Annotated in this window: 95 protein-coding genes, 1 tRNA gene, 1 pseudogene and 1 other annotated feature; of the genes and pseudogenes, 81 read left to right on the forward strand and 16 right to left on the reverse strand. The window is 42.7% G+C overall.

All coding sequences use genetic code 11. The features are described 5' to 3' along the window. Positions 1-336: 336 nt before the first annotated feature. Positions 337-2781 (forward strand): type 2 lanthipeptide synthetase LanM, encoded by a 2445-nt coding sequence (gene lanM, locus I4V44_RS09605; RefSeq protein WP_420314748.1) that lies wholly within the window; start codon positions 337-339, stop codon positions 2779-2781. A 52-nt stretch (positions 2782-2833) separates the two neighbouring features. On the opposite strand, the gene I4V44_RS09610 is transcribed toward lanM, so the two are convergent. Next, positions 2834-3358, reverse strand: a complete 525-nt coding sequence (locus tag I4V44_RS09610; RefSeq protein WP_196002664.1) for an RNA polymerase sigma factor — start codon at positions 3356-3358, stop codon at positions 2834-2836. Positions 3359-3659: 301 nt separating this feature from the next. Here I4V44_RS09610 and I4V44_RS09615 point away from each other — a divergent pair, with 301 nt between their 5' ends. Both I4V44_RS09615 and I4V44_RS09620 read left to right on the forward strand, forming a co-directional pair. Next, positions 3660-3899, forward strand: a complete 240-nt coding sequence (locus I4V44_RS09615; RefSeq protein ID WP_055060199.1) for a BhlA/UviB family holin-like peptide — start codon at positions 3660-3662, stop codon at positions 3897-3899. A 574-nt stretch (positions 3900-4473) separates the two neighbouring features. Continuing rightward, positions 4474-6588 (forward strand): hypothetical protein, encoded by a 2115-nt coding sequence (locus I4V44_RS09620; RefSeq protein WP_243280259.1) that lies wholly within the window; start codon positions 4474-4476, stop codon positions 6586-6588. Between the two features lie 22 nt (positions 6589-6610). Here I4V44_RS09620 and I4V44_RS09625 read toward each other — a convergent pair whose 3' ends face one another. Next, on the reverse strand, positions 6611-6799 hold the full coding sequence (locus tag I4V44_RS09625) for a hypothetical protein (protein ID WP_118613786.1): 189 nt from the start codon (positions 6797-6799) through the stop codon (positions 6611-6613). A 527-nt stretch (positions 6800-7326) separates the two neighbouring features. Between I4V44_RS09625 and I4V44_RS09630 the strand changes: the two genes are divergently transcribed. The 5 genes from I4V44_RS09630 to I4V44_RS09650 all read left to right on the forward strand — a co-directional run bounded on the left by I4V44_RS09630 (position 7327) and on the right by I4V44_RS09650 (position 15124). After that, positions 7327-8043 carry an ABC transporter ATP-binding protein gene (locus I4V44_RS09630; RefSeq protein WP_330610629.1) on the forward strand — a complete coding sequence of 239 codons (717 nt, stop codon included), beginning with the start codon at positions 7327-7329 and terminating at the stop codon, positions 8041-8043. Positions 8044-8052: 9 nt separating this feature from the next. Then, positions 8053-11829, forward strand: a complete 3777-nt coding sequence (locus tag I4V44_RS09635) for an FtsX-like permease family protein (RefSeq protein WP_196002673.1) — start codon at positions 8053-8055, stop codon at positions 11827-11829. Positions 11830-12203: 374 nt separating this feature from the next. Beyond that, the gene (gene licT / locus I4V44_RS09640; RefSeq protein ID WP_196002674.1) at positions 12204-13040 is read left to right on the forward strand and encodes a BglG family transcription antiterminator LicT; all 837 of its coding nucleotides are present in this window, start codon (positions 12204-12206) and stop codon (positions 13038-13040) included. A 41-nt stretch (positions 13041-13081) separates the two neighbouring features. Beyond that, a complete protein-coding gene (locus tag I4V44_RS09645; protein WP_118136656.1) occupies positions 13082-13567 on the forward strand; it encodes a PTS sugar transporter subunit IIA in 486 nt (161 codons plus the stop codon). Positions 13568-13657: 90 nt separating this feature from the next. Next, entirely contained in the window at positions 13658-15124 is a 1467-nt protein-coding gene (locus tag I4V44_RS09650; RefSeq protein ID WP_196002666.1) for a PTS transporter subunit EIIC, read from the forward strand. Between the two features lie 272 nt (positions 15125-15396). Here I4V44_RS09650 and I4V44_RS09655 read toward each other — a convergent pair whose 3' ends face one another. Beyond that, positions 15397-15747 (reverse strand): fibronectin type III domain-containing protein, encoded by a 351-nt coding sequence (locus I4V44_RS09655; protein WP_055057287.1) that lies wholly within the window; start codon positions 15745-15747, stop codon positions 15397-15399. A gap of 112 nt (positions 15748-15859) precedes the next feature. Between I4V44_RS09655 and I4V44_RS09660 the strand changes: the two genes are divergently transcribed. Continuing rightward, complete coding sequence (locus I4V44_RS09660; RefSeq protein WP_055057288.1) at positions 15860-16576, forward strand: GntR family transcriptional regulator; 717 nt, start codon at positions 15860-15862, stop codon at positions 16574-16576. Positions 16577-16653: 77 nt separating this feature from the next. Here I4V44_RS09660 and I4V44_RS09665 read toward each other — a convergent pair whose 3' ends face one another. After that, positions 16654-17721, reverse strand: a complete 1068-nt coding sequence (locus I4V44_RS09665) for a DegT/DnrJ/EryC1/StrS aminotransferase (RefSeq protein WP_196002667.1) — start codon at positions 17719-17721, stop codon at positions 16654-16656. A gap of 282 nt (positions 17722-18003) precedes the next feature. Between I4V44_RS09665 and nikB the strand changes: the two genes are divergently transcribed. The 15 genes from nikB (at position 18004) to I4V44_RS09740 (ending at position 35345) form a co-directional block, all read left to right on the forward strand. Next, complete coding sequence (gene nikB, locus I4V44_RS09670; RefSeq protein WP_118569094.1) at positions 18004-18951, forward strand: nickel ABC transporter permease; 948 nt, start codon at positions 18004-18006, stop codon at positions 18949-18951. A 14-nt stretch (positions 18952-18965) separates the two neighbouring features. Continuing rightward, positions 18966-19865 (forward strand): ABC transporter permease, encoded by a 900-nt coding sequence (locus I4V44_RS09675; RefSeq protein ID WP_118569095.1) that lies wholly within the window; start codon positions 18966-18968, stop codon positions 19863-19865. Between the two features lie 20 nt (positions 19866-19885). Next, positions 19886-20869 carry an ABC transporter ATP-binding protein gene (locus I4V44_RS09680; protein WP_118569096.1) on the forward strand — a complete coding sequence of 328 codons (984 nt, stop codon included), beginning with the start codon at positions 19886-19888 and terminating at the stop codon, positions 20867-20869. A gap of 1 nt (position 20870) precedes the next feature. Further along, on the forward strand, positions 20871-21848 hold the full coding sequence (locus I4V44_RS09685) for an ABC transporter ATP-binding protein (RefSeq protein ID WP_118569097.1): 978 nt from the start codon (positions 20871-20873) through the stop codon (positions 21846-21848). Positions 21849-21907: 59 nt separating this feature from the next. After that, positions 21908-23503, forward strand: coding sequence for an ABC transporter substrate-binding protein (locus I4V44_RS09690; protein ID WP_118569098.1), 1596 nt, complete (start codon positions 21908-21910; stop codon positions 23501-23503). A gap of 124 nt (positions 23504-23627) precedes the next feature. Continuing rightward, positions 23628-24422, forward strand: a complete 795-nt coding sequence (locus tag I4V44_RS09695) for a creatininase family protein (protein WP_118569099.1) — start codon at positions 23628-23630, stop codon at positions 24420-24422. 16 nt (positions 24423-24438) lie between these two features. After that, positions 24439-25515 (forward strand): M42 family metallopeptidase, encoded by a 1077-nt coding sequence (locus I4V44_RS09700; RefSeq protein ID WP_118569129.1) that lies wholly within the window; start codon positions 24439-24441, stop codon positions 25513-25515. 168 nt (positions 25516-25683) lie between these two features. Further along, positions 25684-25919: a binding site (T-box leader), on the forward strand. 130 nt (positions 25920-26049) lie between these two features. Then, the gene (locus I4V44_RS09705) at positions 26050-28704 is read left to right on the forward strand and encodes a valine--tRNA ligase (RefSeq protein WP_025579947.1); all 2655 of its coding nucleotides are present in this window, start codon (positions 26050-26052) and stop codon (positions 28702-28704) included. Positions 28705-28716: 12 nt separating this feature from the next. Beyond that, positions 28717-30753: an LTA synthase family protein gene (locus I4V44_RS09710; protein ID WP_196002668.1), complete on the forward strand. Its 2037-nt coding sequence runs from the start codon at positions 28717-28719 to the stop codon at positions 30751-30753. A 110-nt stretch (positions 30754-30863) separates the two neighbouring features. Then, entirely contained in the window at positions 30864-32162 is a 1299-nt protein-coding gene (locus tag I4V44_RS09715) for a bifunctional folylpolyglutamate synthase/dihydrofolate synthase (RefSeq protein WP_008707224.1), read from the forward strand. Next, positions 32159-32311, forward strand: coding sequence for a hypothetical protein (locus tag I4V44_RS09720; protein WP_008707227.1), 153 nt, complete (start codon positions 32159-32161; stop codon positions 32309-32311). Before I4V44_RS09715 ends, I4V44_RS09720 begins: the two co-directional genes overlap by 4 nt. A 10-nt stretch (positions 32312-32321) precedes the next feature. Then, positions 32322-33659: a tetratricopeptide repeat protein gene (locus I4V44_RS09725; RefSeq protein ID WP_055150455.1), complete on the forward strand. Its 1338-nt coding sequence runs from the start codon at positions 32322-32324 to the stop codon at positions 33657-33659. Positions 33660-33863: 204 nt separating this feature from the next. After that, on the forward strand, positions 33864-34181 hold the full coding sequence (locus I4V44_RS09730) for an STAS domain-containing protein (RefSeq protein ID WP_306441450.1): 318 nt from the start codon (positions 33864-33866) through the stop codon (positions 34179-34181). A gap of 22 nt (positions 34182-34203) precedes the next feature. Then, entirely contained in the window at positions 34204-34629 is a 426-nt protein-coding gene (gene spoIIAB, locus I4V44_RS09735) for an anti-sigma F factor (protein WP_020994121.1), read from the forward strand. 2 nt (positions 34630-34631) lie between these two features. Beyond that, positions 34632-35345 (forward strand): SigF/SigG family RNA polymerase sporulation sigma factor, encoded by a 714-nt coding sequence (locus tag I4V44_RS09740; protein WP_008707232.1) that lies wholly within the window; start codon positions 34632-34634, stop codon positions 35343-35345. A gap of 171 nt (positions 35346-35516) precedes the next feature. Here the strand turns inward: I4V44_RS09740 and I4V44_RS09745 are convergent, their stop codons facing one another. The 6 genes from I4V44_RS09745 to I4V44_RS09770 form a co-directional block, all read right to left on the reverse strand. Continuing rightward, a complete protein-coding gene (locus I4V44_RS09745; protein WP_008707233.1) occupies positions 35517-36014 on the reverse strand; it encodes a QueT transporter family protein in 498 nt (165 codons plus the stop codon). A 68-nt stretch (positions 36015-36082) separates the two neighbouring features. Next, entirely contained in the window at positions 36083-36697 is a 615-nt protein-coding gene (locus I4V44_RS09750; protein WP_055052571.1) for a stage V sporulation protein AA, read from the reverse strand. A gap of 6 nt (positions 36698-36703) precedes the next feature. Further along, on the reverse strand, positions 36704-37060 hold the full coding sequence (locus I4V44_RS09755; protein WP_008707235.1) for a SpoVA/SpoVAEb family sporulation membrane protein: 357 nt from the start codon (positions 37058-37060) through the stop codon (positions 36704-36706). 30 nt (positions 37061-37090) lie between these two features. After that, positions 37091-38173 (reverse strand): stage V sporulation protein AD, encoded by a 1083-nt coding sequence (locus I4V44_RS09760; protein WP_022381086.1) that lies wholly within the window; start codon positions 38171-38173, stop codon positions 37091-37093. Positions 38174-38242: 69 nt separating this feature from the next. Further along, complete coding sequence (locus I4V44_RS09765; protein ID WP_118341599.1) at positions 38243-38707, reverse strand: SpoVA/SpoVAEb family sporulation membrane protein; 465 nt, start codon at positions 38705-38707, stop codon at positions 38243-38245. A 102-nt stretch (positions 38708-38809) separates the two neighbouring features. Then, the gene (locus I4V44_RS09770; RefSeq protein ID WP_008707239.1) at positions 38810-39229 is read right to left on the reverse strand and encodes a stage V sporulation protein AB; all 420 of its coding nucleotides are present in this window, start codon (positions 39227-39229) and stop codon (positions 38810-38812) included. Positions 39230-39844: 615 nt separating this feature from the next. Here I4V44_RS09770 and murB point away from each other — a divergent pair. From murB to I4V44_RS09955, 37 genes are all read left to right on the forward strand, one after another. After that, positions 39845-40765, forward strand: a complete 921-nt coding sequence (gene murB, locus I4V44_RS09775) for a UDP-N-acetylmuramate dehydrogenase (protein ID WP_055052568.1) — start codon at positions 39845-39847, stop codon at positions 40763-40765. A 92-nt stretch (positions 40766-40857) separates the two neighbouring features. Next, a complete protein-coding gene (rapZ, locus tag I4V44_RS09780) occupies positions 40858-41745 on the forward strand; it encodes an RNase adapter RapZ (RefSeq protein ID WP_008707241.1) in 888 nt (295 codons plus the stop codon). A gap of 10 nt (positions 41746-41755) precedes the next feature. Continuing rightward, positions 41756-42715: a DNA-binding protein WhiA gene (whiA, locus tag I4V44_RS09785; RefSeq protein ID WP_025579631.1), complete on the forward strand. Its 960-nt coding sequence runs from the start codon at positions 41756-41758 to the stop codon at positions 42713-42715. Further along, positions 42712-42966, forward strand: a complete 255-nt coding sequence (locus I4V44_RS09790) for an HPr family phosphocarrier protein (protein WP_008707243.1) — start codon at positions 42712-42714, stop codon at positions 42964-42966. Before whiA ends, I4V44_RS09790 begins: the two co-directional genes overlap by 4 nt. Positions 42967-43289: 323 nt before the next feature. Continuing rightward, complete coding sequence (locus I4V44_RS09795; protein WP_055200164.1) at positions 43290-44435, forward strand: hypothetical protein; 1146 nt, start codon at positions 43290-43292, stop codon at positions 44433-44435. Between the two features lie 560 nt (positions 44436-44995). Beyond that, entirely contained in the window at positions 44996-45313 is a 318-nt protein-coding gene (rpsJ, locus tag I4V44_RS09800) for a 30S ribosomal protein S10 (RefSeq protein ID WP_008707245.1), read from the forward strand. A gap of 96 nt (positions 45314-45409) precedes the next feature. Beyond that, a complete protein-coding gene (gene rplC / locus I4V44_RS09805; RefSeq protein WP_008707247.1) occupies positions 45410-46042 on the forward strand; it encodes a 50S ribosomal protein L3 in 633 nt (210 codons plus the stop codon). A gap of 21 nt (positions 46043-46063) precedes the next feature. Next, entirely contained in the window at positions 46064-46684 is a 621-nt protein-coding gene (rplD, locus tag I4V44_RS09810) for a 50S ribosomal protein L4 (protein ID WP_008707249.1), read from the forward strand. Then, the gene (gene rplW / locus I4V44_RS09815) at positions 46684-46983 is read left to right on the forward strand and encodes a 50S ribosomal protein L23 (protein WP_008707251.1); all 300 of its coding nucleotides are present in this window, start codon (positions 46684-46686) and stop codon (positions 46981-46983) included. The genes rplD and rplW overlap by 1 nt, the downstream gene beginning before the upstream one ends. Before the next feature lie 81 nt (positions 46984-47064). Then, on the forward strand, positions 47065-47910 hold the full coding sequence (rplB, locus tag I4V44_RS09820) for a 50S ribosomal protein L2 (RefSeq protein WP_008707253.1): 846 nt from the start codon (positions 47065-47067) through the stop codon (positions 47908-47910). Between the two features lie 15 nt (positions 47911-47925). Beyond that, positions 47926-48207 carry a 30S ribosomal protein S19 gene (gene rpsS / locus I4V44_RS09825; RefSeq protein WP_008707255.1) on the forward strand — a complete coding sequence of 94 codons (282 nt, stop codon included), beginning with the start codon at positions 47926-47928 and terminating at the stop codon, positions 48205-48207. A gap of 88 nt (positions 48208-48295) precedes the next feature. After that, positions 48296-48685, forward strand: a complete 390-nt coding sequence (gene rplV, locus I4V44_RS09830) for a 50S ribosomal protein L22 (protein WP_008707257.1) — start codon at positions 48296-48298, stop codon at positions 48683-48685. An 11-nt stretch (positions 48686-48696) separates the two neighbouring features. After that, positions 48697-49353 (forward strand): 30S ribosomal protein S3, encoded by a 657-nt coding sequence (gene rpsC, locus I4V44_RS09835; RefSeq protein WP_008707259.1) that lies wholly within the window; start codon positions 48697-48699, stop codon positions 49351-49353. Beyond that, positions 49353-49790 carry a 50S ribosomal protein L16 gene (rplP, locus tag I4V44_RS09840; protein ID WP_008707261.1) on the forward strand — a complete coding sequence of 146 codons (438 nt, stop codon included), beginning with the start codon at positions 49353-49355 and terminating at the stop codon, positions 49788-49790. The genes rpsC and rplP overlap by 1 nt, the downstream gene beginning before the upstream one ends. Further along, complete coding sequence (gene rpmC / locus I4V44_RS09845) at positions 49780-49989, forward strand: 50S ribosomal protein L29 (protein WP_020994114.1); 210 nt, start codon at positions 49780-49782, stop codon at positions 49987-49989. The genes rplP and rpmC overlap by 11 nt, the downstream gene beginning before the upstream one ends. Before the next feature lie 15 nt (positions 49990-50004). Then, entirely contained in the window at positions 50005-50259 is a 255-nt protein-coding gene (rpsQ, locus tag I4V44_RS09850; protein ID WP_008707264.1) for a 30S ribosomal protein S17, read from the forward strand. A 13-nt stretch (positions 50260-50272) separates the two neighbouring features. Continuing rightward, the gene (gene rplN / locus I4V44_RS09855) at positions 50273-50641 is read left to right on the forward strand and encodes a 50S ribosomal protein L14 (protein ID WP_008707265.1); all 369 of its coding nucleotides are present in this window, start codon (positions 50273-50275) and stop codon (positions 50639-50641) included. Positions 50642-50652: 11 nt separating this feature from the next. After that, positions 50653-50964 carry a 50S ribosomal protein L24 gene (gene rplX / locus I4V44_RS09860; RefSeq protein WP_008707266.1) on the forward strand — a complete coding sequence of 104 codons (312 nt, stop codon included), beginning with the start codon at positions 50653-50655 and terminating at the stop codon, positions 50962-50964. Positions 50965-50985: 21 nt separating this feature from the next. Beyond that, positions 50986-51525, forward strand: a complete 540-nt coding sequence (gene rplE, locus I4V44_RS09865) for a 50S ribosomal protein L5 (protein ID WP_008707267.1) — start codon at positions 50986-50988, stop codon at positions 51523-51525. Positions 51526-51540: 15 nt separating this feature from the next. Then, the gene (locus tag I4V44_RS09870) at positions 51541-51726 is read left to right on the forward strand and encodes a type Z 30S ribosomal protein S14 (RefSeq protein ID WP_008707268.1); all 186 of its coding nucleotides are present in this window, start codon (positions 51541-51543) and stop codon (positions 51724-51726) included. Between the two features lie 143 nt (positions 51727-51869). Next, a complete protein-coding gene (rpsH, locus tag I4V44_RS09875; RefSeq protein WP_008707269.1) occupies positions 51870-52271 on the forward strand; it encodes a 30S ribosomal protein S8 in 402 nt (133 codons plus the stop codon). A gap of 88 nt (positions 52272-52359) precedes the next feature. Beyond that, positions 52360-52899 (forward strand): 50S ribosomal protein L6, encoded by a 540-nt coding sequence (gene rplF / locus I4V44_RS09880; RefSeq protein WP_025579624.1) that lies wholly within the window; start codon positions 52360-52362, stop codon positions 52897-52899. A gap of 17 nt (positions 52900-52916) precedes the next feature. Further along, positions 52917-53285, forward strand: a complete 369-nt coding sequence (rplR, locus tag I4V44_RS09885) for a 50S ribosomal protein L18 (protein ID WP_008707271.1) — start codon at positions 52917-52919, stop codon at positions 53283-53285. Positions 53286-53303: 18 nt separating this feature from the next. Next, entirely contained in the window at positions 53304-53813 is a 510-nt protein-coding gene (rpsE, locus tag I4V44_RS09890) for a 30S ribosomal protein S5 (RefSeq protein ID WP_008707272.1), read from the forward strand. Positions 53814-53828: 15 nt separating this feature from the next. Continuing rightward, positions 53829-54011 carry a 50S ribosomal protein L30 gene (rpmD, locus tag I4V44_RS09895; RefSeq protein WP_008707273.1) on the forward strand — a complete coding sequence of 61 codons (183 nt, stop codon included), beginning with the start codon at positions 53829-53831 and terminating at the stop codon, positions 54009-54011. A gap of 143 nt (positions 54012-54154) precedes the next feature. Next, the gene (gene rplO, locus I4V44_RS09900) at positions 54155-54595 is read left to right on the forward strand and encodes a 50S ribosomal protein L15 (protein WP_008707274.1); all 441 of its coding nucleotides are present in this window, start codon (positions 54155-54157) and stop codon (positions 54593-54595) included. Further along, on the forward strand, positions 54595-55911 hold the full coding sequence (gene secY, locus I4V44_RS09905) for a preprotein translocase subunit SecY (RefSeq protein WP_118331054.1): 1317 nt from the start codon (positions 54595-54597) through the stop codon (positions 55909-55911). Before rplO ends, secY begins: the two co-directional genes overlap by 1 nt. A gap of 69 nt (positions 55912-55980) precedes the next feature. Beyond that, entirely contained in the window at positions 55981-56625 is a 645-nt protein-coding gene (locus tag I4V44_RS09910; protein WP_008707277.1) for an adenylate kinase, read from the forward strand. A 32-nt stretch (positions 56626-56657) separates the two neighbouring features. Next, a complete protein-coding gene (gene map / locus I4V44_RS09915) occupies positions 56658-57413 on the forward strand; it encodes a type I methionyl aminopeptidase (protein ID WP_008707279.1) in 756 nt (251 codons plus the stop codon). A 25-nt stretch (positions 57414-57438) separates the two neighbouring features. Next, positions 57439-57657, forward strand: coding sequence for a translation initiation factor IF-1 (infA, locus tag I4V44_RS09920; protein WP_005428560.1), 219 nt, complete (start codon positions 57439-57441; stop codon positions 57655-57657). A 474-nt stretch (positions 57658-58131) separates the two neighbouring features. Continuing rightward, positions 58132-58245, forward strand: a complete 114-nt coding sequence (rpmJ, locus tag I4V44_RS09925; protein ID WP_003497809.1) for a 50S ribosomal protein L36 — start codon at positions 58132-58134, stop codon at positions 58243-58245. Between the two features lie 321 nt (positions 58246-58566). Then, the gene (rpsM, locus tag I4V44_RS09930) at positions 58567-58935 is read left to right on the forward strand and encodes a 30S ribosomal protein S13 (protein ID WP_008707282.1); all 369 of its coding nucleotides are present in this window, start codon (positions 58567-58569) and stop codon (positions 58933-58935) included. A gap of 162 nt (positions 58936-59097) precedes the next feature. After that, positions 59098-59493: a 30S ribosomal protein S11 gene (rpsK, locus tag I4V44_RS09935; protein ID WP_008707283.1), complete on the forward strand. Its 396-nt coding sequence runs from the start codon at positions 59098-59100 to the stop codon at positions 59491-59493. 31 nt (positions 59494-59524) lie between these two features. After that, on the forward strand, positions 59525-60118 hold the full coding sequence (gene rpsD, locus I4V44_RS09940) for a 30S ribosomal protein S4 (protein ID WP_008707284.1): 594 nt from the start codon (positions 59525-59527) through the stop codon (positions 60116-60118). 146 nt (positions 60119-60264) lie between these two features. Then, positions 60265-61224: a DNA-directed RNA polymerase subunit alpha gene (locus tag I4V44_RS09945; protein ID WP_008707285.1), complete on the forward strand. Its 960-nt coding sequence runs from the start codon at positions 60265-60267 to the stop codon at positions 61222-61224. Between the two features lie 138 nt (positions 61225-61362). Next, complete coding sequence (locus I4V44_RS09950; protein ID WP_008707287.1) at positions 61363-61899, forward strand: bL17 family ribosomal protein; 537 nt, start codon at positions 61363-61365, stop codon at positions 61897-61899. Positions 61900-62181: 282 nt separating this feature from the next. Further along, positions 62182-63069: a phosphatidylinositol-specific phospholipase C/glycerophosphodiester phosphodiesterase family protein gene (locus tag I4V44_RS09955; protein WP_196002669.1), complete on the forward strand. Its 888-nt coding sequence runs from the start codon at positions 62182-62184 to the stop codon at positions 63067-63069. On the opposite strand, the gene I4V44_RS18250 is transcribed toward I4V44_RS09955, so the two are convergent. Continuing rightward, complete coding sequence (locus I4V44_RS18250; protein WP_334291924.1) at positions 63062-63247, reverse strand: DUF6783 domain-containing protein; 186 nt, start codon at positions 63245-63247, stop codon at positions 63062-63064. The genes I4V44_RS09955 and I4V44_RS18250 overlap by 8 nt on opposite strands. Between I4V44_RS18250 and I4V44_RS18255 the strand changes: the two genes are divergently transcribed. From I4V44_RS18255 to I4V44_RS09975, 5 genes are read left to right on the forward strand one after another with little or no spacing between them, the layout of a single operon-like run. Beyond that, on the forward strand, positions 63179-63337 hold the full coding sequence (locus I4V44_RS18255) for a DUF6783 domain-containing protein (RefSeq protein WP_334291925.1): 159 nt from the start codon (positions 63179-63181) through the stop codon (positions 63335-63337). The two genes, I4V44_RS18250 and I4V44_RS18255, sit on opposite strands and share 69 nt — an antisense overlap. A gap of 45 nt (positions 63338-63382) precedes the next feature. Further along, entirely contained in the window at positions 63383-64717 is a 1335-nt protein-coding gene (locus I4V44_RS09960) for a MurT ligase domain-containing protein (RefSeq protein WP_196002670.1), read from the forward strand. Then, positions 64717-65439, forward strand: a complete 723-nt coding sequence (locus tag I4V44_RS09965; protein ID WP_008707293.1) for a type 1 glutamine amidotransferase — start codon at positions 64717-64719, stop codon at positions 65437-65439. The genes I4V44_RS09960 and I4V44_RS09965 overlap by 1 nt, the downstream gene beginning before the upstream one ends. A 2-nt stretch (positions 65440-65441) precedes the next feature. Further along, positions 65442-66083, forward strand: a complete 642-nt coding sequence (locus I4V44_RS09970) for a hypothetical protein (RefSeq protein ID WP_062807927.1) — start codon at positions 65442-65444, stop codon at positions 66081-66083. A gap of 25 nt (positions 66084-66108) precedes the next feature. After that, a complete protein-coding gene (locus I4V44_RS09975) occupies positions 66109-67623 on the forward strand; it encodes a substrate-binding domain-containing protein (RefSeq protein ID WP_243280261.1) in 1515 nt (504 codons plus the stop codon). A gap of 47 nt (positions 67624-67670) precedes the next feature. On the opposite strand, the gene I4V44_RS09980 is transcribed toward I4V44_RS09975, so the two are convergent. Next, positions 67671-68243, reverse strand: a complete 573-nt coding sequence (locus tag I4V44_RS09980) for a xanthine phosphoribosyltransferase (protein ID WP_022380651.1) — start codon at positions 68241-68243, stop codon at positions 67671-67673. A gap of 353 nt (positions 68244-68596) precedes the next feature. Here I4V44_RS09980 and I4V44_RS09985 point away from each other — a divergent pair, with 353 nt between their 5' ends. The 3 genes from I4V44_RS09985 (at position 68597) to I4V44_RS09995 (ending at position 70360) form a co-directional block, all read left to right on the forward strand. Then, the gene (locus I4V44_RS09985; RefSeq protein WP_019162473.1) at positions 68597-68824 is read left to right on the forward strand and encodes a hypothetical protein; all 228 of its coding nucleotides are present in this window, start codon (positions 68597-68599) and stop codon (positions 68822-68824) included. 130 nt (positions 68825-68954) lie between these two features. Further along, positions 68955-69302, forward strand: coding sequence for a metal-sensing transcriptional repressor (locus tag I4V44_RS09990; RefSeq protein ID WP_008707305.1), 348 nt, complete (start codon positions 68955-68957; stop codon positions 69300-69302). Between the two features lie 227 nt (positions 69303-69529). Continuing rightward, positions 69530-70360 carry an Mrp/NBP35 family ATP-binding protein gene (locus tag I4V44_RS09995; protein WP_008707307.1) on the forward strand — a complete coding sequence of 277 codons (831 nt, stop codon included), beginning with the start codon at positions 69530-69532 and terminating at the stop codon, positions 70358-70360. A gap of 76 nt (positions 70361-70436) precedes the next feature. On the opposite strand, the gene I4V44_RS10000 is transcribed toward I4V44_RS09995, so the two are convergent. Continuing rightward, positions 70437-71315 carry a LysR family transcriptional regulator gene (locus I4V44_RS10000; protein ID WP_008707308.1) on the reverse strand — a complete coding sequence of 293 codons (879 nt, stop codon included), beginning with the start codon at positions 71313-71315 and terminating at the stop codon, positions 70437-70439. A 258-nt stretch (positions 71316-71573) separates the two neighbouring features. Between I4V44_RS10000 and I4V44_RS10005 the strand changes: the two genes are divergently transcribed. Both I4V44_RS10005 and I4V44_RS10010 read left to right on the forward strand, forming a co-directional pair. Further along, complete coding sequence (locus I4V44_RS10005) at positions 71574-75338, forward strand: phosphoribosylformylglycinamidine synthase (RefSeq protein ID WP_120062362.1); 3765 nt, start codon at positions 71574-71576, stop codon at positions 75336-75338. A 469-nt stretch (positions 75339-75807) separates the two neighbouring features. Beyond that, the gene (locus I4V44_RS10010) at positions 75808-76449 is read left to right on the forward strand and encodes a hypothetical protein (protein WP_055201253.1); all 642 of its coding nucleotides are present in this window, start codon (positions 75808-75810) and stop codon (positions 76447-76449) included. Between the two features lie 85 nt (positions 76450-76534). On the opposite strand, the gene I4V44_RS10015 is transcribed toward I4V44_RS10010, so the two are convergent. Then, on the reverse strand, positions 76535-78322 hold the full coding sequence (locus I4V44_RS10015) for a peptidoglycan-binding protein (RefSeq protein WP_055060271.1): 1788 nt from the start codon (positions 78320-78322) through the stop codon (positions 76535-76537). Between the two features lie 505 nt (positions 78323-78827). Here I4V44_RS10015 and asnB point away from each other — a divergent pair. The 3 genes from asnB (at position 78828) to I4V44_RS17775 (ending at position 81645) form a co-directional block, all read left to right on the forward strand. Then, positions 78828-80660, forward strand: coding sequence for an asparagine synthase (glutamine-hydrolyzing) (asnB, locus tag I4V44_RS10020; protein WP_055201248.1), 1833 nt, complete (start codon positions 78828-78830; stop codon positions 80658-80660). Between the two features lie 252 nt (positions 80661-80912). Next, positions 80913-81431 carry a sigma-70 family RNA polymerase sigma factor gene (locus I4V44_RS10025; RefSeq protein ID WP_128866342.1) on the forward strand — a complete coding sequence of 173 codons (519 nt, stop codon included), beginning with the start codon at positions 80913-80915 and terminating at the stop codon, positions 81429-81431. 82 nt (positions 81432-81513) lie between these two features. Further along, complete coding sequence (locus I4V44_RS17775; RefSeq protein WP_005424140.1) at positions 81514-81645, forward strand: hypothetical protein; 132 nt, start codon at positions 81514-81516, stop codon at positions 81643-81645. Here I4V44_RS17775 and I4V44_RS10030 read toward each other — a convergent pair. After that, the gene (locus tag I4V44_RS10030; protein WP_055060273.1) at positions 81637-82344 is read right to left on the reverse strand and encodes a hypothetical protein; all 708 of its coding nucleotides are present in this window, start codon (positions 82342-82344) and stop codon (positions 81637-81639) included. The genes I4V44_RS17775 and I4V44_RS10030 overlap by 9 nt on opposite strands. 219 nt (positions 82345-82563) lie before the next feature. Between I4V44_RS10030 and I4V44_RS10035 the strand changes: the two genes are divergently transcribed. Further along, positions 82564-83484: a peptidoglycan-binding protein gene (locus I4V44_RS10035; protein ID WP_022380853.1), complete on the forward strand. Its 921-nt coding sequence runs from the start codon at positions 82564-82566 to the stop codon at positions 83482-83484. Positions 83485-83660: 176 nt separating this feature from the next. Then, positions 83661-83920: pseudogene (locus I4V44_RS18260) on the forward strand (RtcB family protein); the annotation flags it as partial. Positions 83921-84532: 612 nt separating this feature from the next. Here the strand turns inward: I4V44_RS18260 and I4V44_RS10045 are convergent. After that, on the reverse strand, positions 84533-84670 hold the full coding sequence (locus I4V44_RS10045; protein WP_154108108.1) for a hypothetical protein: 138 nt from the start codon (positions 84668-84670) through the stop codon (positions 84533-84535). Between the two features lie 221 nt (positions 84671-84891). Between I4V44_RS10045 and I4V44_RS10050 the strand changes: the two genes are divergently transcribed. The 5 genes from I4V44_RS10050 (at position 84892) to I4V44_RS10070 (ending at position 88584) form a co-directional block, all read left to right on the forward strand. After that, positions 84892-85947 (forward strand): methionine ABC transporter ATP-binding protein, encoded by a 1056-nt coding sequence (locus tag I4V44_RS10050; RefSeq protein WP_118573878.1) that lies wholly within the window; start codon positions 84892-84894, stop codon positions 85945-85947. Further along, positions 85934-86593 carry a methionine ABC transporter permease gene (locus I4V44_RS10055; protein WP_008707324.1) on the forward strand — a complete coding sequence of 220 codons (660 nt, stop codon included), beginning with the start codon at positions 85934-85936 and terminating at the stop codon, positions 86591-86593. Before I4V44_RS10050 ends, I4V44_RS10055 begins: the two co-directional genes overlap by 14 nt. A gap of 142 nt (positions 86594-86735) precedes the next feature. Further along, positions 86736-87677, forward strand: coding sequence for a MetQ/NlpA family ABC transporter substrate-binding protein (locus I4V44_RS10060; protein WP_118573879.1), 942 nt, complete (start codon positions 86736-86738; stop codon positions 87675-87677). 247 nt (positions 87678-87924) lie between these two features. After that, positions 87925-88191, forward strand: coding sequence for a hypothetical protein (locus I4V44_RS10065; protein WP_118573880.1), 267 nt, complete (start codon positions 87925-87927; stop codon positions 88189-88191). Between the two features lie 321 nt (positions 88192-88512). Further along, positions 88513-88584, forward strand: a tRNA-Val gene (locus I4V44_RS10070).

Here is an 88584-nt window from a genome sequence, read left to right on the forward strand (position 1 = left end):
CTTTTAAAACCCCTTCCGGCAACGGAAAGGTCTTTACTGGAGGCAAAAGTCCCTCCTGTAAAGCGTAGAACCTCATGTGTTTATGCAGATCTGAGGAAACTCCATTCAGAAATGGAACTCTTAAAAGCAGCATAGATACAGGCAGATATACAGCGGACTACCTGTAATGTGGAAACCAGCCATATCTGGCATGGAAAAAGCACATAACTGTGCAGACCTAAGTTACAGGCGTATCCGCCGATATTTAGTCTGACGCCTAAAGCGTCCGGAAGCACGTGACTTTAGCCATGTGAGGTTCACTTAAAAAATAACTCTATCCAGAGAGCAGAATGTGAAATCAGGAAATCTCTTTATGCAGAAAAAGAACAGATACAAAAAATATTCTGTGATGGAAGAAAGTTTTCCGGGACTGTGGGAATTTACATGTCGAAAGGCGATACACACAGAGGAGGACGAAGTGTGGCGAAGGTAGAATTGGATAATGGAACAATTCTGTACTATAAGCCACATAGTCTTGATAAGAATATAAAATATCAGGAACTTTATAACTATTTATGCAGAAAAACAGGAATTTCCTGCAGGACGGTACAATATTTATCTCATGATTCCTATGGATGGGAAGAAAAAATTGAGAATATTCCCTGTAAAAACGAAAGTGAGGTGGAGCATTATTATTTCAGAATGGGCATACATCTGTTTTTGGGATATGCCCTTGGAGCAACAGATCTTCATGGTGAAAATATTATCGCACATGGAGAATATCCTGTGATTATCGATATGGAGACATATCCGGGATATTTAAAACAACAATCAGAAAAAGACGGAAGTAGTGTAGAAGAAAAAATAAACAAAAGTACAGAAATAAAATTGGCAAATTCGGTTATACATACAGGAATGCTCCCTGTTCTCACATGGGGCAGAGGAAACAGCAGAGTTCTTATAAGTGCAATGGGAACAGAGGAAAAGATAAAAACGCCGTTTAAACTTCCTGTGGTAAAGGATGATAAAACATCTGATATTCACATAGAATATGAACCTGTGGAAATGCAGATAAAGGAATGCATTGTAAGACTAAATGATCAGGTTATCAATGCGGCAGATTATACGGAATGCATTATCAGAGGATTTTGCAGGGCGTACATGGTGACAATGGCAGATAAGAAAGTGGAGGTGATGTTGTCCGGCTTTTTTGACGGACGTTCCAGAGTTGTACTGCGGCATACCCAACAGTATGCAATGTATCTTATGGCTTCGTTTCATCCGGATTATATGAAGTCAAGAGAATGCAGGAAAGCTCTTTTGAATGTGATTCACAAAGAGGGGGAATCTTCTTTTATGAAAGAGATTCATGATTATGAAATTGACAGCCTTCTGGAAATGGATATACCCTGCTTTGAGATTGATGCGAACAGCAGATCTGTTTATGATGGAAATGGCGGAGAACATAAAGAATATCTGCCCTGTACTCCTTATGAGTCATGGCGAATGCATATGAAGCAGATGAGTTACTCTGATATGGAATGTCAGTGTGATTATATCAGGCTGTCCATGGAAATGCTGAAGGCATCTGATGGAAAGAAAAAGATGTTTCCGACCAGGATAAAGGGATATGACACAGATAAAGAGCGCAAAATATACAGTCAGATCAGAAAGATAGTTCATCGAATCTGCAGCAGAGCAATTATCCGGGAACAGAGTGTTGGCTGGACAGGACTGCAATTCTGGGATAATGGTCACTGGAACCTCAGATCAGGTGGAATCTATTTATATGATGGAATATCGGGGACAGTCTTGTTTCTTGCAAAATATCTTCATGATTTTGAAGAAAAGAATGCAAGTGCAGAAGAAATTTATCATCTTGCTGTTTTGAGATTGAAAGCTTATACAGATGAAATACACAAAAAACAGATTTATGATAAAAATCTTCTGACAGGTATTGTAAATGGAGAAAGCTCGGTGGTATATACCTATCTTTATCTGTTTAAACTTACAGGAAAAAGAGTGTGGATGATTTATGCGGAAAAGCATTTCAGCATTATTGAGAGGGTATGGAAAGAAGATTCACAACTGGATTATCTGAGCGGAAATGCCGGAGCTATTGTAATGGCAGTAATGTTATATAAAGAAACCGGAAATCTGAAATATTATGAAATAGCGGCAGATATGGAAAAAGATTTGTGGAAGAAAGGACAGGAAACCGGAAATGGATACGGATGGAGATTAAAAGGAACAGACGGACCGCTGGCTGGAATGTCTCATGGCAACAGTGGATTTATGATGGCTTATGCAGCGTTGTATGAATGTAATCATAAAGTGGAATATGCTGATAAAATACAGCTTTTGCTGAGATATGAGGATTCTTTGTACTCAGAGAAAGCCGGAAACTGGAAGGATTTACGAGAGAGTTCAGGGGAAAGCTTCATGAATGCATGGTGCCATGGGGCGCCGGGAATCCTGCTTTCACGAATGAAACTGGAAGAGCTGTTTCCTGAGGATATGCAGATTAAAAAAGACAGGTTAAATGCTGCAGACTCTTTGTTTTATGGAGAACAGGATGAAAAAATTTGTCTGTGTCATGGGATGTCCGGGAATTTACTTATTATGAAGAAGTATCTTCGAAAATATGGTAATAAAAAAATGAAGGAGCAATATGAGGCGTTATGTGACTGCCTTTTATTTCAACTGGATCACCCGGCAAAAATATCTGGGACAGAATATCTGAATCTGGCTTTTATGAATGGCATTTCCGGTACGGGAATGGCATTAATGGAAATTTTATGAAAACTAAGGGAACACCTGCAGACTGTAAATTTATGGTCAGCAGGTGTTTCTTTTATTTGTTTTCGGAAATATATTTGAGAATTAGTTTCTTCTTCATCCGATTGACGTACTGGCGGGACAGCTTCAGTTTCCGGGCAATCTGGGCATCGCTTTTATCCTGATAAAAGTACATGGACAGAATTTTTCTCTGGACACTGTCCGAAGGGTAAGAGTTGATATATGCGGTTACATCATAATAGGTGTCATCAAAACTGTCGGGAGCCTGTAATGAAACAGAACAAGAATCAAAATCATCTTTTTCAGGTTCGGAAAGACAACTGCGGCAAAGGGAACGATATCTGTTTTCGACAGAGGTCTGCATGTATCTGATACATTCACCTTCTGAGGATGAAGAACTTAAATATGGCAATGTCTTTAACAAAGTAAGATACAATTCCTGTGTGGAATCTTCACGTTCCATGCAGTGAATCCGGGATGCATATCCTTTCACAAGCGGTTCCATACGTTTGAGAATTTCACTGTCTGAATCTGGGATACCATTTTGACAATTTTGGATAAGTTCTGTCAGTGTTTTCATAGGTATCTACCTCCTTTTTAGGGGAAGTAGTAAGAAAACTGCTGATCAGAAACTAAAAAAGAAAAAAATTATGAGTTTACAAATGGAAGAGAAAAAACTCTTTATTAAGTGAGTTTGCAAATTCAAATTAATGATAAGAGGAGAAAAAATATATGGTAAAAAGAGATTGGTAGAATAATTGTAGAGAATAAAACTGTGCCTTAAATTGGAACGGTAATAATAAGACCAGAAAAGACTTTTAGTGGATGGAATATAGAAAAAAATGCGTAATAAAAGAAGATTAAGAGGAGGGAGGTGAACTATGGAAACAACGGTTATGAATGTGGCAGTTTCGCATGGAATCTGGGCAGTGCTGGCGGTATTTCTTTTGGTTTATATTGTGAAATCAAATGAAAAACGAGATGAGAAACAGGAAGAGCGGGAAAAAAATTATCAGTCTGTAATAGAGAAACTGACAGAGAAATTAGAGATTTTACATCAGGTACAAAGTGATTTATCAGAAATCAAAGAGAATCTTTTTGGTAAGCATAAGCAGGAGTAAAAATTCAGGTATAAAATTGTCAAGGGAAAATTTATTCTTTGAGGTTTGCAAAGCTGAAATTAAGAACTCTTTATCAAGTAGAATTTGCAAATTCGAAAAAATATAAATTTCAGGAGGAAATGAATATGGCAGGTACAATGTCAGAAAAGAAATTTATATGTTTGTGGATATACAATGGGAAATAATGTGAAATCAGATATTGTTGTATTATCAAAAACAGGTAAAGTAAAAAATAGATATCGTCTTTCTGAGCCTCAGTATGGAATTACATATTTTGGAAAATCAGTAAAATGATATGAGTTCATTTTAATGAATAAATGGCATGAGGATGAAGGCGGCATTGAAAGTGAAAAAATCTTTTTGATAAAATAGGAAAAAGAAATAGAAGCTCTCTCTACAAAATGAATGTCACAGTGGGGAGGGCTTTTATCATTCAGGCAAGAAAACAGATTAATCCGATATACAGGCAAAAACACTCATGCCCATTAGAATACGTTTTATTCTATAATTACAGATGTTCATATAAAAGGTGGTATACTATAATAATAAATATCATTGAATGGAGGAAAAAGAGATGAAAGAATACAAGGTTATAACAGCACTTTTTTTGTCAGCAGTAATGCTGGGTACAGCTCCATTAACCGTATGGGGAGCGGAGAGTTTTTCGACAGGGGAATCTTTCAGTGATGGAACAGAAAATATTCCTGACATAGTAACAGATTCGGCTCTGTCTGGTGAATCTTCTGAAAGAGACTATGAGTTAAGCATAGAAACAGGTACGGATGTAGAGCTTACAGAAAGTGATTTTTATGATCCGGAATTTCGTGTAGAGAAATATGTGAAAGTCAGAAATTCAGGAAAAAAAGAAACAAGAGTCCGGGTAGATGCTTCTGGTCTTAAGAATTTTGAGGTAGATGATCAGATGGCAAAGTGGTCAGAGGATTATGAGGAACAGGATTCCAAAAGACTGCTGAAGCCGGGAGAAACTCTGGACTTTTTTGTACTGCCAAAGCAGGAATACGGAACATATGATGAAACGTTTGATTTCCTTGCAGATGACGGAAGCAGATATCCGGTTCATATCACAATGAACAGAGAGAAGAACCCAACGGAAAAGAAGAGTCTGGAAATTACCGAAAAATCTTCCGAGAGTTTCCCGATAATGCACTGGGGATATAAGACACTTCCGGAAGCCAGAATTTATGTTCTAAAAAATTTTACGGACATGAATATGGAACTGTCTTTCGATTACAGCAAAGACTGTAGTGTATCATTATCCGGAAATACCAGTCTGGCACCTGGAGAGAGTACAGAACTGAGCCTTTGTCCGCAGATGGGACTGCCAGTTGGAGAACATGATCTTGGAGTGACAGTGACTGCGAAAACAGCGACAGGAGATACTATAACAAAGAAGATTTGGGATTCTTTCAGAGTAGATTCAAGGACATTTCAGGGACTGGTGGATACCATTGAACCTGTGACCGGAATTACCAATGGCGTAGAAAAAACTGCTGATGCTTTACATTTGCCATCGGTTCTTAAAGTCTATGGTGCTGAAGTGGATGGAGAAAAAACGACATTTTCTGCCGATGTAAAATGGGATGTGGAGAATTGCGCATATAACCCGAAAAATACGGCGTCTCAAAGTTTCACAGTTAACGGACAATTGGAACTGCGTGAAGGTGAAAACAATGAAGAGCTGGATACGTCTGTAAAGATAAAGGTACAGGTGGATGCGTACAAGGCGTTGAACAGACCGGTGATTGATCCGACATGGACCAGAGTGATCACAAATTATGCAGAACTTTCTTTAAGAGATATTTCTAATGAAGCAGACGGATATTTTTTTGTAGCAGCAGAATCTCAAAAGGAACTGGAAAAAGGAAATTATATCGCACAGGTGAAGGTCGCAAAATCTGAACTGAATCATTATCCTAAACTGAAATATATTCCTGAAGGGACGCATTATCTCTATTGCAGGGCATATAAAGAGGAAAGTGGTCATACGGAGAAATATGGTGAATGGTCTGAAGGATTTCTGTTAAAGGTAAATATAAAGACACCAAATGCACCTGTGGTTCAGAAACTACAGGTGAAGAAAAATGATGTTAAAATTATCCTTGGCAGTAATACAGAAGAACTGGATGGTTATGATGTTGTTGCTGCCAGAAGTAAAGACGGGGATGAGCCATCAGATTATATAAAGGTACAATGCAGATATTCAGGAAACAGCAAGGAACTCATTCTAAAAGGAGTACCGAAAGGAAACTGGTATATTGGTGTACATGGCTATAAATATCTGGATGGATCAAATAAAAAAGTACTGAGTAAGTGGGCGGAAGTTCAAAAAGTAACGGTAAAGACAAGCCTTGTAACAGGAAAACCAGCTGTTAAATCGGCAAAGGTTTCCAGACAGGGAACAAAAAGAAAAGTAACGGTGAAGTTTACTGTACCAAAAGCCTGTGACGGAACGGACTGGGTACTGGCAAAGAAAGTATCTCAATCTGAAGATGGAAGTTATACATATGTCAGCGGTTATGCTTATACTAAGAAAAATCAGACGAAAACTACAGTCATTTTTAAAAATGTAAAACCTGGAGTTTATTATCTTACAGGACGTGCTTATGTAAAAGGATATGCAAAAAATTATACGAAATGGTCAGAGGTAAAGAAAGTAGTTGTGAAGTAGAAAAGTGATTTAGACCAGAAATTTAATTTTTTTCTGCATATATATCAAAAAAGAAGGTGTTGTTTGTCAGAATAAATAATCCAAAGGAAGTATGGTAGTATTTATTCTGCAACTGTGTGGTATAACCAAAACCTGAGTTTACGACTGTGAATGTACATTCTGCATCAGATTCTTTCCAGTTTACAACACTGAAAGTTAATGTTCCTGGCATAATTTTTGCCTCCTTTAAATTTTTTGAATTTGCAAATTCACTATATAAAGATGCTGCTTTTGGTGATTTGTAAACCATAAGTGTGTATATGAGCATGATTTTTTTCTTTCATGCGGAAATTAGGTAAGAATAAAAATAAAGATTCGAGGTCAGATGATGCATGTTTATTCCTTTTTTATATTTTCGGCATCAGTTTAATGTAAAATAATAACGGGTAAAGAAGATATAAGATGTTCTGGTACATACAATTAAGAAGAAAGGAAGCTTGTGCTGTGCATAGTCAAAATGATGAACCGCCTGAGATGATCAGGCGGTTTTGGAATATCTGGATTTTTTATGAATATTTTATTTTTAATTACAGGTATAATGTGTTACAATAAATATAACCATTAAGACTACCAGGCAGGTCAGAATTTGACCTGCCTGTAAATAAATACGGAAGTAAATCGGGGTCAAAAGAATCGTTAATAATTCTAACAAAATAAAATTACCGGTGTAGCAAAAATAAAATTACAGGGGAAATGCGGATGAGTGAGATGACAGATGCATATGTAAAACTGGATAAGGTTTCCAAGATATATGGAACCAAAGAAGTAAAGATCGTTGCAGTAGATGAGATCAGCTTTGAGATTGCCAAGGGAGAGTTTGTAGTGATCGTTGGTCCCAGCGGTGCGGGCAAGACGACAGTGCTGAACATTCTTGGGGGTATGGATCAGGCTACCAGCGGAGAGGTTCTGGTGGATGGAAGGAATATTGCCAGATATAACAGCAGGCAGCTTACCAGTTATCGGAGAAATGATATTGGATTTGTATTCCAGTTCTATAATCTGGTGCCCAACCTTACAGCACTGGAGAATGTAGAACTGGCACTGCAGATATGTAAGAATCCGCTGGATGCCAGGGAGGTTCTGGAGGAAGTGGGACTGAAGGACAGACTGACCAATTTCCCGGCACAGCTTTCCGGTGGTGAGCAGCAGAGAGTTTCCATTGCCAGAGCACTGGCGAAGAATCCCAAGCTGTTGTTGTGTGATGAGCCCACAGGTGCACTGGACTACCAGACTGGTAAGGCAATCCTTAAACTTTTGCAGGATATGTGCAGGGATCGTGGAATGACAGTGATCGTCATTACCCATAACTCGGCGCTGACACCTATGGCAGACCGTGTGATCAAGATCAAGAACGGCAAGGTTTCCAGGATGACGATGAATGACCATCCTACACCGATTGAGGAGATAGAATGGTAGGTGATTAGTATGAAAGCAATGCATAAAGATTTCTGGATGGAGATACGCAAGAGCAAAGCCAGATTTATTTCCATATTTATGATCGTTGCTCTGGGAGTTGCGTTTTTCTCCGGGATACAGGCCTCATCACCGGATATGCGCTTCTCAGGCGATGCCTATTATGATGAAACCAATCTTATGGATATCAAAGTAGTGGGAACTCTGGGACTGACGGAGGATGATGTAGCTGCCATTAAGCAGGTGGACGGAGTAGAGAATGCAGAGGGCGCCTATGGTACAGATGTAATGTGTGGAGAAGGCGAGAAGCAGAAGGTACTTCATGTGGAAGCTGTGGATCAAACCATGAACCGGATCTCAGTGACAGAGGGAAAAGCTCCGGAAAAAAGCGGAGAGATTTTTCTTGACTGTATTTTTGCTGAGAGCAATGGATATAAGGTGGGTGATCAGATTACCCTGAAAGAGGGCGGAGACAGCGAACTGTTGAAAAAGACAGATTACACAGTTGTAGGTTTAGGAGAGAGTCCGCTTTACATATCCTATAATCGCGGAAATTCCACTCTGGGTTCCGGTGAGGTTAATGGATTTGCCTATGTGCTCCCTGAGGATTTTGGCCAGGAGGTTTATACACAGATCTATGTGCAGGCTCATGGGGCACAGGATCTGATCAGCTATACAGATGCTTATGATTCCCTGATAGAGCGAGTGCAGGAGCAAGTGGAGGGGATTGAGGCAGAACGGTGCCAGGTTAGATATGATGAGATTGTAGAGGAAGCTAATGACAAGCTTGCAGATGCCAGACAGGAACTTGAAGACGGCAAGAAGGAGGCTGATGAGAAGCTTGCGGATGCCAGAAAAGAATTGGAGGATGGCGAAAAGAAGTTAAAAGATGGCAAGAAGGAATATAAGGATGGCAAGAAAAAGCTTGCAGACGCAAAAAAGGAACTGGAGGACGGAAAAGCCCGGCTTGCAGATGCAAAGAAGGAGTTAGAGGACGGCAGATCCCAGCTTGCCAGTGCGAAAGAGCAGATTGCCAGTGGCAGAGCACAGATCGCATCTGCAAAGGAACAGCTGAATGCCGGATGGGCGGAGGTTTCCGAAAACCAGGCAAAGCTTGATGATGGAAAGGCTCAGCTTGAGGATGGCAAGAACCAGTTAAGTGCCGGTGAGAAGAAGATTGCAGATGCAAAGACGCAGCTTACCCAGAGTCAGCAGGAACTTGACAATGGCAAGGCGCAGATCCAGTCAGGCAGAGAGCAGATTGCAGCAACCAGACAGGATTTAAATGCCAAAAAGGAAAGCTGCAATCAGGGACTTGCGCAGATTGAGCAGCAGGAGGCCGGACTTGCAGAAGGAGAGGCTCAGCTTGAGGGTGCCAGAAGTCAGCTTGCAGCATTGCAGGCACAGTATGAGCAGGCACAAGCTTCAGGCACATATTCCGAGGAAGACCTGGCGGCTCTGGCAGCACAGGTTTCCGCTTATCAGGAGCAGGTGGACAGTCAGGCAGCCCAGCTGGAAGCATCCAGAAACCAGATCGCAGCAGCAAGAAGTGAACTGGAGAGTGGTTTAAGCCAGGTGGAGAGCGGACTGGCCCAGCTTGATGCAAAGGAAGCAGAACTGAACCAGCAGGAGGCCGCATTTCCCGATGCCCAGGCAAAGATTGATGCAGGATGGAAAGAGGTGAAGGCTCAGGAGAAGAAGCTGGAACCAGCCAGAAAAGAGATTCAGGAAAAAGAAGCCCAGCTTGAGTCAGCACAGGAACAGATCGATGCTGCAAAAGCAAAACTAAATTCCAGCCAGGCTCAGTTAGAGGAGAAGGAGGCAGAACTTGCTTCAGGAGAAGCACAGATCCGGGAGAATGAAGGGAAGCTTGCTTCCGGCGAGAAAGAGATTGCCGACAATGAACAGAAGCTGAGGGATGGAGAGAAAGAAATCTCAGAGAACGAACAGAAGCTGAAGGATTCCAGAAAGGACATCAAAAAAGCTGAGAAGGATCTGGAAGAAGGTAAAAAAGAATACGAAGACGGAAAGAGGGATGCAGAGAAAGAAATCGCAGACGGTGAGAAGAAAATTCAGGATGCTCAGGATGAGATCGATGATATCAGTATGCCGGAATGGATGGTAACGGACCGCAATGATCTGCCGGAATATTCAGATTATGGGGATAATGCAGACAGAATGAGAAGTATCGGACAGGTTTTCCCTGTTATCTTTTTCCTGGTGGCTGCACTGGTAAGTCTGACTACCATGACACGAATGGTGGAGGAACAGAGAACCCAGATTGGTACAATGAAGGCTCTGGGATACGGCAAGTATGCGATTGCATCCAAATATCTGCTGTATGCCTTTCTTGCCACAGTGGGAGGCAGTATCCTGGGAATTCTGATCGGAGAGAAGATCCTGCCTTTGGTTATTATTAACGGGTATGGCATTATGTACAAGGGCATGATGAACAATATCCAGATCCGTTATGAGTTTAAATTTGCAATGATAGCAGCAGGTGCGGCAACTGTGTGTACCGTCGGAGCCACCATTTTCTCCTGTTACAGGGCACTGGCGGAAACTCCGGCATCACTGATGCGTCCTCCTGCTCCCAAAGAGGGTAAGAGAATCCTGCTGGAACGGATCCCGCTTTTCTGGAAGCACTTGAATTTTACATGGAAATCTACACTGAGAAACCTTTTCCGATATAAAAAACGTTTCTTTATGACAATTTTCGGTATTTCGGGAAGTATGGCGCTGATGCTGGTAGGCTTTGGACTCAGAGATTCCATTATGGATATTGCCAGACGGCAATATCAGGAGCTTCAGCATTATACAGGAACGATTATTGATGATGAGGATGCAACAGATAAGGAGAGACAGGAGCTGGATGAGTTTCTGAAAAATAACAGTCAGATTGAGAGATATACCCATGTGCAGTTTACCAAGATGAGTGTTCCCAGAAATAAATCCAATATCAGCGTATATGTTTATGTGCCTGAGAATCTTGAGACCTTTAATAAGGATGTAACTCTTCAGGACAGAAAGACAAAAGAGAAGTATAAGCTGACGGATGCAGGTACAGTGATCAGTGAGAAGACGGCAACCCTGACAGGACTGAAAGTGGGGGACAGCATGACCATCACAAAGGATGGGAAAAATTATGAGACAAAGATCGCAGCAGTGACAGAGAATTACATGGGACATTATATTTATATGACAGGAAATGTCTATGAACAGATCTTCGGGGAGAAGCCTGACTATTCTGCAACTGTGTTCACAGTAAAAGAGGAGTACAAAGAATCAGAATCTGAGGTGGGAAATGAGATCCTGAAGTATCCGGCTGCGTTAAGCATCAGCTATACCAGCAGTCTGGAGGCTCAGCTTCACAGAATGCTTGGAGCATTGGATACGGTAATCATAGTGCTGATCATTTCTGCGGGAATGCTTGCTTTCGTGGTTCTGTATAATCTGAACAATGTCAATATTACGGAACGCCAGAGAGAACTGGCAACCCTGAAGGTGCTGGGATTCTATGATGCTGAAGTTTCTGCCTATGTGTACAGGGAGAATGTTATCCTTACCTTCATCGGCGTACTGGCAGGAGCTGTATTCGGAATCTTTTTGCACAGGTATATTATCCGTACTGTGGAAGTGGATGCGGTTATGTTTGGAAGAAATATCAATCCTGTCAGTTTCCTGTACTGCGGACTGCTGACAATTGGATTCTCCATGATCGTAAATCTGTTTATGCATCAGAAATTAAAGAAGATTGACATGGTAGAATCCCTGAAAAGTGTGGAATAAACGATTTGCCGCTTTATTGCAGGAAAGAAGAAATAGAAAAATACAGGATAAAATGTGAAATATATCAGATAAAACACAAAGAAGAATGAAAATACAATAGCGATTTTTGACAAAATAAAAAAGTGGGGTTGACGTATTTTTGTAACTTTGTTATAGATGGCTTTATCAATTAAAAACATACGGATTGTTACTGTTAGGAAGGCAAAACCAGAATCTATGGCTGAGAAAATCAGTCTGTAAATTCTGGTTTTTTTATGTTACAGGGAAATTACTTCGTAATGTTCCTGTAAGCAGGATTCTTTCTTGTTACGTTACAGGGAAATTACTCCGCTGTCAGGAAACATATCGTTTGGAAAAGGAAAGACATGGATAATATCATAATTGAAAAAGTGATCAATAACAATATTATCTCGGCATATGAGAAATCCGGTGCAGAAGTAATCGTGATGGGACGTGGAATCGGTTTCAAAAAGAAACAGGGAGAAGTGGTTCCTGCTGACCAGATCAGTAAAATCTTTCGCATTAAAAGCCGGACACTGACGGAACAGTTCAAGGAGCTGCTGGCCAATATGCCGCTGGAACGAGTGAGGATTTCAGACGAGATCATCTCTCATGCAAAGGATCATCTGAAATTAAAACTGAATCAGAGCATTTATGTGACGCTGACGGATCATATTAATTTTGCAATTGAAAGAGTGAGCCAGGGAATAGAACCGCAGAATGCATTATTGTGGGAAATCAAGCGCTTTTATCCTCAGGAATTTCAATTAGGAATCTATGCGTTGGAGCTGATCCATGACAGACTTGGTATTCTTCTGCCGGAGGATGAAGCAGGATTTATTGCTCTTCATTTCGTAAATGCAGAATATGGTACAGATATCCGGGATGCAGTGAAATTTCCGGATCAGATGCAGGCAATTGTGGATATTGTGGAACGTGATCTGGGAATACTGTTGGACGAATCATCTTTACATTATGAGCGCTTTATGACACATATCAAGTTTCTGATACAGCGGATTTACCGGAAGGAGCTACTTTCCAGCGAGGACAGAGAGCTGTCCCTGTTGATGCAGCGGAAATATCCCAGGGAATATCAATGCAGTGTAAAGGTTGCGGAATATATCATGCAGGCAACCGGCAGCAGATTGTCTGAGGAAGAAATCATGTATCTGGCTGTGCATATCCGCAGAGTTACTACTATAGATTTATAAAATGATAATTATAAATGTAAAAAAGAAGGAGGCTTTTAAGCATGTTTGATTTTTTTAAGAAGAAAAAGACACCTGAACTGATCATCGGATCTCCGGTGAAGGGGAAGACAGTTCCTCTTTCCAGTGTAAATGATCCGACCTTCAGTGAGGGGATGCTGGGAAAGGGTGCGGCAATCCTTCCGTCCGACGGAAAAATTTATGCGCCTGCAGACGGAACAATTGAAACACTGTTTGATACCCTTCATGCATTCAGTCTTTCTACGGCTGATGGTGTGGAGATTCTGGTCCATGTGGGTCTGGATACAGTCAAAATGGGCGGTGACGGATTTACAGGTCATGTACATTCCGGTGATGCAGTGAAGAAGGGAGATCTGATTCTGGAGATTGATCTGGAAAAGGTCAAAGCTGCAGGATATGATACCAGTACACTTGTTGTTATCTGTAATACAGATGACTATGGAGATGTCCGGGGACTGGATAACAAAGAGGTACAGCCCGGTGATGATGTGATCGTGATCACAAAATAATAATCATGTATTTTTCCCGGGGGTATCCGGGTAAAAATAAATAAAAGGGGATTTGAAAGAGTAAATCATTCTATCTAAGGAGGAAAAAGTATGAAGTATTTACAGAAATTAGGAAAAGCCCTGATGTTACCGGTAGCTTGTCTTCCAATCTGCGGTATCCTCATGGGTATTGGTTATTTACTTTGTCCTGCAAGTATGCAGGGTGGTGATATCACCGGATTTGGTCCGATGGTTGGTATTTTCCTTGTAAAAGCCGGTGGTGCCCTGATCGATAATATGGCACTGTTATTCGTAATCGGCGTAGGTGTGGGTATGTCAGATGACCACGATGGTACAGGCGGTCTTGCAGCCCTTGCTTCCTGGCTTATGATCACAACACTGTTAAGCACAGGATTTGTTACAACACTGTTTCCATCTATCGCAGACAATGCAGACAAAACACTGGCATTTAACAAAATTGCCAACCCATTTATCGGTATTCTTGCAGGTGTGATCGGATCTAGCTGTTACAACAAATTCAAAAGCACAAAATTACCGGACTGGCTTTCTTTCTTCAGCGGCAAACGTTGTGTAGCCATCATCGCAGGTGTTGTATCTATTCTCGTATCCGTAGTGTTACTGTTTGTATGGCCGATCCTCTTCGGTGCACTGATTTCCATCGGTAATGCAATTGCCGGAATGGGAGCTCTTGGAGCTGGTATTTATGCATTCCTGAACAGACTTTTAATTCCTACAGGTCTGCATCACGCATTAAACAATGTATTCTGGTTTGATACAATCGGACTTGGCGACCTGACTCATTTCTGGGCAGGTGAGACATCTGCAGATGTAAGCTGGAGCCTTGGAATGTATATGTCCGGTTTCTTCCCATGTATGATGTTTGGTATTCCTGGTGCAGCTCTGGCAATGATCCAGTGTGCAAAGGACAATAAGAAAAAAGTTGCTATTGGTCTGGTAGCTTCCGCAGCAATCTGTTCATTTATCTGTGGTGTTACAGAGCCGTTCGAATTTGGTTTCATGTTCCTGGCTCCTGGACTTTATGTTATTTATGCATTATTATATGGTATCTTTACATTTGTCACAGTATTATTAGGATTCCGTGCAGGCTTTTCATTCTCAGCAGGTGCAACAGACCTTCTGTTCTCCGCATCTCTGCCTGCAGCACAGAAAACATTGCTGATCATTCCTCTGGGAATCGCAGCATTCATCGTATTCTATGTAGTATTCAGATTTGCAATCCTTAAATTTGATCTGAAGACTCCTGGAAGAGAAGATGATGATATGGATGAGACAACTGTAAAACTTGCAAACGATAACTTTACAGAAGTTGCAAAAATTATCTTAGAAGGTGTTGGCGGAAAAGGAAACGTTGCATCTATCGATAACTGCATTACAAGACTTCGTCTGGAAATCAAAGATTACACAGCTGTTGATGAAAAGAAAATTAAATCAGCCGGTGTTGCCGGTGTGATCAGACCTGGTAAAAATTCTGTTCAGGTTGTAATCGGTACGAAAGTTCAGTTCGTAGCAGATGAGTTTAAAAAGCTCTGTAAATAATATAGCAGATAAAATCCCTTTTTACAAAAAAGACCGCATTCATTGCGGCCTTTTTTCAATGGAAAAATACTCTGTGATTTTATGTTTTTGATCAAATTGATTATTGTATTCCAGAATGTGATGTTTATTCATCAGCTTCTGAAATTTCTCTGGTAAATTGTTCTGGGAATACCAGGTACCGTCTGTATTACATACGGCACCGATTCCAATGATCGGAAGCTTGTCTTTCGTCCTGTTCCACTGTTTCTGATTTCCAGTATGGCTATTTTATATTATTTTGCTTTAATTTTCAATACCTTTGAATAAGAACTGTATGCTTTGACATAGCTGTTGGTATCCTTTACATAACTGCGGATACGGAAGTAGTAGGTTTTACCCTTTTTCAGGGATTTCAGGGTATAGCTTCCATTGGAATCTCCGGATAACTTCAGGCGTTTATAGGCACCCTTGGCACTGGTTTTGTACTCGATCACATATCTGGAATATCCATTTTTGTAGTTGGTAGGATAACCGGTCCATTTTAACTGGATTCTGCCTTTGGATAAAGCAGTAGCCTTCAGACCGGTTACCTTTACAGAAGTTGCCACCGTGCAGGCGATTTGGTCTTTTCCACCGGAAAGCATACAAAAAGCACAAATACAGGAAAAAAGTATTGTTAAACATTGACAGAACAACAAAAAGGTTGTATCATACAGAGAGACATTAGTCCTCATTACAAGGGCAGGGGATAAATATATGAAAAATGGCGAAAAAAAGATACTGTCGGAGAAGGTTGCAGATATGCTGCGGGCAAAAATCATAAACGGCGAGCTGCAGGCAGACAGCAGGATTATTGAGAGTGATGTTGCAAAATGTATGGAGGTCAGCAGGGGACCGGTGCGGGAGGCATTGAAAATTCTGGAATTTGAAGGTCTGGTGACCTACGAATCCAATAAGGGTTGCCGCGTGACGAATCTGTCTATGGAGGATGCCTATGAGGTATTCTTTCTGCGGGGCAATCTGGAAATCATGGCTCTTCGCCAGGCGGGGGGAAGGCTGCCGGATACCAGCCTTTTAACCATGAGAAGCTATCTGGAGGGGATGGAGCGCGCCCAGAAGGATAAGAATCTTCTGCAGATGGTGCAGATGGATGAGCTGTTTCACAGAGAAATCGTCAGCGCGGGGAATATGAAGCGTCTGGTACGGATGTGGGAGAGCTTAAGCCCGTTAAACGGCGCCATGTTTTTGAAGGTCAATGATACCTTTGAGTTGCGTGAGGGAGAGACTGCGGAGGAAATCTTCGGCAATTACCGGCGCGGGGATAATTATGAGGCTCATAAGCTTCTGCTGGAGAAGCTCAGCGGCATTGATTTGGAGAGCGCAGTGCTGTGCCTGAGAAATCACTATGTACAGACCGGAGAGCGGATATATAAAATCGAATCGAGAAGGAGACTTCTGAAGAAGACACTTTAAAAAAAAGGACACGGTCACTTAAAAAAAGCGGCGGTGTCCTTTTTAAGTTAAATGCGGAAGATCAATATCCTGCGGTGTTAAAAGTCCTTAAGCACCCGGCAGATATATGCCATGTCCTCGGCGGTATATCTCTGGTCGCAGGGGATGGAGATCACATGGTCATAAATATAGGCACAGTCCGTATGTCCTTCCAGATTGATATAGGGACCCACCGGCCAGTAGGAGGTGGCGTGGATGCCGTTTTGGCTCAGGTATTCCTTAAATTTTCCGCGGTCTGCGGCGTAGAGGGTGAAGTGGCTTGGTACGGTGGCATCGTCCAGGTAAGGGAATACAATGGTGTAGGCATCGGATTTCGGACAGTGCTCCAGCATATAGCGATAGTTCTCCCGGCGCTGCCTTTTGAGAGCGTCAAAATCATAATATTCGATAATGTCCACTGATTCGGAATCGGAGCCGTGGATATCGTAAACCTTACGCAGAAGCAGCTCGGCATCCCAGAGAAGTCTGGAGGCGTCCTCGGATACGGAGGCAGCCACGGTGTCCGGATGACGGAAGGCATCGGTCTTTACCGCCAGGCCCTGACGGCGCATGTTCAGATGGACCTCGTGGGGAGGAAGAATCAACGGAGTGAAGCTGCCGGTTTTCTTGATGGCAAAGCCGCCGCAGGAAACGCCCAGCCACTTGCGCATGCTTCCCACAACGTAGGTGCATCCCTCGTAAATGCCGTCCGCGGAGAAAATGGAGTGGGTGGTGTCCTCGATGATACAGATGCCGCGCTCCTCACATTTCTTCAGAAATTCCCGGTCATAGCCGGAAAAGCCGTAATAACCGCAGATGGATATCAGATGAATCTTATCTAGCACCGATTCATCGAAAATCGGTATCATATCTTTGGTGAAATCATAGAAAATAAGCTCATAGCCTGCCTTGACGAAGGGGTCAATGACAGTTTCGCAGGTATAAAGGGGGACATACGCTACCGGATGGGGCTGTTGTTTTTTGAAATCCTCCAGTGCCAGATAGTTGGCACAGCGTCCGGACATCAGGAAACGCAGATCGCCTTCCGGCGGACAGAGCCCATCAAGATAGTGATTTTTGTTGTCTGGTTCTTCAATGTAAGGAAAATATCCTCCAATTTCTCTCATAAATGCCTCCTGTGCAATTTGCTCAAAATGTGTATTTCTAATAATTGCATTATAGCACAAATATGCCAAGGTGTAAAATGGATTGTTGACAATATAATTAAAATGAAAATAATTACATAAAATAATTGACAAAATCCGAATTTGTTACTATAATGATTTAAAGCAATGGCGCAGATAGGGTGAATGTGCCATTTTTTTTTAGGAAAATGTTTTCCGGGGCAGGACATATGTGTTTTGCTATTGGAACATTTTCACAAGAATTTACAAGAGGAGGAACAAAAGATGTACAAATATATCTTGAAGAGACTACTGATGATGATCCCAGTGCTCCTGGGTGTTACATTCATCGTATTTTTCATCCTGAATTTATCACCGGGTGATCCGGCTGCAATGATTCTCGGAGATCAGGCATCTGAGGAAGCCCTGGAGATGAAGAGAGAAGAGCTGGGACTCAATGACCCGCTGCTTGTCCGTTACGGCAGATACGTTGTCAACATGGTACAGGGAGACCTGGGAACATCCTATAAGAATGACTTAAGTGTATGGGATCAGGTTATGGAGCGTTTCCCAAATACGGCAGTACTGGCGGTGGCAGGTATTCTGGTGGCCCTGATAATCGGTATCCCCACAGGCATCATTTCGGCGAAGAAGCAGTATTCCGCTGTGGATAATGTGTCGATGGTGCTCTCGCTGATCGGTGTTTCCATGCCGAACTTCTGGTTTGGTCTTCTGGTGGTTATTGTCTTTGCTCTGAATCTTGGCTGGCTGCCTTCTCAGGGTATGGGAGAGGGTGGAGTCGAGCTGCTTAAGAGCCTAGTGCTTCCGGCACTGACCCTTGGAACTGGCTGTGCGGCAACCATTACCCGTATGACCCGTTCGTCCATGTTGGAGGTTATTCATCAGGATTACATAGATACGGCGAAAGCAAAGGGTGTATCCGAGCGTACCATCACCTTCCGTCATATGCTCAAAAACGCTCTGATTCCCATCGTTACGGCAGTCGGTCTGCAGTTTGGTACACTGCTTGGCGGCGCCATGCTGACGGAGACCGTATTCTCCTGGCCGGGACTGGGACGACTGATGGTCGATTCCATTAAGTCAAAGGATATTCCGATGGTTCTCGGCTCGGTTATCTTCATGGCGGTCATGTTCTCCATCGTCAACCTGATGGTAGATATCATATACGCCTTCGTAGACCCGAGAATCAAATCACTGTATAAGAAGAAATAAGGAGGAGTATCCAGATGAGTAAAGCAAAAAAAGTCCAGTCATCCTCCCAACAGCGTACTTTATGGCAGGAGACCTGGAGACGTTTTAAGAAAAACAAGTTGGCGGTTGCGGGAATGATTTTCCTGATAGCACTGGTTGTCATTGCCATTGCCACCATTATCATTGATGCGGTGAATCCGTCTATTTATGAGACTTATGTTATTAAGCAGAACCTAAGAGAGCGTCTTGCACCACCGAGTGCGGCGCATATTTTCGGACAGGATGAGTTCGGAAGAGATATGCTGATACGTATTCTCTGGTCGATTCGCTCCTCTTTGTTTATGGGAGCTCTATCCATTGCACTCTCCTGTATCGTCGGAGGTCTGTTCGGAGCCATTGCCGGCTATTACGGCGGCAAATTAGATAACGTTATCATGCGTATCATGGACGTTTTTCTGGCAATTCCTTCCATGCTGCTGGCTATCGCCATCGTAGCGGCTTTCGGAACCAGCCTGGTGAACGTGCTGCTGGCCATCGGTATTTCCTATGTGCCGACCTTTGCCAGAACCGTCCGCGCGCCGATTCTCACCGTTAAGGGACAGGATTATATTGAAGCGGCAAAGGCTGTGGGTGCCAGTGATTTCCGTATTATTTTCAAATACATCCTTCCGAACTCCATGGCGCCGATTATAGTACAGGTAACCCTTGGCGTGGCAGGTGCGATTCTTTCCATCGCCGGTCTGTCATTCCTGGGACTTGGTATTCAGCCACCGACACCGGAGTGGGGCGCGATGCTTTCCGGAGCAAGAAGCTATATCCGAAGCTCCTGGCACATCACCGTTATTCCGGGACTTGCAATTATGCTGACCATCCTTGCACTGAATGTCATGGGTGACGGTCTGCGTGACGCATTAGACCCGAGACTGAAGAATTAATCGGAAAGGTGGAAGAAGACATGTCAGATATTTTATTAGATGTAAAAGACCTGGTCATTCATTATGAGACCGATGACGGTCTGGTACAGGCATTAAACGGTGTCAGCCTGCAGATTCATACAGGCAAGACACTGGGACTGGTGGGAGAGACCGGCGCAGGCAAGACCACCCTTGCAAAGGGTATTATGCAGCTGGTGCCCAATCCTCCGGGAAAAATCAAGGGCGGAGAGGTTTTCTATGACGGAGAGGATCTGCTGAAAAAAAGTGTTCAGGAGATGCGCAAGGTCAGAGGAAAACAGATTTCCATGATTTTCCAGGATCCAATGACATCCCTGAATCCGGTTATGACCGTTCGAGACCAGATTATGGAGGTTATTTTGCAGCATAATAAGCTTTCCAAGGAAGAGGCTGTCAAAAAAGCGGATGAGATGCTGGAGCTGGTCGGTATCCCCGCAGCCCGCGGCAGAGAATATCCCCATCAGTTTTCCGGCGGTATGAAGCAGCGTGTAATCATCGCCATTGCTCTTGCATGCCAGCCGAGGCTTCTGATTGCCGATGAGCCGACCACAGCGCTGGATGTTACCATTCAGGCACAGGTGCTGGATCTGATTCAGAATCTGAAAAAGAGAGATAATACCTCTATGTTGCTGATTACCCATGATCTGGGTGTTGTGGCACAGACCTGTGATTATGTGGCGATTATGTATGCCGGGGAAATCGTGGAATACGGTACACTCCGCGAGGTTTACAAGGATATCCGCCATCCCTACACCAAGGGACTGATGGCATCCATCCCGAACCTGGTAGAGCAGGTAGAGCGTCTCCAGGCCATCGACGGACTGATGCCGGATCCGACCAATCTGGCCAAGGGCTGTAAGTTTGCAGACCGCTGTAAATATGCAACCGCTGCCTGTATGGAGAAGGTGCCTGAGATGAAGTCTGTGGGCGGAGAGCACATGGTACGCTGCATTTTGCCGGAAGCCACGGAAGTAAAGGAGCATTGATATGGAAAATCAGAACAAAGAACTGCTGAAGGTGGAACACCTGAAGAAATATTTTAATACTCCCGGAGGTGTCCTTCACGCGGTGGACGATGTATCCTTCAGTATCCGCGCGGGAGAGACATTAGGCGTGGTTGGAGAGTCCGGCTGCGGAAAATCCACCATGGGAAGAGCCATATTAAGACTGCATGAGCCGACCTCCGGTAAAGTATATTTTGAAGGAAATGACATTCTTTCCTATGATAAGAATAAGATGAAAGAATTAAGAAGGGAAATGCAGATTATCTTTCAGGACCCCTTCGCATCCCTGAACCCGAGAATGACTGTCAGCGAGGCGATTATGGAGCCCCTGCTGATTCAGAAGATTTACGACAAGAAGGATAAGGAAGGACTTCAGAAAAGAGTCCATGAGCTGATGAATCTGGTAGGTCTGGCAGAGCGTCTGACCAACTCCTACCCCCATGAGCTGGACGGCGGAAGAAGACAGCGTATCGGAATTGCCCGTGCACTGGCATTGAGGCCCAAATTCATCGTATGCGATGAGCCGGTTTCCGCTCTGGACGTGTCCATTCAGGCACAGATTCTGAACCTGATGCAGGATTTGCAGGATGAGCTGGATCTGACCTATATGTTCATTACCCATGACCTATCGGTTGTAAAGCATTTTTCTAACCAGATTATGGTTATGTACCTGGGACAGATGGTGGAGATGGCGCCCACAGAGGTGCTCTTTAAGAATCCGGTACATCCCTATACAAAAGCACTCTTGTCAGCGATTCCCATTCCGGATCCGGATTATCCGATGGAACGAATTATGATGAAGGGTGAGATTACTTCCCCCATTGACCCGGAGCCGGGATGCCGTTTTGCAAAGCGCTGTCCTTATGCGACGGAGGTGTGCGGCAGTCCGGATATCCATCTGACAGAGGTGGAGCCGGGACATTTCGTATCCTGTATGCGAATCGGGGAGTTTGGTAAATAAGTACACGAAAGTCAGAAAAATGGCTTTTATGTAAATAGAGGAAAGAAAAGGAGAAAGCTATGAAAAATCATGTGAGAAAAGCACTGGCGCTGTTACTGGCTGCTACTATGGCAGTTTCTATGACAGCATGCGGCGGCGGAAAAAAGGATGATGGCGCTGCAAAACCAAAGGAAGACGCTGTGGCAACAACGGAAGAAAGCACACAGGAGAGCGCAGGCGGCTACAAAGACACGATTGTCTGGGGACAGGGCGCTGACGTAACCTCCATGGACCCGCATCAGGGAAAAGAAACACCGTCAGTTCAGGTAACAAACAATATTTTTGATACTCTGACCATCGTTAACCCTGAGACCAATGAGGTTGAGCCGCAGATTGCAGAATCCTGGGAGCAGACCGATGATAAGACCTACGTATTCAAGATCAGAAAGGGAATCAAGTTCCATGACGGTTCTGACCTGACAGCAGAGGACGTTAAATTCTCTCTGGAAAGAGCCATCAACTCTGCCGCAGTTTCTTACGTAGTCGACTTTATTGATACGGTAGAAGTAAATGATGACTACACCGTAACCGTAACAACCGATGCTCCATACGCACCGACTCTTAGAAACCTGGCAGTACCGTTTGCCGCCATCGTTCCGAAGGCAGTTGTGGAAGCTGACGAAGAAGGCTTCAAGACCAATCCGGTTGGTTCCGGCCCATACAAATTCGTTGAGTGGAAACAGGGTGACTCTGTGAAGCTGGAAGCATTTGACGATTACTATGCAGGCGCTCCGGCAACAAAGTACCTGCAGATGAAGGTTATCCCGGAAGCAGCTCAGAGAACCATCGCTCTGGAAACAGGCGAAATCGACCTGGCTTATGATATCATTGCAAATGACAAAGACAAAGTTGCAGACAATGCAGACTTACAGCTTCTGGAAGCTCCGTCACTGTCCTGCTATTATGTTACCATGAACATGAAACAGAAACCTTTTGATGATATCCGTGTTCGTGAAGCAATCAACCTGGCAATCGACCGTCAGTTACTGGTAGATACCATCATCAACGGTGCAGGTCAGGTGGCAGATGCTATCATCGCACCGGCAGTATTCGGCTACAGCAGCCCGGGAGCATACGAATATGATCCTGAAAAAGCAAAAGAGCTTCTTGCAGAGGCCGGCTATGCAGACGGATTTGACACAAGCATCTGTGTAAACGACAACCAGGAACGTACAGAGGCATGTCAGGCAATCCAGGCTATGCTTGCAGAGGTTGGAATTAACTGTGAAGTAGAGGTTATGGAATTCGGAAGCTTCATCGACAAGACATCTGCCGGAGACTTTGACATGGGATTCATGGGATGGGTAACATCTACCATCGATGCTGACTATACCTATTACTCTCTGGAGCACTCCTCTCAGCAGGGAGCTGCAGGAAACCGTTCCTTCCTTGCAGATCCGGATGTTGACAAATTAGTTGAGGAAGGACGTTCCAATACAGATTCTGCAGCCAGAGAAAAGATCTACGCAGATCTGGCAGTAAAATTAAAAGAAATCAACAACAACGCTCCTCTTTACTACAGCAGTATCTTAGTAGGCGCAAGCAACAAGGTAGAGAACTTCGTGGTCGACCCAATCGGATACCACAAGCTGGATCAGGTTAAAGTTGCCGAATAATTGAATTAAGAAATGAGTGGGGGTGTCTTATTTTAGGACATCCTCATTTAAAAAGTAAATAATTGCTTGGCAGAGTGCCAAACGATTATGAAATAAAAAAGCAAAGACAAAGGAGAACAAAGACATGAGATTAGCGAATATTACATGGCCAAGAGCACAGAAATATTTTGAAGAAAACGATATGGTGATCGTATCCATCGGAAGTATTGAATGCCACGGAAGACATATGCCGCTGGGAACCGATACCCTGATTCCGGATCGTCTTCTTGAATTAATTGAAGAGAAAAGTGACGTTCTGATTGCTCCGACAATTCCATACGGCGCCTGCGAGTGCCTGGAGCCATATCCGGGAACCATTAACCTGGGAACCGAGCTGTTATATAACCTGCTGTACAAGGTTGTTGAGAATCTTTACAACCATGGCGCACGCAAAATCCTGGTATTAAACGGCCACGGCGGAAACATTAAGACCATCGAGCGTGTGGGCCTGGATTTTGAGAAAAAGGGCGCATTGGTGGTTATGCTGAACTGGTGGCTGATGACCTGGGATATGAAACCGGAATGGAAGGGCGGCCATGGCGGCGCAGAAGAGACAGCCGGCATCATGGGCGTGAATCCTGACCTGATCGATTACAGCGAGCTCACAGAGGAGCCTCTGAAATTAAAGGACTTAAATGAAAATCTGGTGGCTACGGGCTTCCGTACCGTGAAATTCAAAGGTGTTGAAGTGGAAGTGCTTCGCAGCACACCAAACGTAACCGACAATGGCTGGATCGGACCGGACCATCCGAAAAAAGCAACCGTTGAATGGGGACAGGAAATGCTGCAGACCTGTGCGGATTATATTGTGGATTTTGCAGAAGAATTCAAGAAAGTAGATTTAGAAAAGGTAATTCATAATAACGTATTAGAAAAATAAGAGAGGCTCGATGAAAATGGATAAGAGACAGAATCTGGAATTGATTGCGGATATTTCCAATGCCAACGGCGCACCGGGATTTGAGGATGATGTGGTGGCGCAGATCCGCAGGCATGCAGAAGGACTGGGAGAACTCAGAGAAGACAGTCTTCGCAATTTGTATATTTACCGCAAAGAAAACAAAGGAAACCGTCCGGTGGTACAGCTGGACGGACACAGTGATGAGGTTGCTTTCATGGTACAGGCAATCCGTCCTGACGGAAACCTCCGCATTATCCCCCTGGGCGGCTGGGTGACCAGCAATGTACCTGCCCATAAGGTATGGGTAAGAAATGCGCTGGGCGAGTACATTCCCGGCATCGTTGCCAGCAAGCCTCCTCACTATATGACGGAGGCAGAGCGCAAGGCTCCGCTGGTATTCGAAAACATTACGGTAGATGTGGGCGCAGTGTCTAAGGAAGAAGCGGAAAATGAGTTCCATGTCCGTATTGGCGAGCCGGTTGTGCCGGATGTAACCTTTACCTACGATGAAAAGCATGATTTGATGGTGGGAAAAAGCTTCGACTGCCGTCTCGGCTGTGCCTCCATTGTCAGCACTCTGCGTGAGCTGCAGGGAGAAGAGCTGGCTGTGGATGTGGTCGGTGCATGCTGTTCTCAGGAAGAGGTCGGCACCCGCGGTTCTCAAGTAACCTGTCGTACCGTGAATCCGGACATCGCCATTGTGTTTGAGGGTTGTCCTGCAGACGATACCTGTGTGGAAGCCTACATGGTTCAGACGGCCATCAAAAAAGGACCGATGCTTCGCCACGTGGATGCCCGCATGATCACCAATCCGCGGTATCAGCGCTATGCACTGGCGCTTGCCGGGGAACTTGGCATTCCGGTACAGGATGCGGTTCGCTCCGGCGGAAGCACCAACGGCGCCAACATTCACCTGTCAGGCAAGGGCGTTCCCACCATCGTTATCGGTGTTCCGGTTCGTTATGCACACACCCACTACGGAATTTCTGCCTACGCAGATTACGAAAACGGTGTGAAGCTGGCTGTGGAAATTATTAAGAGATTAAATGCCGATGTGATTGGAAGCTTCTAAGTGAAGTAATCAGATTGTGTGAGAGGAAAAGCAGCAAAGCAAGGACTGAAATGGGCGCAGGAAACTTTGTCAATCATGTACTTCCGTGGAATTGGTACAGATAATATTTGTGAAATCCCCGCAAACATTCTTGACAAAAGAGCCTTTTTTCATTATAGTAGAATCCAGAAAAAGGCTGTGAAAAAGAGGAGTAGGCGGTAATGCCCCACAGAGAGGGAAGCTTATAAGCTGGAAGGTTTCCCGGGAACAGAAACGCTGAAGGTAGCTTTGGAGCCGGGAGGCTGAAGTGAGTGGTATGATAATACTGAGATTCATATACGCGCATGGTAGGCTTTCACGTATCCCGCGTTAAGGGAATGAGAGATATAAACTAAGGTGGTACCGCGATCTATGTCGCCCTTTGCACGTATAATGCGTGCAGAGGGCTTTTTTAATCGAACAGGCTTATTTAATAATGATAGAGCCGTGGGCTGCTTTACAGCGGAGTGATCCGCAGATACTTTTATTACAGAGATAGAATATCAGGAGGACATTATGAGCAAAGAACTTGCAAAAACCTACGATCCTAAGGGAATCGAAGAGCGTCTTTACACAAAATGGATGGACAATGGATATTTCCATGCAAAAGTAAATCCGGACAAGAAACCGTTTACCATTGTTATGCCGCCGCCAAACGTAACCGGTCAGCTTCACATGGGACATGCGCTGGATGAAACTATGCAGGATATCCTGATCCGTTTCAAGAGAATGCAGGGCTATGAAGCATTATGGCAGCCGGGAACTGACCATGCAGCTATCGCTACAGAGGTTAAGGTTATCGACAAGCTGAAAAAAGAAGGTATCGACAAACACGATATCGGCCGTGAGGAATTCTTAAAACATGCGTGGGCATGGAAAGAGGAGTACGGCGGAAAGATCATCAATCAGTTAAAGAAACTGGGTGCTTCCGCAGACTGGGAGAGAGAACGTTTCACAATGGATGAGGGATGTTCCAAAGCAGTACAGGAAGTATTTATCAAATTATATGAAAAAGGCTATATATACAAAGGTTCCAGAATCATCAACTGGTGTCCTGTATGCCAGACTTCCATCTCTGATGCAGAGGTTGAGCATGAGGATCAGGACGGATTTTTCTGGCACATTAATTACCCGATCGTAGGGGAAGAGGGACGTTTCGTAGAGATTGCAACTACACGTCCGGAAACCCTGCTGGGTGATACTGCTGTTGCCGTAAATCCGGAAGATGAGCGCTACAAGGATCTCATCGGCAAGATGCTGAAGCTTCCTCTCACAGACAGGGAGATTCCGGTGATCGCCGATGAATATGTAGACAAAGAATTCGGAACAGGATGTGTAAAGATCACACCTGCCCATGATCCTAACGACTTTGAGGTTGGACGCCGTCACAATTTGGAAGAGATCAACATTATGAATGACGATGCGACCATCAACGAGCTTGGTGGAAAATACGCTGGTATGGACCGTTACGAAGCACGTAAGGCAATGGTAGCAGATCTGGAAGAACTTGGACTTCTGGTAAAAGTAGTTCCTCACAACCACAGCGTTGGAACTCATGACCGCTGCGGCACAACGGTAGAGCCTATGATCAAGCCACAGTGGTTTGTAAAGATGGACGAGATGGCAAAGGCTGCGATCAAAGCTCTGGATGACGGAGATCTGAAATTCGTTCCGTCCCGTTTTGACAAGACGTATCTTCACTGGCTTGAGAATATCCGCGACTGGTGTATTTCCAGACAGTTATGGTGGGGACACAGAATTCCGGCTTATTACTGTGATGAGTGTGGTGAAGTAGTTGTTGCAAGAGAAATGCCTGAGAAATGCCCGAAATGCGGATGTACACATCTTCATCAGGATGAGGATACACTGGATACTTGGTTCAGTTCTGCATTATGGCCATTCTCCACACTTGGCTGGCCGGAGAAAACACCGGAACTGGAATATTTCTATCCGACAGATGTACTTGTTACAGGATATGACATTATCTTCTTCTGGGTTATCCGTATGGTATTCTCTGCTCTGGAGCAGACTGATCAGGTTCCGTTCCATCATGTACTGATCCATGGTCTGGTACGTGACTCCCAGGGACGTAAGATGAGTAAGTCTCTTGGAAACGGTATCGATCCTCTGGAAGTTATTGATAAATACGGCGCAGATGCTCTTCGTCTTACTCTGATGACAGGTAATGCACCTGGAAATGATATGCGTTTCTACTGGGAAAAGGTAGAAGCAAGCCGTAACTTCGCAAACAAGATCTGGAATGCTTCCCGTTTCATCATGATGAACCTGGAAGGCAAGACAGTGACAGAGCCGGAGAACTTAAATGATCTCTGTGCAGAGGATAAATGGATTCTGTCTCACTTAAATACAGTGATCCGCGAAGCTACAGAGAACATGGAAAAATATGAACTTGGTATTGCAGTACAGAAGGTTTATGACTTCCTGTGGGATGAACTCTGCGACTGGTATATTGAGATGGCTAAGGTTCGTCTGTGGAAGGCAGAGGAAGATCCGAAGGCAGCAAATGATGCACTCTGGACATTAAGAACAGCGCTGACAGAAGGCCTGAAGCTTCTTCATCCGTATATGCCGTTTATCACAGAGGAAATCTACTGCACACTTCTTCCTGAAGAAGAGTCTATTATGATCTCCGAATGGCCTGTATACAGAGAAGAAAGAAACTTCCCGGATGCTGAGAAAGCAATCGAGGGCTTCAAAGAGGTTGTAAGAGGTATCCGTAATACCAGAACAGAGATGAATGTTCCGAATAACCGCAAGACAAGCCTGCATATTGTGGCAAAGGATGCTGAAACAGCAGCAATGTATGAGAACAGCAAGAAATCCTTTGTAAATCTTGCATTTGCAAAAGAGATTCTGGTACAGACAGACAAGAACGGAATCAGTGAGGATGCAGTTTCAGTAGTTGTTTCCAATGCGGTTGTATATATGCCGTTGGAAGACCTGATTGACAAAGATAAAGAGATTGAACGTCTTACAAAAGAAACAGAACGTCTCACAAAAGAGATCGCAAGATGTGAAGGTATGCTGAATAATCCGAACTTCGTAAACAAGGCACCTGCTGCCAAGGTGGATGCTGAGAAAGACAAACTTGCGAAATATAAAGAAATGATGGATAAGGTTAAAGGGCAGTTAGAGCAGCTTAAGAAATAAGGGAGTGTTTAGATGAAATTGTATAAGATTTGTAACAAAATCTCCCTTTTACTCCATGTACTTGCCAGCGCAGCGGGATATTTTGTTATGGAGGCAATCTGCCGTCACTCGTTTATAGAAGCCTGGAATTATATGACACAGAGACCTCTGGTTTTTGCATATAATGCGGCATTCATTTTTACCTCGTCACTAATTGTTTATCTGTTTCACAGGAGAGTGTTCTGGAGAATCCTTGTGACATTGTTTTGGCTGATACTGGCCATTATCAATGGTGTTCTCCTGCTCAACCGTGTTACACCGTTTACAGGACCGGATTTGCATCTGATCACAGATGCATTAAAGATTGCCAATAAATACCTGCCTGCTGCAGGTGTTGTGGCAGTCTGCATCCTGTTTGGGATTCTTGTTATCTTACTGTTGATCCTGCTTATTAAAGGACCGAAGTATCAGAACAAGATTAAATACCGCTATAATATTCCTCTGATCCTGCTGGCAGTTGCTCTTTTTGCAGGATGTACACAGCTGGCACTGGAGAAGAGGGTACTTTCCAATTACTTTGGAAATATTGCTTTTGCATATGAGGATTATGGATATCCTTACTGTCTGGCAACTACGATTTTTAATACGGGAATCAGCTGTCCGAGAGATTATTCTGAGAAAGAAATCAAAAGAATTGAGAAGACGGAAAAGAATCTTCCGGAAACACAGGAAGAAAAGCGGCCGAATATTCTGTTTTTGCAGTTAGAATCATTCTTTGATCCTACGCTGGTTAATTACCTGGATATTTCAGAAGACCCGATTCCGACCTTCCGTAAGCTGATGAAGGAATATTCTTCAGGATATTATAAGGTTCCGTCTGTCGGTGCAGGTACTGCCAATACGGAATTTGAATCCATTACAGGAATGAGTATGCATTATTTTGGACCCGGGGAATATCCTTATAAGAGTATTCTGAGAGAGACTACCTGTGAGAGTGCACCTTACGTACTGAAGAATCTGGGCTATACCACCCATGCGGTTCACAATAATGAGGCAAACTTCTATGGAAGAAGATCTATTTTCCCGAATCTCGGATTTGATACTTTTACTTCTGAAGAGTACATGGCAAGAGAGAACGAGAAGAATCCAAATGGCTGGGTAAAGGATGAGGTCCTGACAGATGAAATCCTGAAATGTCTGGATTCTACTGAGGGACCGGATTATGTATATACTATTTCCGTACAGGGACATGGTGCGTATCCGGATGAGCAAATCCTGGAGGATCCTGAGATCACAGTTTCCGGTGCACCGACTGAGGAAGAGAATAATAAATGGGAATATTACGTAAATGAGATCCATGAGATGGATAATTTTGTAAAAGAGCTGACAGATAAGCTGGCAGATTATCCTGAGGATGTGGTCCTTGTTATGTACGGTGATCACCTTCCGACTATGGGACTGACTGTGGAGGACCTGAAGAACAAGTATCTGTTCCAGACAGAGTATGTGATGTGGGATAACTTCGGACTTAAGAAAAAGAATGAAAATCTTGCAGCATACCAGATGGCGGCAGAGGTTATGGATCGTGTGGGAATCCATGAGGGAACTGTTTTCCGCTATCATCAGGCAAGAAGAAATACCAGAAATTATCAGGTGGATCTGGAAACCCTGCAGTATGACCTCCTTTATGGAAAGAGATATTCCTACGGGGAAAGCGGCGAAAGTCCTTATCTGCGTACCAGAATGCGTATGGGAATCTATGATGTGACTCTGGATTCCATTCAATGTATCTCTGAGGCAGATCATACATATTACATTAAGGGAACGGAATTTACGCCGTCCAGTGAAATCAAGCTGAACGGAGAATGGTATGATACGGTCTATATCAATCCGACTACGTTGATGATCACAGGTACGGAGCTGAATGATTTCGACAGGCTTGCGGTGATCCAACGAAGCAACAGTTCGACGCGAAAACCGCTGAGCAAGAGCTATGACCGGTCCTGCTATGCACTTTATTCAAATAATAAATGGAAATTAACAGAAAGTGCCGGTGCGAATGAAAATTAATCCATAATTTTGTCGGATAAAATATTACGATTGGTACTGGACATCTTCCACCACTATTATATAATGTTAGAGTAACTAAATACATTATAGATAAGTGGTGGAATTTTTTTATGAATTACGAAGAAGCAGTTGCTTATATTGATGAAACTCCGAAATTTACAAAGAAGAACAGTCTGGATCACACAAAGGAATGTCTGAGAAGACTTGGTAATCCTCAGGATAAGTTTAAGGTGATCCATGTGGCAGGAACTAATGGAAAGGGAAGTACATGTGCGTTTCTGACCTCTGTTCTGAGAGAGGCGGGATATTCCTGCGGATTATTTACTTCTCCTCATCTGGTGGAGATCAATGAACGCTTCCAGATCAATGAGGTGAATATTGATAATGATACTTTCCTGAAGGCCTTTGAGAAAGTAAAGGTACTTGCGGATGAACTGGTTGCAGAAGGCAGCTATCATCCGACTTATTTTGAGATGCTTTTTCTGATGGGAATGGTGATCTTTGCAGAGGCAGGTGTTGATTATGTGACTCTGGAAACAGGACTGGGCGGAAGAATGGATGCGACTACTGCTGTGGAGAATCCTGTTGCCTGTGTGATCACATCGATCAGTCTGGATCATATGCAGTATCTGGGAGATACAGTTGCCAAAATCGCAGGAGAAAAGGCCGGGATCATTGTGCCGGGGGTACCGGTAATCTATGACGGAAACGACCCGGATGCAGCAGAAGTGATCCGTGCCAGAGCAGAAGAACTGGGAAGCCCTGCTTATGAAGTGAAGAGATCAGATACAGAAGTGCTCAGAAATACTTCGGCGGGAATTGATTTTGCATTTCGGAATGAGTATTATAAGGATATGGTTTTCTCCATTCCGTTTATTGCAAAGTATCAGGTGATGAACAGTGCACTTGCATTAAAGACGATTGAGGTTCTGCAGAATGTGATTTCTGTATCTATGGATCAGATCCATGTGGGAATTGCCGGAACACGCTGGCAGGGAAGAATGGAAACAGTGCTTCCGGGCGTGATCGTGGACGGTGCTCACAATGAGGACGGGGTAGAGAAATTTGTAGAGACAGCAGAACATTTTCAGAAAGAATGTCCGCTGACTTTGCTTTTTTCAGCAGTAGATGACAAAGATTATACAGATATGATACATACGATCTGCAGCAGGATCACGTTCCGTCAAGTGGTAGTAACCTCTGTTGGCGGATATCGCCAGGTTCCTGCTGAGAGATTTGCAAAGCTTTTTACAGAAGCAGGTGCTTCTTCTGTGGAAGTAGTGGAGGATGTTGAGAAAGCCTTTGGTAGAGCACTGGAAGTAAAGGGGGATGACGGAATGCTCTTCTGCGTGGGTTCCCTGTATCTTGTCGGTGAGATTAAAGATGTGATCAGGAGAAATAAGAAATGATAGATTATGAAGAGGAACTGAAGAAATTTGAACCTTGTCTGGATGTGGCAGATGCGGAGGGTGCGATTTATGAGAGAGAACTGACGGATATCCTGGATATTCTTCAAGAAGTTCTCCGCGAAGCCAAGAGTGGCAGACGGGTAAAATAAGGAGATACACATGAATTGTATGAATTGTGGCGCATTTCTGGTGGACAAAGATCTGGATTACTGCCCGAAATGTGGATGTAATGTGCTGATCCAGAAAAAGGTAGATTACCTTTCCAGACAGTATTACAACCGGGGGCTTGAGAAAGCCAGTGTCCGCGATCTTTCAGGGGCGATTGACTGTCTGAAGCAGAGTCTTATTTATAATAAGCATAATATTCAGGCGAGAAATCTTCTTGGACTGGTATATTTTGAGACAGGGGAGGTGGTTGCCGCACTCAGTGAATGGGTGATCAGTAAGAATCTTCAGCCATCCAGAAATCTGGCATCAGAATATATTAACAAGCTGCAGGCGAACTCCAATAAGCTTGAGGCGATCAATGAAACGATCAGAAAGTATAATGATGCCTTAAACCTGTGCAGGGAAGGTCATGAGGATATGGCTGCGATCAGGCTGAAGAAGATTCTCATACAGAATCCAAAACTGATCAAAGGTTACCATCTTCTGGCACTTGTGCAGATGAAAGAGGGGGAATATAACAAGGCAAGAAAGACGTTAAGGAAAGCCGCGCGGATTGATAAAACAAATACAACAACCCTTCGTTTTTTGAGAGAGATTGACGAACAGACAGGAGTATCCACACGTCTGGAACGTCAGAATAAAAGAAACAGGAAAGCTGTGGACAGCAGTGAGAATGATATGGCAATCCAGATTCCTCAGTATAAAGAAAAAGGAAGGATTCCGCTGTTTTTTACACTGGTTGCCGGATTTTGTGCAGGATTGCTGGCGTTTTATCTTCTGGCTGTTCCTGCCATACGTCAGGGAATCTACAGGGAAGCGAATCAGCAGATTATGAAATACAGTGATGCAGTGTCCAGTCAGGGAGCTGAGCTGACCAAGGCACAGAGTCAGGCTCAGGAATCTGGAGACACAGTTGAGGCGGCCTCCAAACAGATAGAGGAAGAGAAGAAAAAAAGCAGCAGTTATGAGGCTCTGATCGAGGCGTACTCAGCATTGCAGCAACAGAATACAGATGAAGCGGCATTGAAGATACAGAATGTTTATGCGGATTTGCTGCCTGCGGATCTGAAAGGGATTTACAATACGATCTGTAACACTACAGGTACGACCGGGATCGAAGGAACTACAGATGCGAAAGTCACAGACGGAACCGGCAGTGCTGACAGCGCAGAGGGAGATGCTTCTTCAGATTCAGCGGAAGATGGAAGTTATGACGATGGTTCCTATGACAGTGGGGAATATGATGATGGTTCTTACGATAATTCTGATGGTGATTCGGCGGATGATGGAAGTTACGACACCGGTGATTATGACGATTCCGGATACTGATACCGGGTTTTCATTTTGATGTGGCAGAAGACATGAAGTATTATAAGAAGATGTAAAGATACAAAAGAGATGCATGGAAGTCATGTGTCTCTTTTTTTACCGAATCAAGTAGGAGGCTGCGAAAAGCAATAAACAGTTATTTGGTGTAGAGCTACACTGCAAAGTGGATTGCGAACATTCGCCTGACAAAAAGTGAGGAGGGATATGATGGAGAACAGATTTGAAATACAGGGAAATTCCCTGATCATTCATTTACCGAAAGAGGTAGATCATATGGTGACAGACGAGATACGCAGAGATTCAGATGATATTATACGGAAAAAATATATACGAACGATCACATTTGATTTTTCAGGAACAGCGTTTATGGACAGTTCAGGGATAGGGCTGATCATGGGGAGATACCGGATGATGGGGATGCGCGGTGACTGTATACAGGCTACAGGAGTAAATTCCTATATTGAAAAGCTGCTGCATCTGTCAGGGGTATATAAATTTGTCGAAATCTGTGGGGAAGTCTAAAGAGAGGGGGAAGAAAACTATTATGGAAAATACCAATGAAATGAAAATTATTTTTGATAGCAGACCTGAGAATGAGGGGCTGGCAAGAGTTGCGGCGGCAGCTTTCTGCACACAGCTGAATCCTACTCTGGAGGAAGTGGCAGATCTGAAAACTGCTGTGTCAGAGGCTGTGACAAACTGTATTATTCATGCTTATGAAGGCCAGGTGCAGAAAATAGAGATTTTCTGCAGAAGGGAAGGACAGAAATTATGGGTTGATGTGATCGATAAGGGAGTGGGGATCAGAGACGTTGCAAAAGCTATGGAGCCTCTTTTTACAACAAAGCCGGAGAAGGATCGTTCCGGGATGGGATTTACATTTATGGAAGCGTTTATGGATGAGGTAACAGTAGAATCACAGGTGGGATATGGAACAGTTGTCCATATGAAAAAGACGATCGGGAGGTAGGAATGGACCATACTCTTGCTCTGATCATGAAGTCACAACAGGGGGATAAAGAAGCAAGAGATACTGTATTTAAAGAAAACGCAGGACTTGTGTACAGCATGGCGAAAAGATTTGCCGGGCGCAGTGTGGAAATGGAAGATATCGTGCAGATAGGAAGCATTGGGCTACTGAAAGCCATAGATCGTTTTGATATTTCGTACGATGTGAAGTTTTCAACTTATGCTGTTCCCATGATCATAGGTGAAATCAGACGCTATCTGAGGGATGACGGGATGCTTAAGGTGAGCAGAAACCTGAAAGAGAACTGTGCCAGAATTTATTCTGCGAGAGAAGCACTGGAAAAAGAACTGGGACGTGAACCGATACTGGAGGAAGTTGCGAAAGCGACAGAACTTTCAGTAGATGAAGTGGTGATGTCGATGGAATCAGGAGCTGAAGTGGAATCTTTGCACAAAATTATCTATCAGGGAGATGGAAATGATATTTCGCTTATGGACAGGCTCCAGGAAAAAGAAAATGGACAGGATGCAGCACTGAACAGGATTTTTCTGGATGAAATCCTGAAAAAACTGGATGCAAGAGAACGTCAGCTGATCGGTATGAGATATTTTAAGGATATGACGCAGACGGAGATTGCGGCAGAGATGGGAATTTCCCAGGTCCAAGTGTCCAGGATGGAAAAGCGGATTCTGAAGGAACTTAAAAAGCAGGTATAAGCAGATGGGAGTAATTAACTCACCGCTTGTAGAAGGTGGAGTATTCTCTGAAGAGGTAAATAAAAAAGAGGTTACTGTGAACGGAGTGAACAGTAACAAAAAGAGTGTGCGGATTACTATAATATTGCACACTCTTTTTGCTATAATATCTTTATTGTTATATATCGTAAGTTATACAGTTCTCTGTGATCTGAAGATCACATTTTTGTATTTCAGAAGGGCTGTCTGAAGAATCAGTCCTACTACACCACAGGAAACTACTTCTCCGATACCTACGGTAAGCATCATAAGCGGAATCGGAAGATTTACTCCGTATCCGAAGTGAAGTACGAATGGCACGATGACTGCATTGGAAACAATCGGCGGGATCGGCGCAAGAAAACGGTTGCAGCTGCGGAGTCTGTAAGTAAATACTGCTCCGATCAGTGTTGCGATGCTTCCGAAAATAATGTCTACAGGAATGGCACCGCCAAAGAGATTGGCAATGATACATCCCACAAATAACCCCGGAATCGCAGCCGGTGTAAAGAATGGCAGGATGGTCAGTGCTTCCGAAAAGCGAATCTGAATTTCGCCATAGCTGAGTGGTGCGAATAAAAGAGTCAGAACCACATAAATGGCTCCGATCACTGCTGCTTCTGTCAGAAACTGAGTACCTTTGTTTTTCATATTTGATTATCTCCTTTAGTATTTGTTTTACGAGTGGAAGGTTTCGAACACTCGGCTATCGAAGTATATCACTTTTCGGAAGTACGGTCAATGTCTTTGATAAGAGTTTTATTAACATTTTCCTCGTACAGACGCATCTGTATCTGCATAGGTGTTGGATCATCTGTTATTTTCATATGACCGAAATGATTGAAGAAGAAAAGTACCCCAAGTCCGATTCCTATGGAATAAGTGATTTCAAGAACAGTAAAATGACCGGAAGTCTGTCCTGTGACCTGGGTATAGATCTGCGAGAAGAGACCACCGACATCTACATCGTTATTAAATGTCATGATAGAGAAACCTGCACCGAAAAAGGCGGCAAGACCGACGAAAATAATCTTGCACCACTGCCAGACAAGTCCGGAACCGGGTTTGTTTTTAAAAGTGATGATAAAGTCGGCTTCTCCAATATTATTGATTTCAAGGTCCGGTTCTTTTTTTTTGATTTCGGAGATCAGATCCATGACAGACATTACATAACGTCCTGGTTTATTCGGGTCAAGATTTATAACCGGCATCACCCGGAGCCGGTTCAGGATTTTACTGTTGCTGCAGGAAAGTTTTGCAATGTCCTGAAGATAAATGTGTGGATGGTTTATCTGGATATTCTGATCTAACTGTAAATAGAGAGTATCACTCATGGTATGTTATCCTTTCATTTTGGGCTTGAAGATCAGGCTTGCAAGATAAGAGAAGATCAAAGCTGCGGAGACTCCCACCGCGCAGGCGGTAAAGCCTCCCATAAAGAGTCCGATCAGTCCGTTTTTGTCAATGGATTCTTTCATTCCTTTCCACAGGATATTGCCAAAACCAAGCAGAGGAACAGAAGCGCCTGCTCCGGCAAATTCTGCAAATGGCTGATAGATTCCGACAGCGCTTAAAACAGAGCCTGTACATACCAGAAGTACCATGATCCGTCCGGGCATAAGTTTTGTCCTGTCCAGAAGAATCTGTACCAGGGCACAGATCAGTCCGCCTGTCCAGAATGCATTAAAATAGTCCATGTATTTTTCCTCCTGAAAAAATTTCTGTATCTACATCATATCCGGAACCCTGTACTGTTCTATTACAACAGCGTGTGCGATACCGGGAATTGGATCCCCCTCGTTGAAGCTTACCTTTGACAGAAGGGCACCTGTGGGAACAAAGAGAATCCTTTTCCATTTTTTCTGTATAATACCCGGAAGAATATAGCCTGCCAGAACAGAGGCGGCACACCCACATCCACTGCCGCCGGAATGTGTATCCTGAGTCTGAGGATCATAGATCAGCATACCGCAGTCCTGATGGACAGATGAGATATCAAATCCTTTTTCTGTGAGAAGGTCGAACAGGATTGTCTGTCCTACCATGCCCAGGTCACCGGTGAAGATGGCATCATAATCGGATGGTTTTCGGTGAAAATCCTGAAGATTTCGGGCTATGGTGTCGCAGGCAGCAGGAGCCATGCAAGCTCCCATATTGAGGGAATCCCTGAACCCAAAGTCAATCAGTCTTCCGGTGGTGATTCCTGTTATAACTGCACAGATATTGCGGTTACGGAGTGTGTTTAGTGTTTTGTTGTCCGGGCGTGGTGGCGGTTCATATCCAAGTATACAGGCTCCGGCACCGGTGACTGTCCAGGTAGCAGATAAGGGCCTTTGATTTCCATATCCCAGGGGAAAACGAAATTCTTTTTCTGCGCTGGCAAAGTGGCTGGAAGTTGCACAGAGGATATATTTTCCGTACCCGCCGTCGATACACATTGAACCAAGGGAAAGAGATTCTCCCATAGTGGAGCATGCTCCGAAAAGACCGTAAAAAGGAATTTTCAGATCAGCGGTTCCGAAAGAAGAGGCTGATGTCTGAGCCAGCAGGTCGCCTGCAAAAAGAAGCTGTATATCGGAACAGGTGAGGCCGTTTTTTTTGATTGCCAGCAGAGCGGCCTGTTTTTGCAGAGTGCTTTCTGCAGCTTCCCAGGTATCTGTTCCAAACATGGGATCTTCACATATGGTATCAAAGTATGCGCCCAATGGCCCTTCCCCTTCTTTCCGGCTGACAACAGAAGCACAGCTCTGGATAAAGACAGGATTCTGAAATGAAATGCTGGATGTACCGCAGGTCATTTGTCTGTTCATAGAAAACCTCCTTGTATAATTGTATGATTCTTATGCAAAAACACCTCTCAGGATATGGATGCTGAATAGTTACGGGAGCATTGTAAAAAGATAATAAATCACACCGAGAATCCATGAACTCAGGATTCCATAAAGAATTACGGGTCCTGCGATCGTAAATATTTTGCATCCGATGCCGAATACCTGTCCTTCTGCCTTATATTCGATCGCAGAGGAAGCTACGGAATTGGCAAAACCGGTGATCGGGACAAGGCTTCCGGCACCGCCGAATCTGCCGATTTTGGAATAAAGATTACATCCTGTGAGGATCACACTGAAAAGGATCAGGATAAGGGAACACCAGGAGCCGGCGGTATCTTTGTCCAGCCCAAGGTTATCTGCGTAATTTAAGATGACCTGTCCAACAACACAGATGACTCCGCCTGTGAAAAAGGCTTTGCACATATTCAGTGGCAGGCTGTGGACAGGAGTGACTGCTTTTACGTATTTTTCATATTGTTTCTGTTTTTTCTGACTGAGATTATTGTCTGACATAATATAAAACCTTTCTGATTGAAAATCCGGAATTTTGGCACACTGAGTAAAGAGTAATCGATTGCTGCTTTTTTGGCACTGATGTTAAAGATTAGCTGGAAATTATGGCAGCCATCCGTTATAATAGTAAATCAGTGCTCCGACAGTTTTGCCGGCGGCTATGCACAGGATTGTAAAAGAAAGACCTCTCTGGAATCTGCTTCTTCTGGCAAAGATAGGGAAAATATCTGCCATCTCTGCCAGGGCCATGATCCATCCACCAAGGAAAATCCCTGAAAAGAGCCCGTACAGAATCAGAAACGGGGTGCCGAATCGGATATTCCAGTGAAAAAGAAAGAACAGGTTTCCAAGTTCGGTTCCCCAGAATGTGATGTCTTCGTACAGCAATATATGATCTGCTGTGTGGGTAATTCCTGCATATCTGGGAATAATAGAAAGGCCGATCATAAGACCGGTTAGTCCTCCGGCAATAATAAAACCGGAACATAGTCCTGTAAATCCGAGAAAAATCTGCTCTAACATAAGCGCCTCCGATCCTGCCGACAACAAAAGAAGTTTTCGGGTAACTGTCCGGCAGTCTGTTATTGTGAAGCACCGGACAGATATATCTGTGATATGTATTATGGCAGAAATATAAAAATATATACACTGTCATTTATTTGTTGCTGAGAACAGAGCGAACAGTAACCCTGGTAATATATCCGGCAGCAAAAGAGTGTATGAATAACTGTACTTTTGGAGAGAGAGATAGTATAATGTTACTGTTCACACACCGCTATCCCGAGACATACAAGCCAAAATTCTATTGCCGCAGGCAATCTGGAATGAATTTTGGCTAAGTTACTGAGAACGGAGTGAACAGTAACAGTATAATGACTGTATTATCTGACGCTCTAGTACATCGTTTTCGAAATAACTATACCACTCACTTGTCTGCGAATCCGATTGCACAGGTCTAAAAGCCTCAGCGTAGCCCGCTACGCCTGCGTTTTTATACCAGCACACTCGAATCCGCATCCTACGCGATTGGTATAGTTATTTACGAAACGATGTACTAGGAACTGATCGGAAAATTCGACAGAATGAAAACGTCAAAAGAAACATAATAAATCATAATAAATATAGAAAGATTGAGGAATGAAATCTGTGAATCAGAATATAATAGAGAAATTTAATGATCTGCTGGGAGAAGAGAAAGTGAAAGTGGATGAACCCATGAAACGTCATACCACATTTCGGATTGGCGGTCCGGCAGATTACTTTTTGCTTCCGTCTTCTGAGGAAGAACTGAGCGGGATTCTGAAGATATGCAAAAATGAAGAACTGCCATATTTCATTCTTGGAAATGGAAGTAATCTTCTGGTAAGCGATGAAGGATACAGGGGTGTCATTATTCAGCTTTACAGAAATTATGGTGATATTACAGTAAAAGGAAATGAAATCCATGCAACAGCAGGAGCTCTGCTGTCACAGATCGCGGCGGCAGCCAAAAATGCGTCGCTGACAGGATTTGAGTTCGCCGGAGGAATTCCCGGCACATTAGGCGGTGCAGTTGTCATGAATGCAGGTGCCTATGGCGGTGAAATGAAAGATGTGCTGAAAGAAGTAACTGTTATGACAGCTGCAGGAGAAATTCTCGTACTTCCGGCAGAGAAGCTGGAAATGGGATATCGCACAAGTCTTGTGAAAACAAAAGGATATCTGGTGTTGAGCGCAGTGATCGTTCTTGAACAGGGGAATCAGGAAGCCATAAAAGCAAGAATGAAAGAACTGACAGAACAGAGAGTAAGCAAACAGCCTCTTGAATTTCCAAGTGCGGGAAGCACATTCAAACGTCCTGAAGGGTATTTTGCCGGAAAGCTGATCATGGATGCAGGGCTGAGAGGATACCAGACAGGCGGTGCACAGGTTTCCGAGAAGCACTGTGGGTTTGTGATCAATAAAGATAATGCAACTGCAGCAGATGTGTGCAGACTGCTCAGAGATGTACAGGATAAAGTAAAAGAACAGTTTGGCGTAACTCTTGAACCGGAAGTGAAATTTCTTGGAAAATTTTGATCTGACTGAATCGAAAAAGTACTGTGAACAGAGTGCAAAGACCAAAGACCAATGAGCAACAGATGAGATTAAGAAGTGACGGGAGATAGAAAATGCGTTTTGTAATAGTTACAGGAGTATCGGGAGCAGGAAAAACATCTGCATTGAAAATGTTGGAGGATGCGAAGTATTTTTGTGTAGACAATCTGCCGATCCCTTTACTGGAGAAATTTGCATCACTGATGCCTGAGATACATGGAGAAGATGTGCAGAATGTTGCACTGGGGATCGATGCAAGAAGCGGGCGTTCTCTGGATGAGCTGGAGATTGTACTGGACAGAATGAAAAAGGCAGGGTATGATTTTGAAATCCTGTTTCTGGATGCGCAGGACAGTGTTCTGGTCAAACGTTATAAAGAAACCCGCAGAAGTCATCCTCTTGCAATGGGGGGAAGAGTGGATGATGGAATCCGGATGGAAAGAGAGAAGATGCGTTTTCTGAAAGAGCGTGCGGATTATATCATTGATACCAGCAATCTTCTGACAAGAGAACTGAAACAGGAGATCGACAGGATATTTGTAGATAATCAGGATTTCTGCAATATGATGATTTCTGTACTGTCATTTGGATTTAAATATGGAATACCGGCAGATGCGGATCTCGTGTTTGACGTGCGTTTCCTGCCGAATCCATACTATGTGGACGAACTCAGACCGCTGACAGGGCTGGATGACAGGGTTTTTAATTATGTAATGGATTGTGATATAGCCAGGACATTTGCGGATAAACTGGAAGATATGATCAATTTCCTTATTCCGAATTATGTGAAAGAGGGAAAGACAAATCTGGTGATCGCAATTGGATGTACAGGCGGCAAGCATCGTTCCGTCACGCTGGCAAGAGAACTTTATTCCAGATTGTCTGGAAATACAAAATACGGATTCAGGCTGGAACACAGAGATGCACAGAAAGACCGATTGGTCAGAAAACAGGAAGGATGATAAAGGAGAGATGTCTTTTTCAGGGATGGTGAAGGAAGAACTTTCCAGACAGATTGGATTGGCCAGACATTGCAAAATGGCAGAACTGGCTGCGATTTTATGTTCCTGTGGGAAAATGGAATGTTTTTCAGGGGACAGTAAACTGAAAATCCAGACGGAAAATGAAGCAGTTGCAAGAAAGTGCTTTACATTATTGCAAAAAACATTTAATATAGAAACAAAGATATTTGTACGTGAGAACAGTCACTTGAAACGGGTGAAGGTATATACAATAGAAATAACTGATCCCGAAGAAATCCAGGTAATTTTTCAGGCACTGCGGCTTGTCACGAACAGTATCGACCAGGGTACGCTTGTATTGTCGGATATGCTGGTGGTACAGCAGAATTGCTGCAAACGGGCGTTTATCAGGGGAGCTTTTTTAGCATCCGGTTCAATCAGTGATCCTGAGAAGGGGTATCATTTTGAGATTGTATGTTCTGATGCAAAAAGAGCAGAGCAGCTACAGACGATCATCCGCAGTTTTTCGGTAGATGCCAAAATCGTACAGCGTAAGAAATCACATGTGGTCTATGTGAAAGAAGGTGCGCAGATTGTTGACATGCTTGCTGTTATGGAAGCTAATGTGGCATTGATGGACCTGGAGAACATCCGCATACTGAAGGAAATGAGAAATTCAGTAAACAGAAAAGTAAACTGTGAAACTGCGAATATTAATAAAACCGTAAATGCAGCCGTCAAGCAGATGGAGGATATTAAGCTGGTCCGGCAGAAAATAGGATTTGAGCAGCTTAATGAAGGACTTGCACAGGTTGCTGAACTTCGGATGCAGTATCCGGAAGCTACACTAAAAGAATTAGGAATGATGTTAAGCCCGCAGGTGGGCAAATCGGGAGTCAATCACAGACTGAGAAAGCTGAGTGCAATGGCTGACGAACTGCGGGAGAAACAAGGAGGAGAATTATTATGATCAAAAAACCAATCACCATCAATTTATCCACAGGTCTGGAAGCGCGTCCGGTGGCACAGCTGGTACAGGTGGCTAGTCAGTTCAACAGTGAGATTTATGTAGAGATTGGAAAGAAGCGCGTGAATGCAAAGAGCATTATGGGTATGATGACGCTTGGGCTTGATGCAGGGGAAGAAATTACTTTATCTGCAAATGGTGAGGATGAGGAAGCTGCTATGGCAGGTATTGAGCAGTACTTAAGTAATCAGTGATCAAATAGTATTCAGGATAGAACACATCCGGAAGGGAAGACCGCTTTTCGGATGTGTTTTGTCGTGTATACGACAGCAATGTTACTGTTCACTTCGTTCACAGTAACGTAGCCAAAATTCATTCCAGATTGCCTACGGCAATGGAATTTTGGCTTGTATGTCTCGGGATTTTGGCATATTCATGCCAAAACACCTCGCGGGATAGTGGTGTGTGAACAGTAACACAGCAATCAATTGCATTGCCATAACAATAACATTAGATTGACCATAAAGATAAAACAGGGTATAATGAGCGAAAAGAGTAGAAATGAGGAGCGTAACAAATGTCAAAATTTCTGAAATTTATTGTACATTTTATAGTGATATGCACCATTGTCTGTGTTGTCGGGCTGGCAGTTCCGCCGTTTTTGGGAATTACGACAGAGATTATGGATGATTCCGGCAAAGAAACGAATCTGCCCATGGGATCGGTTACTTATGCAATTCCGGTAAAAATCAAAGAGGCAGCGGTTGGTGATTCTATTCTGTATCAGACTGATTCTAAAGCATACCGTTATATGATTACGGAAATGGATAAAAAGAATCATATTTTTAAGGTGATAGATTCCAGTGACAAAGATGCAGAACCTGTTGCCGTTGAGGTGAAGGATTACATACCGAAGGTTGTGATCACAGTAGGATATGCAGGATATCTCCTTCTTGCAACAGAAAGCATAGAAGGACTTATTATTCTCGGACTTGCCGTCCTTTTCCTGGTAATTCTGTATATAGTTGCGGAACTTCTGAAAAAAGAACCGCAGGATGATTATGATGAAACAGATACAGAACCCGGATATGTTAAGAGCAAGAAGGAACTTAAGAGAGAAGAGAAGGCAAGAGAGAAGCGTTATAAAGAAGAGGAACGCCAGATTAAGAAAGAGGAAAGGGTACGCAGGAAAGGAAAGGCTCCGGAACGAAAGAAAATTAAAACAGGCGGTTTTGTGGATGAAATCTATGAAGATGAGTTGGAACCTGTGAAGCCTGCGCAGCCGGAAACAATTCAGACTGCGACAAGCGAAGCCCATGAACTTCTCAGAAAAGAGATTGCAGCAGCTACGGCGGATGTACCGGTAAAGCAGGAAGAATCTGTACAGACGAAACCGGATGCAGGTGATATACATATGGAGCCTGTTTCCGGAAAGACAGAAGTGATCGTGCCTCAGGTAAAAGAGCAGCTGAAACAGATGATGAATGCTTCGGACAGAAAGCCGGTAGAAGCAGAGGAAACAGAAGGAAACGCACAGGAAGAAATCAGGCGAATGGTAATTCCGACATGGTCGGCAGCACAGATTGCCGAGACAGCCAGAAGTCAGGGTGATGCGCCGGATATTGTGAGAGACGATGTTACAAAGGTTACATTATTTGATTATTCCGATATCATTGCGGATGAGAAGCCGGTCTATCCGCAGAAACAGACTGCTGAAGAATAAAATAAGAGATTGAAAAAATATGACGATGAAAAGAACGTGTTTCTTCCTATATATAATATAGAAGGAACACGTTCTTTTTACTGCAGACAATCCGATCTCCATCATATCGTGAAGTCCTGCGTCAGCAGACCTGCAGATATCGGCCTTGCCGTTCACTATTCAGTAATGTTTCTATATAATAAAGCCATTAGTGTGTCGACAAGTTGATTCTTTTTTGTTTCGACATACAAGCCCAAATTCAATAAAAAATTGTACGGAATCAAGTACAAAAAAATATCAAAAAAAGTGAAAAAAACACTTGCATTTTTCTGAGAGGTCGTGTATACTCTCAATTGTTGTGACATTGATAGCAATGAAGCGCGAGGTTGCTGCCACAGAGATGGCAGGTTTTCCGTGGAGCGAATGTCAAGTTTGAAAACTGACGACAAGTCACTGTACAAGTTCAGAAGACCATCCAGGGATGGCGTGTGTGGTAAAAAATCGAAAGACACACACGGAGATGTGTACAGTCGCCGCTTGTCGTACTGCTTGAAAAGTACGAATAGGAGGAGACTTTTTTTATGGCAAATCAGGTAATGAGAATCACATTAAAGGCTTATGATCATCAGTTAGTAGATGCATCAGCAGCAAAAATCATCGAGACTGTTAAAAAGAACGGAGCAATGGTAAGCGGACCGGTTCCACTTCCAACTAAGAAAGAGGTTGTTACAATCTTAAGAGCCGTTCATAAATACAAAGATTCCAGAGAACAGTTCGAACAGAGAACTCATAAGAGACTGATCGATATCCTTACACCAACACAGAAGACAGTAGATGCTCTGTCAAGACTGGAAATGCCAGCAGGTGTTAACATCGATATCAAGATGAAGACTAAATAATTAGTCATCAACCCCAATTTGATAATGCTATAAGCATTAAGCTATTTACTATATGATTGCCGGTAATCGGTAATCCGCTATAAGGAGGAAGAAAGAATGAAGAAAGCTATTTTAGCTACTAAAGTCGGAATGACTCAGATCTTCAATGAAGACGGCCAGTTGATTCCGGTAACAGTTTTACAGGCTGGTCCTTGTGTCGTAACTCAGGTTAAGACAGAAGAGAACGATGGATACGAAGCAGTTCAGGTTGGATTCGGAGACATCAGAGAAAGCCTTGTTAACAAACCGGAAAAAGGACACTTTGACAAAGCTGGCGTTGCAGTAAAGAGATTCGTTAAAGAGTTCAGATTTGATAACGCTGCTGAATATACAGTAGGACAGGAAATTAAAGCTGATATCTTTGCAGACGGCGATCACATTGATGCAACAGCTGTTTCCAAAGGTAAAGGTTTCCAGGGTGCGATCAAGAGACATGGTCAGTCAAGAGGACCTATGGCTCACGGTTCCAAATATCACCGTCATGCAGGTTCCAATGGTGCTTGTTCTGATCCGAGCAAGGTATTCAAAGGAAAACACATGCCAGGTCATATGGGAAATGTTCAGGTTACTGTACAGAACCTTGAGATTGTACGCGTAGATACAGAAAATAACTTACTGTTAGTTAAAGGTGCTGTTCCAGGACCTAAGAAATCTTTGGTTACTATCAAAGAGACAGTAAAGTCCTTATAATAAGAAAGGAGGAGCACACAAATGGCAAACGTAACTGTTTATAATATGGAAGGCAACGAAGTTGGAACAATGGAACTGAATGATGCAGTATTCGGCGTAGAAGTCAATGAGCATCTTGTTCACCTTGCTGTTGTTCGTCAGCTTGCAAATAATCGCCAGGGTACTCAGAAAGCTAAAACACGTTCTGAAGTAAGCGGCGGCGGAAGAAAACCGTGGAGACAGAAAGGAACAGGTCATGCTAGACAGGGTTCCATTCGTGCACCACAGTGGACTGGCGGCGGTGTTGTATTCGCTCCGGTACCAAGAGATTATGAAGTAAAAATGAACAAGAAAGAAAGAAGAGCTGCTTTAAAATCTGCTCTGACTTCCAAAGTTCAGGACAATAAATTAGTAGTTGTTGATGCTCTTACATTAGCAGATGTTAAGACAAAGGAAATGCAGAAAGTTCTTACAAACCTGAAAGCTGAGAAAGCTCTGGTTATCACAGCAACAGATGACAAGAACGTAATCCTTTCCGCAAGAAACATCACTGATGTTCAGACTGCAACTCCAAGTACTATCAACGTATACGATGTTATGAACCACAACACCGTAATCGTAACCAAAGATGCTGTAGCATCCATCGAGGAGGTATATGCATAATGGCTGATATCAAGTACTATGACGTAATCAAGAAACCAGTGATTACAGAAAAATCTATGAATGCAATGGCTGAAAAGAAATACACTTTCTTAGTTCATCCGGAAGCAAACAAATCTCAGATCAAAGAAGCTGTAGAGAAAATGTTCGAAGGAACAAAAGTAAAGAGCGTTAACACCATGAATATGGATGGAAAGAAAAAACGCCGTGGTATGACAGTTGGAACAACTGCTAAAACCAAAAAAGCTATCGTAGCTCTGACAGAAGACAGCAAAGATATCGAAATCTTCGAAGGACTTTAATTAACGGATAGCGAGTGATAACACAGGTTATTGCGAATATGTGCACGAAAGCACGAGAACAAATTCGAAAGGAGAACAAAAATGGGAATCAAAAGTTATAACCCATATACACCGTCTAGAAGACATATGACTGGTTCCGATTTCTCAGAGATCACAAAATCTACACCAGAGAAATCTCTTACCGTGTCTTTAAAGAAAAACGCTGGACGTAACAACCAGGGTAAGATTACAGTTAGACACCGCGGAGGCGGAAGCAGAAGAAAATACAGAATCATCGACTTCAAGAGAAGAAAAGATGGAATCCCTGCAACAGTAGTTTCCATCGAGTATGATCCAAACAGAACAGCAAACATCGCTTTAATCTCTTATGTAGATGGCGAGAAAGCATATATCCTTGCACCGGAAGGCTTAAAAGTAGGTCAGAAAGTTATGAACGGAGCTGATGCAGAAGTTCGTGTTGGTAACTGCTTACCATTAGAGCTTATCCCGGTTGGTACTATGGTACACAACATTGAGCTTCATCCTGGAAAGGGCGGACAGATGGTTCGTTCTGCTGGAAACGGCGCTCAGTTAATGGCTAAAGAAGGCAAATACGCAACACTGCGTCTGCCATCTGGTGAAATGAGAATGGTTCCGATCGTATGCCGCGCATCTGTAGGCGTTGTCGGAAACGGAGATCACAACCTGATTAACATCGGTAAAGCCGGACGTAAACGTAACATGGGTATCAGACCTACTGTTCGTGGTTCCGTAATGAACCCGAATGACCATCCACATGGTGGTGGTGAAGGAAAGACCGGTATCGGTCGTCCAGGTCCATGTACTCCATGGGGAAAACCTGCTCTTGGTCTGAAGACAAGAAAGAAAAACAAACCGTCCAACAAGCTCATCGTAAGAAGACGCGATGGAAAAGCATTATCGAAATAATAAGGAGGATTAAGCATGTCTCGTTCACTGAAAAAAGGACCTTTTGCAGATGCCAGCTTACTTAAAAAAGTAGACGCATTAAACGCTGCAAATGATAAATCCGTTATCAAAACCTGGTCACGCCGTTCTACAATCTTCCCGTCCTTCGTAGGACACACAATCGCTGTCCATGACGGAAGAAAACACGTGCCGGTATATGTAACAGAAGATATGGTTGGCCACAAACTCGGTGAGTTCGTTGCAACCAGAACTTACAGAGGACACGGAAAAGACGAAAAGAAATCCGGTGTTCGCTAGTATTTGACTTTATATTCTGTCTGCTGCCCACAAGACAGCGGACAGGTTAACCTGATATTGAGAGAAAGAGGAAAGGAGGCACTTTAAAATGGCAAAGGGACATAGAAGCCAGATAAAAAGAGCCAGAAATGAGAGTAATAGAGAGACAAGACCGTCTGCAAAATTATCTTATGCAAGAATTTCTGTTCAGAAAGCCTGCTACGTGTTAGATGTAATCCGCGGTAAAGATGTGCAGACAGCACTTGGTATCTTAACATACAACCCAAGATACGCTTCCAGCGTTATCAAGAAACTTCTTGAGTCAGCAATTGCAAATGCTGAAAACAACAACGGAATGAATGCAGACAACCTCTACGTTGCAGCCTGCTATGCAGATAAAGGACCTACAATGAAGAGAATTCAGCCAAGAGCACAGGGTAGAGCTTACAGAATCGAGAAGAGAACAAGCCATATCACCATCGTGCTGGATGAAAGATAAGGAGGAAAAGCATGGGACAGAAAGTTAACCCACATGGCCTTAGAGTCGGTGTTATCAAGGATTGGGATTCAAGATGGTATGCTGATGCAGACTTCGCTGATTATCTGGTAGAAGACTACAACATCAGAACATTCCTTAAAAAGAAATTATACAGCGCAGGTGTTTCCAAGATCGAGATCGAGAGAGCATCTGACAGAGTTAAGATCATCATCTACACAGCTAAACCTGGTATCGTAATCGGTAAAGGCGGAGCTGAGATCGAAAAAGTTAAAGCTGAATTAAAGAAATTCACAGACAAGAAACTTATCGTAGATATCAAAGAAGTAAAGAGACCAGACAAGGATGCTCAGTTAGTAGCAGAGAATATCGCACTTCAGCTTGAGAACCGTATCTCTTTCAGACGTGCTATGAAATCTACAATGCAGAGAACAATGAAGGCCGGAGCTAAAGGTATCAAAACATCCGTATCCGGACGTCTTGGCGGTGCTGATATGGCTCGTACAGAGTTCTACAGCGAAGGAACTATTCCGCTTCAGACACTTCGTGCAGATATTGACTATGGATTCGCAGAAGCAGACACAACATACGGCAAAGTTGGCGTAAAAGCTTGGGTCTACAATGGCGAAGTACTTCCAACAAAAGGAACTAAGGAAGGGAGCGATAAATAATGTTAATGCCAAAAAGAGTAAAACGTCGTAAACAATTCCGTGGCTCCATGAGAGGAAAAGCCCTTAGAGGTAATAAGATCAATTATGGTGAATTCGGACTTGTTGCAACCGAACCGTGTTGGATCCGTTCCAACCAGATCGAAGCAGCCCGTGTTGCTATGACTCGTTATATCAAACGTGGTGGTCAGGTTTGGATCAAGATTTTCCCAGATAAACCAGTAACAGCGAAACCAGCAGAAACACGAATGGGTTCCGGAAAAGGTGCTCTCGAATACTGGGTAGCAGTTGTTAAGCCAGGACGTGTAATGTTCGAAATCGCAGGCGTTTCCGAGGAAATCGCTCGTGAAGCATTACGTCTTGCGATGCACAAGTTACCATGTAAATGTAAAATCGTTTCTCGTGCAGACTTAGAAGGCGGTGATAACAGTGAAAATTAATAAATTCGTGGAAGATTTAAAGGCAAAATCAGCTGCAGAATTAAATGAAGAATTAGTAGCTGCTAAAAAAGAACTTTTCAATCTGAGATTTCAGAATGCAACTAATCAATTAGAGAATACAAGCCGCATTAAAGAGGTTCGCAAGAACATTGCAAGAATCCAGACAGTAATTACTGAGCAGGCTAACGCTTCCAAATAATAGGAGGAAACTATCGTGGAAAGAAATCTGAGAAAAACCCGCGTGGGTAAGGTTGTCAGCAATAAGATGGACAAGACCATTGTAGTTGCTATTGAAGACCATGTAAAACATCCTCTTTACAAAAAGATCGTGAAGAGAACATATAAATTAAAAGCTCATGACGAAAACAATGAGTGCAATATCGGTGATACCGTAAAAGTTATGGAAACCAGACCGTTATCCAAGGATAAAAGATGGAGACTGGTTGAAATCGTAGAGAAAGTTAAATAAGGAGGAAACCAGTATGATCCAGCAGGAAACTAGACTGAAAGTTGCCGACAACACTGGTGCAAAAGAAATCCTTTGTATTCGTGTTATGGGCGGCTCTACAAGAAGATATGCAAGCATTGGCGATACAATCGTTGCTACTGTTAAAGATGCAACACCAGGCGGCGTTGTTAAAAAAGGTGACGTTGTAAAAGCTGTTGTAGTTAGAACTAAAAAAGGCGCTCGTCGTAAAGACGGATCTTACATCCGTTTCGATGAAAATGCTGCCGTAATCATTAAAGACGACTTAACTCCGAGAGGAACACGTATCTTTGGACCAGTTGCCAGAGAGCTTCGTGAAAAGAAATTCATGAAGATCGTTTCCTTAGCTCCGGAAGTATTATAGGAGGGTGCCTAATGTCAGCTATGAAAATTAAAAAAGGTGATACTGTAAAAGTTATCGCTGGTAAAGATAATGGCAAAGAGGGTAAAGTCCTTGCAGTTAACGCAAAAGACAATACCGTTGTTGTTGAGAATATCAACAAAGTTACAAAACACAGCAAACCATCTGCTGCAAATCAGCAGGGCGGAATCATTACAAAAGAAGCTCCACTGCACATCTCCAACGTTATGCTGGTTGTTGATGGACAGGCTACAAGAGTAGGATTCCAGATGGACGGCGACAAAAAAGTCCGCGTTGCTAAAAAGACCGGTAAGGTTATCGATTAATTAAGAGAGGAGGCATGACAAGTGAGTAGATTAAAAGAAATGTACAAAAATGAGATCATGGATGCCATGACCAAAAAATTTGGATACAAAAATGTTATGGAAGTGCCAAAACTCGACAAGATCGTAATCAATATGGGTGTTGGTGAAGCCAAAGAAAACGCTAAGCTTCTTGATGCTGCAATCGCAGATATGGAACTTATCACAGGACAGAAAGCAATCGCTACTAAAGCTAAAAAATCTGTCGCTAACTTTAAAATCAGAGAGGGTATGCCGATCGGTTGTAAAGTTACATTAAGAGGAGAAAAAATGTACGAGTTCGCTGATCGTCTGATCAACCTTGCACTTCCTCGTGTACGTGACTTCCGTGGTGTTAACCCGAACGCATTCGATGGTCGTGGAAACTACGCTCTGGGTATCAAAGAGCAGCTGATCTTCCCGGAAGTTGAATATGACAAAGTTGACAAAGTAAGAGGTATGGACATCATCTTCGTTACTACAGCTAAGACTGATGAAGAAGCTCGTGAATTACTGACATTATTCAATATGCCGTTTGCAAAATAATAGGAGGAACGATTCATGGCTAAAACAGCAATGAAAATCAAACAGCAGCGTAAACAGAAATTCTCCACAAGAGAATATACACGTTGCAATATTTGTGGACGTCCACATTCTGTTTTAAGAAAGTACGGAATCTGCAGAATCTGCTTCCGTGAATTAGCTTACAAGGGACAGATCCCGGGTGTTAAGAAGGCTTCCTGGTAGGAACCGGATTTAAATAAAATAAACGATCGGCTGATTTATCAGTCCGATCATATGTCCAAACGAGATTTATGATAAAACAGGTAACAATGTAAACAATTAATATATATGCACATGTAAAGTCTGAATAACAGGAGGAAACTAACATGACAATGAGCGATCCAATCGCAGATATGCTTACAAGAATCCGTAACGCAAACACTGCAAAACATGACACAGTAGATGTTCCGGCATCCAAAATGAAAACTGCAATTGCTAACATCCTTGTTGATGAAGGATATATTGCAAAATATGATTTAGTTGAAGACGGAGTTGTTAAAACTCTTCATATCACACTGAAATACGGTGAAGACAAAAACGAAAAAATCATCACTGGTTTAAAGAGAATTTCCAAACCTGGTCTTCGTATCTACGCAGGTAAGGATCAGCTTCCAAAAGTTCTTGGTGGACTTGGAATCGCAATTCTTTCTACAAACAAAGGTGTTATTACTGATAAAGAAGCTCGTAAACTTCAGGTTGGCGGCGAAGTATTAGCATTCGTTTGGTAATTTGAACCAAGATTTTTTATAGAGAACAAACTGAAAACAGAGAGGATGAAACATCCTCTCCGATAATCTAAGTAAGGAGGACAAACATATGTCACGAATTGGTAGACTTCCGGTTGCTATTCCTGCAGGCGTAGAAGTAACTGTCGCTGAAGGCAACGTAGTAACTGTAAAAGGACCAAAAGGAACTCTCGAAAGAGCACTTCCTACAGAAATGGAAATCAAAGTTGAAGATGGTCATGTAGTAGTATCCAGACCAAACGACTTAAAGAAAATGAAATCTCTTCACGGTTTAACAAGAAGCTTGATCCACAACATGGTTGTTGGTGTAAGCGAAGGCTATACAAAAGAGCTTGAAGTTAACGGTGTAGGTTATAAAGCAGCAAAACAGGGCAAAAAGCTTGTGCTTAGCCTTGGATATTCTCATCCGGTAGAAATGGAAGATCCAGACGGAATCGAAACCAAAGTAGATGGTAACAAGATTATCGTATCCGGTATCAGCAAAGAAAAAGTCGGCCAGTTTGCAGCTGAGATCAGAGACAAGAGAAGACCTGAGCCATACAAAGGTAAAGGTATTAAGTATGTTGATGAAGTTATCAGACGTAAAGTTGGTAAGACTGGTAAGAAATAATTCAGGAGGGTGAGAAAATGGTAAATAAGGCATCTAGAGCGAAAATTCGTGAGAATAAGCATAGAAGATTACGTCATCATTTAAACGGAACTGCAACAACACCACGTTTAGCAGTATTTCGTTCCAACAAGCATATTTATGCTCAGATCATTGATGACACTGTAGGAAAAACTTTAGTATCTGCTTCTACTCTTCAGAAAGAAGTAAGAGCTGAGTTAGAGAACACTGATGATGTAGCAGCTGCTGCACATTTAGGAACCGTTATTGGTAAGAAAGCTGTTGAAGCTGGCATCGAAAGCGTTGTTTTCGACAGAGGAGGCTATATCTACCACGGTAAAGTTAAAGCACTGGCAGACGCAGCAAGAGAAGCTGGGCTGAAATTCTAATAAGGAGGAGCGAAACACATGAAACGTAATCTTATTGATGCTAGTCAGTTAGAATTAGAAGATAAAGTAGTATCAATCAAGCGTGTTACCAAGGTTGTTAAAGGTGGTCGTAACTTCCGTTTCACAGCTTTAGTTGTTGTAGGTGACGGCAACGGACACGTTGGTGCAGGTTTAGGTAAAGCAGCCGAAATTCCTGAAGCGATCCGCAAAGGAAAAGAGGATGCTATTAAGAAATTAGTAACAGTAGCAAGAGACGAAAACAACTCTATTACACATGACTTCGTTGGAAAATACGGAAGCGCTGAAATGCTTCTGAAGAGAGCTCCGGAAGGTACTGGAGTTATCGCCGGCGGTCCTGCCCGTGCGGTAATCGAGTTAGCTGGTATCAAAAACATCCGTACAAAATGTATGGGATCCAGAAACAAACAGAACGTTGTTCTTGCAACAATCGAAGGCTTAAGACAGTTAAAAACTCCGGAAGAAGTTGCTAGACTTCGCGGAAAATCTGTTGATGAGATTCTGGCTTAAGGAGGAAATACAAAAATGGCAAACACATTAAAAGTTACATTAGTAAAATCTCCTATTGGTGCAGTTCCGAAACACAAAAAAACTGTTGCAGCTATGGGTCTTACAAAAATGCACAAAACAGTTGAAATGCCGGATAACGCAGCAACAAGAGGAATGATTCAGCAGGTACAGCACCTGGTAAAGGTTGAAGAAGCTTAATTGCGATTTAACCAGAGAGAATTCTGATATGGATCTGATATGAACCTGTTATTCGCAGAGAATGGCAGGAGCATACAGAAACATATTCAGACACAATACAATCTGAACTTATAGATTTGAAATAATAATAAGGAGGTGCCAACATGGAATTATCAAACTTAAGACCAGCAGAAGGTTCTAAGCACAGCGATAACTTCAGAAGAGGCCGTGGACATGGTTCTGGAAACGGTAAAACAGCCGGTAAAGGACACAAAGGACAGTTAGCTCGTTCCGGTCACAAGAAACCGGGATTTGAAGGTGGTCAGATGCCTTTATACAGACGTCTGCCTAAGAGAGGATTCAAAAACAGAAATACAAAAGAGATTATTGCAATCAACGTTGACGTACTGAACCGTTTTGAAGATGGTGCAGAAGTTACAGCAGAAAGCTTACTTGCAAGCGGTGCAATCTCCAAGATCGCTGATGGCGTTAAAATTCTTGGAAACGGTGAGCTGACAAAGAAACTTAATGTCAAAGTAAATGCTGTCAGCGAGACTGCAAAATCAAAAATTGAAGCTGCTGGTGGTACAGTAGAGGTGATCTAATGTTTGAAACTCTTAAAAATGTTTTTAGAGTGAAAGAAATGAGACGCAAGCTGTTGTATCTGATATGGATGATTTTTGTCATCCGTATCGGCTGCCAGATTCCGGTACCGGGAGTTGACAGTGATTTCTTCAAACAGTGGTTCAGCAGCAATGCCGGTGATGCATTCAATTTCTTTGATGCATTTACCGGTGGTTCATTTGAAAGAATGTCAATTTTCGCATTAAACATCACACCATATATTACATCTTCCATTATCATTCAGCTTCTTACCATTGCAATTCCGGCACTGGAAGAAATGCAGAGAGATGGTGAAGAGGGAAGAAAGAAGATGACTGCGATCACACGTTATGTGACCGTAGGTCTTGCTTTATTTGAGTCAATCGCAATGGCAATCGGATTCGGACGTCAGGGTATGATTCCGAATCTGGACTTCTTTAAAGGTGTTGTAGTTGTTGCCTGCCTTACTGCCGGTTCAGCTATGCTGATGTGGCTCGGTGAGCGTATTACGGAAAAAGGCGTTGGAAATGGTATTTCCATCGTACTTACCATTAATATCATTTCCAGAGTACCAAGCGACCTGACATTACTGTATGAGAACTTTATTAAAGGAAAAACGATTGCAAAGGGTACTCTTGCAGGACTGATCATTGCAGCCGTTATTCTTCTGGTAGTAGTTCTGGTACTTATCCTTAACGGAGCAGAGAGAAGAATTCCGGTTCAGTATTCCAAGAAAATGGTTGGAAGAAAGCTGATGGGCGGTCAGTCCACCAATATTCCGCTGAAGGTTAACACCGCCGGTGTTATCCCGGTAATCTTTGCATCCTCCATTATGTCTTTCCCGGCTGTCATTGCGCAGTTAACAGGAAAAGGTAATGGTACAGGAATCGGAAGTGAGATTATTCGTGGTCTTTCTTCCAATAACTGGTGTAATCCAAAACAGCTCCAGTATACATGGGGATTGGTTCTTTACATCGTACTTTGTGTTTTCTTTGCATATTTCTACACTTCCATTACATTCAATCCTCTGGAAGTTGCAGATAATATCAAAAAGCAGGGTGGATTTATTCCGGGTATTCGTCCTGGAAAACCTACGTCAGACTATTTGACTAATATCTTAAATTATATTATATTTATAGGTGCAGTAGGTCTTATCATTGTGTGCGTGATTCCGTTCATCTTTAATGGTGTATTCGGAGCGAATGTTTCATTCGGTGGTACATCTATCATCATTATTGTTGGTGTTATCCTCGAAACTGTGAAACAGATTGAGTCACAGCTTCTCGTACGTAATTACAAAGGCTTTCTGAACAATTAAAAATGAGAGGTTGTGGTGCATGGCATCACAGCCTTGATTTGCTAAAAAAGAAAACGGAGGGTATAACTTATGAAAATCATTATGTTGGGTGCACCGGGGGCAGGAAAAGGAACTCAGGCGAAGAAAATTGCTGCGAAATATCAGATTCCGCATATTTCTACCGGAGATATTTTCCGCGCAAACATTAAAAATGGAACAGAACTGGGTAAAAAAGCAAAAACTTATATGGATCAGGGACTTCTCGTACCTGATGAACTGACCTGTGATCTGGTTGTGGACAGAATACAACAGCCGGATGCAGCAAATGGTTATGTGCTGGATGGTTTTCCAAGAACAATTCCTCAGGCAGAGTGCTTAACAGAGGCTCTGAACAAACTGGGAAGTAAAGTTGATTATGCAATCGATGTGGATGTTCCGGATTCCAATATTGTAAACCGTATGTCCGGAAGACGTGCCTGCCTGAAATGTGGTGCTACTTATCATGTTGTACATGCAGCACCGAAGGTTGAGGGCGTTTGTGATACCTGTGGAGAGAAACTGGTGCTTCGTGATGATGACCAGCCTGAAACAGTTCAGAAACGTCTTAACGTATATCATGAGCAGACACAGCCGCTGATCGATTATTATACTAAAGAGGGAATTTTAAAATCAGTGGATGGTACAAAAGATCTTGAAGAAGTATTTGCAGATATTGTTGCCATCCTGGGAGAGTAATTGGGTGTTTTTAAACACCATCTGGAGGTAAAATGTCGGTTTCTATCAAGACAGAACATGAAATTGAACTTATGAGGGAGGCAGGTCATCTGCTTGAAAAAGTGCATGATGGTCTGATCCCTTACATTAAACCGGGAGTGAGCACAAAGGAGATTGACCGTATCGGAGAACAGATGATACGTGATCTGGGATGCATCCCGAATTTCCTGAACTACGGAGGGTTTCCGGCGTCATTCTGTATCAGTCTGAATGATGAGGTAGTTCATGGGATCCCGTCTGAAGAGAAGATCATTCAGGAGGGAGATCTTGTAAAGATTGATGCCGGTCTTATTTATAAAGGGTATCATTCTGATGCAGCGAGGACTTATGCTGTCGGTGAAGTTTCACCGCAGGCACGTAAGCTGATGGATGTGACCAGAGAGTGTTTCTTTGAGGGACTCAAGGCCGCACGTGCGGGAAATCATCTGAATGATATTTCCAAGGCAATCGGTGCTCATGCTGCCAAATATCATTATGGGATTGTCCGCGACCTGGTTGGACATGGAATCGGCACTCACCTTCATGAGGATCCGCAGATCCCGAATTTTCCGCAGAAGCGAAGAGGAGTTCGTCTGATGCCGGGTATGACACTTGCTGTAGAGCCTATGATCAATCTGGGACGTGCAGATGTGGCATGGCTGGATGATGAGTGGACTGTTGTAACTATGGATGGTTCTCTTTCTGCTCATTATGAGAATACGATTCTTATTACAGACGGAGATCCGGAGATTCTGACTCTTACGAAATAATTGGACGACATACAGGAGGTTTAAAATGTCAAAAGCAGATGTAATCGAAGTGGAAGGCACTGTTCTGGAAAAGCTGCCTAATGCGATGTTTAAAGTGGAACTGGAGAACAAACATGTGGTGCTTGCACATATCAGTGGTAAGTTACGTATGAATTTTATTCGTATTCTTCCCGGAGATAAAGTTACGATTGAACTGTCTCCGTATGATCTGTCTAAGGGCAGGATTATCTGGAGAGATAAGTAAGAAATATTGGCTGCAGTTGGTGCAGTGATGAGAAAGAGAGCTGGAGGGATCTGGTTCTCTTTTTTTGTGCTGTAAAGGGGGACGCGTAGAAAAATAATTCATTTCATGTGCGGTTTCGGCATCTAAGATATTCTAAGCTTTCATAAATCTGCTAAAAGCATGAGGAAATCAGGTCAAACTCGCTTCGCTCAGACAGTGACCTGATTTTCTCATAACGCAGATTTCTGAGAGCTAAGAATATCTAAGATGCCTGCAAATGCACATGAAATGAATTATTTTTCTACGCTGTATGTTGGCAGTGGGAAGTATAAATGGATGATTGGGGGAGAAAATGAAAAAATGTGATTTTATTCAAAAAAATGCTTGCATTTTATATTTTGCTGTGATAATATATAAGCCGAACGCGTGAGTATATTGTATTTGTGCGCTCAAAAAACTGCAGATTTTAATGAATTTACGGAAGGAGGATTTCCAGTGAAAGTAAGATCATCTGTAAAGCCGATCTGCGAAAAATGCAAGATCATTAAAAGAAAAGGATCTATCAGAGTAATCTGTGAGAATCCAAAACACAAACAGCGTCAGGGTTGATTGACGGTTTAAAGTTTGTGTAACGTGCGGCTGCAGTGTGAGACGCCCGGAAGGGTTGTTCAGGCTGTTAAGATAGTTTTAGCATGTATTGCCTAATACCGAGAGGCAACGTTGGCCCGTTGGCCGCAGTAATTCGGAAAGGCTGCTTTTCGCCAATTGCAGCTGGGTGTTTTACCGAGGCACCCCAATTAGGAACTGAGAAATAAGGAAGTGATGTGTCCGATACATCCCATTTCACCTTACTTGAGTGAGAGAATTCGCGAGGGTAAGTGATGTACAGGCATTAAGGACTTTCAAAGTAGAAGATGGAGGAAACAGTACATGGCTCGTATAGCTGGTGTAGACTTACCAAGAGAAAAACGTATTGAAATCGGTCTTACCTACATTTATGGTATTGGTAGACCAAGCGCAGACAAAATCCTTGCAAAGGCAGAAGTTAATCCTGACACACGTGTCAGAGATCTGACTGATGACGAAGTAAAGAGACTCAGCGCAGTTATTGATGAAACAATGACAGTAGAAGGTGACCTTCGTAGAGAAATCGCCCTCAACATTAAGAGACTGCAGGAAATCGGATGCTACAGAGGTATCCGTCATCGTAAAGGACTTCCGGTTCGTGGTCAGAAGACTAAGACCAACGCTAGAACACGTAAAGGTCCTAAGAGAACAGTAGCTAATAAGAAGAAATAAATAAAGCTTTAAACATCTGATAAGCGTAAGCTGATCTTATGAGGAAGCTTGCATGGACACTTGATGAATGACGAGCGAAGCGAGGAAATGAATTTAGTGGACATGGTGTTTCTTGTAACATATATTTGATTGATAAATAAGAAAGTGTAGGTTAGTTTTAAAATGGCTAAAGTGACTAAAAAAGCGACTGCAAAACGTCGTGTCAAGAAAAACGTTGAACACGGACAGGCACATATTCAGTCTTCTTTCAACAATACAATTGTTACTCTGACTGACAATGAAGGAAACGCTCTTTCATGGGCAAGTGCTGGTGGTCTTGGATTTAGAGGTTCAAGAAAATCTACTCCTTATGCAGCACAGATGGCAGCTGAGACTGCAACAAAAGCTGCACTTATTCATGGTTTGAAAACTGTAGATGTTATGGTAAAAGGACCAGGTTCTGGACGTGAAGCTGCAATCCGTGCCCTTCAGGCTTGCGGACTGGAAGTAACAAGCATCCGCGACGTAACTCCGGTACCACACAACGGTTGCCGCCCACCAAAACGCAGAAGAGTCTAATTGATTTAGAATATTAGGAGGTATTTGAGAAATGGCAGTAAATAGAGTGCCTGTTCTGAAAAGATGCAGATCCCTTGGCCTGGATCCGATTTATTTAGGAATTGATAAAAAATCCACAAGACAGTTAAAACGTGCAAATCGTAAAATGTCTGAGTATGGTTTACAGTTAAGAGAAAAACAGAAAGCAAAATTCATCTACGGAGTTCTGGAAAAACCTTTCCACAACTACTACGACAAAGCTGACAGAATGCCTGGACAGACTGGTGCAAACCTTATGATCCTTCTTGAGAGCAGACTTGACAATGTAGTATTCCGTATGGGATTTGCAAGAACAAGAAAAGAAGCTCGTCAGATTGTTGACCACAAGCATGTACTTGTAAACGGAAAATGTGTAAACATTCCTTCCTACCTTGTAAAAGCCGGTGATCAGATCGAGATCAGAGAAAAATCCAAAGGTTCTGAAAGATACAAAGGTATCCTTGAAGTAACTGGCGGACGTCTTGTTCCGGAATGGATCGATGTAGATCAGGAGAACTTAAAAGGAACTGTAAAAGAACTTCCTAACAGAGAAGCAATTGATGTTCCTGTAAACGAGATGCTTATCGTCGAGTTGTACTCCAAATAATCCATAGGATTATATCATAGAAAATTACTTGGTAATATTTCTATTATTTATACGATTCAGTGGTTGATTATTATCTTCCGCTGAATTGTAGTATTTGAATGAATACCCCTCAAACTTTTATTAACCCAGAAGGAGGGAACCCTATAGTGTTTGATTTTAATAAACCTAAGATCGAGATTACCGAATTATCTGAAGATAAAAAATTTGGCAGATTCGTAGTTGAGCCTCTGGAAAGAGGATATGGAACTACACTTGGAAATTCTTTAAGAAGAATTATGCTGTCTTCCCTGCCGGGTGCAGCTGTAAGCCAGGTTAAAATTGATGGTGTGCTTCACGAATTCAGCTCCATTCCGGGCGTAAAAGAAGACGTGAGCGATATTATCATGAATCTGAAGAGCCTTGCTATTAAGAACCACAGCACAGACAATGAGCCGAAAACCGCATACATCGAATGTGAAGGAAAAGGTGTTGTAACTGCAGCTGATATCCAGGCTGATCAGGATATCGAGATCATGAATCCGGATCAGGTGATTGCTACTTTAAACGGTGGCAAGGACTGCAGACTTGCTATGGAGCTTACTATTACAAAAGGCCGCGGATATATCAGTGCTGATAAAGGTAAATCTGATGATATGCCGATCGGTGTACTTGCAGTTGATGCTATCTATACACCGGTAGACAGAGTCAACATGACTGTAGAGAATACACGTGTTGGTCAGGTAACCGATTATGATAAGCTGACACTGGATGTGTATACAAACGGTACACTTGATCCGGATGAGGCGGTAAGCCTTGCAGCAAAAGTATTAAGCGAGCACTTGAGCCTTTTCATTGACCTTTCCGAGAATGCAAAGACCGCTGAGGTTATGATCGAGAAAGAAGACAATGAGAAAGAAAAAGTCCTGGAAATGAGCATTGATGAACTTGAGTTATCTGTTCGTTCCTATAACTGCTTGAAGAGAGCCGGCATTAATACAGTTGAAGAATTATGTAACAAGACTTCTGATGATATGATGAAGGTTCGTAACCTTGGACGTAAATCATTAGAAGAAGTTCTTGCGAAACTGAAAGAGCTGGGCTTACAGCTTCAGCCTGCAGAAGAGTAAGAATTGATCAGGTTATTGGTTCTCTAAGGGAACAATAACCAGTTAGCAAAGAGATATTATACGGTGGGGATGCCTAAGCAGTCGGACAGTAAGACCGAACAAGCGTGCCCGGCTGTCCCACAGATGGAGGAAAATTAAATGGCAAAATATAGAAAATTAAGCAGAACTTCTGACCAGAGAAAAGCATTACTGAGAAGCCAGGTAACAAGCCTTTTATATCATGGAAAAATTGTTACTACAGAAGCTAAAGCAAAAGAAATCCGTAAAATCGCAGAAGGCCTTGTAGCTATGGCTGTTCGTGAAAAAGATAACTTCGAAACTGTTACTGTAACTGCTAAAGTTGCTCGTAAAGATGCTGAAGGCAAGAGAGTAAAAGAAGTTGTTGACGGAAAGAAGAAAACTGTATACGATGAAGTACAGAAAGAGATCAAGAAAGATGCTCCTTCCAGACTTCACGCTCGTCGTCAGATGATGAAAGTTTTCTACCCGGTTAAAGAAGTACCTGCAAAGGGTGCCGGAAGAAAGAAAAACACTAAAGACGTAGATATGGTTGCTAAGATGTTCGATGAGATCGCTCCAAAATACGCTGACCGTAACGGTGGTTACACAAGAATCGTTAAGATCGGACCGCGTAAAGGCGATGCTGCAATGGAAGTACTGATCGAATTAGTATAATCCAGCCAGATTTTCGATTTTATATTTGTCCAGACGATGATAAGACTGCATATGTATGGTGTTCATGCCGTATATATGCAGTTTTTTTGTTATGCTATAGGAAATCACTTCCTGTAACATAACCGTTTATTACCCTTGATTATTTGAGCCAGATAGCGTAAAATCGTAGAGTATATAAAAACCATATTGATGAAGAAGTGTTAAATAAGACATTGGAATGTTACAAAATACGAGAGCAAAAGATAAGCGAGGAATACAAATGACTGGCAGGAGATTGAAAAATTGAGGCAGAATACGAAAAAGAAACGATCAGGATTTGGTTATTTCATCAGGATGTTTTTGTTGTTGGTGGAATTACTGGCTGTTACACTGTTTCTGTGGGGAAATGATGCTTATTCCATATCTGCCACCACACCTGAATTTAAGTGGGAAAATTATAAAACGATCGCACATGCACTGGGAGGGATTGGTGATAAAACCTATCTGAATTCAAAAGAGAGTTTTCTGGCAGGCTATCAGATGGGGTGCAGGTTGTTTGAAGTTGATCTTGTGAAGACATCTGACAATGTATGGGTGTGCCGCCATAGCTGGTATCAGTCTCTTGGACAATGGGAAGGCGATGAAAAGAAAGTTCTGTCCTCAGAGGAATTCTTATCCCGGCCCATTTATGGAAAATATACTCCTATAACATTTGAAGATCTGCTGGTGCTGCTGAGCGATTATCCGGACGCTTTTGTGATGCTGGATTCCAAGCAGTATTCTGTCCGTAATTATCAGAAGACGGTGGAGGACTATGCTGATTATATCGAACTTGCAGAAGCGGCAGGTGTTCCGGATGTGATGGGACAGATCATACCGGAAATCTATAATCAGGCAATGTTTGCCGGAACAGCACTGCTGTATGATTTTCCTGGATATATTTATTCCTTATGGCAGGAATATTCTACAGAAGAACTGACTGAGATCGCAGCATTCTGTAAAGAAAAAAATATTCAGGCAGCTACAGTCTATTATAAATACTGGTCAGAGGATGTGCAGGAGATTTTTGACAAAAAAGGGATCAGGTTATATATTTATACTGTGAATGACCTGAAGGAAGCACAATATTATATGCAAGAGGGTGCGGCAGGTGTATGCTCAGACTATCTGCAGGATACTATGTTTAACTGATCTGTCCTGTTGGCATTATGAAATGGTCATAGAGGATTATTATAGCTGTAGCTGTTCTAGAGCGTGTCTGAAAAATCATTCCCGCAATCTGCACGCCCCGCTTTGCGGTATATTTTGCTCGAATTCGGTTGCCGTAGCCCGCTACGACGCCCTCATCCGGGCAAAATCTCCCACAAATTGTGACATACATCTTGCGGAAAGCATTTTTCAGACACGCTCTAGGATGAATAAGGGCAAAGATATCAGGAGCAAAAAGAATTTTAAATAAGCGGCAATAACAAAGATTATATTATAAAGGAAATTATCATACACAATGAAAATAAGAGTAATGATTGCTGTCTGTGCAGCAAAATTTGTAGGATACGTATGTAAGAAAATGGGAAGACAGGGTGTGACCTGGGCAGGAAAAGTGGCGATTAAGATCTGTCCGGACATTCTGGAACAGCTTTCCTCACAGGTACGAAAGGCTATTTTTGCAACCTGCGGTACAAATGGAAAGACAACTACCAACAATATGCTCTGTGCAGCACTGGAAGCGGAAGGGCAGAAAGTAATCTGTAACCACACAGGTTCCAATATGCTCAATGGAGTTGTTGCTGCATTTGTGCTGGCTGCGAAATGGAATGGTAAAATTGATGCGGACTATGCATGCATTGAGGCTGATGAAGCATCCACCAGACATATTTTTCCAAGAATCAAACCGGACTATATGCTTCTGACAAATCTTTTCCGTGATCAGCTTGACAGATACGGAGAGATTGATATTACCATGAATATTCTGGAAGAAATGATGAGAAAGGTTCCGAAGATGCAGATCATTGTAAATGGTGATGATGCCCTGTCTGCATATCTTGCCATGGATTCCGGGAATCCATATGTAACTTATGGCATCAGTAAACCGGTGATCAAATCTGCGGCAAATGAAATCAGAGAGGGACGTTTCTGTAAGCGATGCGGTGAGAAACTGGAATATCGTTTCTATCATTACAGCCAGCTGGGAGATTATTATTGTCCAAAATGCGGATTTGCAAGACCGAAGCCGGATTTTGATGCAGAGGATGTAAAGGTAGGCGACCAGCTTAGCTTTTGTGTAGAAGGAAAACACATTGTAGCAAATTATAAGGGATTTTATAATGTGTATAATATACTGGCAGCTTATGCGGGAGTGAGGACTGCGGGATTTGCGGGAGAGCATTTCGAGGATATGCTCCGCAGATTTAATCCGGAAAACGGACGTATGGAGCAGTTTCGCATTAAGGGAACAGGAGTAACCTTAAATCTTGCCAAGAATCCGGCGGGATTTAATCAGAATATTTCCGCAGTGATGCAGGATCAGGCACCGAAGGACATCATTATTGCGATCAATGATAATGCTCAGGATGGAACAGATATTTCCTGGCTCTGGGATGTTGACTTTGATCTTCTCGGAAATGATTCAGTGAAATCTATTACTGTAAGCGGTATCCGCTGTCAGGATATGCGTCTGCGGCTGAAATATGTGGATATCCCGTCTGTCCTCGAGGGCGATGTTGAGAAAGCAATCCGCGACAGAGTAGAGGACGGAGTGGGGAATCTGTATGTGCTGGTAAACTATACAGCATTATTCAGTACCAGAAATATTCTGAAGAGACTGGAGGGCGAGAAATAATGAAAATTACAATAGGACATTTATATCCGGATCTTCTGAATCTTTACGGTGACAGAGGTAATATCCAGTGTCTGATGAAGAGATGCCAGTGGCGTGGGATTGAGGCTGAGACCATACCGTTTGAGCTGGATGATAAAATAGATTTCTCGAAGCTTGATATCGTACTTCTGGGTGGTGGTTCGGACAGAGAACAGATGATCGTATGTGAGAAGCTACAGAAAATCCAACCGGATTTTAAGGCTTATGTGGAAGATAACGGCGTTGTCATTGCAATCTGCGGTGGCTATCAGTTACTTGGGAAGTATTACAAAACAGATCAGGGAAACATGAAAGGACTGGACCTGGTAGACTTGTATACAGAGCAGGGCGAAGGCCGTCTGATCCAGAATATCGTTCTGCAGAGTGAGCTGTTTGATATGCCGATCGTTGGATTTGAGAATCATGGAGGAAGAACCTGCATTAATAATAACAAACCACTGGGAAAAGTACTTTACGGTGCAGGAAATGACGGTAAGTCAGGCTATGAAGGCGTAGTATATAAGAATGTGATAGGGACTTATCTGCATGGACCGTTACTTCCGAAGAATCCGCAGCTTGCAGACTGGCTCATTCAACATGCGCTGGAAAGAAAGTATGGAAAAGAAACAGAACTTACACCGTTAGATGACAGTCAGGAAAAAGAAGCAAATGACTATATATACCACAGATTTGTAAGAGGATAATTATGGCGAAATCATGTAATCAAAAAGGAAAAATACTGTATCTGCAGAAAATGCTGTCTGAGACAACCAGCCAAAAGCCTGTCACCATGCAGGAGATTCTGGCAAAACTGGAAGAACAGGGGATTCGAGCTGAGCGAAAGAGTATTTATGATGATATGGAAACCCTGCGTGATTTTGGAATGGATATACATTACAGAAGAGGACGGGAAGGAGGATATTATGAGGAAAAATCTGCTTCAGATAAAACAGAAGCGGATAATACGATAATACATCAGCCAGATGGCGAAACAGGAGAGAAATCTGAAAATGTGCAGGAACAGATTGGAAAAGAATCTGAAGCACCTGCAAAGATCAGTGCTCCGATACCCTCCCAAACAGGAGAGAATATAAAAGAAATCAGGCTTGTATGTCAGAATTCTACAAAGAAAAAAATCCAGCGTACCTTTGGTTCGGAGATTTTCTGCAAAATAAAGGGGGAGGATAATTTTATTGTAACTGTTGAGGTTGTGGTTGATAAGGCATTTTTTGGATGGTTGACTTCTATGGGAAGAAATGTACATATTCTGAAACCAAAGAAAGCAGCCGTTGCCTATCGGGATTATCTGAAGAACATTGCAAAAGATTATAAGGGAATTGATAAATAAATATGATATCAGAAAGGATCGTATTATGAAAAGAAGAGCAACAGCTATTCTGCTTGGAATAATGGTATCCTCCATGTTCCTGTCTGCCTGCGGGAAGAATGAGGCAAAAGAAGCAGCAAATGAAAGCGCCCAGGTAGAAGAAGAGGGCGTAGGCGAAGTAACTGAGGAAGGTGAAAAAGTAGAGGCAGAAAATAAAAATGCTTCTGATGCCGATGACAGCAGCAAGGCAGGAGACGGTGCAAAATCAGACGAAGACAATAAAGAGATATCAGTGAAGGAGGAAGAAGACGGAGATTCTTCAGGAAAAGATTCAGATGATGAATCAGAGGAAGATGCTGAGGTAACGGAAGCTTCTGCCGGAAAGATAGGTGTGCTTCTTTCTGAGGACGATGAGGATGCAAAAATTGACAGCGAAGAGATGACTTCGCAGATTGAAGATGGAGGATATGAGGCAGATGTGAAGAATGCCGGCGGCGATCCTGCGCTTCAGATTTCCCAGATTCAGGAATTTATTGATGAGCAGGTTTCTGCCCTGATCATTGATCCGGTAGATTCCTATGGTCTGACAGATATCCTGAAAACTGCCAAAGAGCAGGAAATACCGGTTATTTCCTATGACAGTCTGATCCGGGATACTGCGGATATCAATTATTATGCAACTTATGATACCAGAGCAATAGGAAAGGATATTGCCAAAGAAATTATCAAAAAAATGGATCTGGATAAAGCCAGAGAGGATAAGAAGTCTTATACAATAGAATTTCTCATGGGATCTCCGGATGACAATGCTGCACTGTTTCTGTGTAATGGAATCCAGGAAGGGCTTCAGGAATATCTGGATGATGGAACACTTGTATGTAAATCCGGAAATACGTCATTTGATGATACAGGAATCATGAGATGGAGCGAGTCATCTGCAAAGACAAAACTTGATTCGATTATAAGTGAGTTTTATGCAGAGGAGAAGGCTCCGGATATTATCTGTACTGCATATGACGGATTTGCTTATGCTGCAGAGGAAATTTTAAGTGACAGTGGTCTGGAACCGGGAAGTGATGAATGGCCGATGATCACAGGATATGGCAGTGAGGCACAGGCAGTAAAGGATATTGCAGCAGGTAAAATGTCATTTACCATGTTTATGGACCGTAAGGAACTGGCTAAGGGCGGAGCACAGATGGCCATTGACTATCTGACAGGAGAGAAAGTTGACGTAAAAGATTATTCACAGTATGATAACGGAGTAAAGATTGTGGGAACTTTTACATGTGGAGCACAGATGATCGACAAGGATAATTATCAGATTCTTGTGGATAACGGAACTTATACGGAAGATGAGATCGCTCCTGATCCCACACCGACACCGGAGGTGACACCTGTGCCGAAAGTGACATTAAAGACAGCCTCAGAGGAAGATTCAAAAGAAGTGACACCAACTCCCGAAACAGAAGATAAATCAGAAGGTGAAACGAGAGAAAATCTGATCTATGATTCCGAAGATAACTCAAAAGTGGAGAAAACATCAGATCAGAAAAAATAAAGAATTCATAGAACAAAAAAAGGATGGGTTTTCCCATCCTTTTATAGTTAATCTCTGAAGGTTAAGGAATCGTCTGTCATGGAATCAACAATGGCAAGAGATTCAAGACGTATTCCCATATCGCGGATCTCCTGACCGCCATGCTGGAATCCTTTTTCAATAACAATACCGGCTCCTTCAAGAGTTGCCCCTGATTTCTTAACAATATCGATCAGGCCGAGAAGTGCACATCCGTTAGCAAGGAAATCATCAATCAGAAGTACATGATCTTCAGGTCCGAGAAACTTCCTGGAAAGGATCACATCATATACTTTCTTATGAGTGAAAGATTCTACTTTAGTTGTATACATTTCTCCATCCAGATTCACGCTCTGTGCTTTCTTGGCAAAAACTACAGGTACATCAAAGTACTGTGCAGCAATACAGGCGATACCGATACCGGATGCTTCAATTGTAAGGATTTTAGTGATTGGACAGTCGGAGAAGCGGCGTTTGAATTCTTTGCCGATTTCATTGATGAGGGTAATATCCATCTGATGATTTAAGAAACTGTCTACTTTTAAAATATTTCCCGGTTTTACAACTCCATCCTTAAGAATTCGGTCTTTTAAAAGCTTCATAGATTTCTCTCCTTTATATATGTAATTAGTTTGTAGCTGTCGGTAACTATCCGGTACACTGCTTCCCGAAAGTACTGAATAGTTACAGTTACTGTGAATATGCAGAATTCAAAAAAAACATCAGGCTGCAAAATGAACAGTAACATTGCTGTTTTGATAATTATAGACTATGATACGCTATAATTCGTCTTCATGCAATTATTTTTGACAAAAAATCTAAAAATAATTATAATAGTCTCAGACTGGTTGGGAAAAACCGCAGGACAATCTGTGCAGATTGCCGTAAATCAGCCGAAGAGGGCTAAATAGTGAAACGGATTGTGAATATCCGTCTTACGGACTGGAGATGGAATATGAAAGAATATGAACTGATATGGGAAATTTTTAATAAATGTCCGCGGAATCAGATGCGTGATGTTTTTGTGGAAGAGCTGGAACTTGAGGATCCGGAAGAATATATCAGAAATAAATTCAAAGGAAAAGAAGTTTCCTATGAGAAAACTGTTCTGGAGGATGGAACCATTATTTTTGATATTACGACTTCACAAATAAAACAGCGTTGCTCCTTTACAGAAATTTGACAAATGTGGTATAATATCATTTACGCTGTACGGAAGTGCTGTAAGCAGGAAAGCCACAGACAGTGTGTGAGGATATAAAGACAGATAAGCGGTAAAGAATCGGATATTCTGAAAGAGAAAGGGGAATGTTATGGCCGAGGAACAAAAGACACATACGCATGTACTGGAGGATGGGACGGTAGTTGAACATTCTCATGGGGAGCATGGGCATCATCACAGTCATGCGCATACAAAGGCAGTGCTGAATCGTATGTCCAGAGCAATCGGACATATGGAATCTATCAAACGTATGATAGAGGACGGAAGAGACTGTGCGGAAGTTCTGATACAGCTTTCAGCAGTGAAATCTGCTATCAATAATACAGGTAAGATCATTCTGCAGGATCATATCGAACACTGTATCGTAGATGCAGTGGAACATGGTGATAAAGAGGCAATTAAAGAACTTGAGGTAGCAATTGACAGATTTGTAAAGTAATATGCGTACTCCAGACTGGCAATAGAGAATATTTTGTTATTGTTCACACACCACTATCCCGCGAGGTGTTTTGGCATGAATATGCCAAAATCCCGAGACATACAAGCCAAAATTCCATTGCCGTAGGCAATCTGGAATGAATTTTGGCTACGTTACTGTGAACGGAGTGAACAGTAACAATATTTTGTCAGTACAGCAGTGCGTAAATATAAAGGAGAAGATTAATTATGGCAAAAGAATGTAACAACACTTCATGCGACAAAGCAAGCTGCGAAGGTTGTTCAAGCAGCAAGAAACAGCAGAGCTTTCAGGCAGAAATGAATGCTCAGTCAAATGTAAAACATGTGATCGGGGTTGTCAGCGGAAAGGGTGGAGTTGGTAAATCCTTCGTAACAGGCTCTCTGGCAAACATGATGGCAGCACAGGGATACAAAGTCGGTATCCTGGATGCGGATATCACAGGACCGTCCATTCCGAAAATGTATGGATTAAAGGGTGCAGCAATGGCAAATGATGAAGGTATCTACCCGATGATCACAAAAAACGGGATCAAGGTAATGTCCATCAACCTTCTGCTTCCTACAGAGGATACTCCTGTAATCTGGAGAGGTCCGGTTCTTGCAAATATGGTAAAACAGTTCTGGACAGATGTTATCTGGGGCGACGTAGACTATCTGTTTGTGGATATGCCTCCTGGAACAGGTGATGTTCCGCTTACAGCATTTCAGTCTCTGCCGATCGAAGGAATCGTGATCGTAACATCACCTCAGGATCTGGTTAAGATGATCGTTAAGAAAGCCTTTAATATGGCTGAGATGATGAAGATACCGGTACTTGGAATCGTAGAGAACTACAGCTATGTGAAATGTCCGGACTGCGGAAAAGAGATCAAAGTCTTTGGTGAGAGCCATATTGATGAGATCGCAGCAGAGCTGAAGGTTCCTGTACTTGGAAAAATGCCGATTGATATGGATTATGCAACCAAGGCAGACGGCGGATTCTTTGCAGCAATCGATAATCAGTATATTACTGATGCACTGGCTGTAATGCCGAAATAAGAAAAAGAAGTTCTCATTCAGTAAGAAACGCGATTATAAAAATTGTTGTTTCAGTACTGAGTGAGGACTTCTTTTATTATATGGAAGTAAACATTTCAATAAAGCGTTCAGCAGCCTGAGAGACAGTAAGACTGTCATGCTGGGCAAGTATAAGCTGACGTCCGGGAAGCGGCTCTTTTAACATGAGCGGTGTCAGCTGATCATTTTCTTTTAACATATAATCAGGAACGCAGGCAATTCCCAGTCCGATCCGTGCCAGATCCAGAAGCAGGTCATTACTGTTTAACTCTACTTCAGGAAGAAGCTTGAGATTATGGGCTGTGAATGCCTCTCGCAGATATTCACTGGTGGTACTTTTGGGGGAAAGCATCAGGATTGGATAGTTCAGAAGCTCCTGCAGTTCGGTCTGAACAGTGTGTACAGGAAAGTAATCCGTATTGGCAACGAATACATCGTGGAATTCTTTCAGCACACGTGTCTGAAAATGACTGCCAAGCCTGGAATTGGGACAGTTGCATACAATCAGATCTGCCTGACCCTTTTCCAGAAGCTCTGCACAGCCGATGGAGGTACTGTTTGTGACTTTAATGCGGACATCAGGATAGGTCTGATGGAATTTCTGCAGATAATCAATGAGAAAATACCGGCAGATCGTATCGCTGGCAGCAATACGCAGCTGGCCTTTCAGCAGATTGTCTCCGGACAGGAGAGATTCTCCCTCATCCAGAAGCTGGAGCGCAGGTTTTACATGCTGGAGCAGAAGTTCTCCTTCAGGAGTTAACAATACTTTCTTGGTACTGCGGATAAAAAGAGGATGATTTAGCTTCTTTTCCAGAGTTTTAATGGACTGGCTGACTGCTGACTGGGAGATAAAAAGCTGGCGGGAGGCCTCTGAGAAGCTGAGGGTGGTGGCAACATAGTAGAATACTTTGTATAGTTCAAGATTAATATCCATAGAAATAAATCCTTTCATAAAATAATGTGATGATACAAATGGTCGGCAGCAATGGAACTTTAGATTGTATGTCTCGGGATTTTGGCATATTCATTCCCAAATATCTCGTCGACAGTGGAGTGTGAACGGTGATTAATTAATTGTATTAATAAAAAATATAAGATATATTAATTTTACTAATGATATTTCCTATGATACTATAAAAGAAGCAATAGTCAAGCATTTTTAAAACAATGCATACATAAGAAAGGAGTTTCTATGAGTAACGTAAGACGTGTCTATGTAGAAAAGAAACCGGCCTTCGCTGTACAGGCAAAGGAATTAAAACATGAGGTCAGCAGCTATCTGGGAATTAAATCCGTAACAGCAGTACGTGTGCTGATCCGCTATGATGTAGAGAATATTTCTGATGAAGTTTTTGATAAAGCATGCAAAACTGTTTTTGCAGAGCCACCTGTAGATGATTTATATCTGGAGAATTTTGAGGCAGCAGAAGGTTCCCGTATCTTCTCTGTAGAATTTTTACCGGGACAGTTTGACCAGAGAGCAGATTCTGCTGTTCAGTGTGTACAGTTCCTGGATGAGAATGCACAGCCTATCATTCGTTCCGCAACTACTTATGTAATTGAAGGAACTATCACAGATGAAGAATTTGATGCTATCAAGCATCACTGCATCAACCCTGTAGATTCCCGTGAGACAGGTCTGCAGAAACCGGAAACACTGGTAACTGTTTTCCCGGAACCGGAAGATGTTAAGATTTTTGACGGATTTAAGGAAATGCCGGAAGCAGAATTAAAGGAACTTTATGATTCTTTAAATCTTGCAATGACATTCAAGGATTTCCAGCATATCCAGCATTATTTCAAAGAAGAAGAGAAACGTGACCCGTCCATGACAGAAATCCGTGTACTTGATACATACTGGTCTGATCATTGCCGTCACACAACCTTCTCCACAGAACTGACAGATGTAAAATTTGACGAAGGTGATTACAAAGCACCGATCGTAGATACTTACAAGAAATATCTTGCTGACAGAGAAGAACTTTACAAAGGCCGTAAGGACAAATTTGTCTGCCTGATGGATCTGGCTCTGATGGCTATGAAGAAACTGAAAGCAGAAGGAAAGCTTGCTGATCAGGAAGAATCTGATGAGATCAATGCCTGCAGTATTGTAGTTCCTGTAGACGTAGACGGTAAAGAAGAGGAATGGCTGATCAACTTCAAGAATGAGACACATAACCATCCTACTGAGATCGAGCCATTCGGTGGTGCAGCTACCTGCCTTGGCGGTGCGATCCGCGACCCGCTTTCAGGACGTACCTATGTATATCAGGCAATGCGTGTAACTGGTGCGGCAGATCCTACTGTTTCTGTAAAAGAAACTCTCAAGGGTAAACTTCCGCAGAAGAAACTGGTAAGAAGCGCAGCTCATGGCTACAGCTCCTATGGAAACCAGATTGGTCTTGCAACAGGTTATGTAAAAGAAGTTTACCATCCTAACTATGTAGCGAAACGTATGGAGATCGGTGCTGTTATGGGTGCTGCTCCCAGACGTGCGGTTATCCGTGAGAATTCTGATCCGGGAGATATCATTATCTTACTTGGAGGACGTACAGGACGTGACGGTATCGGTGGTGCTACAGGTTCTTCCAAGGTTCATACAGAAGCTTCTATTGAAGTGTGCGGTGCTGAGGTACAGAAAGGTAATGCTCCTACTGAGCGTAAGATCCAGCGTATGTTCCGCCGTGAAGAAGTCAGCCATATTATCAAGAAATGTAATGACTTTGGTGCAGGCGGTGTTTCCGTTGCTATCGGTGAGCTGGCAGCAGGTCTGAGGGTAGACCTTGACAAGGTTCCGAAGAAATATGCAGGTCTTGACGGAACTGAGATCGCAATCTCCGAATCTCAGGAACGTATGGCTGTAGTAGTTGACCCGAAAGATGTAGATACTTTCCTTGGCTATGCAAATGAAGAGAACCTGGAGGCAATTCCTGTTGCAGTTGTAACAGAGGATCCTCGTCTGGTACTTGTATGGAGAGGAAAAGAAATCGTAAATATTTCCCGTGCATTCCTTGACACTAACGGTGCACATCAGGAGACAACTGTAGAAGTAGAAATCCCTAACAAAGAAGGCAATCTCTTTGAAGAGCGCCCGGATGTAGCTGATGTAAAAGCTAAATGGATGGAAACTCTGGCAGACTTAAATGTATGCTCTCAGAAGGGACTTGTGGAAATGTTCGATGGTTCTATCGGAGCAGGCAGTGTATTTATGCCATACGGTGGCAAATATCAGCTCACAGAGACTCAGTCCATGGTAGCAAAGGTTCCGGTACAGAATGGTAAAACAGATACTGTAACCATGATGAGCTATGGCTTTGATCCGTATTTATCTTCCTGGAGCCCATATCACGGAGCTGCTTATGCAGTGACAGAGTCCGTTGCAAGAATCGTGGCTACAGGTGGTGACTATAAGAAAATCCGTTTCACATTCCAGGAATACTTCCGTCGTATGACAGAAGATCCTAAGAGATGGAGCCAGCCTTTCGCAGCACTTCTCGGTGCTTATGCAGCACAGATGGGATTTGGACTTCCATCTATCGGTGGTAAGGACAGTATGTCCGGTACATTTAATGATATTGATGTACCTCCAACACTGGTATCTTTTGCAGTTGACGTTGCGAAAATCCAGGATGTGATCACACCGGAATTAAAGAAAGCAGGAAACAAACTGGTATGGCTTCGTGCACCGAAGGATCAGTATGATCTGCCGGATTATGCAGGAATCATGGATCAGTATGAAAAACTTCACAAAGATATGCAGGATGGCAAAGTTGTTTCTGCTTATGCACTTGACCGTCATGGTATCGCAGCAGCAGTTGCGAAGATGGCATTTGGTAACGGCATGGGCGTGAAGATCGAGCATAATCTTGACCCGAGAGATTTCTTTGCACCTGGATTTGGCGATATTATCCTGGAAGTTCCGGATGGTAAGGTTGGTGAGCTTTCCATCACTTATACAGTGATCGGTGAAGTAACTGCTGACGGTAACTTCTCCTATGGAAATACAGTGATCACTGTAGGTGAAGCTGAAAATGCATGGAAAGGTACTCTGGAAAAAGTATTTAAGACAGTTTCTTCTGAGAATGATAAAGAGGCAGCTGACAGAGATGAGAAGCTTTATCGTGCAGACAGCATCTATGTATGCAAGAACAAAGTTGCAAAACCTCGTGTATTTATTCCTGTATTCCCTGGAACAAACTGCGAGTATGACAGCACACGTGCATTCGAGCGTGCAGGTGCAGAGGTGGATGTAAAAGTATTCAAGAACCTGACTGCTGAAGATATCCATGACTCTGTAGAGCTTTTTGAGAAAGCAATCGATCAGGCACAGATCATCATGTTCCCGGGCGGATTCTCCGCAGGTGACGAACCGGATGGTTCTGCGAAATTCTTTGCAACTGCATTCCAGAATGCGAAGATCAAAGAAGCTGTTATGAAACTGATCAATGAGCGTGACGGTCTTGCACTTGGTATCTGCAATGGTTTCCAGGCGCTGATCAAACTTGGTCTTGTACCGTATGGCGAAATCTGCGGACAGAAGGCAGATTCTCCGACACTGACATTCAATACCATTGGACGTCATATTTCCAAGATGGTTTATACAAAAGTTGTAAGTAATAAATCTCCATGGCTGCAGAAAGCACAGCTTGGTGGTGTTTACTGTAACCCGGCTTCACATGGTGAGGGTCGTTTTGTTGCAAATGACGAGTGGCTTGAGAAACTGTTTGCAAATGGACAGGTTGCAACTCAGTATGTGACTCCGGACGGACAGCTTAGCGTTGATGAAGAATGGAATGTCAATGGTTCTTATATGAACATTGAAGGTATTACCAGCCCGGATGGACGTATCCTTGGTAAGATGGCACATAGCGAACGCCGCGGGGACGGAGTTGCCATTAATATCTATGGAGAGCAGGATATTAAAATATTCGAGTCTGGTGTGGAATATTTTAAGTAAAATAGGGGAAAACTTTCCAGACGGAAGGTTCCCAGAGGAAGGACAGAAAGCGCTGTCCCTCCTCTGGACTCCACCCTTGCGCTTTCTTTTTAGGAGCGCCGGGATTGTGGTGTGGAGGAGTGTATTAACTTTGCGTATTCGCCTGGTTGGGTAGCGCCCTTTTTTGAGTGTGAAGGTCGCCACTCAAGTTTGACACCAAAACTAACGGGAAGCCAGTAAAATCAAGGCTTCCCGTATTTTGTCTGCATGTGGTATATTCGTCCGATTTAGACATGAGAAAAATTTTTTTAATATTTTAGCAATCTGCGCATCTGCTCTTGGGTACGGTATTTATGGTTTAATTCCAGATTGAAAACATGTCCGATTTCTGTTGGAAGACTTTTAGGTGTTATTAGTGCCAGAAATAGGTAATGGGAAGTTATTTAGAGTAAAATAAAAATTGTAAAAAGTAAAAAAGAAAGGATAAAAAATGAGAAAAAAGATTCTGAAAGTGTTTTTTGTGATATTGACAGGTATCACGGTGACCCTGACAGGATGTGAATTGTCAGGAAGCAACGAATCCGCGCAAACGGAAAGCGAAAGTGGTAAGGATGCTGTAAAGTTTATTCCAAATCTTACTACGGCTGTTACCAGGAAGCCAACGCCCACAGCTGTGGCAGCAAATCCAGGAGACAGTGTGCAGAATCAACAGTCTGGAAATAACGCAGAAGCGGAAATTTACCAAAGCCAGGGAGATCCCGCAGATCAGGAATCTGCACAGGAAGAAACTTATGATATCCAATATATCACTGGTAATATTCTGTATTCCGATGAAAATACGATAACAGTAGAAGTGGGCGAATCAGGAAATTATTATAATATGGTTTTTAATATAGAAAACGCCGTCCTGAATATAGCTAATGGGAGTGCTGTACGATCCGGACTGAATGTTGACCTGGAGTATTATAGTCAGAATAACGTTAATATAGTAATCATGCTTACGAGTGATGGGGAGGAATATTTACCTTCCAGTACATTAGAGGAAGCGCAGAAAATGACCGACGAATATGTACCTGATGTGAGTGAATCGGAAAACGAAGATTTTGAAGATACCTCTCCCAGTGAATATTAGATTTTCTCGCATTTTCTCGGAAAAGGCACTGCATATGCAGCGCCTTTTTCTCAGGTGCGCTCGTCAGGCGCATGTTCAAAAATCGTTAAACACCTGCAAGCTTTGCAAAAGTATCTCTTCCCGCAATTCCATCCGCAGTTAATCTCTTAGAAGTCTGGAATTTTTTCACACCTTGCTTTGTGGCGGCTCCAAAGGCATTATCAATCCCGTTATTCAGGGTAATACCATGAGCATAAAGACCAATCTGCAGAACTCCGACATAAAGGTTATTGGCCCCTTCTGAAAGCACATGAGCAGCACAGGCATTGGATGTGTTTGTTCCCCAGATGCCATCGGTTGTAAGGCCAGTGCCGTATACGGAATTAAGTGCAGTCTGGATTGCTTTAATATATGCTTTCTGACTCGCAGATCCCCAGATACCGTCTACAGTCAATCCGGCTTTGAACTTTGAGTTCAATGCAGTCTGAGCTGTTTTAACTGCGGAGGAACCTGTGGAAGCAGTTCCTTTGCCTACATAATCCTGATGCATATAACCGATTCCGATTCCAGACACTTTCACATGAACCCATACACCAGAGTTGGTTCCATCTAGCTCAAGGCTGGTTCCCTTTGATACCGTACCCATGATGGCTCCGCCTGGCGTCTGACGTACATAAACGCCATCTCCAGTACATACCCCAGTGCTTTTCGTTGTCCAGGTAGAAGGAGTTGTTGTTTCGCCAGAGTTATTAATGGAATTAATAATACTATAATCCGGCCTGGCGAATCTTGTACCGGAGGACGCACTCAATGTACGGTTTCTCTGATATACGCCGATCCCTTCAGCTACCACACCGGAACCGTCATTTGTATTGCCTTCAATGGTAGTATAAGAATTACCACTAACAGCAATAACAAGTCCAGTATGATTAAATACCGACCCATTATGATACATTACGATGTCTCCAGCTTTCGGCGTAGAATAATTGGTAAATTTGGTTGAAATGTTTGGAACACTTATATACGGCCAATGCTTTAATAATTCCGAAGCCTTCGACTTGTTAAAGGCTTTCATAAATACCCAGCTTATAAAGCAGGCACACCATGCCTGACCCTGGTATTCTGGTGCAACATCCCGCCAATACTTTGTATAATTAGCGGTTCCTGCATTTGCGGTCTTGCTGTCAAGATTTGCATTCGATGCTTTCTCACGATAACCGATTTCTGCTTTTGCAATATTTATCGCTGCCTGAATTGCATCGGATGCTGTCACCTTATAATTAGTGATATAGGTCTTTAATGCATTATATACCATTTTCTGTCGGCTCTTATATGCTCCGACCTGATTTCCGGTATCTGTCTGGCAGGCAGTATAAAGATGATCCAGTGTGTAAGGCTTTGTAGTCTTGGCAAGAATCCTTTTCACCGCAGAAAGTCCACCCTGATGGCGAAAATTTGCACACATCATTTTGGCATCCATTGCTGTAACGCCCAGAGAAGCTGCTTCCTTCACATAAGTTTCCATCTGTCCATCCATAAGCTGATCCTGGCAGCGATGACCAACTGTTGAATTGATAATATGTACAATTGCCTTCGCTTTTGCCGAGGTTTTTGAGAGCTGATAGTTTGACCAGTCTGTTTTATTAAGATCCGCCGCGACACCGGCCGTATCATACTTGCTGAAAGTTGCGGCATCAGTAGTTTTAATCTTAAGAAGAAGTGTACGAGCCTCATTGCCATACCACTGTCCGGCACCGATTGTGATCGCATGTTCCGCAGAACTGTTGGTATATGCTTCCGTAAAATCAGCATAGTCCTTTTGTCCATATACTTGTCCGCCAGTTTCCACTGCATAAATAATATTTCGCATTACAAGTTTTTCATGATCTGTCATTGTGTTTTTTCTCCTTTTGAAATTTTGGAATTTGCAAATTCATTTTATAAGGAGAAAAATAGTCTCAAAATGTAAACCGCTAATCAAGATTTTTGACAAAAAAGTGCCGTGAAATCCAATGAGCAGAAGTGCAAAAGCAGGATTCATGTTCGGCAAGTGATGAAGAGCAAATTTGATGGCTGAAAACGAAAAAAGCCCTTGGGCTGTACCGTATGCTACTGCGCAATGACTTTTGAGAATGAAAATGAGACAGTTGTTACTGTTGGAAGACTTTTAGGTGTTGTTAGTGCCAGAAATATATTATGGGGTGTTATATGAGGTAAAATAAAGAAGTAAAGGTTGACAACAAGGATAAACGATATGTCAATGTAACTATTGACTGTATAGATGGGAATGGGATGAGGGGAATACCTCTTAGATGTCCTTACCTCTATACCATAAAAAGAAATAAGTCTGTAAGAGATTTCTCTTGCTTACAAACTTATTATACGAGATGGAGAAAAGCATGTGCGGAATTTGTGGATTTTTCGGAAAGAAAAAGAACAAAAGAGAGATTGTGGAAAAAATGAAGGAAAAGCTGGTACATCGAGGTCCAGATGCGCAGGGCAGTTTTGTAAATGACAGCGTGGCCCTTGGATTTCGCCGCCTGAGTATCATCGACCTGGAAGGCGGCCTGCAGCCTATGAAAAGCAGCAGTCAGAACCTGACAGTGGTGTTTAACGGAGAAATCTATAATTACCAGGAACTGCGGGAGCAGATGGAACGGGAAAAGAAGATTCTTTTTGTCACCCGCTCGGACACGGAGACGCTGGTGAATGGTCTTGAGGCTTATGGTCCGGCGTTTGTGGAGCAGCTTCGTGGAATGTTTGCCTTCGCCGTCTGGAATGAGAAAAAAGAAGAACTGATGCTGGCGAGGGATTTTTTCGGAATCAAGCCGTTGTTTTACACAGTGGTGGATGGAAATTTCGTGTTTGCGTCGGAGATTAAGAGCATCCTGCAGTTCCCGGGCGTCCCGAAAAAGTTGAATGAACGGGCGCTGGAGCAGTATCTTTCTTTTCAGTATTCCGTGCTGGAGGAAACTTTTTTTGAGGGAATCTACCGCCTTCCGCCGGGCTGTATGCTGTTTTACCGCCAGGGAAAGTATGAAATCTGCAGATATTTTCAGCCGAAGCTACAGCCCGAGGCGGGGTGTTCGCTGGCGGATATGGAGAAAAAACTGGAGAGCGTGCTTAAAAAATCCGTCCGCCGCCATATGGTCAGTGATGTGGAAGTGGGAACTTTCTTGTCCGGCGGTGTGGATTCGGGTTTTATTGCCGTGTTGTCCGGGGCAAAAATGGCGTTTACGGTGGGATTTCTGGATGGGAACAGCGGCTACAACGAGGAAAACAGGGCCAGGGAGGTGGCCCGGTATGCGCATCTTTCTTATCACATGCATACTATCGGGAAAAAGGAGTTCTGGGATGTGCTTCCAAAGGTAATGTACGCCCTCGACGAGCCCAGCGGTGATGCTTCTGCCGTCGCCATGTATTTTTTGGCTGCCAAGGCGTCTCGTTATGTGAAGGTGGTGCTCTCCGGGGAGGGTGCGGACGAACTATTTGGCGGTTATAATATCTACCGGGAGCCTCTGGCTCTTCAGAAAGTGGCCTGGATTCCTGAAAAGATCCGGCGTGCGGTTTCCCGGCAGGCGAAAAAACTGCCGGACCGCCGCGGCAAGAGCTTTCTGATCCGGGCCGGCCAACGGGTGGAGGAACGGTTTATCGGGAACGCCCATATTTTCACCGACGAGGAGCGCCGGGAGCTTTTGAAAAATCCGACCGACACGCCGTCCTGTCAGGAGTTTCTGCGAAAGACTTATGAAGAAGCCGCCGGGCTTTCCGACCCGGAGAAAATGCAGAACATCGACCTGAAATACTGGCTGGCCGGGGATATTTTGCAGAAAACCGACCGCATGAGCATGGCCCATTCGCTGGAGGTGCGCGTGCCCTTCCTGGACCGGGATGTGTTCGAGGCTGTCCGGACACTTCCGCCGGAGGCAAAATTTGCCCACGGAAAGACGAAGTATCTGTTTAGGAAGGTGGCCCGGAAATACATCCCGGAAGACACGGCCGCGCGGAAAAAGCTGGGATTTCCGGTGCCTGTCCGTGTCTGGCTGCGGGACGACGACTGGTACGGGAGAGTTAAAAAAATGTTTCAAAGCCCCATATCCCGTCAGTATTTCCACACGGAAAAGCTGACGGCGCTTCTGGAGGAGCATCACGCGGGAAAGAAGGACAACAGCCGGAAAATCTGGACGGTGCTGGCGTTTTTGTTCTGGTATCAGGAATATTTTGATGAGTAAAAATAATAAGAATAACCCAAAAAAGATTGTAAAAATAGATTTTGAAAGTATTTTTGGTAATGATGGCGGGAAGCAGCTGTAAAATATATAGCTTCTGTAGTGAGGATTATATGCAGGATGGAAATTGGGAATATTGTTTAAATACAATATTCCTTTTTTTATAGATATAAGAAACCTTTGATTCTGAACAAAAAAATAAAAAATAAGTTTACATTTTTATGCCCAGATACTCTTTAAAAAATAAAAGGGTATATGATGCAGGGATATAAAGATTTGGTTATACAGGCAAAAAATGATTCAAAATACATGCAAAGCTTACTTTGCATAATGGAACCTTTAGTAAAATCATATGCAAAAAAAATATTCTTTCTAGATTGGGATGACGCAACTCAAGAATTGAATTTGGCAATTATAGAAGCAGTAAAAACAATCGCCACTTGTGAAGACGATTATCAGTGCTTGAAATTCATTACCAATTCAGTGAAATATAAATTTGCTCATCTTTGCAAGAGAAACTTAAAAAAAGAAAAATACGAATGTGCATATATGGATAATGAAGGTGATTTACAAGAAAGCTATAGAGCGGATTATTCATCTGTGGAATTAGCATTTGATCTGAAAAATATAACCTTAAAAATGACTTCAAACCAAAGGGATATTTTAAAATACTTGATTTTAGGGTGGTCAGATAGTGAAATCGCATCTTTCTTACACTTTAGCCGTCAATATGTAAACAGAGAAAAGAAAAAAATATATCAATTTCTGAAATGATTTTTTACATAAATAGTAAGTGCTGAATATTGCTTGAATTTGTGACATAAACATATTTGCAGCAGTCAAAAGAAGAAGCAACATGTTTGAAAGAAAAATTAAGTCAAAAATGCCGCAGCCTTTGAAAATATTGGCTGCGGCATTTAAAATATATGATATGTTTGATGTAAAAAACATCAGGTTCTCAACCAGACATTTGGGTAAGTCAAGATGATGCTTCTGATATAAGATATGCAACATTAAAATCATCATATACTTGAGAATTTAAATGCATATCTTCATATAACTTGATATAGTCGCCGATTGTTTTGCCAAAAACAGAACTATTACAATTATTGCATGTGTTATCCTCTGCATATATATGAGTGTTTCCATCGTTGTCCTCAACAAATAAGAGAGTAACATCTATTTTATCTTCTGTTAACCAGAAAGAGATATATTTTGAAAGAGTCCCATCGATTTCTGTGGCACCATCCGGAATTTGTTCATCTGATTCCAGCTCATTAATATGTTCCCAAAAAATTTGAGGAGAGAACACAAGTAATTTTAAGTTTTTTTGAGAGTCTTCTGAGTACCATATATGTGCTTCTGTGTTGAGATAGTCGGTTATATTAATATCCGTATCTGCCGGTAACTCATAAGTTTCACCGACGTCGGAAGTCAGTGAAAAGGTTTTGGTATGATTAGAATAAAAAGTGACAATCCCCTTGACAAAATAGTAAGTTGTATCTGACTCACTGTCATAATAAGAGCCGGAACCATCTATATCATAAGATACATGTTGCCCCTCAGGCTCCTTAGGGGCGGAAAGGGTGATTAGATCTGAGGGGGCTTTGCCAAAAGCTTGTCCGGATAGCAATATACTACCGAGTACGATACTGCCTGCGATACATAGAATTTTTACATTATTCATGGTTAAATGGCCTCCTTGTTTAGTTGTTGAATATTATATCAATTAAAGTGTGAAAATTGTAATTTTGACTTATCGAAATATGTTTTAGAAATGAGTAGAATTTCGGTTATTTTTGAATATTTGTTTTTAATGAAAATAATGGTTTACATTTCGCCTGTAAGTTACTTTATATAAGACAGATAACCGGTTATCACAAATAAAAAACGGAGGTAATATAATATGGCAACAGCGAGTACAATTATCAAAACAGCGAGCAATGAGATTGGAGTAAAAGAAACCGGCAATAACAACGTAAAGTACAATACGGAGTATTATGGAAAGGCGGTAAATGGTGATGCTTATCCGTGGTGTGCAGTGTTCGTATGGTGGGTGTTTAAACATTCCGGCGCATCTAGCATTTTTTATGGAGGCGGAAAAACAGCATCTGTCTATGAAATTTGGAGATATTATAATTCATTAGGACGTGTTTATTCAAGCCCGAAGGTCGGAGACCTCGCAATTATTACTACGTCTGCGGGGGGAACTTATGGTCATGTTGGTATTGTTAAGTCAGTCAGCGGAAATACGTATGTAACAATTGATGGAAATTCTAAAGATCAGGTAAGAACAACTAATCGTACTGTTGGTTCTCCCAAGGCTTCGTTTTGCAGACCGGCATATGGAAGTGGATCTGGTTCCAGCACAAACCTCTCTATGGGTTCAAGTGGAACTGATGTGAAGGATATGCAGAAAAAGCTTATTGCATTAGGCTATAGTTGTGGTTCCTCAGGTGCAGATGGGTCTTTCGGACAGGGAACATATAATGCCGTTTGCAATTTTCAGAGAGACCATGGCTTGACGGTGGATGGTGTTATTGGGCCTACGACACGATCTAAAATAAATTCCGCATATTCAAATTTAGGAGGAAGTAGTTCCGGCACAAATCTGTCTATGGGCTCAAGCGGAACTGATGTGAAAAATATGCAGAAAAAACTTATTGCTTTAGGGTACAGTTGTGGTTCCTCTGGCGCAGATGGAATTTTTGGACAGGGAACATATAACGCTGTTTGCAAATTTCAGAAAGCAAATGGTTTATCCGTTGACGGAATTATTGGACCTGCTACTCGGGCGAAAATTAATGCTTTATATGCAAAATTGTAAAATGGATATAAGATAAAAATGACAGATGCAGGAAGTAGAGTTTTTAGAATCTACTTCCTGCATTTGTTTATTTGATAAATGTATGGTAAATGGTGTTTTAAAAAAAACGGGAAATACTAAAGAAAGACTATATATGGGCAGCGGTTTATGTAGCGGGGATCGGTCAGTATGGAAACTATCCGGATGATTATCTGCATGATGTAGAGATATGCCAGAGCTTTGCCTGCTAGAACCGTGAAGAAATGGTGGAGAGTGTTTTGGAAAAGATAAGAATGAAGTGCCAGAAGGTATTTCATACTATCCACAATTACATTGATACGGATGAGATGATCTTAAGGAAAAGTACGATTGCTGCTCATGCCGGTGAGAAAGTCCTGATTCCGATTAATATGCGTGATGGAAGTGTATGGCGGTGGGAAAAGGCAATCCAGAATTCTTCATCCAGCCAGAACAGGATTTCCATAAATTCCTCCGGCATGTCTCCGAAGAGCGGTGAGATTGAAAGCAGACTAATGTTAAGAACATCTGCAATTTTTTTAAAATTTCCGGTCTGGGAATCCGGGCATTCGTTTCGTATTGAGTAATTCTTGTGCCGAAGGCTTTGTTCAGACCGATGGCGCGGCCAAGTTGATTACCGGTCATAGCTCTGAATTTTCTGCATATCTTAATCCTTTTTCCAATAGTTATGTTGAAATTTTCTCCTTCTTTTGATACAAATACGTTATGATTTTTCGTGATTATTATTTTTAACAACAGCGTTGCTTCTTGAAGCAAATGCTGGATGGAGCGTCTCCTGGTTCTGGGAAATATCAGGCGCAGACGGTATCTGCTCCTCAACATTTTCAGAGTGAAGATGGATATCCTGCTGTTTCCGGAGTTTTTTCCATTCGTCTCGGGCGGTGGCCTGTTCAGCTTCTAATTTTTCAATCTGTGCGTCCAGTTTCTCCGGCTTTGGCAGAGCCTTTACGCCGAGCTCCTTCAGGGCCTCTTTGCTGGTAATGTGAAGCTCATACTCTTTCTGATGTTGTCCGCGATAGAGGGCAGGATTTTAGGTATTTTTTTCATTTTCTACGATTTCCCTGAAAGCGCGGTAAGCGGAGCATTGTTTTTTGATCAGCTGTTTCGTCTGTATCTGCTGGCCGATTTCATCAATCTTGTCCCGGGCGGAGGCAACGGAACCGTCCATATCTGCGATATGCTTCTGAAAATCCTCGTAGTTTAGTAGGTTATTCTCACAAAGATAATTAAATAAATCCAGGAGATATAGAATTTAATGTGGTAAAGCGATAAAAATATAGTTTTAAACTATAGCTGGTGCTAGATATTATGAATTGGCATATTTGGAAGTGTAGTGGTATAGTATGTTCATGCTCAACGGAGCGGGGAATAAGAGAGAGGGAGAATGAGATGTCTGGGATTGTGATTGAGAAGGTCCGGAAGTCTTTTGACACGAAAGATGGCGTGGTCGAGGCTTTGAAGGATGTGAACCTGAATATCGATTCCGGTGATATATATGGGATTATCGGTATGTCAGGGGCAGGTAAGAGTACATTGGTACGATGTATGAATTTTCTGGAGGTTCCCACAGAGGGCCGGGTTCTGATAGATGGGAAGGCTCTTGGAGATTTGACAGAGAAGGAATTGAGGAAGCAGAGGGAAGAAATCGGTATGATCTTCCAGCATTTCAATCTGCTGATGCAGAAGTCAGTGATTGATAATGTCTGTTTTCCACTTTATATAAAAGGAAAGAAGAAGGCAGAGGCCAGAAAGAGGGCAGCAGAGCTTTTGGAGATCGTTGGTCTGGGGGACAGGCAGAATGCTTATCCTGCACAGCTCTCCGGTGGTCAGAAGCAGAGGGTTGCCATTGCAAGAGCACTTGCATCGGATCCGAAGATTTTACTTTGTGACGAGGCTACCAGTGCACTGGATCCGCAGACTACTTCTTCCATTCTGGAATTGCTGAAAAAGATTAATAAGCAGTTTGGAATCACCATAGTGATCATTACTCATCAGATGTCGGTTGTGCGTGAAATCTGTACACATGTGGCGATCATGTATGAGGGTGAAGTGGTTGAGAAAGGACTGGTTGCAGATATTTTTGCAAATCCTCAGTCGGAGGTTGCCAAAGAACTGATCCGAAAGGATACAGGCTCTGATATCGACGTAGACAGCAGACTGGATGCAGGCAGGGAAAAAGGACAGGCAGAGATCAAAAGCGGTGAGAAAATACGAATTGTATTTTCAGAGAATTCAGCTTTTGAGCCTGTGATCGCAAATCTGATCCTTACCTTCGGAGAACCGGTAAATATCCTGAAGGCAGATACCAAGAATGTAGGTGGTGTAGCCAAGGGAGAGATGATACTGGAGTTTATGGAAGGCAGTACCAGGACAGAAATGATGAAGCAGTATCTGAAAGAAAAAGGTTTAGCAATCGGGGAGGTGACAGAATATGTGGGATCATGAGACAATAATGATGATTGTCCAGGGTGTGGGAGAAACACTTTACATGACAGTTCTTTCCACAGTTCTGGGATACCTGTTCGGACTTCCTATGGGAGTGCTGCTGGCAGTGTCTGATAAAGAGGGACTGAAACCAAATGCAGTGTTGTATAAGATACTGGATGCAATTGCAAATATTGTGAGAAGTATTCCGTTTCTGATATTACTGATTCTGCTGATTCCTTTTACCAGAGCAGTGGTGGGAAAGAGCTATGGATCAACAGCAACGGTAGTGCCACTGGTAGTGGCTGCCATTCCTTTTATCGCACGAATGGTGGAATCTTCTATTAAAGAGGTGGATGCAGGTGTGATCGAGGCAGCCAGAGCTATGGGTGCCAGCAATATAAGGATCATCGTGAAGGTTCTTCTGGTAGAAGCCAGAACTTCACTGATCACAGGAGCAACGATTGCGATTGGAACGATCCTTGGTTATTCCGCAATGTCCGGTGCAGTTGGCGGCGGCGGACTTGGTGATATCGCCATCCGTTATGGATATTACAGATATCAGTCAGATATTATGATCGTTACAGTTATCCTGCTGGTGGTGCTGGTACAGATTTTCCAGTCAGTGGGAATGATGATCGCAAATAAGATTGACAGAAGAAAATAGCTATAAGAAATCCATAATTAATAAGGAAATGAAATATTTTCGAATGGATGAAAATAACATAAACCCAATCGTTTTAAGAAATTGTTGATTATAAAATGGTTATGAAAAAAGTTAAAATATAAAATTCAGGAGGACAATTATTATGAAAAAATTAGTGGCAGCAGTTTTAACAGGAGTATTAGTAGCAGGAACATTAAGCACAGGTGTTTATGCAAAGGATGATGACAAAACCATCACAGTTGCAGCGTCTGCAACACCCCATGCAGAAATCCTTGAGGAGGCAAAACCGCTTCTTGAGAAAGAAGGATATGAACTTGAAGTTACTGTATTTGATGACTATGTAAGACCAAACGAGGTAGTTGAGAGCGGTGAGTTTGATGCAAACTACTTCCAGCATATCCCATATCTGGATCAGTTTAATGAAGAGAAGGGTACACACCTTGTAAATGCAGGTGGCATTCACTATGAGCCATTCGGAATCTATCCTGGAACAAAAGACAGCCTGGATGATTTGGAAGACGGAGATTCTATCGCAGTACCAAATGATACCACAAACGAAGCAAGAGCACTTCTTCTTCTCCAGGATAACGGAATCATCACTCTGAAAGATGGTGCAGGATTAAATGCAACTGTTAAGGATATTGCAGAGAATCCTCACAATGTAGAGATCGTAGAGCTGGAAGCAGCACAGGTAGCACGTGTTACAGGCGAGACAGCTTATGTGGTATTAAACGGAAACTATGCTCTGGAAGCAGGATTCTCAGTAGGAAAAGATGCACTTGCATATGAGAAATCCGACTCTGAAGCAGCGAAAACCTATGTAAATGTGATCGCAGTCAAAGAAGGCAACGAAAACAGCGATAAGATCAAAGCCCTGGTTGACGTACTGAAATCTGATGAGATCAAAGACTTCATCAATGAAAAATATGACGGTGCTGTAATTCCTTTTGATGACAGCGCAGACACTGAAGACGCTGCTGCAGAAGAAACAGACAGCAAGGATACAGATAGCAAGGATGAAGCAAAAGAGGATGCTGCAGAAGAGAATGCAGAAACAACTGAAGCAGCAGAAGATGCTGAATAATAACAGATAATAATGATAAATAACAGGAGATTCCTTTTTCAGGTAAAACTGGAGAAGGAATCTTTTTCTGAATAAACTGCGAAGCGGTTATTCGGTTATGAGCAGGTAATTATAGATGCAGCAGTGAAGAGTCTGGAGTGTAAGGAACTGGTTGCCGCTTTGGGTGGCAGACTGACCATATCAGAGTATCTGAAATTTGATAAAGCATTCCTTGAGCCGGAGGGAATGATGATTTACGGACAGTCGGGTGCCGATTTATTTTGGCGGCAATATAGATTCAGGAAAAGTGACTTATGAGGGAAAAGAATATCCAAGGCGTATTCAGCTTAGAAAATTTGATGAAAAGGCAGCTCGCAGCGCTGGTGCATTGTGTGTGAAGGACTGCTTTGATGAGAGTTACAGATATGACTGGTACGATGACGAAACGGATAACTGGTGGAATTATCAATGCCAGTATAATACTGAAGAAATATGCATTGCCACAATAGGAAGCGCAGTAGATACGGAAAAATAAAGAAAGAACTGTTAGTTATCCTGAGCCTTAAAGATGACAAGGGAGAACAGAGATATTGTCAGGTTGCACCACGTTGTCTGTATCTGGATGATTATAAAAATCTTATAGATGGAATTGATGGAAATAAGAGACTTGCATTTGTCTTGTGCTTTTTGAGTTTTTTTGTGTCAGAAATGCTTTAAAATGTACGAATAATTAAAAAAATAAAAAAAATTAAAAAAGTTTCAAAAAAGGTGTTGACATCCGACAAAATCCATTATATAATAGCAAAGCAAGTTACGGAGCGGACAACAAATAAGCCGCCTGAAACAAGCACAATATGGAATCTTAGCTCAGCTGGGAGAGCATCTGCCTTACAAGCAGAGGGTCATAGGTTCGAGCCCTATAGGTTCC

It is taken from the genome of Blautia sp. 1001283B150304_161114_C9 (genome assembly GCF_015668165.1).
Classification (GTDB): Bacteria; Bacillota; Clostridia; order Lachnospirales; family Lachnospiraceae; genus Blautia_A; species Blautia_A wexlerae.

Bases quoted from the DNA above. Each gene is read 5' to 3' on its own strand.
- I4V44_RS09610 (WP_196002664.1), bottom strand. From the start codon at position 3,358: ATGAAAACACTGACAGAACTTATCCAAAATTGTCAAAATGGTATCCCA.
- I4V44_RS09615 (WP_055060199.1), top strand. From the start codon at position 3,660: ATGGAAACAACGGTTATGAATGTGGCAGTTTCGCATGGAATCTGGGCA.
- I4V44_RS09620 (WP_243280259.1), top strand. From the start codon at position 4,474: ATGAAAGAATACAAGGTTATAACAGCACTTTTTTTGTCAGCAGTAATG.
- I4V44_RS09625 (WP_118613786.1), bottom strand. From the start codon at position 6,799: ATGCCAGGAACATTAACTTTCAGTGTTGTAAACTGGAAAGAATCTGAT.
- I4V44_RS09630 (WP_330610629.1), top strand. From the start codon at position 7,327: ATGAGTGAGATGACAGATGCATATGTAAAACTGGATAAGGTTTCCAAG.
- I4V44_RS09635 (WP_196002673.1), top strand. From the start codon at position 8,053: ATGAAAGCAATGCATAAAGATTTCTGGATGGAGATACGCAAGAGCAAA.
- I4V44_RS09645 (WP_118136656.1), top strand. From the start codon at position 13,082: ATGTTTGATTTTTTTAAGAAGAAAAAGACACCTGAACTGATCATCGGA.
- I4V44_RS09650 (WP_196002666.1), top strand. From the start codon at position 13,658: ATGAAGTATTTACAGAAATTAGGAAAAGCCCTGATGTTACCGGTAGCT.
- I4V44_RS09655 (WP_055057287.1), bottom strand. From the start codon at position 15,747: ATGCTTTCCGGTGGAAAAGACCAAATCGCCTGCACGGTGGCAACTTCT.
- I4V44_RS09660 (WP_055057288.1), top strand. From the start codon at position 15,860: ATGAAAAATGGCGAAAAAAAGATACTGTCGGAGAAGGTTGCAGATATG.
- I4V44_RS09665 (WP_196002667.1), bottom strand. From the start codon at position 17,721: ATGAGAGAAATTGGAGGATATTTTCCTTACATTGAAGAACCAGACAAC.
- nikB (WP_118569094.1), top strand. From the start codon at position 18,004: ATGTACAAATATATCTTGAAGAGACTACTGATGATGATCCCAGTGCTC.
- I4V44_RS09675 (WP_118569095.1), top strand. From the start codon at position 18,966: ATGAGTAAAGCAAAAAAAGTCCAGTCATCCTCCCAACAGCGTACTTTA.
- I4V44_RS09680 (WP_118569096.1), top strand. From the start codon at position 19,886: ATGTCAGATATTTTATTAGATGTAAAAGACCTGGTCATTCATTATGAG.
- I4V44_RS09685 (WP_118569097.1), top strand. From the start codon at position 20,871: ATGGAAAATCAGAACAAAGAACTGCTGAAGGTGGAACACCTGAAGAAA.
- I4V44_RS09690 (WP_118569098.1), top strand. From the start codon at position 21,908: ATGAAAAATCATGTGAGAAAAGCACTGGCGCTGTTACTGGCTGCTACT.
- I4V44_RS09695 (WP_118569099.1), top strand. From the start codon at position 23,628: ATGAGATTAGCGAATATTACATGGCCAAGAGCACAGAAATATTTTGAA.
- I4V44_RS09700 (WP_118569129.1), top strand. From the start codon at position 24,439: ATGGATAAGAGACAGAATCTGGAATTGATTGCGGATATTTCCAATGCC.
- I4V44_RS09705 (WP_025579947.1), top strand. From the start codon at position 26,050: ATGAGCAAAGAACTTGCAAAAACCTACGATCCTAAGGGAATCGAAGAG.
- I4V44_RS09710 (WP_196002668.1), top strand. From the start codon at position 28,717: ATGAAATTGTATAAGATTTGTAACAAAATCTCCCTTTTACTCCATGTA.
- I4V44_RS09715 (WP_008707224.1), top strand. From the start codon at position 30,864: ATGAATTACGAAGAAGCAGTTGCTTATATTGATGAAACTCCGAAATTT.
- I4V44_RS09720 (WP_008707227.1), top strand. From the start codon at position 32,159: ATGATAGATTATGAAGAGGAACTGAAGAAATTTGAACCTTGTCTGGAT.
- I4V44_RS09725 (WP_055150455.1), top strand. From the start codon at position 32,322: ATGAATTGTATGAATTGTGGCGCATTTCTGGTGGACAAAGATCTGGAT.
- I4V44_RS09730 (WP_306441450.1), top strand. From the start codon at position 33,864: ATGATGGAGAACAGATTTGAAATACAGGGAAATTCCCTGATCATTCAT.
- spoIIAB (WP_020994121.1), top strand. From the start codon at position 34,204: ATGGAAAATACCAATGAAATGAAAATTATTTTTGATAGCAGACCTGAG.
- I4V44_RS09740 (WP_008707232.1), top strand. From the start codon at position 34,632: ATGGACCATACTCTTGCTCTGATCATGAAGTCACAACAGGGGGATAAA.
- I4V44_RS09745 (WP_008707233.1), bottom strand. From the start codon at position 36,014: ATGAAAAACAAAGGTACTCAGTTTCTGACAGAAGCAGCAGTGATCGGA.
- I4V44_RS09750 (WP_055052571.1), bottom strand. From the start codon at position 36,697: ATGAGTGATACTCTCTATTTACAGTTAGATCAGAATATCCAGATAAAC.
- I4V44_RS09755 (WP_008707235.1), bottom strand. From the start codon at position 37,060: ATGGACTATTTTAATGCATTCTGGACAGGCGGACTGATCTGTGCCCTG.
- I4V44_RS09760 (WP_022381086.1), bottom strand. From the start codon at position 38,173: ATGAACAGACAAATGACCTGCGGTACATCCAGCATTTCATTTCAGAAT.
- I4V44_RS09765 (WP_118341599.1), bottom strand. From the start codon at position 38,707: ATGTCAGACAATAATCTCAGTCAGAAAAAACAGAAACAATATGAAAAA.
- I4V44_RS09770 (WP_008707239.1), bottom strand. From the start codon at position 39,229: ATGTTAGAGCAGATTTTTCTCGGATTTACAGGACTATGTTCCGGTTTT.
- murB (WP_055052568.1), top strand. From the start codon at position 39,845: ATGAAATCTGTGAATCAGAATATAATAGAGAAATTTAATGATCTGCTG.
- rapZ (WP_008707241.1), top strand. From the start codon at position 40,858: ATGCGTTTTGTAATAGTTACAGGAGTATCGGGAGCAGGAAAAACATCT.
- whiA (WP_025579631.1), top strand. From the start codon at position 41,756: ATGTCTTTTTCAGGGATGGTGAAGGAAGAACTTTCCAGACAGATTGGA.
- I4V44_RS09790 (WP_008707243.1), top strand. From the start codon at position 42,712: ATGATCAAAAAACCAATCACCATCAATTTATCCACAGGTCTGGAAGCG.
- I4V44_RS09795 (WP_055200164.1), top strand. From the start codon at position 43,290: ATGTCAAAATTTCTGAAATTTATTGTACATTTTATAGTGATATGCACC.
- rpsJ (WP_008707245.1), top strand. From the start codon at position 44,996: ATGGCAAATCAGGTAATGAGAATCACATTAAAGGCTTATGATCATCAG.
- rplC (WP_008707247.1), top strand. From the start codon at position 45,410: ATGAAGAAAGCTATTTTAGCTACTAAAGTCGGAATGACTCAGATCTTC.
- rplD (WP_008707249.1), top strand. From the start codon at position 46,064: ATGGCAAACGTAACTGTTTATAATATGGAAGGCAACGAAGTTGGAACA.
- rplW (WP_008707251.1), top strand. From the start codon at position 46,684: ATGGCTGATATCAAGTACTATGACGTAATCAAGAAACCAGTGATTACA.
- rplB (WP_008707253.1), top strand. From the start codon at position 47,065: ATGGGAATCAAAAGTTATAACCCATATACACCGTCTAGAAGACATATG.
- rpsS (WP_008707255.1), top strand. From the start codon at position 47,926: ATGTCTCGTTCACTGAAAAAAGGACCTTTTGCAGATGCCAGCTTACTT.
- rplV (WP_008707257.1), top strand. From the start codon at position 48,296: ATGGCAAAGGGACATAGAAGCCAGATAAAAAGAGCCAGAAATGAGAGT.
- rpsC (WP_008707259.1), top strand. From the start codon at position 48,697: ATGGGACAGAAAGTTAACCCACATGGCCTTAGAGTCGGTGTTATCAAG.
- rplP (WP_008707261.1), top strand. From the start codon at position 49,353: ATGTTAATGCCAAAAAGAGTAAAACGTCGTAAACAATTCCGTGGCTCC.
- rplN (WP_008707265.1), top strand. From the start codon at position 50,273: ATGATCCAGCAGGAAACTAGACTGAAAGTTGCCGACAACACTGGTGCA.
- rplX (WP_008707266.1), top strand. From the start codon at position 50,653: ATGTCAGCTATGAAAATTAAAAAAGGTGATACTGTAAAAGTTATCGCT.
- I4V44_RS09870 (WP_008707268.1), top strand. From the start codon at position 51,541: ATGGCTAAAACAGCAATGAAAATCAAACAGCAGCGTAAACAGAAATTC.
- rpsH (WP_008707269.1), top strand. From the start codon at position 51,870: ATGACAATGAGCGATCCAATCGCAGATATGCTTACAAGAATCCGTAAC.
- rplF (WP_025579624.1), top strand. From the start codon at position 52,360: ATGTCACGAATTGGTAGACTTCCGGTTGCTATTCCTGCAGGCGTAGAA.
- rplR (WP_008707271.1), top strand. From the start codon at position 52,917: ATGGTAAATAAGGCATCTAGAGCGAAAATTCGTGAGAATAAGCATAGA.
- rpsE (WP_008707272.1), top strand. From the start codon at position 53,304: ATGAAACGTAATCTTATTGATGCTAGTCAGTTAGAATTAGAAGATAAA.
- rpmD (WP_008707273.1), top strand. From the start codon at position 53,829: ATGGCAAACACATTAAAAGTTACATTAGTAAAATCTCCTATTGGTGCA.
- rplO (WP_008707274.1), top strand. From the start codon at position 54,155: ATGGAATTATCAAACTTAAGACCAGCAGAAGGTTCTAAGCACAGCGAT.
- secY (WP_118331054.1), top strand. From the start codon at position 54,595: ATGTTTGAAACTCTTAAAAATGTTTTTAGAGTGAAAGAAATGAGACGC.
- I4V44_RS09910 (WP_008707277.1), top strand. From the start codon at position 55,981: ATGAAAATCATTATGTTGGGTGCACCGGGGGCAGGAAAAGGAACTCAG.
- map (WP_008707279.1), top strand. From the start codon at position 56,658: ATGTCGGTTTCTATCAAGACAGAACATGAAATTGAACTTATGAGGGAG.
- infA (WP_005428560.1), top strand. From the start codon at position 57,439: ATGTCAAAAGCAGATGTAATCGAAGTGGAAGGCACTGTTCTGGAAAAG.
- rpsM (WP_008707282.1), top strand. From the start codon at position 58,567: ATGGCTCGTATAGCTGGTGTAGACTTACCAAGAGAAAAACGTATTGAA.
- rpsK (WP_008707283.1), top strand. From the start codon at position 59,098: ATGGCTAAAGTGACTAAAAAAGCGACTGCAAAACGTCGTGTCAAGAAA.
- rpsD (WP_008707284.1), top strand. From the start codon at position 59,525: ATGGCAGTAAATAGAGTGCCTGTTCTGAAAAGATGCAGATCCCTTGGC.
- I4V44_RS09950 (WP_008707287.1), top strand. From the start codon at position 61,363: ATGGCAAAATATAGAAAATTAAGCAGAACTTCTGACCAGAGAAAAGCA.
- I4V44_RS09960 (WP_196002670.1), top strand. From the start codon at position 63,383: ATGAAAATAAGAGTAATGATTGCTGTCTGTGCAGCAAAATTTGTAGGA.
- I4V44_RS09965 (WP_008707293.1), top strand. From the start codon at position 64,717: ATGAAAATTACAATAGGACATTTATATCCGGATCTTCTGAATCTTTAC.
- I4V44_RS09970 (WP_062807927.1), top strand. From the start codon at position 65,442: ATGGCGAAATCATGTAATCAAAAAGGAAAAATACTGTATCTGCAGAAA.
- I4V44_RS09975 (WP_243280261.1), top strand. From the start codon at position 66,109: ATGAAAAGAAGAGCAACAGCTATTCTGCTTGGAATAATGGTATCCTCC.
- I4V44_RS09980 (WP_022380651.1), bottom strand. From the start codon at position 68,243: ATGAAGCTTTTAAAAGACCGAATTCTTAAGGATGGAGTTGTAAAACCG.
- I4V44_RS09985 (WP_019162473.1), top strand. From the start codon at position 68,597: ATGAAAGAATATGAACTGATATGGGAAATTTTTAATAAATGTCCGCGG.
- I4V44_RS09990 (WP_008707305.1), top strand. From the start codon at position 68,955: ATGGCCGAGGAACAAAAGACACATACGCATGTACTGGAGGATGGGACG.
- I4V44_RS09995 (WP_008707307.1), top strand. From the start codon at position 69,530: ATGGCAAAAGAATGTAACAACACTTCATGCGACAAAGCAAGCTGCGAA.
- I4V44_RS10000 (WP_008707308.1), bottom strand. From the start codon at position 71,315: ATGGATATTAATCTTGAACTATACAAAGTATTCTACTATGTTGCCACC.
- I4V44_RS10005 (WP_120062362.1), top strand. From the start codon at position 71,574: ATGAGTAACGTAAGACGTGTCTATGTAGAAAAGAAACCGGCCTTCGCT.
- I4V44_RS10010 (WP_055201253.1), top strand. From the start codon at position 75,808: ATGAGAAAAAAGATTCTGAAAGTGTTTTTTGTGATATTGACAGGTATC.
- I4V44_RS10015 (WP_055060271.1), bottom strand. From the start codon at position 78,322: ATGACAGATCATGAAAAACTTGTAATGCGAAATATTATTTATGCAGTG.
- asnB (WP_055201248.1), top strand. From the start codon at position 78,828: ATGTGCGGAATTTGTGGATTTTTCGGAAAGAAAAAGAACAAAAGAGAG.
- I4V44_RS10025 (WP_128866342.1), top strand. From the start codon at position 80,913: ATGATGCAGGGATATAAAGATTTGGTTATACAGGCAAAAAATGATTCA.
- I4V44_RS17775 (WP_005424140.1), top strand. From the start codon at position 81,514: ATGTTTGAAAGAAAAATTAAGTCAAAAATGCCGCAGCCTTTGAAAATA.
- I4V44_RS10030 (WP_055060273.1), bottom strand. From the start codon at position 82,344: ATGAATAATGTAAAAATTCTATGTATCGCAGGCAGTATCGTACTCGGT.
- I4V44_RS10035 (WP_022380853.1), top strand. From the start codon at position 82,564: ATGGCAACAGCGAGTACAATTATCAAAACAGCGAGCAATGAGATTGGA.
- I4V44_RS10045 (WP_154108108.1), bottom strand. From the start codon at position 84,670: ATGGACGGTTCCGTTGCCTCCGCCCGGGACAAGATTGATGAAATCGGC.
- I4V44_RS10050 (WP_118573878.1), top strand. From the start codon at position 84,892: ATGTCTGGGATTGTGATTGAGAAGGTCCGGAAGTCTTTTGACACGAAA.
- I4V44_RS10055 (WP_008707324.1), top strand. From the start codon at position 85,934: ATGTGGGATCATGAGACAATAATGATGATTGTCCAGGGTGTGGGAGAA.
- I4V44_RS10060 (WP_118573879.1), top strand. From the start codon at position 86,736: ATGAAAAAATTAGTGGCAGCAGTTTTAACAGGAGTATTAGTAGCAGGA.